114 protein-coding genes and 2 riboswitches (2 of these 116 only partly in view) are annotated in these 115,343 nt (G+C 41.7%); of the genes, 88 read left to right on the forward strand and 26 right to left on the reverse strand.

Features of this window, described 5'->3' with window-relative positions:
* The 6 genes from ASE42_RS04020 to ASE42_RS04045 form a co-directional block, all read left to right on the forward strand.
* On the forward strand, positions 1-2,036 hold the 3' portion of the coding sequence (locus ASE42_RS04020) for a heavy metal translocating P-type ATPase (protein ID WP_056765788.1). Its footprint begins 400 nt before the window's first position; only the last 2,036 of its 2,436 coding nucleotides appear in the window; its start codon lies off the left edge, out of view; it ends in the stop codon at positions 2,034-2,036.
* Positions 2,033-2,167 carry a hypothetical protein gene (locus ASE42_RS19330; RefSeq protein ID WP_254965603.1) on the forward strand — a complete coding sequence of 45 codons (135 nt, stop codon included), beginning with the start codon at positions 2,033-2,035 and terminating at the stop codon, positions 2,165-2,167. The genes ASE42_RS04020 and ASE42_RS19330 overlap by 4 nt, the downstream gene beginning before the upstream one ends.
* A gap of 373 nt (positions 2,168-2,540) precedes the next feature.
* Positions 2,541-3,818 carry a cation:dicarboxylate symporter family transporter gene (locus ASE42_RS04030; protein ID WP_024426051.1) on the forward strand — a complete coding sequence of 426 codons (1,278 nt, stop codon included), beginning with the start codon at positions 2,541-2,543 and terminating at the stop codon, positions 3,816-3,818.
* Between the two features lie 18 nt (positions 3,819-3,836).
* The gene (aspA, locus tag ASE42_RS04035) at positions 3,837-5,282 is read left to right on the forward strand and encodes an aspartate ammonia-lyase (protein WP_024426050.1); all 1,446 of its coding nucleotides are present in this window, start codon (positions 3,837-3,839) and stop codon (positions 5,280-5,282) included.
* 116 nt (positions 5,283-5,398) lie between these two features.
* Entirely contained in the window at positions 5,399-6,715 is a 1,317-nt protein-coding gene (locus ASE42_RS04040) for a sensor histidine kinase (protein WP_024426049.1), read from the forward strand.
* The gene (locus ASE42_RS04045) at positions 6,712-7,644 is read left to right on the forward strand and encodes a response regulator (protein WP_024426048.1); all 933 of its coding nucleotides are present in this window, start codon (positions 6,712-6,714) and stop codon (positions 7,642-7,644) included. Before ASE42_RS04040 ends, ASE42_RS04045 begins: the two co-directional genes overlap by 4 nt.
* Before the next feature lie 19 nt (positions 7,645-7,663).
* Here the strand turns inward: ASE42_RS04045 and ASE42_RS04050 are convergent, their stop codons facing one another.
* Positions 7,664-8,269: a TetR/AcrR family transcriptional regulator gene (locus tag ASE42_RS04050; RefSeq protein WP_024426047.1), complete on the reverse strand. Its 606-nt coding sequence runs from the start codon at positions 8,267-8,269 to the stop codon at positions 7,664-7,666.
* Positions 8,270-8,357: 88 nt separating this feature from the next.
* On the opposite strand from ASE42_RS04050, the gene ASE42_RS04055 reads away from it, so the two are divergent.
* The gene (locus tag ASE42_RS04055) at positions 8,358-8,906 is read left to right on the forward strand and encodes a hypothetical protein (protein WP_024423470.1); all 549 of its coding nucleotides are present in this window, start codon (positions 8,358-8,360) and stop codon (positions 8,904-8,906) included.
* Positions 8,907-8,943: 37 nt separating this feature from the next.
* On the opposite strand, the gene ASE42_RS04060 is transcribed toward ASE42_RS04055, so the two are convergent.
* The 3 genes from ASE42_RS04060 to ASE42_RS04070 are packed head-to-tail and all read right to left on the reverse strand — an operon-like array spanning position 8,944 to position 11,511.
* Positions 8,944-9,882, reverse strand: a complete 939-nt coding sequence (locus ASE42_RS04060) for a metal ABC transporter substrate-binding protein (protein WP_024423469.1) — start codon at positions 9,880-9,882, stop codon at positions 8,944-8,946.
* A 13-nt stretch (positions 9,883-9,895) separates the two neighbouring features.
* Positions 9,896-10,768, reverse strand: coding sequence for a metal ABC transporter permease (locus tag ASE42_RS04065; protein WP_024423468.1), 873 nt, complete (start codon positions 10,766-10,768; stop codon positions 9,896-9,898).
* Positions 10,768-11,511, reverse strand: a complete 744-nt coding sequence (locus tag ASE42_RS04070; protein WP_056765790.1) for a metal ABC transporter ATP-binding protein — start codon at positions 11,509-11,511, stop codon at positions 10,768-10,770. Before ASE42_RS04070 ends, ASE42_RS04065 begins: the two co-directional genes overlap by 1 nt.
* A gap of 412 nt (positions 11,512-11,923) precedes the next feature.
* On the opposite strand from ASE42_RS04070, the gene ASE42_RS04075 reads away from it, so the two are divergent.
* The 7 genes from ASE42_RS04075 to ASE42_RS04105 all read left to right on the forward strand — a co-directional run bounded on the left by ASE42_RS04075 (position 11,924) and on the right by ASE42_RS04105 (position 20,199).
* Positions 11,924-14,023: a heavy metal translocating P-type ATPase gene (locus tag ASE42_RS04075; RefSeq protein ID WP_056765792.1), complete on the forward strand. Its 2,100-nt coding sequence runs from the start codon at positions 11,924-11,926 to the stop codon at positions 14,021-14,023.
* A gap of 141 nt (positions 14,024-14,164) precedes the next feature.
* Positions 14,165-14,851, forward strand: coding sequence for a DsbA family protein (locus ASE42_RS04080; protein WP_044331353.1), 687 nt, complete (start codon positions 14,165-14,167; stop codon positions 14,849-14,851).
* Complete coding sequence (locus tag ASE42_RS04085; RefSeq protein WP_024423464.1) at positions 14,848-15,261, forward strand: disulfide oxidoreductase; 414 nt, start codon at positions 14,848-14,850, stop codon at positions 15,259-15,261. Before ASE42_RS04080 ends, ASE42_RS04085 begins: the two co-directional genes overlap by 4 nt.
* A 149-nt stretch (positions 15,262-15,410) precedes the next feature.
* A complete protein-coding gene (locus tag ASE42_RS04090; protein ID WP_024423463.1) occupies positions 15,411-16,022 on the forward strand; it encodes a trimeric intracellular cation channel family protein in 612 nt (203 codons plus the stop codon).
* 313 nt (positions 16,023-16,335) lie between these two features.
* A complete protein-coding gene (locus ASE42_RS04095; protein ID WP_024423462.1) occupies positions 16,336-18,351 on the forward strand; it encodes a Na+/H+ antiporter in 2,016 nt (671 codons plus the stop codon).
* Between the two features lie 63 nt (positions 18,352-18,414).
* Positions 18,415-19,284, forward strand: a complete 870-nt coding sequence (locus ASE42_RS04100; RefSeq protein ID WP_056766850.1) for an ROK family protein — start codon at positions 18,415-18,417, stop codon at positions 19,282-19,284.
* Between the two features lie 69 nt (positions 19,285-19,353).
* Positions 19,354-20,199 (forward strand): aldo/keto reductase, encoded by an 846-nt coding sequence (locus ASE42_RS04105; protein ID WP_024423460.1) that lies wholly within the window; start codon positions 19,354-19,356, stop codon positions 20,197-20,199.
* Positions 20,200-20,238: 39 nt separating this feature from the next.
* Here the strand turns inward: ASE42_RS04105 and modB are convergent, their stop codons facing one another.
* The 4 genes from modB to ASE42_RS04125 form a co-directional block, all read right to left on the reverse strand.
* Positions 20,239-20,904, reverse strand: a complete 666-nt coding sequence (gene modB / locus ASE42_RS04110; protein ID WP_056765795.1) for a molybdate ABC transporter permease subunit — start codon at positions 20,902-20,904, stop codon at positions 20,239-20,241.
* A complete protein-coding gene (modA, locus tag ASE42_RS04115; RefSeq protein ID WP_056765797.1) occupies positions 20,904-21,680 on the reverse strand; it encodes a molybdate ABC transporter substrate-binding protein in 777 nt (258 codons plus the stop codon). Before modA ends, modB begins: the two co-directional genes overlap by 1 nt.
* A gap of 114 nt (positions 21,681-21,794) precedes the next feature.
* Entirely contained in the window at positions 21,795-23,645 is a 1,851-nt protein-coding gene (locus tag ASE42_RS04120) for an LTA synthase family protein (RefSeq protein WP_056765798.1), read from the reverse strand.
* A gap of 124 nt (positions 23,646-23,769) precedes the next feature.
* Positions 23,770-24,255: a metal-dependent hydrolase gene (locus tag ASE42_RS04125; RefSeq protein WP_056765800.1), complete on the reverse strand. Its 486-nt coding sequence runs from the start codon at positions 24,253-24,255 to the stop codon at positions 23,770-23,772.
* Positions 24,256-24,426: 171 nt separating this feature from the next.
* Between ASE42_RS04125 and ASE42_RS04130 the strand changes: the two genes are divergently transcribed.
* The 3 genes from ASE42_RS04130 to ASE42_RS04140 all read left to right on the forward strand — a co-directional run bounded on the left by ASE42_RS04130 (position 24,427) and on the right by ASE42_RS04140 (position 26,978).
* Positions 24,427-24,855 (forward strand): MarR family winged helix-turn-helix transcriptional regulator, encoded by a 429-nt coding sequence (locus tag ASE42_RS04130; protein WP_024423455.1) that lies wholly within the window; start codon positions 24,427-24,429, stop codon positions 24,853-24,855.
* An 81-nt stretch (positions 24,856-24,936) separates the two neighbouring features.
* Positions 24,937-25,080 (forward strand): small acid-soluble spore protein SspJ, encoded by a 144-nt coding sequence (sspJ, locus tag ASE42_RS04135; protein ID WP_024423454.1) that lies wholly within the window; start codon positions 24,937-24,939, stop codon positions 25,078-25,080.
* 121 nt (positions 25,081-25,201) lie between these two features.
* A riboswitch (Lysine riboswitch) is annotated at positions 25,202-25,380 on the forward strand.
* 191 nt (positions 25,381-25,571) lie between these two features.
* Positions 25,572-26,978 (forward strand): amino acid permease, encoded by a 1,407-nt coding sequence (locus ASE42_RS04140; protein ID WP_041107769.1) that lies wholly within the window; start codon positions 25,572-25,574, stop codon positions 26,976-26,978.
* 40 nt (positions 26,979-27,018) lie between these two features.
* On the opposite strand, the gene ASE42_RS04145 is transcribed toward ASE42_RS04140, so the two are convergent.
* Positions 27,019-27,957, reverse strand: coding sequence for an iron-hydroxamate ABC transporter substrate-binding protein (locus ASE42_RS04145; protein ID WP_056765802.1), 939 nt, complete (start codon positions 27,955-27,957; stop codon positions 27,019-27,021).
* 259 nt (positions 27,958-28,216) lie between these two features.
* Here ASE42_RS04145 and ASE42_RS04150 point away from each other — a divergent pair, with 259 nt between their 5' ends.
* The 13 genes from ASE42_RS04150 to ASE42_RS04210 all read left to right on the forward strand — a co-directional run bounded on the left by ASE42_RS04150 (position 28,217) and on the right by ASE42_RS04210 (position 44,274).
* Positions 28,217-29,269 carry a FecCD family ABC transporter permease gene (locus tag ASE42_RS04150; protein WP_024426037.1) on the forward strand — a complete coding sequence of 351 codons (1,053 nt, stop codon included), beginning with the start codon at positions 28,217-28,219 and terminating at the stop codon, positions 29,267-29,269.
* A complete protein-coding gene (locus ASE42_RS04155) occupies positions 29,270-30,292 on the forward strand; it encodes a FecCD family ABC transporter permease (RefSeq protein ID WP_048237425.1) in 1,023 nt (340 codons plus the stop codon). It begins immediately after the preceding gene.
* 20 nt (positions 30,293-30,312) lie between these two features.
* Positions 30,313-31,128, forward strand: coding sequence for an ABC transporter ATP-binding protein (locus ASE42_RS04160; RefSeq protein WP_024423449.1), 816 nt, complete (start codon positions 30,313-30,315; stop codon positions 31,126-31,128).
* Between the two features lie 174 nt (positions 31,129-31,302).
* Positions 31,303-32,025, forward strand: a complete 723-nt coding sequence (locus ASE42_RS04165; protein WP_024423448.1) for a response regulator transcription factor — start codon at positions 31,303-31,305, stop codon at positions 32,023-32,025.
* A 3-nt stretch (positions 32,026-32,028) separates the two neighbouring features.
* Positions 32,029-33,783, forward strand: a complete 1,755-nt coding sequence (locus tag ASE42_RS04170) for a sensor histidine kinase (RefSeq protein WP_056765804.1) — start codon at positions 32,029-32,031, stop codon at positions 33,781-33,783.
* A gap of 135 nt (positions 33,784-33,918) precedes the next feature.
* Complete coding sequence (gene uxaC, locus ASE42_RS04175; protein WP_056765806.1) at positions 33,919-35,358, forward strand: glucuronate isomerase; 1,440 nt, start codon at positions 33,919-33,921, stop codon at positions 35,356-35,358.
* A 57-nt stretch (positions 35,359-35,415) separates the two neighbouring features.
* Entirely contained in the window at positions 35,416-36,426 is a 1,011-nt protein-coding gene (locus tag ASE42_RS04180; protein WP_034280892.1) for a LacI family DNA-binding transcriptional regulator, read from the forward strand.
* Positions 36,427-36,485: 59 nt separating this feature from the next.
* Positions 36,486-37,943 (forward strand): tagaturonate reductase, encoded by a 1,458-nt coding sequence (locus ASE42_RS04185; protein ID WP_056765807.1) that lies wholly within the window; start codon positions 36,486-36,488, stop codon positions 37,941-37,943.
* Positions 37,940-39,433 (forward strand): UxaA family hydrolase, encoded by a 1,494-nt coding sequence (locus tag ASE42_RS04190; RefSeq protein WP_056765808.1) that lies wholly within the window; start codon positions 37,940-37,942, stop codon positions 39,431-39,433. The genes ASE42_RS04185 and ASE42_RS04190 overlap by 4 nt, the downstream gene beginning before the upstream one ends.
* 20 nt (positions 39,434-39,453) lie before the next feature.
* Positions 39,454-40,869 carry a glycoside hydrolase family 28 protein gene (locus tag ASE42_RS04195; RefSeq protein WP_056765810.1) on the forward strand — a complete coding sequence of 472 codons (1,416 nt, stop codon included), beginning with the start codon at positions 39,454-39,456 and terminating at the stop codon, positions 40,867-40,869.
* Positions 40,870-41,016: 147 nt separating this feature from the next.
* Positions 41,017-41,967 (forward strand): ABC transporter substrate-binding protein, encoded by a 951-nt coding sequence (locus tag ASE42_RS04200; RefSeq protein WP_024426031.1) that lies wholly within the window; start codon positions 41,017-41,019, stop codon positions 41,965-41,967.
* A complete protein-coding gene (locus ASE42_RS04205; RefSeq protein WP_024423440.1) occupies positions 41,933-42,991 on the forward strand; it encodes a FecCD family ABC transporter permease in 1,059 nt (352 codons plus the stop codon). The genes ASE42_RS04200 and ASE42_RS04205 overlap by 35 nt, the downstream gene beginning before the upstream one ends.
* Positions 42,988-44,274, forward strand: coding sequence for a heme ABC transporter ATP-binding protein (locus ASE42_RS04210; RefSeq protein WP_056765811.1), 1,287 nt, complete (start codon positions 42,988-42,990; stop codon positions 44,272-44,274). Before ASE42_RS04205 ends, ASE42_RS04210 begins: the two co-directional genes overlap by 4 nt.
* Before the next feature lie 166 nt (positions 44,275-44,440).
* Here the strand turns inward: ASE42_RS04210 and ASE42_RS04215 are convergent, their stop codons facing one another.
* On the reverse strand, positions 44,441-44,755 hold the full coding sequence (locus ASE42_RS04215) for a putative quinol monooxygenase (protein ID WP_056765814.1): 315 nt from the start codon (positions 44,753-44,755) through the stop codon (positions 44,441-44,443).
* A gap of 259 nt (positions 44,756-45,014) precedes the next feature.
* Between ASE42_RS04215 and ASE42_RS04220 the strand changes: the two genes are divergently transcribed.
* The 7 genes from ASE42_RS04220 (at position 45,015) to ASE42_RS04250 (ending at position 50,285) form a co-directional block, all read left to right on the forward strand.
* Positions 45,015-45,584, forward strand: coding sequence for a cob(I)yrinic acid a,c-diamide adenosyltransferase (locus ASE42_RS04220; RefSeq protein WP_024426020.1), 570 nt, complete (start codon positions 45,015-45,017; stop codon positions 45,582-45,584).
* A 162-nt stretch (positions 45,585-45,746) separates the two neighbouring features.
* A complete protein-coding gene (locus ASE42_RS04225; RefSeq protein WP_024426019.1) occupies positions 45,747-46,139 on the forward strand; it encodes a membrane protein in 393 nt (130 codons plus the stop codon).
* Between the two features lie 15 nt (positions 46,140-46,154).
* Positions 46,155-46,823: a stress responsive protein LiaH gene (gene liaH, locus ASE42_RS04230; RefSeq protein WP_024423427.1), complete on the forward strand. Its 669-nt coding sequence runs from the start codon at positions 46,155-46,157 to the stop codon at positions 46,821-46,823.
* A gap of 104 nt (positions 46,824-46,927) precedes the next feature.
* Positions 46,928-47,797: a DUF4097 domain-containing protein gene (locus ASE42_RS04235; protein ID WP_056765817.1), complete on the forward strand. Its 870-nt coding sequence runs from the start codon at positions 46,928-46,930 to the stop codon at positions 47,795-47,797.
* Positions 47,798-47,800: 3 nt separating this feature from the next.
* Positions 47,801-48,592 carry a cell wall-active antibiotics response protein LiaF gene (gene liaF, locus ASE42_RS04240; RefSeq protein ID WP_172643439.1) on the forward strand — a complete coding sequence of 264 codons (792 nt, stop codon included), beginning with the start codon at positions 47,801-47,803 and terminating at the stop codon, positions 48,590-48,592.
* Positions 48,589-49,653, forward strand: coding sequence for a two-component system sensor histidine kinase LiaS (gene liaS, locus ASE42_RS04245; RefSeq protein ID WP_024426016.1), 1,065 nt, complete (start codon positions 48,589-48,591; stop codon positions 49,651-49,653). The genes liaF and liaS overlap by 4 nt, the downstream gene beginning before the upstream one ends.
* The gene (locus ASE42_RS04250; protein WP_024426015.1) at positions 49,650-50,285 is read left to right on the forward strand and encodes a response regulator; all 636 of its coding nucleotides are present in this window, start codon (positions 49,650-49,652) and stop codon (positions 50,283-50,285) included. The genes liaS and ASE42_RS04250 overlap by 4 nt, the downstream gene beginning before the upstream one ends.
* Positions 50,286-50,327: 42 nt before the next feature.
* Here ASE42_RS04250 and ASE42_RS04255 read toward each other — a convergent pair whose 3' ends face one another.
* The 4 genes from ASE42_RS04255 to ASE42_RS04270 are packed head-to-tail and all read right to left on the reverse strand — an operon-like array spanning position 50,328 to position 54,357.
* A complete protein-coding gene (locus ASE42_RS04255; RefSeq protein ID WP_041107739.1) occupies positions 50,328-50,696 on the reverse strand; it encodes a hypothetical protein in 369 nt (122 codons plus the stop codon).
* A 37-nt stretch (positions 50,697-50,733) separates the two neighbouring features.
* On the reverse strand, positions 50,734-51,855 hold the full coding sequence (locus ASE42_RS04260) for a Ger(x)C family spore germination protein (protein ID WP_056765819.1): 1,122 nt from the start codon (positions 51,853-51,855) through the stop codon (positions 50,734-50,736).
* A complete protein-coding gene (locus tag ASE42_RS04265) occupies positions 51,852-52,946 on the reverse strand; it encodes a GerAB/ArcD/ProY family transporter (protein WP_056765820.1) in 1,095 nt (364 codons plus the stop codon). Before ASE42_RS04265 ends, ASE42_RS04260 begins: the two co-directional genes overlap by 4 nt.
* Positions 52,933-54,357: a spore germination protein gene (locus ASE42_RS04270; protein ID WP_034623851.1), complete on the reverse strand. Its 1,425-nt coding sequence runs from the start codon at positions 54,355-54,357 to the stop codon at positions 52,933-52,935. Before ASE42_RS04270 ends, ASE42_RS04265 begins: the two co-directional genes overlap by 14 nt.
* A gap of 112 nt (positions 54,358-54,469) precedes the next feature.
* On the opposite strand from ASE42_RS04270, the gene ASE42_RS18470 reads away from it, so the two are divergent.
* Both ASE42_RS18470 and fumC read left to right on the forward strand, forming a co-directional pair.
* On the forward strand, positions 54,470-54,637 hold the full coding sequence (locus ASE42_RS18470) for a YvzF family protein (RefSeq protein WP_003213147.1): 168 nt from the start codon (positions 54,470-54,472) through the stop codon (positions 54,635-54,637).
* Positions 54,638-54,726: 89 nt separating this feature from the next.
* The gene (gene fumC, locus ASE42_RS04275; RefSeq protein ID WP_024423418.1) at positions 54,727-56,121 is read left to right on the forward strand and encodes a class II fumarate hydratase; all 1,395 of its coding nucleotides are present in this window, start codon (positions 54,727-54,729) and stop codon (positions 56,119-56,121) included.
* A gap of 47 nt (positions 56,122-56,168) precedes the next feature.
* Here the strand turns inward: fumC and ASE42_RS04280 are convergent, their stop codons facing one another.
* The gene (locus tag ASE42_RS04280) at positions 56,169-57,047 is read right to left on the reverse strand and encodes a TetR/AcrR family transcriptional regulator (RefSeq protein WP_024423417.1); all 879 of its coding nucleotides are present in this window, start codon (positions 57,045-57,047) and stop codon (positions 56,169-56,171) included.
* A 192-nt stretch (positions 57,048-57,239) separates the two neighbouring features.
* On the opposite strand from ASE42_RS04280, the gene spxO reads away from it, so the two are divergent.
* Complete coding sequence (gene spxO / locus ASE42_RS19035) at positions 57,240-57,404, forward strand: anti-adapter protein SpxO (RefSeq protein WP_003212782.1); 165 nt, start codon at positions 57,240-57,242, stop codon at positions 57,402-57,404.
* 20 nt (positions 57,405-57,424) lie between these two features.
* Here spxO and ASE42_RS04285 read toward each other — a convergent pair whose 3' ends face one another.
* Positions 57,425-58,756, reverse strand: a complete 1,332-nt coding sequence (locus ASE42_RS04285) for a sensor histidine kinase (protein WP_024423416.1) — start codon at positions 58,754-58,756, stop codon at positions 57,425-57,427.
* On the reverse strand, positions 58,753-59,430 hold the full coding sequence (locus ASE42_RS04290; RefSeq protein ID WP_024423415.1) for a response regulator transcription factor: 678 nt from the start codon (positions 59,428-59,430) through the stop codon (positions 58,753-58,755). Before ASE42_RS04290 ends, ASE42_RS04285 begins: the two co-directional genes overlap by 4 nt.
* 326 nt (positions 59,431-59,756) lie before the next feature.
* On the opposite strand from ASE42_RS04290, the gene ASE42_RS04295 reads away from it, so the two are divergent.
* Positions 59,757-61,157, forward strand: coding sequence for a S1C family serine protease (locus tag ASE42_RS04295; protein WP_056765823.1), 1,401 nt, complete (start codon positions 59,757-59,759; stop codon positions 61,155-61,157).
* Positions 61,158-61,204: 47 nt separating this feature from the next.
* Here the strand turns inward: ASE42_RS04295 and ASE42_RS04300 are convergent, their stop codons facing one another.
* A complete protein-coding gene (locus ASE42_RS04300) occupies positions 61,205-62,047 on the reverse strand; it encodes an oxidoreductase (protein ID WP_082580671.1) in 843 nt (280 codons plus the stop codon).
* 113 nt (positions 62,048-62,160) lie between these two features.
* On the opposite strand from ASE42_RS04300, the gene ASE42_RS04305 reads away from it, so the two are divergent.
* The 3 genes from ASE42_RS04305 (at position 62,161) to ASE42_RS04315 (ending at position 63,907) form a co-directional block, all read left to right on the forward strand.
* Positions 62,161-62,607, forward strand: a complete 447-nt coding sequence (locus ASE42_RS04305; RefSeq protein WP_200956592.1) for a YusW family protein — start codon at positions 62,161-62,163, stop codon at positions 62,605-62,607.
* Positions 62,608-62,753: 146 nt separating this feature from the next.
* Positions 62,754-63,584, forward strand: coding sequence for an ABC transporter ATP-binding protein (locus ASE42_RS04310; protein WP_008347057.1), 831 nt, complete (start codon positions 62,754-62,756; stop codon positions 63,582-63,584).
* A 71-nt stretch (positions 63,585-63,655) separates the two neighbouring features.
* On the forward strand, positions 63,656-63,907 hold the full coding sequence (locus tag ASE42_RS04315; protein WP_024423411.1) for a YusU family protein: 252 nt from the start codon (positions 63,656-63,658) through the stop codon (positions 63,905-63,907).
* A 216-nt stretch (positions 63,908-64,123) separates the two neighbouring features.
* On the opposite strand, the gene ASE42_RS04320 is transcribed toward ASE42_RS04315, so the two are convergent.
* From ASE42_RS04320 to ASE42_RS18480, 3 genes are read right to left on the reverse strand one after another with little or no spacing between them, the layout of a single operon-like run.
* On the reverse strand, positions 64,124-64,471 hold the full coding sequence (locus tag ASE42_RS04320) for a spore coat protein (protein WP_024423410.1): 348 nt from the start codon (positions 64,469-64,471) through the stop codon (positions 64,124-64,126).
* 11 nt (positions 64,472-64,482) lie between these two features.
* On the reverse strand, positions 64,483-64,716 hold the full coding sequence (locus ASE42_RS04325) for a hypothetical protein (RefSeq protein ID WP_224426662.1): 234 nt from the start codon (positions 64,714-64,716) through the stop codon (positions 64,483-64,485).
* Between the two features lie 44 nt (positions 64,717-64,760).
* Positions 64,761-64,898, reverse strand: coding sequence for a YuzL family protein (locus tag ASE42_RS18480; protein ID WP_003212904.1), 138 nt, complete (start codon positions 64,896-64,898; stop codon positions 64,761-64,763).
* Between the two features lie 199 nt (positions 64,899-65,097).
* On the opposite strand from ASE42_RS18480, the gene ASE42_RS04330 reads away from it, so the two are divergent.
* From ASE42_RS04330 to ASE42_RS04445, 25 genes are all read left to right on the forward strand, one after another.
* Positions 65,098-67,485 carry a 3-hydroxyacyl-CoA dehydrogenase/enoyl-CoA hydratase family protein gene (locus ASE42_RS04330; RefSeq protein ID WP_056765828.1) on the forward strand — a complete coding sequence of 796 codons (2,388 nt, stop codon included), beginning with the start codon at positions 65,098-65,100 and terminating at the stop codon, positions 67,483-67,485.
* A gap of 12 nt (positions 67,486-67,497) precedes the next feature.
* Positions 67,498-68,673 carry an acetyl-CoA C-acetyltransferase gene (locus ASE42_RS04335; RefSeq protein ID WP_024426007.1) on the forward strand — a complete coding sequence of 392 codons (1,176 nt, stop codon included), beginning with the start codon at positions 67,498-67,500 and terminating at the stop codon, positions 68,671-68,673.
* Positions 68,674-68,687: 14 nt separating this feature from the next.
* Positions 68,688-70,469: an acyl-CoA dehydrogenase family protein gene (locus ASE42_RS04340; RefSeq protein ID WP_025094137.1), complete on the forward strand. Its 1,782-nt coding sequence runs from the start codon at positions 68,688-68,690 to the stop codon at positions 70,467-70,469.
* A 282-nt stretch (positions 70,470-70,751) separates the two neighbouring features.
* Entirely contained in the window at positions 70,752-71,108 is a 357-nt protein-coding gene (locus tag ASE42_RS04345; protein WP_034623889.1) for an arsenate reductase family protein, read from the forward strand.
* A 66-nt stretch (positions 71,109-71,174) separates the two neighbouring features.
* Positions 71,175-71,558 (forward strand): glycine cleavage system protein GcvH, encoded by a 384-nt coding sequence (gcvH, locus tag ASE42_RS04350; RefSeq protein ID WP_008347039.1) that lies wholly within the window; start codon positions 71,175-71,177, stop codon positions 71,556-71,558.
* A 44-nt stretch (positions 71,559-71,602) separates the two neighbouring features.
* A complete protein-coding gene (locus ASE42_RS04355) occupies positions 71,603-71,839 on the forward strand; it encodes a YusG family protein (protein ID WP_024423405.1) in 237 nt (78 codons plus the stop codon).
* Between the two features lie 131 nt (positions 71,840-71,970).
* On the forward strand, positions 71,971-72,315 hold the full coding sequence (locus ASE42_RS04360; protein WP_024423404.1) for a toprim domain-containing protein: 345 nt from the start codon (positions 71,971-71,973) through the stop codon (positions 72,313-72,315).
* Between the two features lie 12 nt (positions 72,316-72,327).
* A complete protein-coding gene (locus ASE42_RS04365) occupies positions 72,328-72,630 on the forward strand; it encodes a thioredoxin family protein (protein ID WP_025094138.1) in 303 nt (100 codons plus the stop codon).
* Between the two features lie 120 nt (positions 72,631-72,750).
* Entirely contained in the window at positions 72,751-73,092 is a 342-nt protein-coding gene (locus ASE42_RS04370; RefSeq protein ID WP_024423403.1) for an SCP2 sterol-binding domain-containing protein, read from the forward strand.
* Between the two features lie 102 nt (positions 73,093-73,194).
* Positions 73,195-73,303, forward strand: a riboswitch (SAM riboswitch).
* Between the two features lie 154 nt (positions 73,304-73,457).
* Positions 73,458-74,483, forward strand: coding sequence for a methionine ABC transporter ATP-binding protein (locus ASE42_RS04375; RefSeq protein ID WP_024423402.1), 1,026 nt, complete (start codon positions 73,458-73,460; stop codon positions 74,481-74,483).
* Positions 74,476-75,144, forward strand: a complete 669-nt coding sequence (locus ASE42_RS04380) for a methionine ABC transporter permease (protein ID WP_024423401.1) — start codon at positions 74,476-74,478, stop codon at positions 75,142-75,144. The genes ASE42_RS04375 and ASE42_RS04380 overlap by 8 nt, the downstream gene beginning before the upstream one ends.
* 14 nt (positions 75,145-75,158) lie before the next feature.
* Positions 75,159-75,980 carry a methionine ABC transporter substrate-binding lipoprotein MetQ gene (metQ, locus tag ASE42_RS04385; RefSeq protein ID WP_024426003.1) on the forward strand — a complete coding sequence of 274 codons (822 nt, stop codon included), beginning with the start codon at positions 75,159-75,161 and terminating at the stop codon, positions 75,978-75,980.
* 308 nt (positions 75,981-76,288) lie between these two features.
* Entirely contained in the window at positions 76,289-76,657 is a 369-nt protein-coding gene (locus ASE42_RS04390; protein ID WP_003212803.1) for a carboxymuconolactone decarboxylase family protein, read from the forward strand.
* Positions 76,658-76,872: 215 nt separating this feature from the next.
* On the forward strand, positions 76,873-77,007 hold the full coding sequence (locus ASE42_RS19335) for a hypothetical protein (RefSeq protein WP_254965641.1): 135 nt from the start codon (positions 76,873-76,875) through the stop codon (positions 77,005-77,007).
* Between the two features lie 213 nt (positions 77,008-77,220).
* On the forward strand, positions 77,221-78,006 hold the full coding sequence (gene sufC, locus ASE42_RS04395) for a Fe-S cluster assembly ATPase SufC (RefSeq protein WP_007500355.1): 786 nt from the start codon (positions 77,221-77,223) through the stop codon (positions 78,004-78,006).
* A gap of 18 nt (positions 78,007-78,024) precedes the next feature.
* Positions 78,025-79,338, forward strand: coding sequence for a Fe-S cluster assembly protein SufD (gene sufD / locus ASE42_RS04400; protein ID WP_056765830.1), 1,314 nt, complete (start codon positions 78,025-78,027; stop codon positions 79,336-79,338).
* Complete coding sequence (locus ASE42_RS04405) at positions 79,338-80,558, forward strand: cysteine desulfurase (RefSeq protein ID WP_056765832.1); 1,221 nt, start codon at positions 79,338-79,340, stop codon at positions 80,556-80,558. The genes sufD and ASE42_RS04405 overlap by 1 nt, the downstream gene beginning before the upstream one ends.
* Positions 80,548-80,994: a Fe-S cluster assembly sulfur transfer protein SufU gene (gene sufU, locus ASE42_RS04410; RefSeq protein ID WP_012011181.1), complete on the forward strand. Its 447-nt coding sequence runs from the start codon at positions 80,548-80,550 to the stop codon at positions 80,992-80,994. The genes ASE42_RS04405 and sufU overlap by 11 nt, the downstream gene beginning before the upstream one ends.
* Positions 80,995-81,011: 17 nt before the next feature.
* The gene (gene sufB, locus ASE42_RS04415) at positions 81,012-82,409 is read left to right on the forward strand and encodes a Fe-S cluster assembly protein SufB (protein WP_007500362.1); all 1,398 of its coding nucleotides are present in this window, start codon (positions 81,012-81,014) and stop codon (positions 82,407-82,409) included.
* A gap of 554 nt (positions 82,410-82,963) precedes the next feature.
* Positions 82,964-83,167 (forward strand): helix-turn-helix domain-containing protein, encoded by a 204-nt coding sequence (locus ASE42_RS04420; RefSeq protein WP_056765833.1) that lies wholly within the window; start codon positions 82,964-82,966, stop codon positions 83,165-83,167.
* A gap of 36 nt (positions 83,168-83,203) precedes the next feature.
* Entirely contained in the window at positions 83,204-85,582 is a 2,379-nt protein-coding gene (gene hsdR / locus ASE42_RS04425; RefSeq protein ID WP_056765835.1) for an EcoAI/FtnUII family type I restriction enzme subunit R, read from the forward strand.
* Positions 85,583-85,619: 37 nt separating this feature from the next.
* Complete coding sequence (locus tag ASE42_RS04430) at positions 85,620-87,089, forward strand: class I SAM-dependent DNA methyltransferase (protein ID WP_056765837.1); 1,470 nt, start codon at positions 85,620-85,622, stop codon at positions 87,087-87,089.
* Entirely contained in the window at positions 87,090-88,532 is a 1,443-nt protein-coding gene (locus ASE42_RS04435) for a restriction endonuclease subunit S (protein ID WP_056765839.1), read from the forward strand.
* Between the two features lie 589 nt (positions 88,533-89,121).
* Positions 89,122-89,688, forward strand: coding sequence for a TetR/AcrR family transcriptional regulator (locus ASE42_RS04440; RefSeq protein WP_056765842.1), 567 nt, complete (start codon positions 89,122-89,124; stop codon positions 89,686-89,688).
* 57 nt (positions 89,689-89,745) lie between these two features.
* On the forward strand, positions 89,746-91,602 hold the full coding sequence (locus ASE42_RS04445; RefSeq protein ID WP_056765845.1) for an alpha/beta fold hydrolase: 1,857 nt from the start codon (positions 89,746-89,748) through the stop codon (positions 91,600-91,602).
* A 167-nt stretch (positions 91,603-91,769) separates the two neighbouring features.
* Here ASE42_RS04445 and ASE42_RS04450 read toward each other — a convergent pair whose 3' ends face one another.
* Complete coding sequence (locus ASE42_RS04450; RefSeq protein ID WP_056765846.1) at positions 91,770-92,414, reverse strand: FMN-dependent NADH-azoreductase; 645 nt, start codon at positions 92,412-92,414, stop codon at positions 91,770-91,772.
* Between the two features lie 82 nt (positions 92,415-92,496).
* Between ASE42_RS04450 and ASE42_RS04455 the strand changes: the two genes are divergently transcribed.
* Entirely contained in the window at positions 92,497-93,429 is a 933-nt protein-coding gene (locus ASE42_RS04455) for a helix-turn-helix transcriptional regulator (protein WP_056765848.1), read from the forward strand.
* Positions 93,430-93,512: 83 nt separating this feature from the next.
* Here the strand turns inward: ASE42_RS04455 and ASE42_RS04460 are convergent, their stop codons facing one another.
* Positions 93,513-94,718, reverse strand: coding sequence for a DUF418 domain-containing protein (locus ASE42_RS04460; protein ID WP_056765850.1), 1,206 nt, complete (start codon positions 94,716-94,718; stop codon positions 93,513-93,515).
* Positions 94,719-94,967: 249 nt separating this feature from the next.
* On the opposite strand from ASE42_RS04460, the gene ASE42_RS04465 reads away from it, so the two are divergent.
* The 11 genes from ASE42_RS04465 (at position 94,968) to ASE42_RS04510 (ending at position 104,604) form a co-directional block, all read left to right on the forward strand.
* On the forward strand, positions 94,968-95,669 hold the full coding sequence (locus tag ASE42_RS04465; RefSeq protein WP_056765852.1) for a response regulator transcription factor: 702 nt from the start codon (positions 94,968-94,970) through the stop codon (positions 95,667-95,669).
* Positions 95,650-96,963, forward strand: a complete 1,314-nt coding sequence (locus ASE42_RS04470; protein WP_056765854.1) for a sensor histidine kinase — start codon at positions 95,650-95,652, stop codon at positions 96,961-96,963. The genes ASE42_RS04465 and ASE42_RS04470 overlap by 20 nt, the downstream gene beginning before the upstream one ends.
* Before the next feature lie 37 nt (positions 96,964-97,000).
* Entirely contained in the window at positions 97,001-97,429 is a 429-nt protein-coding gene (gene psiE, locus ASE42_RS04475) for a phosphate-starvation-inducible protein PsiE (protein ID WP_012011173.1), read from the forward strand.
* Positions 97,430-97,619: 190 nt separating this feature from the next.
* Positions 97,620-98,420, forward strand: coding sequence for a Cof-type HAD-IIB family hydrolase (locus tag ASE42_RS04480; protein WP_034623831.1), 801 nt, complete (start codon positions 97,620-97,622; stop codon positions 98,418-98,420).
* 321 nt (positions 98,421-98,741) lie between these two features.
* Complete coding sequence (locus tag ASE42_RS04485) at positions 98,742-99,653, forward strand: alpha/beta hydrolase (RefSeq protein WP_024425991.1); 912 nt, start codon at positions 98,742-98,744, stop codon at positions 99,651-99,653.
* Positions 99,654-99,718: 65 nt separating this feature from the next.
* Positions 99,719-100,159, forward strand: a complete 441-nt coding sequence (locus tag ASE42_RS19180; protein WP_224426605.1) for an alpha/beta hydrolase — start codon at positions 99,719-99,721, stop codon at positions 100,157-100,159.
* Positions 100,138-100,626, forward strand: a complete 489-nt coding sequence (locus ASE42_RS19185) for a hypothetical protein (RefSeq protein WP_224426604.1) — start codon at positions 100,138-100,140, stop codon at positions 100,624-100,626. Before ASE42_RS19180 ends, ASE42_RS19185 begins: the two co-directional genes overlap by 22 nt.
* Positions 100,627-100,765: 139 nt before the next feature.
* A complete protein-coding gene (locus ASE42_RS04495; protein ID WP_024425990.1) occupies positions 100,766-101,719 on the forward strand; it encodes an ABC transporter substrate-binding protein in 954 nt (317 codons plus the stop codon).
* A 73-nt stretch (positions 101,720-101,792) separates the two neighbouring features.
* Positions 101,793-102,809, forward strand: coding sequence for a FecCD family ABC transporter permease (locus ASE42_RS04500; protein ID WP_056765856.1), 1,017 nt, complete (start codon positions 101,793-101,795; stop codon positions 102,807-102,809).
* A complete protein-coding gene (locus tag ASE42_RS04505) occupies positions 102,802-103,839 on the forward strand; it encodes a FecCD family ABC transporter permease (RefSeq protein ID WP_056765857.1) in 1,038 nt (345 codons plus the stop codon). The genes ASE42_RS04500 and ASE42_RS04505 overlap by 8 nt, the downstream gene beginning before the upstream one ends.
* A 21-nt stretch (positions 103,840-103,860) precedes the next feature.
* The gene (locus ASE42_RS04510; RefSeq protein ID WP_056765859.1) at positions 103,861-104,604 is read left to right on the forward strand and encodes an IucA/IucC family C-terminal-domain containing protein; all 744 of its coding nucleotides are present in this window, start codon (positions 103,861-103,863) and stop codon (positions 104,602-104,604) included.
* Between the two features lie 13 nt (positions 104,605-104,617).
* Here the strand turns inward: ASE42_RS04510 and ASE42_RS04515 are convergent, their stop codons facing one another.
* Positions 104,618-105,496 (reverse strand): endonuclease I family protein, encoded by an 879-nt coding sequence (locus ASE42_RS04515; protein WP_025094152.1) that lies wholly within the window; start codon positions 105,494-105,496, stop codon positions 104,618-104,620.
* Positions 105,497-105,667: 171 nt separating this feature from the next.
* Between ASE42_RS04515 and ASE42_RS04520 the strand changes: the two genes are divergently transcribed.
* The 3 genes from ASE42_RS04520 (at position 105,668) to ASE42_RS04530 (ending at position 109,280) form a co-directional block, all read left to right on the forward strand.
* Positions 105,668-106,903: a pyridoxal-phosphate-dependent aminotransferase family protein gene (locus tag ASE42_RS04520; RefSeq protein ID WP_056765860.1), complete on the forward strand. Its 1,236-nt coding sequence runs from the start codon at positions 105,668-105,670 to the stop codon at positions 106,901-106,903.
* A 158-nt stretch (positions 106,904-107,061) separates the two neighbouring features.
* Positions 107,062-108,261 (forward strand): MFS transporter, encoded by a 1,200-nt coding sequence (locus ASE42_RS04525; RefSeq protein WP_056765862.1) that lies wholly within the window; start codon positions 107,062-107,064, stop codon positions 108,259-108,261.
* Between the two features lie 290 nt (positions 108,262-108,551).
* A complete protein-coding gene (locus tag ASE42_RS04530; RefSeq protein WP_056765864.1) occupies positions 108,552-109,280 on the forward strand; it encodes an NPP1 family protein in 729 nt (242 codons plus the stop codon).
* A 64-nt stretch (positions 109,281-109,344) separates the two neighbouring features.
* Here the strand turns inward: ASE42_RS04530 and ASE42_RS04535 are convergent, their stop codons facing one another.
* Complete coding sequence (locus ASE42_RS04535; protein ID WP_056765865.1) at positions 109,345-110,502, reverse strand: oxalate decarboxylase family bicupin; 1,158 nt, start codon at positions 110,500-110,502, stop codon at positions 109,345-109,347.
* Positions 110,503-110,566: 64 nt separating this feature from the next.
* Positions 110,567-111,736: a PucR family transcriptional regulator gene (locus tag ASE42_RS04540; RefSeq protein ID WP_056765867.1), complete on the reverse strand. Its 1,170-nt coding sequence runs from the start codon at positions 111,734-111,736 to the stop codon at positions 110,567-110,569.
* Between the two features lie 305 nt (positions 111,737-112,041).
* Here ASE42_RS04540 and ASE42_RS04545 point away from each other — a divergent pair, with 305 nt between their 5' ends.
* The 4 genes from ASE42_RS04545 to yunB all read left to right on the forward strand — a co-directional run.
* The gene (locus tag ASE42_RS04545; protein WP_056765868.1) at positions 112,042-112,893 is read left to right on the forward strand and encodes a DUF72 domain-containing protein; all 852 of its coding nucleotides are present in this window, start codon (positions 112,042-112,044) and stop codon (positions 112,891-112,893) included.
* A gap of 66 nt (positions 112,894-112,959) precedes the next feature.
* Positions 112,960-114,333, forward strand: a complete 1,374-nt coding sequence (locus ASE42_RS04550; RefSeq protein WP_056765870.1) for a bifunctional metallophosphatase/5'-nucleotidase — start codon at positions 112,960-112,962, stop codon at positions 114,331-114,333.
* A gap of 67 nt (positions 114,334-114,400) precedes the next feature.
* A complete protein-coding gene (locus ASE42_RS04555) occupies positions 114,401-114,706 on the forward strand; it encodes a YunC family protein (RefSeq protein ID WP_024425980.1) in 306 nt (101 codons plus the stop codon).
* A 69-nt stretch (positions 114,707-114,775) separates the two neighbouring features.
* Positions 114,776-115,343: the 5' portion of a sporulation protein YunB gene (gene yunB, locus ASE42_RS04560; RefSeq protein ID WP_024423371.1), read on the forward strand. 203 nt of this gene lie beyond the right edge of the window; only the first 568 of its 771 coding nucleotides appear in the window; the start codon lies at positions 114,776-114,778; the stop codon falls past the right edge of the window.

A 115,343-nucleotide genomic window follows, 5' to 3' on the forward strand; every position in this document is an offset into this window, starting at 1 on the left:
ATTCTTTAATAGAACCAGATGCAGATCAAGCGGAGGAAGGAAAAAAAGATCACCGGCAAGCTGCAATAGAAAAGCAAACGGCACGCTTTTTATTCTCGATGATTTTATCACTGCCGCTTCTTTGGGCAATGGTCAGCCATTTTTCTTTTACGTCCTTTATTTGGCTGCCAGAAGCGTTTATGAATCCATGGGTACAGCTGGCGTTAGCAGCGCCGGTGCAGTTCATTGTCGGCTGGCCCTTTTATGTAGGTGCGTATAAGGCTTTAAGAAATAAAAGTGCCAATATGGATGTTCTTGTCGCACTTGGGACATCTGCCGCGTTTTTCTATAGTTTATATGAAAGCATTCAGTCAGCGATTAGAGGCACACATGAGGCAGCCCTCTATTATGAAACAAGTGCTGTCCTCATTACGTTGATCGTGCTCGGAAAATTAATGGAAGCAAGAGCAAAAGGAAGATCATCAGAAGCGATTCAAAAGCTGATGGGCTTACAGGCGAAAGAAGCGGTTATCGAGCGAGATGGCAAGCAGATGACTGTGCCTATTTCTGACGTGAAAGTGAATGATCTTGTGTTTGTCAAACCCGGGGAAAAAGTGCCGGTAGATGGAGAAATCATAGAGGGGACAACCGCAATAGATGAGTCCATGATTACAGGAGAAAGTCTGCCTGTTGATAAAACAGCAGGAGATATGGTCATTGGGGCAACGATCAATAAAAATGGATTCATCAAAATAAAAGCGACTAAAGTCGGGAAAGAGACCGCTCTTTCACAGATTATCCGAGTCGTAGAACAAGCGCAGGGCTCAAAGGCACCGATTCAAAGATTGGCAGATCAAATATCAGGGATATTTGTTCCTATTGTTGTAGGAATTGCTGTGCTCACATTCCTCATATGGTTTTTCTTTGTTGATCCAGGAAATGTGACGTCAGCACTTGAAACCTTTATAGCCGTCATTGTCATCGCATGTCCGTGTGCGCTCGGCCTTGCGACACCAACCTCTATTATGGCTGGCAGCGGCCGTGCGGCTGAATCAGGCATTCTGTTTAAAGGCGGAGAGCATTTAGAAGTGACTCAATCACTCGACACGGTGGTGTTAGATAAAACAGGGACTGTGACAAAAGGAGAGCCTAGTCTGACAGATGTACTGGCATATGCCAACTGGACAGAAGATACGCTGCTGCAGCTAGCAGGCTCGGCAGAACAGCAGTCGGAACACCCGCTTGCCCGGGCGATCACAGACGGTATGAAGGAACGAGGTCTTGAAGCGGTCGAGGTTGAAGCGTTCCAAGCAGATCCAGGTCATGGAATTGAAGCAAAGGCAGCAGGACACAAGCTTTTGATTGGAACGCGTAAGCTATTACAGAAACATCATATCCAATATGAGCAAATTGAAGCTTCTGTCACAACGCTGGAGGAGCAAGGGAAAACGGCTATGCTTGTTGCGATTGACGGTGAAGTCGCCGGCATTGTCGCGGTTGCAGATACAATCAAATCATCCTCTCCACAAGCCATCGCTCGTCTAAAAGAGCAGGGGATTCACGTTGTGATGATGACAGGTGATAATAAACTAACAGCAGAGGCGATTGCGAAACAGGCGGGCATTGATCATGTCATTGCTGAAGTGCTGCCTGAAGAAAAAGCGGCTCATATTGCAGCGCTTCAGAAACAAGGAAAAAAAGTCGCCATGGTCGGAGACGGTATCAATGATGCCCCAGCTCTTGCAACAGCGAATATTGGGATGGCTGTGGGAACAGGGACAGACGTTGCTATGGAAGCAGCAGATATTACGCTCATGACAGGAGATCTCCATGCCATTGCAGATGCGCTGGAATTTAGTAAAAAAACAATGAGAAACATTAAACAAAACCTATTTTGGGCGCTTGCCTATAACTGTATCGGGATACCGATCGCTGCATTTGGTTTTCTTGCGCCATGGCTTGCAGGAGCAGCAATGGCCTTTAGTTCCGTGTCCGTTGTGCTGAATGCGCTCAGATTGCAGCGATTGAAGCCAATTAGAGAGGGAGTGGCAGAATGAAGCTGAATGTCAAATGGATTTGGACCGTTAGTGCATTGTTCTACGTTGCTCTTGTGCTGATTGGATATACGATTTATGATGAATTTTTTCAAAATCAACATACACCAAGTGAACAGATGCAAAATCATTAAGACTTCGCCAAAAGCGAAGTCCCAGCATGTAGACAAACCCTCGCATTCTTTGTCAGGTCTGTGCGCCAGTGCTCACGAATGTCTATTCGCTCCGCGCTGGTGCTCGACCTTCCTCGACTTCAAAGGTTTTCTATCACGCTGAAAAGAAGACAACGTGTTAAAACAAAATCATTTTAACACGTTGTCTATATATTCTAAGACTTCGCCAAAAGCGAAGTCTTTTTTTTACAATATTGTGGAAAAACCCACCTTTTTAAAGATTTTTCATAAAAAATTCACTTCTTTTTGTTCCTTTTTGTCGTTTTTTGTAGGTTCGTCGTTAAGATGCGATTAAGCAACAAAGAAAGCGTTATCAAAAAAAGGGGGTTCACGTATGAAAAAGTTAGGGTTAGCTTCTCAAATACTCATTGCACTTGTTCTGGGTGTTGTCGTGGGAGCGCTGTTTTATCAAAATGAAACCGTTATTAATGTGTTAACGCCGATTGGCGATATATTCATCCATTTAATTAAAATGATCGTTCTTCCAATTGTTATTGCTGCATTGATTGTAGCAGTTGCAGGTGTTGGAGATATGAAAACGATCGGAAGACTCGGCGGAAAAACCATTCTTTACTTCGAGATTGTGACAACGATTGCATTAGCAGTTGGACTGCTTGCAGCAAACTTGTTCCATCCTGGTACAGGAATTGATATGAGCAACATGGAGAAAGGTGATATCTCTAAATATGAAGAGACATCTAAGGCTTCTTCTGAAAAAGCGACTTTCTCTGAAACGTTGGTGCATCTTGTACCGACAAACGTTTTCCAATCCATTGCAGAAGGTGATCTATTACCAACCATCTTCTTTACAGTCTTATTCGGATTAGGAATTGCCGCAGTTGGAGACAAAGGAAAACCAGTATTAGGATTCTTTGAAGGTATACTCGAAGCCATGTTCTGGGTGACCAATAAAGTGATGAAGTTTGCACCATTTGGTGTATTCGCGCTCATCAGTGTGACGGTGATCAAATTCGGGGTCGGAGCGCTTCTCCCGCTAGGCAAACTGGTACTTGTCGTTTACGGTACAATGGCATTCTTCGTCATTGTTGTACTTGGCATTATTGCGAAAATGGCTGGAACAAGTGTCTTTACACTATTTAAAGTATTAAAAGAAGAAATCATTCTTGCATTCTCAACAGCAAGTTCAGAAGCTGTACTGCCTAGATTAATGGACAAAATGGAGAAGTTCGGCTGCCCGAAAGCGATCACGTCGTTCGTTATTCCAACAGGCTACACCTTTAACTTAGATGGAAGTGCCATCTATCAATCCATTGCTGCGATATTTGTTGCACAAATGTACGGCATGCCTCTTTCCATCTATGAGCAAATTACGTTACTATTAATTTTAATGCTGACATCTAAAGGAATGGCTGGTGTACCAGGTGCATCGATCGTTGTTGTCATCACAACTCTTGGTGCTATGGGACTGCCGCTTGAAGGACTTGCCTTCATCGTTGGGATCGACCGACTTCTTGACATGGTTCGTACAACAGTGAACGTATTTGGTAACTCACTTGCAGCCATTGTCATGTCTAAGTGGGAAAAAGTATTTGATCAAGAGAAATCGAAGAAGTATATTGAGGAATTAAAACAACAAACAAAAGCAGCGTAAAAAAGGAGATCTTTTCAAATGACGAAGCTACAGGACAAGCAAGTTCGAATCGAACGTGACTTTCTAGGTGAAAAGGAAGTAGACACTCAAGCATATTATGGAATTCAAACATTACGTGCAGTGGAGAACTTTCCAATTACAGGCTACCGTATTCATGAGGAACTCATCAAAGCATTAGGGATTGTCAAAAAGGCAGCCGCACTTGCAAATATGGATACACAGCGACTATATTCTGGTCTTGGAGAAAAAATTGTTCAAGCCGCAGATGAGGTCATCGAAGGAAAATGGAACAATCAATTTATTGTCGATCCAATTCAAGGCGGGGCTGGCACTTCAATGAATATGAATGCCAATGAAGTCATTGCAAACAGAGCGCTTGAACTACTAGGAAAGGAAAAAGGCGCTTATACTGAGCTAAGTCCAAACACGCATGTGAACATGTCGCAGTCAACAAACGACGTTTTCCCAACAGCGATTCATATTTCAACATTGAATATGATTGAAAAACTACTTTATACGATGGAAAACATGCATCAAGTCATGACCGAAAAAGCGCAGGAATTCGATCATGTCATCAAAATGGGACGCACGCATCTTCAGGACGCTGTTCCAATCAGACTTGGACAAGAGTTTAGTGCGTATGCAAAAGTTCTTGCTCGTGATATTAAACGTATCAAGCAGTCTAGACAGCATTTATATGAAGTCAATATGGGTGCAACAGCAGTCGGAACTGGATTGAATGCAGATCCTAAATATATTCGCCAAGTAGTTGGCTACCTATCTGACATTAGCGGATTACCGTTAGTTGGCGCTGAAGACTTAGTCGATGCAACGCAAAATACGGATGCTTATACAGAAGTATCGGCTGCACTTAAAGTATGTATGATGAACATGTCCAAAATGGCGAACGATATTCGTCTGATGGCTTCAGGTCCAAGAGCAGGTTTTGGTGAGCTGCACCTGCCGCCGAGACAGCCAGGTTCATCCATCATGCCAGGGAAAGTCAACCCAGTTATGCCTGAGGTCATGAACCAAGTGGCATTCCAAGTCATAGGGAATGATCACACAATCTGTCTTGCATCAGAGGCTGGCCAGCTTGAACTAAACGTTATGGAACCAGTGTTAGTGTTCAACCTGCTTCAATCTCTCAGCATGATGAAAAATGTATTCGAGTCCTTCGTGGACAACTGCTTGCGTGACTTAAAAGCAGATGAATCTAGATTAAAAGAATATGTAGAAAAGAGTGCCGGTGTCATGACGGCGGTGAACCCGCACATTGGTTATGAAGCGGCTGCACGAATTGCAAGAGAAGCCATCCTTACAGGCGCATCTGTACGTGAGCTTTGTCTGCAAAATGATGTGTTAACAGAGGAAGAGCTTGATGTCATCTTAAATCCTTTTGAAATGACAAAACCAGGTATTGCTGGTGCATCACTTTTAGAAAAGGATCGTTTAGAAGATTAAGCGGCATCATGAGAAGCGCACACCGGCAAAGTTCCGGTGTGCGCTTTTTCATGGAGGTTTGTTTTTCTTTAGCTCACATAGTATACTATCGTCAATTATTAGGGATGTGACTGCGTTTGAATCTACTGAAAAAATGGCTGAATACAGAGCCTTATTTAATTGTGCTGCTCATTGTACTGACGCCGATTGGCGGAGAGTTTAAATTTTATCCGTTTGAGGACAGCTTTCGGGTCAGCTTTGGAACCGTTGTCTTTTTCTTTATCCTGCTACAAATGAAAAGATTTCCGGCATGGGCAAGCGGCATCATCGCTGGGATATCTGTTTTTGTGTTTCGCGTGCTGCTTGATACAGCTGTGACAGGGCATCTTCCGCTTGAAGAGGCAGTTTCATTAAGATTTCCTTCCCTGCTTTATTATGTTGTCTATGGCACACTCTTTTATTTATTGAAGGTCAGACGTTTCCGCGATCAGCCATGGCTGATTGGAGCAACAGGCATCGTCATGGAGCTGTGCGCAAGCGTTGTTGAAATCATCGCACTTCGAGGCACGATGGATGAAATTTTAACGGTGAGGACGCTGTTCCAATTATTTGTTTTGGCGATATTCAGAAGCTTTTTCGTGTTGGCTTGTTATACAATGATTCGCTTATATGAAGAGCAGGCGAGAGAGCGTCAGATGAAAAAGGAAAAGGAACATCTGCTGATGCTTCTGTCTAACCTTTACACAGAATCTACATATTTTCATAAAACACTCGCACATGCTGAGCATATTACGGCTACATCCTATCAATTGTATCAATCCCTTCACCACGCAAAGGATGCGGAATCATTGGATTTGAAAAAGCTCGGTAAAACCGCCTTGCAGATTGCAGGAGAGGTGCATGAAATCAAAAAGGATAACCAGCGGATTTTTTCTGCCTTATCAAAGCTGATTCATGAGGAAAACTTCCAGGCTTATGAGAGTCCTTCTCATATCGCTGGGCTTGTTATTCGCATTCATGAAAATTATGCAGAATCTCTTAAAAAAAACATCGTCTTTCATTATGATGAAGATGGAAAGCATCCCGCCTATCATGTGTATACCATTCTATCTTTGTTAAATAACATCGTATCCAACGCTGTGGAAGCCATTCCTGTAGAAGGAGAGGTGTCACTTTCTATTTCACAGAAAGAAAACCACGTGATTTTTCAAATCAGCGACAACGGGCCTGGCATAAAAGAACGTAATCATCATGTGATTTTTAAACCGGGCTTCACTTTAAAATACGATCAGGCTGGGAATCCATCGAGCGGTATCGGGCTTGCCTATGTAAAGGATACAGCGGAGAAGCTTGGCGGAAGTGTTGAGATGGAGAGTATCCCAAATGAACAAACGATTTTCACATTAACGATACCAGTAGATCAAGTCAGTAGAAAAGAGGGGATTGGGAGATGAGATTTTTTATTGTTGATGATGATGAAGCCGTTCGTTCTTCGCTGGCTCAGCTCATTGAAGATGAAGAGCTTGGCATTGTGGCCGGGGAAGCAGAGGATGGCGCAGAGTTAACAGCCAGCTACTTAAATGATTTGCACATTGATATCTTATGTATTGATCTATTGATGCCGGAAAGGGACGGGCTTGAAACGATTCGAGCGATCAAGGATGAGTTTCATGGGAAATACTTAATGCTGTCACAGGTTGAAACAAAGGAATTAATCGGACAGGCGTATACGCTTGGCGTCGAATATTATGTGACAAAGCCGATCAATCGTGTAGAGGTCTTAAGTGTCCTCCATCTCATGATTGAACGTCTTCATTTAGAGCATTCAATTGAAAATATTCAGCACTCACTTAAATCGGTCATGCAATTTCAGCAGCGCGGTCAGACGAAAACGAAGCAGCGGGGGAAAAGTCTTGCAGAGGCGGGGCAGTTTTTGCTGGCGGAGCTTGGTATTGTTGGTGAGAAGGGGTCTAAAGATTTATTAGATATGATTCTGTTTACAGACCAGTATTTAGCGCTGCATGCTGATCAGCATGATTCCTTTCCTTCTTTAAAAATCATTTTCACTGGGATTACGGAGGATAAGTTAAGTGAGCCCTACACATCGGCAGACATCGCAAGAGAAGCAAAGGCAGCCGAACAGCGGGTAAGACGTGCGATCAACCAATCATTAAAGCACATCGCATCACTTGGGCTAACCGATTTTTCTCATCCAACGTTTGAAAATTACGCATCTAAATTTTTCGATTTCACCATCGTACGAAAGAAAATGAGTGAATTGACGAAAGAGATGAGCGGAAGAGAAGAACACACCCGTATCAATGTGAAGAAATTTGTGCAGGTGCTTTACTACGAAGCGAAACGTATTTTTATGGAAGATTAAAAAAAGACATGCTCTCCAATTAAGGAGACATGTCTTTTTTTGTGATGGATTGCAGGTGCATCTGCAGTACAGAGCGTATGAGCTGAGGCGGTATACGTTCGGGCTGCACGATTCCATTCAATGCAAGCCCATTGATGACCGCATAAAGCCGCTCAGTTTCTAATAAAAGATCAATATCAGTTAACAGCAGCCCATCCTCTTTCAATTTCATTAAACAATATTGGACCGTTTGGAAAAGCTCGTCATACATCTTTGCATTGAGCGGCTGTAGATCTGGTTCAGTCAGCGCCTTAACTGTAAAAGCCTGCCACACCTCCATTTCAAATTTTCGTTCTTCATCAAGTGGAAGAAGCTGCTCCAATAAAGTGAGGACATTTTCCTCCGTTGAACCGTTTAATGAAAGCCCTGTAATCCGCTCCTTGACTCTTTCCTGAATTAAATTCATAGAGAAGAGAAATAACTCTTGCTGTGTGGAAAAATAATGACGCATAGAGCCGGCTGAAATTCCAGCTTCGACTGCTATTTTTCGTACAGAAGCGTTTTCCAATCCCTCTTGTTTAATCACTCTCATTGCAGCTTGAGCGACCTTTTGTTTTTGTTTATGGTGATCGACGATTTTTGGCATACATTGATTTTAGCATAGCTGTTGTTTTTTTAACACAGATGTGTTATTTTTTATTTAATACAATCGTATTAAAAAGGATGTGGAGAAATTGGTCGGGTTATTGATTGTGGCATGTGAAATTGGTTTTTGGCTGTTTATTCTAATGGGCTTAACGCTTCGTTATGTGTTTAAACAGAAAAAGTGGGGTGCTTTTTTTCTTGTCTGTACGCCAGTTTTAGATCTCATCCTTCTTGCGGCTACTTATATAGATTTAAGGCAAGGGGCTGTGGCGAGTGTCATCCACGGGCTTGCGGCTGTTTATATTGGTGTGAGCCTTGCCTTCGGACATCAAATGGTGAAATGGGCAGATGCTAGGTTTGCCTATCGATTTGCAGGAGGCCCTAAGCCAAAGGGAAAACCAAAGTACGGGAAAGAGCGGTCTGTGTATGAAATGGTCGGCTGGGCGCGGCATTTCATTTCTTATGTTATTGGAGCGGGGCTGTTATATGGATTAACCTATCTCATCCAAGCACCAGAGCGGACGGAAGCGCTGATACAGCTTGTCAATACATGGGGGATGATCTTAACGATTGATTTCATCATTAGCATCAGCTACGTCATTTGGCCGAAAAAGCATCCAGAAAATATAACAGGCTGATAAAAAAGACAGGCGGATTCACTCCGCCTGTCTTTTCTTATGATGACAGCCCTTTGTAAATGGTGTCGATATTCCATTTCATCATCTTATAGTAGCTGTCTCCATCTTCCCCTTCTTTTCCAATAGAGTCAGTGAAGACTTTTCCTTTGATCGGAACCCCGGTTTCCTCAGAGAGGCTTTCAAGGCTGCGTTTATCAACACTTGTTTCAAGAAAGAGTGCAGGAACTTGATGATCTTTGACAAAATGAATAATGCGCTTCATTTGTCCTGGTGTTCCTTCACTTTCTGTGTTGATCTCCCAAATATAGCCGGCTTTCAATCCATACGCCTCTGCAAAATATTTGAATGCCCCTTCACTTGTGACAAGGAGCTTTTTATCTTTTGGCAGCTGATCAAACTTGTCTTTTGCTTCATCGTGAAGAGCTTGAAGCTTTTTGATATAGGCTTCTGCATTTTTTTCGTAATCCTCTTTATGTTCAGGGTCCGCTTGAATAAGCGCATCTCGGGCATTTTGGGCATAAAGGATCCCGTTCTCAACATTCAGCCATGCGTGAGGGTCCTGCTGGCTTTCAAGGCCTTTTGAGGACAAATGCTTCACTTTGACGCCTTTACTCAGCTCGGCTACAGGTGCATCATCCCCGTCCTTGCCGCTCGATTCAAGCAGCTTTTGAAACCAGCCGTTCCCTGTTTCAAGGTTCAAGCCATTATATAGAACAAGGTCTGCATCCGTCGTATACTGAACATCCTTTGGCAGTGGGTCAAATTCGTGCGGATCTGTACCAATGGGAACAATGCTGTGAATAGAGACATGCTGCCCGCCTACTTCCTTCACAATGTCATAAAGAATAGAGTAGGTCGTGACAACTTTTAATGTGCCGTCATCTTTACCGGAATTACTTTGCTTGGTCGAACAGCCTGCGATGATCATAAGGGCAATGAATACTGCGGTCAAACGGATAGCAAATACCTTCTTCATATATGTCCTCCTTTTACATAGACGCTTCCTTTTTTAAGTGCGTTCGTTTTCGTTTAGATTTTAATGATCTCCATAGAATGCCTTGCTTTGGTGAAAAGATAAAGGCACTGCCGAATAAAATAGTCGCGACCAGCACGATGGAAGCGCCAGATGACAAGTTATACGTAAAACTAAGCCCAAGACCTACGACAGCAGAAACAGCACCGAAAAAAGCAGATAAATAAATCATGATCCAGAGCCGGTCCGTTAAGAGATAAGCGGTGGCTGCCGGTGTGATCAGCATGGCAACGACAAGAATAATCCCAACGGTTTGCAGTGATGCAACGGTCACAAGGGTCAATAAGGTCATGAGAAAATAATGAATCATACGATTCGGCAAACCGTAAACCGAAGAAATCACCGGATCAAATGAACTAATGAGCAGTTCCTTGTAGAAAACAATGACGGCTAGCAAAATAAAAATACCGATTCCCAGTGTAATCCACATATCAGATGATCGAACAGCTAGAACGTTTCCAAATAGAATATGATATAGATCACTTGAACTTTTCAAAAATGTGATCAAAATAATTCCGATTGAGAAAAAGGCTGTAAAGACAATGCCGATGGCAGAATCATTTTTTATGCGGCTGTTTTGACTCACATAACCGATCCCAATCGCTGTTAACACGCCAGTTAAAACAGCCCCGAAGAAAAAGTTAATTCCAAGCATATAAGAGATGGCGACCCCTGGCAGTACGGCGTGAGAAATGGCGTCTCCCATCAGGGCCATGCCGCGTAAAATGATAAAGCAGCCGATAACGCCGCAAATGATGCCTACCATGACGGATGTAAATAGCGCTTTTTGTAAAAAAGCATATTCAAAGAGTCCGGTTAAAAATTCCATTACACGTCTCCTCCTGCTGATTTTAAGAATGGCAGCTGTGTTTCATATGCTTCCAGCATGATCTCTGGGCGAAGGATGTCGTGTACAGGCCCTGCTTTGATGAGTTTTTTATTTAACAGAACAAGATGGCTGAAATAATCATCTGCCTTACTCAAATCATGATGGACAACCAAAATGGTTTTCCCTTCATCTCGTAATTCCTTCAAAATGCGAACCATCGTTTCTTCACTTGCCATATCGATCCCGACAAACGGTTCATCCAAACAGAAGAGCTGTGCGTTTTGCGCAAGTGCCCTTGCAAGGAAGACACGCTGCTGCTGCCCGCCGGATAACTCGCCGATTTGTCTTTTGGCAAAGTCCTTCATTCCGACTTTTTCTAAACAGTGGTACGCATATGCCCGGTCTTCTTTTTTTGGACGTTTGATTAGTCCGAGCTTCGGATATGTTCCAAGTAGTACGGTATCCAGTACATGAATCGGAAACGTCCAATCTAAATCATTTCTCTGCGGTACATAGGCGATCTGTTTTCTGACTTGTTTAAAGGGCTGTTCAAAAAAACGAATATCCCCTTGGTCTTTTTCAATGAGATCCAAACATGCCTTGAGTAACGTCGATTTACCAGCACCATTTGGACCGATGATTCCTGTCATTGTGCCTTCCTGTATGGAAAGAGAGACATTCTCTAATGCATCCTGTCCGTGATATGAGACATGAAGACGGTCGATTGTTAAAGCATTTGACATCTCTTGCGGCCCCTTTCAATCATCATTGCACTTCCTAAAAATATATGCATAAATTAAATAATTTTGACTAAAGGATGAAATGATTCTCTAATGCTAATTTGTTTCCTTAGGGAAACTTTTATTTTATTCTAAGCGTCTGTCCTTCTTTTGTAAAGAGAAAAACTGCAAACGATCGTTTTTATGTTATGCGGGGGGCGGGGGACATGAGCTTGGTTTATTGAAAATCCGTGTGACAGAATTGGACACAAAAAACCAATTATTTCTTCAGAAATGATTGACAGAAGACAAGAACTCCTCATATAATAAAGGTAATCCAATATATGAATATATGCTCATATATAAAGTTTTTGATTTTTAATAGGTTTCATCGATCCAGGGAACGTTACTTATCATATAGAAAAAAGGTGAGAACATGAAAAAAATGAAGGATGAATACGTATTAAGCGGTCTTGATTGTGGAAACTGTGCACGTAAAATTGAAACAGGTGTCAGCAAAATGGATGGCGTTGAAGCTTGTTCCGTTAATTTTGCGACAGGGACATTGACTGTCACACATGCAGATAAGCAAGAAACGATGTCAAAACGTATTGAAAAAACGGTTCAGTCCATCGAACCTCATGTGAGTGTTTCACCAAAAGAAGAAGGACATCACCACGATCACGATCATGGGACAAAAAATTTAAAAGCGATTGTGCTGAAATTAATTGGCGGTGCAGTCATTGGAACAGCAGCTTATTTTATACCAGAAGATGGCTTACTGAAATTTATCATGTTTTTCGCAGCGTATTTACTAGTCGGCGGCGATGTGGTTTTTAAAGCGCTTAAAAATATCGTGCGCGGCCAAGTATTTGATGAAAACTTCTTAATGACCATTGCAACAGCTGGCGCTTTTGTCATTCAGCAATATCCAGAGGCACTGGCAGTGATGCTGTTTTACCAAATTGGAGAGCTGTTCCAAGGAGCAGCAGTGAATCGTTCAAGACGATCCATTAGTGAACTAATGAATATTCGCCCTGAATATGCGAATCTCAAAGTAGGAAATGAAACGAAAAAAGTGAAGCCGGAAGAAGTAAAAGTCGGTGACCGTATCGTCGTAAAACCGGGCGAAAAAATTCCACTTGATGGTCTCGTCATTGAAGGCTTTTCACTCGTGGATACCTCTGCATTAACAGGGGAGTCTGTGCCGCGGGATGTAGAAGCAGGGAAAGAAGTTCTTGCAGGATTTGTGAATCAAAACGGTATTCTGGAAATTGAAGTGCAAAAAGGGCTAAGCGAATCGGCAGTGACGAAAATTTTAGATTTGGTTGAAAATGCGAGCAGCCGAAAAGCACAGACAGAAAACTTTATCACAAAGTTTGCAAAATACTATACACCGGCTGTCGTTGTATTGGCATTGCTGCTTGCCTTTGTGCCGCCGCTTCTCATTCCATCAGCTCAATTGTCTGACTGGGTTTACCGGGCACTCGTTTTCCTTGTGATTTCTTGTCCTTGTGCGCTTGTTGTGTCCATCCCATTAGGGTTCTTCGGGGGAATTGGGGCAGCTTCTAAACGAGGCATCCTTGTAAAAGGCAGTAACTATCTAGAAGCACTAAACTCTGTGAGCTATGCTGTATTTGATAAGACGGGCACACTCACAAAAGGGAACTTTACAGTGACCAATATCGTGACAACGAGCGATAAGTGGTCAGAAGAAGAGCTGCTTTCTTTTGCAGCTTTAGCAGAAGCCCACTCCTCACATCCGATTGCTGAATCAATTAAAGCGGCATATGGTTCGCCGCTTGATGAAAGCAAGATCGAAGCATATGAAGATATTGCGGGACATGGAATTAAAGCAACCATCAGTGGTTCCCAAGTGTTAGCGGGTAATCATCGCTTGATGGAACGAGAAGGCATTTCATATGAAAAAGAAAAACGAAGCGGAACGGTTGTGTACATGGCCATTAACGGTGAGTTTGCCGGATCGATCTTGATTGCAGATGAATTAAAGGATGATGCAATTGAAGCCGTCTCAGCTCTAAAAGCATCTGGCATTCAAACAGTCATGCTGACTGGTGATGCCAAGCAAGTTGGAACAGCGGTCGCCCAGCAAATTGGCATTGATGAAGTACATGCCGAATTATTACCGCAGGATAAAGTAACGAAATTAGAAGAAATTGATCAGAAAAAAGCGCCTCAAGAAAAATTATTATTTGTTGGGGACGGCATTAATGATACACCGGTATTAGCAAGAGCAGACATAGGAATTGCGATGGGCGGACTTGGTTCAGATGCAGCGGTAGAAGCGGCTGATATCGTCATTATGACAGACCAGCCGTCAAAAGTAGCAGAAGCCATCGCTGTCGCTAAACGAACAAGAAGAATTGTATGGCAGAACATTGCATTTGCTCTTGGGGTTAAAGGGGTTTTCCTATTACTCGGAGCATTTGGTATTGCGACCATGTGGGAAGCTGTCTTCTCGGATGTCGGTGTGACTGTACTCGCTGTTTTAAATGCCATGAGGGTAATGAAATAAAATTGTTAGGAAAAATTCATGAATACCATCTTTCATAATGAATCCCCTCTTGTTAAAATAGAAGAAGTTGGATAATGGCATTATTCTAAGCTATTATCCTTTTTCTTTTGAAGGAATGAAAAAGATAAGGTAGGTGCTTATGTGAGTAAAAAAAATAATCAATCATCATCCATTAAATTTGCTGTCATTTTAACCATTATCGCAGCTCTTCTCATCGGATTATTCGTCGTCATTGGAAATAACAACAGCAAAGAAGCACAAACGGTTGACAGTAAGCCTTCTATTAAAGGACAGCCTGTCATGGGAGATAAAAACGCAGCCGTACAAATTGTCGAGTTTGGGGATTATAAATGTCCATCATGTAAATCATTTGAAACAGACATTTTCCCAAAACTGAAAGCGGACTACATAGATAAAGGCGATGTATCATTTTCGTTTATTAACTTGCCACTTCCTGTTCATGGAGATGGCGCAGTGCTGGCAGCACTAGCTTCTGAAGAAGTGTGGAAAGAAGATCCGAAAAACTTTTGGGCATTTCATGAAGCTGTCTATCAAGCACAGCCAGATAGTGAAGCAGAATGGGTCACGCCTGCTAAGCTGACAGAGCTAGCGAAAAAGACAACAAAAATAGATACGGACAAGCTTAAAGATAACCTATCAAAGAAAACATATCAGCCGCAGCTGAACACAGACGATCAGCTTGTGAACCAATATAAAGTGAATGCAACACCAACTCTTTTCATTAACAATAAACAAGTTGAAAACTTTTATGACTATGATGAAATCAAAGAATTAATTGATCAAGAGCTCAAAGGGAAAAAATCATGAAGAATAAGCTTGTTTACTTATACAGTGCTTGGATCGTTTCTATCGTTGCGACGATGAGCAGCCTGTATTTAAGTGAAGTAAAGAAGTTTATCCCATGCGATATGTGCTGGTTTCAGCGCATTTTCATGTACCCGCTTGTGCTTTTACTTGGAATTGCGACATTCAGAGGCGATGTGAAAGTGAAATATTACGTTCTGCCTTTAGCTGTAATTGGCGCTTGTTTTTCTATCTATCATTATATGGAACAAAAGATACCTGGCTTTGCATCGATTCGCCCTTGCCTGAGCGGTATTCCTTGTTCCGTTGATTATTTGAACTGGTTTGGTTTTATCACCATTCCACTACTAGCCCTTATTGCATTTATTCTCATCATCATTAGTATGCTGCTGTTAAATGCAAAAGAAGATTGAAAGAGATAGCCTGCTTATAAGCGGGCTATTTTTTATTTTTGCAAAAAGATAAAATTTAAAGAAAATTTGTATTGCTTTTCACCTGTGTCAGATATACATTAAGGGAGTAGTGTTAGATGATCAGATAAAGGTAAGGAGATAAGCGGAAAATGGCATGGGAAGTCTTAAGTATCATTGGCATTGTCGCATTCGCTATTAGTGGTGCGATTGTGGCAATGGAGGAAGAGTACGATATTCTTGGTGTGTACATTTTAGGGATTGTGACAGCATTTGGCGGTGGAGCGATTCGGAATCTATTAATTGGTCTGCCGGTGTCTGCTTTATGGTCACAGGGCAAAATGTTTACGATTGCCCTTGTATCCATTACGATTGTGTTTCTTTTTCCAAAGCTTTTGCTCAAGCACTGGAGCACATGGGGGAATTTCTCGGATGCGATCGGTTTAGCAGCGTTTGCGATTCAAGGCGCATTATTTGCTGTGCAAAGAGAACTCCCGCTCAGTGCAGTTATTGTGGCAGCCATTTTGACTGGAAGCGGCGGCGGAATTGTGCGTGATTTATTAGCAGGACGAAAGCCGCTTGTGCTAAAAGCAGAGATTTACGCCGTATGGGCAGCCCTTGGCGGCTTATTCGTCGGACTCGGCTTAGCGCAAGGAGAGCTTGCTTTATATCTGCTGTTTGTCATCCTCGTCGTATGCAGGGTTTGTTCCTACTTATTCAAATGGCGCCTTCCCGCCAGGTCTTATTTTTTAAATAAAGGGTAAAACGAAAAAAGGGCGATTCCGCTCTTTTTTTGTGTTTAATAAGAGCTGAATATCAGCAGATGATGGAGTTTTCGTGTAAAATAAAAGCAGGGTCTTTTGTTCATCATTTGAACAATACATATGATGAAAATTTTGTCAGCTGGCTGAATATCTGGATTCAGCCTTTTTTTGCCTAGATGGATTGTTATGTGTTGGTTTCACTTTTTGCGGAATACTAAAAAAGCACTTCTGAGCGGATGGATGGATGAAATGAACACATCTTTGCATGTAAGCAAAACTTGACGAAAAATATACATAGGAGGGACATGTACTAGTGGAGATTTTTTTGGCAGTGCTCGTACTACTGGCACTCATTGCAGTATCTAATATTATCAATCGTTTTGTCCCCTTTATTCCCGTTCCGTTAATTCAAGTGGGCTTAGGAATATTGGTGGCAGCTTTTCCTTCAGGTTTACATATTTCTTTAAATCCTGAACTTTTCTTCGTTCTATTTATTGCGCCGCTGTTATTTAATGACGGGAAGCGTACCCCAAGGGATGAGCTATGGAAATTAAGAGCACCGATTCTTCTTTTAGCGCTTGGTCTAGTGTTTGCGACCGTCATTGTAGCGGGATATACCATTCATTGGATGATTCCAAGCATACCGCTTCCAGCCGCATTTGCGCTTGCAGCAATTTTATCACCGACAGATGTGGTGGCAGTAAGTGCTTTATCCAGCCGTGTGAATATGCCAAAGGGCATCATGAGACTGCTGGAAGGTGAAGGGCTGATGAACGATGCATCAGGACTTGTCGCCTTTAAATTTGCCATTGCTGCAACGGTGACGGGAGCATTTTCAATTGCTCAGGCATCCTTTAGTTTTGTACTGATTGCAGCAGGCGGGTTATTGACTGGATTTATTCTATCCTTTTTTATCATTCGTTTTCGCTATTTTCTCCGCCGTTTAGGAATGGACGATGTCACAATGCATATCATCCTGCAAATCCTTACACCATTTGTGATTTATTTAGCAGCGGAAGAAATCGGTGTATCTGGAATTTTAGCCGTTGTGGCTGGCGGTGTGACACATGCCATTGAGCAAGACCGAATGGAAGCGAATTTAGCCAAACTGCAAATTGCTTCATCAAACACATGGAATATTATTTTATTTATTTTAAACGGACTTGTTTTCGTTTTACTTGGATTGCAGATTCCGGATGTTTCTACAGTCATTTTCCAAGATGAATCCTTTAACAACATGCAGGTGATTGGCTACATCTTAATTATTACGCTATGTCTCATGGTGCTGCGGTTCTTATGGGTATGGCTGTTCTGGGCAGGAAAATGGAGTGCAACAAAAAAGCAAAATGTGAAAAAGCCGAAGTTTCGCGCCTCGATGCTCATGACATTCTCTGGTGTCCGCGGGGCTGTGACATTAGCCGGTGCCTTCTCTATCCCATTTACGCTCGCGGACGGATCACCATTTCCAGAGCGGCATTTGATTATCTTCCTCGCAGCAGGCGTCATCTTATGTACACTCATTTTAGCCAGTGTGTTACTGCCTCTTTTATCTGAGAAAAAAGACAAACAAGTCGACGTGGACTTGGATACAAAGATTCAGCATGCGAAACGGAAGCTGCTGAGAAGCGCGATTAAAACGTTAAAAGAAGGGATGAATGAGGACAACAGGGAAGTATCCCTTGCACTCATCAATGATTACCGAATGAAGCTGAGAAATATCCAGCGTGAACCATACCAATTCGGGATGAGAAAACAAGAGCGAAAAATCAGACTGCACGGCATCAAAGCAGAACAGATGAAACTTCAACAATTAATCGATGAAGAGAAAATTGACAAGGAAGAAGCCTATGAGCTGCAAGAGAGATTTCATGAGCTGGAAATGCTGTATTCAAACTCCTTCAAAATCCGTTTTTCAAAGGTGAAGTTTCTCCGCTTGCTTCAATGGCTGCAATTATGGCGGCCGAATCAGCACATTTCAAGCGGTATTTTAGAAAAAGAGGACGCGTACAAACAAATCCGTAAGAAAACGGCTGAGGCTGCGGTAGACTCGATCAAACAGCATATGACAGATGAAAACCAGCAAACGTGCCACCAAGTGATTGGTTTTTACAACCAAGTGATTTACCGCTGTGAACACGGTCCAAGCTTCTTCCAGCAAAAAGACCGTTCATTTGACCGAAAGAAAAAAGAGCTTAACTTCCAAGCTGTACAGTCGATTCGAAATGAAATTCAAACCTTATATGAAGATGGTGAGATCAACCGTGATATTGCCCATCATTTAAGGGAGTATATCAATGACATGGAAGCTGTTCTGCTCACCAATACGTGATGTTGTCATCTTCTCCCCCATGTTTTATGATGAAGAAAGAGAACGAGCAGGGGGAGATCAATGATGGCCTATTATGGAGCGATTGAAGCTGGGGGCACAAAATTTTGTTGTGCAATCGGCAATGAGCATGGAGACATCTTAGAGGAAATGACGATTCCGACAGAGCACCCAGAGAAAACAATACAGCAGCTTATTCCATTTTTTAAGCAGCATGACATTGCAGCATTAGGGATTGGCTCCTTTGGACCCATTTGTGTTCAAAAGGATGATCCTTCATACGGTTATATTATGAACACGCCGAAAGTGGAGTGGAAGCATTACCCGTTCATTCCTGAGCTTGAGAAGCAATTAGGTGTCCCAGTATCCTTTACAACAGATGTCAATGCCGCAGCACTAGGTGAATTAACAAAAGGGGCAGCCAAAGGGCTAAGCAGCTGTTTGTATATCACGGTCGGTACAGGCATTGGTGCGGGAGCTGTTGTGAAAAATGAGCTTCTACACGGCCATTCACATCCTGAGATGGGACATATCCTTATCAGACAGGATGAATCAGATCCGTTTGCAGGTGTCTGTCCGGCACATGGAAATTGCTTAGAAGGGCTGGCAGCTGGACCAGCGATTGAGAAAAGGTGGGGAAAACCCGCCAAAGAGCTTACGCAGGAAGAAGCGGTTTGGGCACTTGAAGCGGATTATTTAGCGCAGGCGCTGATGCAGTACTCACTCATTTTAAGCCCAGAGCGCATCATCATGGGCGGAGGCGTCATGAAGCAAAAGCAGCTATTCCCACTCATTCGAGAGAAGCTGGATGCTTATGTCAATGATTATGTGGATCTGCCGCCGCTTGATACATACATTGTCTCCCCCGGGCTTGAGGACAAGGCTGGCATGACAGGTGCGCTGCTCTTAGCCAACGAAGCCAAGAGAAACGCCTGATAATAGAGTTTTGAAGCACAACATGAGATAATGAAAGAGATGGAATCTATAAAAAAGGTGGTTGTTAAAATGGTCAAAAGCTTGAATGATACCGTAACATTGAATAACGGAGTCGAAATGCCTTGGTTTGGTTTAGGTGTATTCAAAGTGGAGGACGGCAATCAAGTGGTAGATGCCGTAAAAGCAGCCATACGAAACGGATATCGCAGCATTGATACGGCAGCTGTTTATAAAAATGAGACAGGCGTAGGAAAAGCGATTAAAGAATCTGGCGTGAAACGAGAAGACTTATTTATCACATCTAAAGTATGGAACACAGATCAAGGTTATGAAAAAGCGCTTGAAGCGTTTGACGCAAGCTTAAACCGATTAGGTCTTGATTACTTAGACCTCTATTTGATTCATTGGCCTGGACCAAATGCAGATACATTTAAAGACACATGGCGCGCACTTGAGAAGCTTTATAAAGATGGGAAAGTCAGAGCCATTGGAGTCAGCAACTTCTACATTCAGCATTTAGAAGAGCTGTTAAAAGATGCTGAGGTTGTTCCAGCTGTGAACCAAGTGGAATTTCATCCGAAACTGACACTTGTTGAACTGCGTCAATATGCAAAGGAAAAAGGCATTCAGATTGAGGCATGGTCTCCGCTGATGCAAGGGAAGCTATTAGATCATGACGTATTGAAAGACATTGCTGCACGCTACAACAAATCTGTTGCTCAAGTCATCTTGCGCTGGGATCTGCAAAGCGGTGTCGTGACAATTCCAAAATCAATCAATGAAGAACGCATTAAACAAAATGCAGACATCTTTGACTTCGAGCTTTCCAAAGAAGACATGGAAAAAATCGATGCATTAAACAATAACGAACGCGTCGGCTCAAATCCAGAGACGATGACGGTTGGGTTTGAATAAATAATAAAATCCTCTTTCTTATATGAGAAAGAGGATTTTTTACGTACTGCTTCGGCGCACAGCCAAGAGCATGATAAAAGATAGGATCACAATACAAATCGTCCAAGCCCAAGCAAGCTCCATTCGTCCAGAATCAATTGCCACATAGATTGCAGTTGGGAGTGTTTGCGTTTTTCCTGGGATGTTGCCGGCAAACATTAAGGTCGCCCCGAATTCTCCAAGGGCTCTAGTAAAGCTGAGGACGCTGCCTGACAATAGAGAAGGCAGGGCAAGTGGTACTGTAATATAGGCAAAGACTTGGAATGAATGAGCACCATCTACTTTTGCAGCCCCTTCAATATCTGACTCAATCGTAGAAAATCCAGCTTTTGCAGATTGATACATAAGCGGGAATGCCACAACCGTCGATGCAATAACTGCCGCCCACCATGTAAAAATGACCGGCTGGTGGAAGATCCATTCAATCACGTCTCCGATCAAGCTATGCCTTCCGAATATGACGAGCAATAAAAACCCTACAACTGTTGGCGGAAGGACAAGCGGCATCATCAAAAGCGTTTCTACGATCATTTTCCCCTTAAATGAAGTTCGCGTCATCCAATAGCCAATCATTGTACCAAAAACTGTTGCCAGCAGCCCGCTCACAACGGCAACTTGCACGGACAGCCAGATGGGAGAAAGGAATTCTTCAGTGAGCATGGGCATTATGTCACTTGAAAGCCGTACTTTTTAAAAATGGATTTGGCTGCTTTTGATTGTAGAAATTGAAAAAAGGACTTGGCTTCCTCTAAATGTTCTGTCCCTTTTACGATCCCTACTGGGTAAATGATCGGGGAATGCATGTCCTGATTGGCTTCAGCTGCAATCTTTACTTTTTTGGAAACGAGGGCATCTGTCTTATACACAACACCTGCTTCCACATTTCCTGTTTCTACGTAGCTTAAAACCTGCCGCACATCCTTGCCGTACACAGTGTTCTTTTTCACTTGATCCCAGATGTTCAGCTTTGTGAAAATCTCTTTGCCGTATGTACCAGCAGGAACGGATTCAGGTGTGCCAAGAGCAACCTTTCCTTTTATGTGCTGGACGTCTTGAAAGCTTTTAATAGAGGAAGAGTGATCTTTTGGCACAATGAGTACAAGCTCATTTTGGATAGCATCCTTGATAAAATGTTGATCGATGTCTCCAGATTTCACAAGCTCATCAAAGGGCGCTTCAGCTGCTGAGAAAAAGAGATCGGCCTTTGCCCCTTGCGCAATTTGCTGCTTTAATGCGCCGGATGACCCGAAATTATTTGTTAATGTCACATTCGGATGCTCATCATTATAAATAGATTCAATTTCCTTTAGTGCATCCTGAAGACTTGCCGCAGCTGAAATGACAAGCTCAGTTTTTTTGGTTGTATCCGATGACTTCATCTCTGTTTGACACCCGCTCAGGAGCAAACAGATGGCGATGAAGGCGAAGAACGCATACTTCATGTTCACACCTCTTATTATTCAATATCATCTGTATCCTTTATTATAAGCAAACTTATTTGACCATTCATAGGCTTTCAGTAAAAAGAGAAAAGAAAAGCCGCCAGAAGGCGACTTTTAATGCTGATAAAAACGGAGCAAATTTCCATTGATTACTTTGTCTGATAAGGAAAGCTCTTTATTGGCTTTTTCGATATAAGGCTGACACACCTCATCCTGTTCAACAGGTTCTTTTGTTTTTTGATCATAGCAGGTGTTCTTTGTATAGAGATAATCATCTGTAATAAAGTTCCCGTTTCTCAAAACAGCAAAAGGCGTCCGTTCGTTTGAAAATAAGTCATTGCCAAATTGAATGGCATCCTTCGTTTCAATACCGAGTAAGTGCAGGAGTGTAGGCTTCACGTCGATTTGCCCAGCTGTTTCAGAAATTGTCTGCGGTGCTTGGTCTGTGACTCCCGGAATGTAAATCAAAAAGGGAACCCGCTGCAATTTCACAGCATCAAACGGTGTGATTTCATCTTTATTGAGCAGCTCTGCCATTGCCTGATGATGTGCCTCGGATATGCCATAGTGATCCCCCATGAGAACAAACATTGTATTGTCATACAGTCCTTCTTCTTTCATACGGTCAAAAAATGTCTTAATGGCTTCATCCTGATAGCGGACGGTCGTCACATAGCGGTTTAAAATGTCGCTGGACGAATCATATTCATCAATCAATTGATCGTTTGGATCGATTTCAAATGGAAAGTGATTGGTCAAGGTAATGAATGTGCTGTAATAAGGTGCCTTCAACTTTTTTAAATAATCAATGGATTGGTTAAAGAAGTCGATATCCTTTAAGCCCCAGCCAGTTGAATTCTGTTCATTGACTTGATACGAATCGACATCATAAAAGCGGTCAATCCCAAACGATTCATACATCACATCACGATTCCAAAACGTTTTATTATTCGCATGAAATTGGACGGATTGATAGTTCTTTTTTTTCAGCTGCTTGTATAACGTGTCGTATTCGTTGTCACTCGCTGTGAAAAAGACAGCGCCGCTGCTAGATGGATAGAGGGAATTTGCGACAATAAACTCTGAATCCGACGTCTTTCCTTGCTCAGTCTGCTGATAAAATTCATCAAAATAAAAACTCTTTTTAGCAAGTTGATTTAAAAAGGGAGTGATGTATTGTCCATTCACCTTTTGATCAACGACAAATTGCTGGGTTGATTCGAGTGAAATGAACACAACGTTCTTGCCTTTAGCAAGTCCAAAGTACTCTTCGTTTGGTGCACTGTAATCAGCCTTTGTGTAGTTTGCTACGGTTGAAAGTGTATCTTCATCTGCAAAGGCTTTTTGTCCAATTCGCGCTGTTTGGGCAGCGCCGTCATACAGGTGGAACTGGAACAGCCCAAGGTTTCGTACAATCACTTCTCGATCATAAGAGCTTGTCAGAAAACGAGGGTGATCCATCATGGCTGAACTGACATGAAACAATAGAAAGCTGCAGCACACGGCATAATATGTTTTGATCGTCTTGAAGGAGGCTTTTGGAGCTAAAGGTTTACGCTTTAACAGCCATGCCAGTACTACGAAATCAATGAGCATCAGCAAAAACAGCGGGTGGAACAATTCTGTCATACTGCTGCCCATATCCCCCATGTTTTTCGCTTGGAATAATACAGGGATCGTAATGAAATCAATATAAAATCCATAAAAGATCGTATTCGCTATAAGAATCGCCGTCAAAATAAAATTTGCGGTCAATAAAAAAACCTTTTGCTTCGTTTCATTTAAAAAAAGAGCTATCCCAAACAAAGGGAGCAAAAAGCTAAGTGGATTGATTAAAAGCAGCCATTCATGAAACAGATTGGCCGTTCGTATGTGAAATCCGAATTGATATATAATGTATGTTTTCATCCACATGAAGAGGATGGAATACACTAAAAACCAGTGATTTTTGAAGAACGCTTTCATTTATGTAGCTCCTCACCATTCTGTATTCAGCTGCAAGGTAAAAACACTTATCTTAAACCTACTAAAAAAATGAGGAATGATCAATTCATATCCTGTGTTTTTCGGAAAAACTCTTTTTGATTCATTAGAATGGGATGGATATGCCGCAGATGACGGCGATGTAATAGCAGGTAACGACGGTAAGAGCAGCTAGTACGACTTGTTCTCCTGTGCTGCCTGTTTTGACATAGAAGGGAAGACGCACTTTAATGGAAGCTGGAAATAAAAATTTAATCCCGTTCACAGTTCCTGCATCCAGGATCAGATGACTTGCCATCCCGACTAGTAAACCGATACTTAGGCTGTCATTTGGAATGTATGTTGTCGCTAGAAAATAAATGATCAGCAAAAATAATAAACTGTGTGTAAACGTGCGATGACCGAATACACTGCTGATCAGTGCCGAGAGCAGCGGGAATTTTCTGCCGATTTTACTTTTTGTATGGCAAAGATCAGGGATCAGGGCACCAACTGATCCAGCAGCAGCCATCGTCACTGGGTCGAATCCATAATAGTAGGCAACGGCTGTAGAGGCGGCAACTCCGCCCATGATGTGTGTTTTTCCTGTCATGATGCGTACTCCTGTTCTATCTTTAGTTCAAGTACTCACTATATCAAGGGTGGATTTATTCAGCAAGGCTTATTTCTAAAGAAAAAGAGGCCAAAATGGTTGGCTGAATGGAAAAACATTCTATAATAAGGGAGAAGTCATGTTGATACTAACGATAAGGATGCGATTCGGATGGGTAATGCAGACATTTTAAAAGAAATTGTTCTTGTACATTATGAAGTCAGCCGTAAATTAAACCGCAAGTTACTTGAGTTAGAGAAAGACATCACGCCCCCGCAGATATATGCTCTTTCTATTTTGATACAAGGCAAAGTATCACATGCCGAAGAGCTGAAGCAAAGACTCTCTTTAAACCCTGGTGCAGCCTCTATTGCACTCAATAAATTATGTGAGCAGGGTTATATTCAAAGAGAACGGGACAAGGACGATTCATCACTTGTTCGTTTAGAAGTCACGGAAAAAGGGATGGCGATTTATGAAAAGCATACACGTCTTTTCGGAAAAGTGATTCAGCATATGATGTCAGACTTCACAAAGGATGATTTAAAAACCTTTCTGTCGTACTTGCAAAAAATGAGACAGACCTTTCATGATGATTGAGCCTCTTCCCTTGTATAATGCTGAGCGCTGTAGCGCAAATTAAACAGGCAACCGCATTATATGAAAAGGGAGGAAACAGCGATGTCATTTTTCCAAAAGGATAAAAAGGCGAAAAGTGAGAAAAACCATCAGCAGGTAGATCAGCTGTTAGAGGAAGCAAGTAAAGAGCTAGCAGGCGATCCGCTTCAGGAAGCTGTACAAAAGAAGAAAAACAACCAACAATAAGCAGGTAAAGGGCAGAGAAACCGTTCTCTGCCTTTTTTCTATGTTTTTCCCTTTGACAGATGTGAGAATGTTTGATAACCTTCGTGTAGTAAAAATGAATAGAAATCCTCACGCTATGTCTCAGTGAGGTAGAGGTTGCGCGGATGATGAGTCACTCATAGGAGAGATGGAATCGTAGATCATGAGAAAAAAGGCATCAGCGCCGAAGTGTAAAGAGAGCTCCAACTTTCTTTATGCTGGGTCTGCATTGAATAAATGCAGGACTGCCACGTCTTTGAAGCGTGGAGGGCTATCCGGAGATCAAGGTGTATGTTTTGAAAAGCATGGACTTTTGTTCAGGCTTTTTTTTATGTTCTGAGTAACAAAAATAAGGGTATGCTGTGAATAAGTAATCCATGATGAACATAAAGAATGCAAGTCATTGCTTCACAAATATATCAATGAAGATACTGCCGGGTCTGGTCCAAAGTGAATAAAACGGAGGTACGGAAATGGAACAGACAAAAAAATGGGGTTTTTGGTTATTGACGGCTTTTGTCGTCGGAAATATGGTAGGTTCAGGCATCTTTATGCTGCCAAGTACGCTTGCCCAGCACGCCAGTCCTTTAGGTGTGACGATGGCATGGCTTGTCACAGGCGGCGGTGTGCTGATGATTGCGCTTGTATTTGGGCATTTGTCCATTCATAAGCCGCAGCTGACGGCTGGACCACAAAGTTATGCAAGGGCGCTTTTTAAAGATCCGAAAAAAGGGAAAGCGGCCGGTTTTACAATGGTTTGGGGATATTGGGTGGCAAGCTGGATTAGTAATGTCGCAATTATTACAAGCCTTGCTGGTTATTTAACGACTTTTTTCCCTATTCTCACCGTGAAGACTGAAGTTTTTACCTTTGGAAAAGAAGCGGTCACACTTGGCCAGCTCATGACGTTTATCGTATGTACCCTTCTTCTATGGGGAACACATACCATTTTAATCACTAGCTTAAGTGCTGCAAGTAAATTGAATTTTATTACGACCTTTTCGAAGGTGCTTGGATTCGTCCTTTTTATTGTGGCGGGATTATTTGCATTTCAAACGGCATTATTTGAACATTATTACTTCCCAGTTGAAACAGGCGGAGAAGGAGTTCTCGGACTTGGTGGCCAAATTCATCATGCGGCTATTTCCACACTATGGGCATTTATTGGGATTGAATCAGCTGTCATTTTATCAGGAAGAGCATCCTCACAGCGTGATGTGAAACGTGCGACGATTACAGGTCTTTTAATCGCACTTTCGATCTACATGATTATCACATTGATTACAATGGGCGTTCTGCCGCATGATCAATTGCAAGGCTCTGACAAACCATTCGTGGATGTGCTTCAGCTTATTATTGGGCCAGCTGGCGGAATTGTCATGGCACTGCTGGCGATTATTTGTTTGTTTGGTTCGATGCTTGGCTGGATTTTACTTGGTTCAGAAGTACCGTATCAAGCAGCAAAGGCTGGTGATTTTCCAGCAGTATTTGCAAAAACAAACAAAAAAGGAAGCCCTGCTTTCGCTTTGACTGTTACAAATATTATGTCACAGCTGTTTATCTTCTCTGTGATGTCACGTACGATTAATGAAGCTTTTACTTTTTTAACCACATCAGCGACACTTGCGTATCTTATTCCGTATATTGTGTCTTCCATCTACAGCTTTAAGGTCATCATGCAAGGTGACACATATGAGCTTCAAAAAGGAAATCGAACAAGAGACGGTATCATTGCACTTGTTGCGATGGGATATTCAGCTTGGGTCATTATTTCAGGAACAGCCGACTTGAAAACTTTTGGTCTTGGAATCGGTCTATTCTTAGTGGGTATTTTGCTTTATCCACTTATGTCAAAAGGATTTGCCAAAGAAACGGTATAAGATAAGGAAGACGTTTCTCCATCTCTGGAGAAACGTTTTTTTATGATGCAGATGTCAATCGGTCCACAATGAACTCTAGCTGACCTTCTAGTGACACTGGGTCATTAAAAAAGTAACCGACGGGATCTATTTCAAATACACGTTTATTTTTGACGGCAGGAAGTGATGTCCAAATGCTGCTTTGATATACTTGGTCACCATTACTTTTTGAGCCGCTCCATGGACCTGTGAAAATATAGTCGCCAGCGAATTCTGGCAGCTTCTCAAGAGAAATGCTTGCATAGCCGACACCGCTGTCGATCGCTTCTTTTTTGACGGCTTTCGGTGCTTTTAATTTCAGCTCGTCATAAATGATTTCGCCCCCGCGGCCAAAGGTGTTTCCAAAGATATAAATACCTTTATCAAATGGCGATACGATCGAAACCGTTTTGCTGCCGACAGCTTTTGTTACCTTTGGTTTCACCTCAGCAATTTTAGTATCCCATTTCGTGATCCATTCTGTTGCTTTTTTTGATGTACCTGTCATTTTACCGAATTCTTTTAGCTGGTCTTTGAAGGAATATTGGTTGTATTTAACCGCTACAGTTGGGGCGATTTTTTTGTATTGATCAAACTTCTCGTCTTCTCCCCAAGCAATAATCATATCTGGCTTCAAAGCGGCTACCTTTTCAACTGATGGGGTCCTTCCGAGATTTTCCACTCCATCTGTTTTCCCTTTATAAAAAGGGTTTTTAAAGATGGGCGATGTTGTAGCAATCGGCGTCTTGCCGAGTGTGACGAGGTCCCCGTAATAGCTTTCTGCAAGAAGCACTATTCGTTTCGGATTTTTCGGAAGCTTCACTTCACCTTTGGCATCCTGATATGTAATCATGTCATTCTTTTTCGCTGCAGATTGTTTATTTGAAGTGCTGCCGCAAGCGGCTGTAAAGATCATAAGGATGGATAAAGAAATCAAAAGAAATCCAGTTCGTTTTTTCACAAAAGTTCTCTCCTATTCACTTTTCCTTGATAATGATTCTCATTTTCAATTTTATCGTAACATGATAGGAACAAAAATGCATCGGCTAATTTAGAACCAAAAGAAAAATGATGAAATTCTCACAGTTTTTTGCCGAAAATAAAGAAATTTATCAGAACAGTGATTTCAAAAAGAAAAGAAAGTGATATACTAGACTTCGAGATTGATAATCATTATCACTAATAGAGAATAGACATGAACGGAAAGGAAGAGACTGGTTTTGGGCTCACAATCGAATAAACAGCTGCCAGCCAGCGATGATACGATCGATATTGTCACGAAGCCTTTTGGAACAGCAGCTGTTATCATCATAGGAATGATCGCTTTAGCATTTGGTCTTTTTTTATCAGTATCATTAGGAGCGGCAAACATTCATCTACAGACTGTATGGGAAGCCGTTTTTCATTTTGATCCACATCAAACTTCACATCAAATCATTCGGGAATTGAGGCTGCCGCGTACAGTTGGAGCTGCCCTCGTCGGTGCCTTTTTAGCCGTATCAGGTGCCATTATGCAAGGAATGACAAGAAACGCGCTTGCGTCACCTGAGATTATGGGTGTGACAAATGGCTCCGCATTTGCGATTGCCATTGCATTAGCATTTTTCCCTGGCCAATCTTCTTTTACATTAATTCTTTGGTCATTTGTTGGAGCCGCACTCGGTGCCTCTATTGTATTTGGTGTAGGTACTATGTCAAAAGGGGGGCTGACCCCTGTAAAGCTCGCACTAGCTGGTACAGCGGTTGGAGCACTTTTGAGCTCCGTATCCTCAGCCATTGCCATCCGTTTTGACGTCGCTCAAGATATGAGCTTTTGGTATGCTGGCGGAGTGGCAGGGGTGAATTGGAGCAATATTCATATCATCATTCCAGTTGCCATTGCAGGACTAATTATTGCAATGATCCTTGCCCGTTCGATCACGGTTTTGAGCTTAGGTGAAGAACTGGCGAAAGGACTTGGACAGTATACAAAAACGGTCAAGGTGCTTGGTATATTGGTTGTTATTCTTTTAACGGGTGCTGCCGTGTCGGTAGCAGGCTCTATTGGTTTTATTGGGCTTGTGATCCCTCATGTCACTCGATTCTTGGTCGGAGTGGACTATCGCTGGATTATCCCATGCTCCGCTATTTTAGGGGCCACTTTGTTAATTTATGCAGACATTGCTGCAAGACTGGTCAACGCTCCGTTTGAAACGCCAGTCGGTGCCATTACAGCGATTATAGGCGTTCCTTTCTTCTTATACTTAGCTAGACGTGAAAGGAGCGGGATTTAAATGGAAATGGTGCAGCAAGCAAAGAAAAAGAAATATCAACGAACGATGCTCATGATCTTTTTCGCGATCGTAGCTGTGTTTCTCATTAGTTTAAATACCGGAGAAATTCGAATCTCTCCGATGGATACATTGAAAACACTTTTTGGATTCGGAAGTGAAATGGATGAACTCGTATTATTCGAGTTCAGGCTTCCAAGAATGGTCATCGCTTTACTTGTCGGCGCTTCTATCGCTGTATCAGGAGCGATTTGGCAAGGTGTTTCTCAAAATGGTTTAGCTGACCCAGGTATTCTCGGTGTCAATGCCGGTGCTGGTTTTGCCGTTGTGCTATTTATCTTTGCATTTCAAGGCACGATGACAAATTTAGGTGATTTTACGATTTTTGTACTGCCGCTTTTCGCGTTCGTAGGTGCAGGCTTTGCTGCATTTCTCATCTATGTGTTAGCGTGGAAAAAAGGCATCACACCTGTTCGATTGATTTTAACTGGTATTGGTGTGAATGCTGCGTTTTCAGCAGCAATTGTGGTCATCCAGTTGAAAATGAGCCCAAATGATTTTAACCAAGCCATCGTGTGGTTATCTGGAAGCATTTATGGCTCGAGCTGGACGTACGTCTTATCTGTTCTGCCATGGATGCTGATTTTCCTTATATTAGCGCTTGTCAGATCACGCTACTTAAACATTATGAATTTAGGTGATCAGCTGTCCTATGGATTGGGCATTTCTGTTCATAAAGAAAGAAGCCTTCTCATGCTGATTGCCGTTGCATTAGCAGGTGCGAGTGTTGCTGTTGCAGGAAGTATCTCTTTCCTAGGATTAGCCGCACCGCACTTGGCTAGAAAGCTTGTTGGGCCAAAGCATCAAGGAATGATACCGGCCTCCGCGCTGATTGGCGCGCTGTTATTATTACTGGCAGATACAATTGGCCGCGTCATCCTTGCACCATCAGAAGTGCCAGTTGGCCTTGTCGTTTCTGCTTTAGGTGCACCTTACTTCATTTACTTATTGATGAAATCGAACTAATGAGGAAGGAGAGACAACATATGAAATCACTCGAAACAGAAAAGCTTTGTATCGGTTATCAAGACCGTTTGATTGTAGAAGATTTGAATGTCAGTATCCCAAAAGGCAAGGTGACAACACTGATTGGACCGAATGGCTGCGGGAAATCAACCATTTTAAAAACGATGTCTCGTATTATGAAATCCAATCGAGGAGCTGTTTACTTAAATGGCAAGGCTATCCATGAGACGCCGACAAAAGAAATTTCAAAACAAATGGCGATCTTACCGCAAACGCCCGAAGCACCAAGTGGATTGACAGTGTATGAGCTCGTGTCATATGGACGTTTCCCGCATCAAAATGGGTTTGGTCGCTTATCAAATGAAGATAAACGAATCATTAGGTGGGCACTTGAGGAAACGGGAATGATTGCTTTTCATGATCGGCCAATTGAAGCACTTTCCGGCGGACAGCGTCAGCGTGTATGGATTGCGATGGCACTTGCCCAAGAAACAGAGCTGCTCCTATTAGATGAACCTACGACGTATTTGGATCTTGCACATCAGCTCGAGATTCTTCAGCTGTTAGAACGCTTAAATAGGGAGCAGGGCCGAACTGTGTTGATGGTCATCCATGATTTGAATCATGCGGCGCGTTTTTCACATTACATGATTGCCCTCAATCAAGGGAAAGTCATAAAAGATGGTACGCCTCATGAGGTCATGACCAAAGATGTACTCAGTCGGGTATTCCATATTGATGCAGAAATTGTGCTTGATCCTAGAACGAATAAGCCGATCTGTTTAACATATGACTTAATGAATCATGAACGAAAGCTAGAAGCTGTGAATGGATAATAGATGTATAGGAACCCGGTGCAGCTGCCGGGTTTTTTTGCATGTTTAAAACTTCCTAGTCCCGCCATTTTCTCCAGTTGATATTTTTTCGCTTTTATGCAGAAAAGAGGTACTTTTTTACTTTAGACAATGGTAATATACGGTTAGAGATCATGCTAGAAAGGAAAGAGATGCGTGGAAACAGCAAAAATATTGATTGCAGATGACGAAGAAGCAATTGTGAAAATGGTTGAACGCGTATTAAAAAAAGAAGGATTCAAGCATATTTATAAAGCCTACCATGCAGATGAAGCATTAGATATTGTCAAAAACGAGGACATCCACCTCTTACTTCTAGATGTAATGATGCCCGGTAAGTCTGGCTTTGACGTTCTGCCTGAAATCAGAAAGTTAACGAAAGTGCCTATTTTCTATTTAACTGCAAGAACGTCTGATGTCGATAAACTGACGGGCTTTGCACAGGGGGCAGATGATTACATCACGAAGCCATTTAACCCGCTTGAGCTAGTGGCTAGAATTAAGGCTCACCTAAATCGAACATATATCTCCTTACAGGAGGAGCAAGAAGACACTCAAAGCCAATATCATTATGCCCATTTCTCCTATCATCCTCATGCAGCCGAATTGAAAGTAAGAGGAGAGGTGACGGCATGTTCTGCTCAGCTTCTTTCTTTGCTGAAGTACTTTTGTGACCATCCGAATGTGGTACTCTCAAAAGATCAAATCTATGAGAAAGTATGGGGCGTCCCATCATATGGTGATAACAACACTGTCATGGTTCATATTCGAAAGCTGAGAGAAAAGATTGAATTAGATCCGAGTCAGCCAGAATATATTGTGACGATCCGTGGTATGGGATATAAATTTATACCGCACCCTGCAAAGGTCCTTCAATAATTTATGAATTTACGAGCAAAACTTTTCTTTCACTTTGTCGGACAAATGTTTATTGTGATTGCCATTCTGACGATCGGCAATACGTTCTCTGAGAACTTATATTTAAATAAATACTATGAGAACATGACCGAAACTGGTTTAACAAAAGCTGATGGAGATACACTCATGAGCTGGCTTTATTTTAACGAGGATGGAAAAATGGAAGCCGACGATCAGCTCAAGCAAGCAGTAAAAAAAAGAGACGGCTGGCTGCAAGTGATTGATTCAAAGAAGAATACCGTTTATAGCTATCACCGTCCTAAATCAATTCCAACGTCTTATCAAAAGGATGAAATGATCAAGATCTTTGAAAAAAGACAATTTAAAGATTACAAGATGTACTTCTGGCCAATTGAGATTGATCAAGAAAGTTTTACTGTGTTATATGGGTTCAAAACGAACAGCACAAAGGTAGCCAATTATCTGAAACAGCATGAGAAAAATTTGGCTGCATTATCTCAATATTCGGCTGAAACGAAAGAATTCTTGAAGAGAATGAATGGATCAGTTCATTTGTTCAATGACGAAGGAAAATATTTAAAAGGCATTCGAGCCAACACCGATTTGAAACATAACGTAACAGATGTTGAACTGCTCAAGTATCAATCGAAGCCTTGGGAGTTTAGAAGTGATCTGTCTTATATGAAAGTGAATAAAAACCTGTATATTATTGTTTCGGTACCAAATAAAGTATACAGCCCGGACGAGCTTTATGATAAAGAGAGAGACGCTTTAAATCAATATACAACCATCTTAATTGCAGGTCTTGCACTCACTATTATTATTGTCATGACATTATGGTATTCGTATCGTTATGGGCTGCCAATTTATCACATTATTCGCTGGCTGATTTTCTTATCAAAAAATAAATTGCAGGAACCAACAAATAGAAAGGGAATTCCAGTCAGCAAAAATAAAAAAGGCCGTATTAAGCGGGAATACCGATTATTTGAGGATATCCTAAAAACAATGGATCAGCTCACGCTTACATTAAAAGAGAATGAAGCAAACCGAAGAAAAATTCAAACCACAAGGGAAGAATGGATTGCAGGATTGTCTCATGATTTGAAAACGCCTCTAAGTACGATTTATGGCTATGGACTCATGCTTGAATCCGATCAATATCAATGGTCCAAAGAAGAAGTCATGGAAATGGGACAGGTGATTCGTGAGAAATCAGAATACATGTCGACACTGATTGAGGATTTAAATCTCACGTACCGATTGAAGAATGGTGCCCTGCCTATTAATCGGAAACCGGTTGAACTCAGTGAATTTTTAACTTCCATTATGGACGAGTTTTCAAGAAGCTCCTCATCTGAGGATTATCCATCCTCCTTTGAAGATCAAACAGATGGTGTCATATTTGAGATCGATAAAGCTTGGTTCAGACGAGTGATTGAGAACCTGCTGGCGAATGCAGTGAAGCATAACGAAAAAGGCACACATATTACAGCTGTTTTATCTGAAACAGATGAAGAAGTTCGAATCGAAATGAAAGACAATGGCCGCGGAATGGCACAGGAAACGGTGGATCACCTGTTTAACCGCTATTACAGAGGGACAAATACAAACGATCCAACGAACGGAACAGGTCTCGGGCTTGCGATAGCAAAAGAGCTCGTCTTGCTGCATGACGGTGATATTCAAGTTGAAAGTGAACTAGGCACTGGAACAACTATTGCGATTATCCTAAAAAAATCATCACCTGTAAAATAGCCAAAAAACGATTTTCTTTTCTAAAGGAGATCGTTTTTTCCTGTTTTAGGATTGAAATCAATTTTGTAAACGATTACAATAAAATTGTTAACGTGAACAAATTATTTTTATCTATAAGAGAGATGGGGGAGTTTGATGAAAGCTTTTTTAGATGATCAGTTTTTACTCAACAGTCAAACGGCGGAACAGCTATACCATGAATTTGCAAAGGACCTTCCAATTATAGATTACCATTGTCATTTAAGCCCCAAAGAAATCTATGAAAATAAAACCTTTCATAATATCACCGAAGCATGGCTTTACGGAGATCATTACAAATGGCGTGCCATGAGAGCAAATGGCATACCCGAATCGCACGTCACAGGGGATGCCTCAGACTATGAGAAATTTCTGGCGTGGGCGAAGACCGTTCCCATGACCATTGGAAACCCGCTCTATCACTGGACTCATTTAGAGCTGAGACGATATTTTGGAGTTGAAGAACTTTTAAACGAAAAAACCGCAAACATCATCTGGCAAAAAGTAAATGAAAAGCTGCAAGGAGAGGGTTTTGGTGCAAGAGACTTCATTGTGAAATCGAACGTTGAAACAGTCGTGACAACAGATGATCCAGTCGATTCGCTTTGCTATCATCAAAAACTGCGGGAAGAAGGATTCACTGTGCAAGTACTGCCCGGATTTCGGCCTGATAAGGCACTCGATATAACGAATCACCTATTTACATCGTATGTTCACGAACTGGCAAAGGCTTCATCTACTCCAATCCAATCCTATCAAGACTTTTTGAAAGCACTCCTCGCAAGAATTGATTTTTTCCATGAACAGGGCTGCCTGATCTCAGATCATGCCATTAACGAAATGACGTTTGAAGAAACGACGGAAGAAGAAGTGGAAGCCATCTTTCATAAAAAAATGTCGGGGCATTCATTGACGGAAAAAGAGAAGGTTAAATTTAAAACACAAACATTCATTAAGCTTGGTCAGGCTTACTATGAGCGGGGCTGGGCGATGCAGCTTCATATCAATGCGCTTAGGAACAACAATACGAAAATGTTTGAGCGGCTTGGGCCAGATACAGGGTATGATGCGATGAATGATGAAGACATTGCCAAGCCGCTTTGCAGAATATTAGACCGTTTAGATCAAGAACAGGCACTGCCAAAAACCATTCTCTATTCCTTGAATCCTCGGGACAATGTTGTGATTTCCACATTGGCTGGAAGCTTTCAAGACGGAACGACACCTGGGAAGATCCAGCACGGCACAGCTTGGTGGTTTAATGATACGAAACAAGGGATGACAGAGCAGATGATGGCTCTATCCAGTATTGGGCTGATCAGCCGTTTCATTGGGATGCTGACAGATTCACGAAGCTTTTTGTCGTATACAAGGCATGAATATTTTCGAAGACTGCTTTGCGATATCATTGGAGATTGGGTAGAAAAAGGAGAAGCCCCTTATGATCTTGAGCTGTTAGGGGGAATCGTGAAAAGAATCAGCTATGAAAATGCCAGGCAGTATTTCAAATTTGACCGGGCAAATCAGCTCAAGCACCACCCAAACAAAATGACATGAAGAAAATGAAAGCGGTTTTATGATAAGATGGTAAAAAATCATAAAAGGCGGAATAGCATGACAGTCACAATTAAAGACATAGCAAAATTGGCAAACGTCTCTCATACCACGGTATCAAGGGCTTTGAATAACAGTCCTTTTATTAAAGAGAAGACAAAACAAAAGATTTTGTCGATTGCAAAACAGCTGAATTATTCACCGAATGTCCATGCGAGAGGCCTAGTATCACAAAAATCATTTACAATTGGTCTGTTTTTTACAAGTTTAACAGAAGGCACATCTTCAAGCTTCTTTGTGGATGCGTTAAAAGGTGTCAACAGCGTCATGACAGAGTATTATAATCTCTTTGTAAGAGGAATTGACGACTTTCACGATTACACAACCATTCATAAACAACGCTACGATGGCATTTTGCTCATGAGTCAAAGCGAACACGATGAAGCATTTATCCATCATGTGAAGAAACAGGGCATTCCCATCATTGTGCTGAATCGCCGTGTAGAAAGTCATGAGGTCATGAATATATTAGCAGATGATAGTCAAGGAGCTTACCAGGCTGCACACCATTTCATTCAGCAAGGTCATGAACAAATCGCCATCATTGAAGGGAAAGAAGGCTTTAAATCAACTCAGGAAAGAAAAGCTGGTTTCCTGCAAGCGTTAATTGATCACCAAATACCTATGAAGAAAGAATATATGATGAAAGGCGATTATCATATGAAAAGCGGCTATGAATCAATGGAATCGCTGCTGGCCCTCGATGATCCGCCAACAGCGCTCTTTTGCTCAAACGATGACATGGCGATTGGTGCAATGAATGCTTTATTTGCAAAAGGCAAAACGTGTCCAGGTGATATTTCTATTATTGGTTTTGATGATATTGCTTTTTCGTCCTATACCACACCTGCATTGACAACGGTGAAAAAACCGATTGAAAAAATGTGTGCACTTGGAGCAGAAGCTATCCTTTCAGTAATAAACGGTGAAGAGCAAGAAGAGGATCATATGGAGAAAGTGTATGTCCACACAGAACTGATGATCAGAGATTCAGTTAAAAAGGTGCAGTAATCAGCACCTTCTTAGAAAAAATGTTCACGTGTGCATAATACTTGGAGAGGGGAATCCATTTGAAACGATTATCAAAAGCCATATACCCGGCGGCTGAGTATCCGGAAACGATTTTGCAGATTGGCGAAGGAAATTTTATGCGAGGATTTATCAATTGGCACATCCAGAAGCTGAACGACTGCACAGATTTTAAAGGAAGAGCGGTTGTTGTTCCTCCACGAAAAGGATCGGTAGCAGCCTTAAATGAACAAGATGGCTTGTACACATTATGTATTCAGGGATATCATGACCAGCAAGAAATGAATGAACGTATGATCATCCAATCGATTAGCAGAGGAATTAGTACGTATACGGATTACGAGGAGTTTTTACACGTAGCGGAAAACCCGAATCTTCGCTATGTCTTCTCAAATACGACAGAGGCAGGACTTGTGTTCAGAAAAGAGGATCGTTTGGAGGATCGGCCGCAAGCCAGTTTTCCAGGAAAGCTGACAGCGTTCTTGTATCACCGGTTTAAAGCATTTGCTGGAGATGAGCAGAAAGGACTGATCATTCTGCCTTGTGAATTGGTTGAACAAAATGGTGATCGATTGAAGGAATATGTGATCAGTATGGCAGCTGAGTGGGAACTGCCGTCTGCGTTTATTACATGGATTAAGGAAGCCAATACGTTTTGTAATACACTTGTGGACCGGATTGTCCCTGGATTCTCTAAGGAAGCGGCTGAAATTGTACAAAAGGAGGAAGGGTATATCGACGAATTGCTTGTCACGGCAGAATATTATCATCTTTTTGTCATTGAAGCGCCTGCTTTTGTGCAAAAGGAGCTCCCCTTTCAAGAAGCAGGATTAAATGTACTTTTTGTAGAGGATATTGCGCCTTATCGTATGAGCAAGGTACGAATTTTAAATGGTGCACATACGGCAATGGTGCCGATTGCCTATTCATGCGGTTTAGAAACTGTAAAAGAAGCTGTGGATGATGAGCATGTTGGTCCGTTCGTCAGGTGTATGCTGGAGGAGGAAGTACTTCCAGGGCTTGAACTCCCTGAAGATGAGCTTCTTCTTTATACACAATCCGTTTGGGATCGTTTTTGCAATCCATTTGTAAAGCATCAATTGCTGGATATTGCGCTGAATGGGATATCCAAATTCCGAACCCGTAATCTTCCGTCATTGCTTGATTATGTTGAACGAAAGAAACAGCTACCAATGAAACTTGTGTTTTCACTTAGCAGTCTCATTTATTTCTACAGAGCACATGCGGGAAGGGTAAAGGATGATGAAACTGTGCTAACGCTCATGAAGGAAGCATGGGAAAGGGAAAACCCTTCTAATGAAGGAGTTGCAGCGAAAATTCTTTCATGCGAGTCATTATGGGGTAGAGATTTAACGGATATAAATGGATTGAGTCAAGCTGTAGCTGATCAGCTTACCCTCATACAGACGCATGGGATGAGAGCGGCTGTTCATCGAATGATGCCTAATCAATATGAAAGTCAGGGGGAGAAAGCATGAAAGACTTTATTGTCATCCACCCTTCAGATAATGTCGGTATTGCTTTAAAAGGACTTGAGCAAGGGGAGGAGCTGCAGCATCAAGGACATACGATTATCTTAAAAGAGACCGTCGCCAAAGGTCATAAGTTTGCATTGGCTGAAATCAAGCAAAGAGAGAATATTATCAAATATGGCTATCCCATTGGTCATGCAGTGACTGCCATTTCTGCTGGAGAATGGGTGCATACGCATAATATCAAAACCAATCTATCTGGCAAGCTAGAATACGAATACCAGCCTTCATTATCAGAAAACCCTTATGAAAAAACGAATCTTACATTTAAAGGATATAAACGAAAAAATGGCGGAAGCGGAATCCGCAATGAGCTTTGGATTGTTCCTACCGTTGGATGCGTGAATGGCATCGCCGATCAAATGATCCAAATATTTACCGCTGAAATGGGTGGAAACATCCATCCTTTTGAAACAGCCCTTGTATTAAAGCACAATTATGGCTGCTCACAGCTTGGGGACGATCATGAGAACACCAAAACCATTTTACAAAATGCGGTGAAGCATCCTAACGCTGGAGGAGTACTCGTTCTTGGACTTGGGTGTGAAAACAATGACATTGAGGATTTTCAGTCCACATTAGGTGAATATGACCATACGAGAGTGAAATTTTTAAGAAGCCAAGAAGTAGGAGATGAGATTGAGACGGGAGTCGCATTACTCAAGGAAATTTATGATGCCGCGAAAGAAGATCATCGTGAAGATATTCCGTTATCTGAGCTGAAAATCGGTTTGAAGTGCGGAGGATCAGATGGATTCTCTGGTATTACCGCAAATCCGCTTTTGGGCAGACTGTCCGATTTTATTGTTGCTCAAGGTGGCACGACAGTGTTAACAGAAGTGCCAGAAATGTTTGGTGCTGAAACGATTTTAATGGAGAGAGCGGAATCAGAAAAGACTTTCGACAATATTGTGCAAATGATCAATGACTTTAAACAATACTTCATGGATCATCGACAGCCGGTATATGAAAATCCTTCCCCGGGAAATAAAGCAGGTGGAATTTCGACATTAGAGGATAAATCTCTTGGCTGTACACAAAAAGCAGGTACTTCTGAAATTAAAGATGTATTGAAATATGGAGAGCTGCTGAAACAAAAGGGATTGAACCTATTAAGTGCACCTGGTAATGATTTGGTTGCTTCATCTGCACTGGCTGCTTCCGGTTGTCAAATGGTCCTGTTTACAACAGGCAGGGGGACACCCTTTGGTACGTTTGTACCAACAATGAAAATCTCGACCAACACAGCCTTATATGAAACAAAAAAGCACTGGATTGACTTTAATGCTGGAGAACTGCTTGAAGATGTACCGGAAGATGTTGTATTAGAAAAATTCATTTCAACTGTCATTGATGTGGCGAGCGGGAAGCTGTTAAATCATGAAAAAAACAATTTTAGAGAGCTGGCTATTTTCAAAACAGGTGTCACACTTTAAGTCGACTGGGGGATGAGTACGTGTCTAAAAAGCGGGATTTGATGTATATCACAGCAGGAACGGTACTAACTGGAGTCGGAATTGCTCGTTTAGCAAAGCAAGGGAAGAAAAATAAGAAAGCAAACGGAATTGATCAAGTGCTAAAGCAGATAAAAGCACCGCAGTTCCCAGATCGTGAATTGAATGTGGTGCATTATGGAGCAGATGCGGAAGGGCAAGAGCTTTCTACAAATGCCATTCAGTCTGCCATTGATGATGCGCACCGGTTGAAAGGGGGACGGGTGCTGATACCAGCAGGGACATTTATGACAGGTGCTTTAGAATTGAAAAGCAATGTAGAACTTCATCTGCATGAGAAAGCCTATGTGACATTCAGCCAAGACCCAAAGGATTACTTGCCTCTTGTACTGACAAGATATGAAGGGGTTGAACTTTATAATTATTCTCCTCTCATTTATGCACACCATGCAGAAAACATCGCTATTACAGGAGCTGGAACGCTTGATGGCAGAGGGGATGCGCATCATTGGTGGCCTTGGAAGTATGGGACAAATGGCCAGCCCTCTCAGGATCGGGATCGCCAGCTTTTGTTTGAAATGGCGGAAAAGAGAATACCGGTAGAAGAAAGGGTATTTGGAGAAGGTCATTATTTAAGGTCGAGCTTTATTCAGCCATACCAATGTCAGCATGTGCTAATCGAAGGAGTGACAGTGAAGGATTCACCGATGTGGCAAATTCATCCTGTGTTAAGTGATAACGTCATCGTCCGCGGCGTTAAAATCATTGGGCATGGACCAAACACAGATGGTGTCAATCCGGAGTCTTGCCGGAATGTGCTCATTGAAGATTGTTATTTTGATAACGGAGATGATTGTATTGCCATCAAATCGGGCAGAAACGAGGATGGACGGAGAATAGGGATTCCATCTGAAAACATTGTCATTCGTAGAAATGAGATGCGGGATGGACACGGCGGTGTGACGATCGGGAGCGAGATTTCTGGCGGGGTAAAGTATGTTTATGCAGAAGATAATGTAATGGACAGTCCGAACCTTGACCGGGCACTGCGTATTAAAACCAACTCTGTCAGAGGCGGCACCATTGAACATATTTATTTTAAAAACAATACAGTGAAAAGTCTAAAGCATGAAGTGGTCTGTATCGACATGATGTATGAGGAAGGAGATGCTGGTCCGCACCGTCCTGTTGTACGTCATATTGAAGTAGAAGGACTCAAAAGCAGCGGCGGACGATATGGTGTGAAAATAGCCGCATACGCACATTCTCCTGTGACACATTTTAAAATGAAAGATTGTGTCATAGATGATGTGGCGTATCCCTTATCTTTAGAGCATGCCGTTTCTCCTGCTTTTCAGAAAGTCGTCATCAATGGAGAACAAATCAATTCATTGAAGAGTGAAAAACAGTCTTTTTAGAGGCTGTTTTTTTGTTTTAGGAACAGAAAAGACGCTTTTAGAAATCACATATACAACCTATCTGCACTGTAGTATAATATTCCCGAAATTAGAAAAGAATTGACGAAAGAGATTTCGTTAAGCAGTACATAAACAGGGGGTTCACTCATGAAAAAGTTAACAGCTATTTGGCTATCGTTATTGCTTGTGATGGGTGTTTTAGCAGGATGTGCAGGCGCTGAGACAGATCACAAAGCAAAAGGGTCACAAAATAAAGAAACGGCCACTGCGGCTTTTCCAGTATCAATAAAAGATGCAGCTGGCAAAACAGTCGAAATCAAAGAACAGCCTAAACGAATTGTTTCGTTAATTCCAAGTAATACGGAGGTTGCCTATGCACTCGGTCTTGGAGATAAAATGGTTGGACGATCAGACTTTGACAATTATCCAAAGGAAGTCGAAAAGGTAGAGAAGATTGGCGGACTTGAATTCAATGTCGAGAAGGTCATTTCCTTAAAACCAGATCTTGTCTTAGCACATGCATCTCAGATGGGATCAAAAGATGGATTTAAACAGCTTGAAGATGCAGGGATCCAAGTGCTGACTGTAAATGATGCAACGTCCTTTAAGGATGTGTACAAATCAATCAATATGATCGGTGAAGCAGCTGGCGTGAAAGAAGCATCAACAAAGCTTGTAGACGAAATGAAAACAAAGCTGAATGACATCAAGAAACAAGCAGAGGGGATTTCGAAAGATAAGCAAAAAACAGTCTTTGTCGAAGTGTCAGGTGCACCTGAAATCTATACAACTGGTAAAAATACATTTATGGATGAAATGCTTTCTGTTATCCATGCCAAAAATGCTGCAGGCGATCAAACTGGCTGGGTGCAAATGACAGAAGAATCGATCATCAAGCGAAATCCTGATGTTATCGTGACAATTGATGGTTCCAGCTTAGCTGACTTGAAAAAAAGAGACGGCTGGAATGCAATGAAAGCAGTGAAAGAAAAACAAGTCTTTCAATTGAATACGGATCTCGCATCAAGACCGGGACCGCGATTGGTTGAAGGAGTCGAGGCTCTTGCGAAAAACGTCTATCCTGATACGTTCAAATAAATTGACCATCGCATATACACTAAGTGTTTTACTTCTTGTGATGAGCATTGGAATGGGAATCTCCTTTGGAAGCTTAGGGATTCCCATTCCTTCTATTCTTCGAATATTTGTTCACGAACTATTCGGCGTGCAGTTTGGAACCATTGATTCCATCGATCGCAATATTATGATGAACATTCGGCTGCCAAGAGTCATATTAGCGGCATTAGTCGGAGCAGCACTTGCGTTATCTGGTGCAGCTTTTCAAGGTTTATTAAAAAATCCTCTTGCTGACCCTTATACGCTGGGGGTATCTCAAGGGGCATCAGTTGGAGCCGTAGCGACCCTGTTTTTCAGCTTGCAGCTTCCGCTTTTTGGTAGTTTCACACTGCCATTATTCAGTATGACAACAGCGCTTGTGACCCTCTGTCTCGTTCTCTTTTTTGCGCGTCTTGTTCATCGGGGGATGAGCATCTCTTCTTTAATTTTGACAGGAGTGATTTTCAGCTCTTTTTTGGGTGCGCTCATTTCATTGATGATTGCTTTAACAGGTGATGATCTAAAAGAGATCATTCATTGGCTGCTTGGCAGTGTGTCCATGAGGGGCTGGCGTTATATTGTGCTTTTTCTTCCTTTCTTTCTTATTGGAACCTTTGCGTTAATGTTGATGGGGCGGGATTTGAATGTGATGACGTATGGCGAGGAAAAGGCAAAGTTATTAGGTGTACATGTGAAAAGGAGCAAATATATTGTGCTGCTGGCGGGCTCGATCCTGACTGGAAGTGCAGTTGCGGTATCAGGGACGATCGGTTTTGTAGGACTTGTGATTCCGCATTTTATCCGCCTCTTAACTATCACGGACCATCGGCATCTGCTGCCTTTGTCTATGCTGAACGGTGCTTCCTTTCTTGTATTAGCAGATGTGTTATCCCGTACCATCATCGAGCCGACTGAATTACCGATTGGCATCATTACTGCGTTAATTGGTGCACCTGTATTTGGCATCATCCTCATTCGTAAATATAGAGGGGGGACGCACATATGATTCAAGTGAAAGAAATCAGAGGTGGATATGGAGAGAAAGAGGTCATTCGTGGCATTAATCTTGAAGTAAAGCAAGGAGAATTTCTCGGTATACTCGGTCCAAACGGAAGCGGTAAGACGACCCTTCTTAAAATGATGGCAGGGATTTTAGCACCTATGAGCGGTGAAGTACGTCTCAGCGGTCACCTTATTCAATCCTATCAGCCAAAGGCGCTTGCGCAAAAGATGGCAGTTCTGCCGCAGAAAACGGACCAAGCTTTTTCATTTACGGTGGAAGAAACCGTCCAATTCGGTCGTTATCCATATCAAAAAGGGTGGCTGCAATCTGTCACGCAAGAAGATGTGAAGGTCGTCAGCAAAGTCATGGAACAAACGGGTGTTGCACAGTTTAAGAATCAATCCATCCATGAGTTAAGCGGAGGAGAACAGCAGCGTGTATATTTAGCACAGGCATTGGCGCAGCAGCCTGAATATTTATTGCTGGATGAACCTACGAGTTTCCTTGATTTAGCCTATCAAAAAGATTTGCTTGATTTAATTAAAGAAGAAACTGCTTCCTCTAGGTTAACGGTCATTGGCGTATTCCATGATGTGAACATCGCCAGTTTATATTGTGATCGGCTGCTGCTGCTTCATGGAGGAAAGACTGACATGTTAGGAATGCCGCATCACGTCTTGACCACTGAACGAATCAACCGTGTGTATGAAACAAATGTGACACCGCTCCAGCATCCATTTAGGGCAAACCCTCAGCTGATGGTTGAGCCTGCAGCCCCTTCTAAAGCATCAATTGTAAACATAGCGGATGGTTGGAGGACATATGGTTCAGAAGGAATGACGTTTTCCATTAATCAGCCTCTTCGCATCCTTTCCTCACATAAGAAAAACGGCGGGTTCTTTTGGAAAAGGTCTATTGGAACGGGGACGAAGGCGCTTCATGAGCAGCTAGAGTCAGCTGAAGAAATGCTGTTTTTCGAGCAAGCTAACAAATTAGCACAATTTGCCGCAGAAGACGCCGAAGACGATATGATCCTTTACGGCATGCTTCAGCAGGAAGCGTTGACCATTTGGCTTATCCTAAAACGATCTTTAGCAGATGGCGCAGTTGTTCAGCTCATGGGGCAGCTTATGCACATCATTAAGCAAGAAACAAGTTATCCGATCCATCATCTGTGCATCGCTGCACCCAATACGCAAGAAACGGAAGATGCTGACCATTTACACGAAAGATTAGGACAAAAGGTACAAAGGCTTCTTCAAACGTTGAATGTCATTCAAAAGTGAATGTACAATTATATTTAGGTTAGTTGAGTAAAACAGTTGAAATAAAAGGACTACACATATCTAAAATGTGTAGTCCTGACAATAGTTCTTAATCTTTGCTTTAAATAAGAAAAAAAGCTGCCACAATGACAGCCAGTTCTAATTTTATATCTAAGACGGTCGAATTCTAATTAGATGAAATGCCCTTTCCGCCTTGTGTTATTAAAGTATTGATTCTTTCCATACCAGTAATAATTGGTTTCGCACGACTTATTAATGTTTGGATAGCTTCGAGACCTAGAGACGCTTGATGGGCATCTTCATTTGCCCACACTTCATAAACATAAACAGAACTTGGTTCATTCTCGGAAATATTCACAAGATATATGTCACATTCATCCAAATTCTTCATTGATTCTGCTGCTTCTAATAGAATATCAACCATTTTTTCTCTTTCGCCTTCTTGTACCAAAAACTTGTTAAATAAACTAAATTTACTCATACCATCCTCCTTCATTTTGTCTTAATCATGTTTTACATTATAAACTATATCTTCAATCACTATTTTATAATGAAATAAAAAGGATGGTTTGCCTTCATAATGGACTATCTATCCTATTATTTAATATCTTAATTTAACAAATGGTTCACTTTTCTTTTTCATTGATGACATTCATTCCTCATGATTTAGTAAAACAACTGCATCTTATTCAGTTCGGGTTATACTAAAAAGACAAAGCAGTAGAAAAGAGGGAAAACCGTTGAAACTTTATACGAAAACCGGGGATCAGGGTCAAACAGGCTTGATCGGAGGAAGAGCCGATAAAGATGATGTGAGAGTAGAGGCGTATGGTACGTTAGATGAGGCGAATAGCTTTATTGGACTCGCGCATGCAAAATTACGGCAGCATGGCGAATTGTTTCCGGACCTTTTGTCAGAGCTGATCGTTATACAGCATGAGCTGTTTGACTGCGGGGGTGATTTGGCAGCAGTCAAACCACGTAAAGAAGGCAAATTAACAGAAGCCTCTGTGACAGTCCTTGAGGAAAGAATGGATGTCTATGTAGAAGAAGCTGAGCCGCTTACTAAGTTTATTTTACCGGGTGGTCAGGAAGGCGCTGCTCTCTTACATGTAGCGCGGACAGTCGTCAGAAGAGCCGAGAGGCATATTGTGACGCTTGCAAAACAGGAGGAGATTCCAGCCGTTGCGCTCTCATACGTAAACCGTCTATCCGATTATTTATTTGCAGCCGCTCGAATCGTGAATTATCGGCTTGGTGAAGCTGATGTTGAATATGAACGAAGTGCCGATGTGTTTCGTTCTAAATAAGGAAAGCACTCTTCATAGAAGAGTGCTTTTTTATTAGGTTCTGCCGCTTAGTCTGAGCATTGTTACGACTCTAGTCGCAAACAAAGATCAATCTGTGACACGTTTTGCCGGCTTTCTTTTTTGACTATAGTTAAAGCAAGGAGCAAGAAAGGAGGCATGAAGATGAAAATAACAAGTAAAACCATTATCGGTTCAATTTTATTGTTTGTCGGTTTATCCATCTTCTTTGGTGGTTCATTTGGTGGTCTGATCCCGGTTTTGATTGGTGCAGGGCTCATCTATGTAGGTGTTAAAAAATACGAAAAAGGCAGTAAAACCTTAGGTGTCATTCTAGCAGTCATTGGTGTACTGATCGTCGTGCAATTTCTGCCGTTTATACTCGGCATCGCATTTGCAGGGGTACTTCTTTATTTTGGCTGGTCGATGATCAATGGTGAATCTACCGAAAAATCATCAAGCAGAGCCTATATGGAGCCAAACACGGCACCTAATACGGAAGAACCGATTCATACGTCTTTTGATCAAGAGTGGGAAGACTTTTTAAAGAAAAAATAAAGGGAGGAATATCAAATGGTATTAAGAAGAGTAAGAGATATGTTTGTTGCAACTGTCAATGAAGGTTTAGATAAATTGGAGAATCCGCGTGTCATGCTGAATCAATACGTTCGTGATATGGAGGATGATGTTGCGAAAGCGAAACATGCCATCATCAAACAGCAAACGATTCAGCAAGGCTTCCTGCGAAAAGCAGAAGAGACGGAAGCATTTGCTGAAAAGCGAAAGAAACAGGCCGAGCTGGCATATCATGCGGGAGAAGAGGAGCTTGCACGAAAAGCGCTCACAGAAATGAAGTATTTTGAGGAAAAGCACAACGAATATCAGGAAGCCTACCAGCAATCTGTGAAACAATTGAAAGAGCTGAAAGAGCAATTGCAGCACTTAGAAACAAAGCTGCGTGATATAAAAGACAAGAAGCAGGCCCTGATTGCAAGAGCCAATGCCGCACAGGCAAAGCAGCATATGAATGATTCCATCAATAAAGTAGACAGTGAAAGTGCATATAAAGAGTTTCTTCGAATGGAGAACCGTATTGAAGAAATGGAAACAAAAGCAGGCAGCTATGCACAATTTGCAGATCAAGGGGCATATGCTCATTTAGACTACGCCGATGAGGTTGAAAAAGAATGGCAGAAGCTGAAGCTTGAGAAAAAGCCTGAACAGCAGCAAGCAAACGTATAGAGGTCAAATCGGAAGAAAAGCAGGCTTTTTCTTCCGATATTTGATTTCTTTCTGTTTCGCTTTTCCTTATAATGAAAAGGTCAGAAGATAAAGGGATGGTATAAATGAAGCGATTAATCGGTCTAATTTGTATACTTGTAGGTATCTTTTTAATGATTGGCATGCTTTTCAAAAATGAAAATCTCTTTCATATAAGTTTTTCCCGTGAAAAACCAGTGACAACAGCTTCAGCGAAAAAAGAGGAGATTGATCAATTAGATATTTCTCTTTCTGGGTTTCGCGTGAAGGTAAAACCTGAAAATCGTTCCGATATCTCGGTGACTGCTGTCAATGGAAAAGGGAAAATGTATGCGGAGCAAACAGGCGGTACGTTCAAAATTCGTGCTGAAAATAAAAGCTTCTTGTTTTTCACTCAATTTGAAAAAGGAGAGCTTTTAGTTAAAATTCCAACAGATTATCATAAAAATGTGAAGATTACGGGTGGAAGCGGCGTCAGTGAGATTGATGGAGAAGGAAAGCTGTCCCTTCAAGATGTGATACTCAAATCAACGAGCGGAAACCTCACAGCTGAGAATTTCTCAGCAAAAAATGTAGAAATCAAAGCAACCTCTGGCAGACTGGCAGTGTCGCACATTGATGCGAAGGATAGTGATATTGGGGCAACTTCAGGGCGTGCTGATATTAATGATGTCAAAGGCGAGCTGCAATTGGGCATGACAAGCGGCCGATTGACAGCAAGTTTTGATACAATTGAGTCACCTGTCTCCTTTCATATGACATCAGGGAGCGCGAAATTTAATTTGCCAGATGACGGAGATTTCAACGTTCAGGTGAAAAAAACAAGTGGAAGCGTCGATCACTCGTATGACTTTGATCAAGTGGATAATGAAGGTCGAGGCTTTACAGGTACGCGGGGAAAAGGGACACATTTAGTCGATATTGAAATGACAAGTGGTAACCTCAAGCTGCGGTAATGAATGATAGAAAGGAAGGAGGCGAGTCAACTGCGTTTTACAAGGAATCAAATTTTAGGCATCATTGTTGTGATATTTGGTATTAATTTATTTCTCAAAATTATTGGGATCGGAGCAGATTTGTTTTGGCCTGTGTTTTTTGCGCTGGCGGGTTATTGGCTGCACTCACGATCCAAACGTTGGCTCGGTTCAGTTTCCTATATTTTTGCCGGCTTTCTCTTCTTAAAATTTTTGCTCAATATTACATTTAGTTTAACAGGTTACCTATTTGCGGCCTTTTTGATTTATGCCGGCTATCGCTTATTGAAAAATAAACCTGTTTTTGATGTCGATAAAAAGGAAACATCAGAAGACGGGAAGCCTTCACTGAAAGTCAATCTTGAAAAAAAGAGCGATCAGAAGAAAACAAAAAGCCAGACAAAGCCGCGCAAAGAGCATGACTTTTTTATTGGTGAAGTCAGGCTGATGAAAAAGCCGTTTCAATTAAGTGATTTGACGATTTCAGGCTTTATTGGCGATGTTAAAATCGATTTATCAAAGGCGATCATCGCAGAAGAAGAGAGTACGATCGTGATTAGCGGGCTGATCGGAGATGTGGATATTTACGTACCGCAGGATATTGAAGTATGTGTGAGTGCTTCCGCCGCGATTGGTGATATGAAAATCATAGATGAAAAAAGAAGCGGGTTTGGCAGTAAAGTGTACGTGATGACCAACGATTACGATGAGAGCAAACGAAAAGTGAAAATCTCCATCTCTCTGCTGATCGGAGATGTGGATGTGAGATACTTATGAGGAAATTGCATTTAGGTCTCCAGTGGCAATCTGTTCGTCTTGGCGTCGGTATCTCGCTCGGTGTTGTGACAATGACGACACTGCCGATGTTTTTTTATTATCAGCTTGATCCAATGATCCTGCTTTCTACCCGCTGGTTTGGCATACCGTTTTTTTGTATTTTACTTATCGTTAGTCTTGCGATTGGGATTTCTGCCGGGAGTGTATTTGGCTATCAGCATAAGAAACGCCTCGATCAGCTTGTTGAGTCGATTTTGAAATTTGAAAATGGAAACTTTGCATACAGACTACCGTCTCTTGGCGACGATGAAATTGGCTTAGCCGCCGATCAATTAAATGAAATGGCGAAGCGGGTCGAAGGGCAAGTAGCCTCTTTGCAAAAGCTTTCAAATGAACGGGCTGAATGGCAGGTTCAAATGAAGAAATCGGTCGTCTCAGAAGAGCGGCAGCGGCTTGCACGAGAGCTCCATGATGCGGTCAGTCAGCAGTTATTTGCAATTTCAATGATGACTTCAGCTATTCTTGAAGGCATGAAGGAAAAGGACGAAAAGATATTAAAGCAAATGCAGCTTGTCGAACGAATGGCTGGCGATGCACAAAATGAGATGCGTGCTCTTCTGCTTCACCTAAGACCGATCACGCTAGAAGGAAAAGACCTGAAAAAAGGCTTAATTGAACTGCTAAATGAATTCCAAGCAAAGCAGCCGATTGATATTGATTGGGAAATCGAAGATGATGTTCCGTTATCTAAAGGAGTAGAGGACCACCTCTTCCGAATTGTGCAAGAAGCCCTGTCTAATGTATTTAGGCATGCAAAGGCGACAAAGGTAACTGTGCGCCTGCTCATAAGAAACCGGCAAGTGCAGCTAAAGATTATTGATAATGGTATCGGCTTTCAAACAGATCATGTGAAGACAGCCTCCTACGGACTTGAATCGATTCGAGAGAGAACAAGTGAAGTAGGCGGTGTCGCAGAGATTATGTCATTTGAGGGAAAAGGCACACAAATTGATGTGAAGGTTCCCATTTTTGATGAAGGAAAAGGAGAGAACGTTCGATGATTCGAGTGCTTTTAATCGACGATCACGAAATGGTGAGAATGGGTCTTGCGGCCTTTTTAGAGGCGCAGGCTGATATTGAAGTCATTGGTGAAGCGTCAGATGGACAAAAAGGTGTAGAGCTAGCCGTTGAATTAAGGCCAGATGTCATTTTAATGGATCTTGTCATGGAAGGGATGGATGGCATCGAAGCAACGAAAAGAATTTGTCAGGAAATTGAAGATGCCAAAATCATCGTTCTGACGAGCTTTATTGACGATGATAAAGTCTATCCGGTGATTGAGGCGGGTGCTCTAAGCTATTTATTAAAAACATCCAAGGCAGGAGAAATTGCTGATGCCATCAGATCAGCAAGTATCGGTGAACCAAGACTTGAATCAAAAGTGGCTGGAAAGGTCATGAATAAACTCCGTCATTCATCAAATGGGTCCATCCTTCACGATTCATTAACAGCAAGAGAAATGGAGATCTTGAAGCTGATTGCGGATGGGAAATCGAATAAGGTCATTGCCGAGGAATTATTTATTACAATTAAAACGGTGAAGACCCATATTACCAACATTCTTTCCAAACTTGATGTGGAAGATCGAACGCAAGCGGCTGTGTATGCGCACCGTCATAAGCTGATTCAATAAAAAAACAGCTTTCAAGTGAAAGCTGCTAGAACATGCGTAAAATTAGTCCTTCTGTCCTGTGATCGGACGTTCGGATAGTTGATGGAGCTCAGGAACTGGAAAAGCCTCCTGCTCCTTGGCCGATTTTTCTTCCAGGGTTTTCTTCATTTCGGATAAAAGCTTTACGCTCTCCTTTGCTGCTGCCGCTTTTTTTTCCTGCAAATCAATGATCTGTGAAAGTCCGACGAATAATCCGCCTCCCAACAGAAGGAGCGCAGGGGTTTGTCCATAATAAACCACGATCAAAAATGTGCTTGAAAAGCTGTCGGCTTCAATGAAGAAATCTTCTTTTGATTGCGTGAATACAACGATTAACAGAAGTATCCCTAGAATCAAAAATAGAATGCCGGCCGAAAGTAAAGCTCGTTTCATGATTGACACCCTTTTTTTCTTACCATTTTAACATACTCTATAAAGATTGTGTTGCGCCCTTAGTCCCGAAGTCACGGATTTTCACATTTGCCTTGTAACGAATGTCTGATTCACTAAAAATTTCATCCCAATGCTTCGCTTCTTTTCGAAAGTCCTTCGGATACGCAATACTCGCTTTTTGAGAAAACCCGCAAATATCTGCTTTGATCTCATGCTGTAATTCCCCAATGAAATCTTTTACGTTTTTCTCTATTCGACGCTCCACGACACCTTCAATCTCTTGGAGATACTTTTCATTAAATGCATTTTCCCGCTCATTCCAATCCTCAGACAACCTTCCTTCAAGCGCCACTGACACATTAAATTGATATTTTCCGCTCGCTGTTTTATTCGTTTCAATGTTGTGTTTCAGTTTAAAAATCTCAAACGAATAGATGCTGTGATCATATTCAAATTCAATCACTCCGCCTTTTCCGTCCCCAGTCAACAGGTTGTATGACTGCACGGCTAACGGAGAGATGCTGGTGAGAAATCGTCTGTTCTTAATAATAGAGGCTCCGTCGAGTATTAATTTCCCTTGATCCACACCGACTTTCGGAACAGCAAAAGATACGTTGTTTTGCATAGCAGAAGAAATATCTCCTAATGAAACGGGCTTGAACATACGTATGGTCGATTTTGTATTCGCAGAAAGGTCATATAATGTAGAAGAAGCTGGTTGACCAGCGTCATTGATTTTCAGCAAGTCCCCAGGCTTTTCTGAGGTCATAAAGACGAGGCTTCCTCTCCTCGTTTCATTGTCGCGAATGAATTGATTAATGACGAGGTCGAAATTATTCTCATTGATGAGTTCCTCAGAAAATAAATACACTCTCAGCTGCTGGGCGAAAATACGGTGACTTTTGAGCGTCGTTGTTCGGAATATTTGATGTACCGAATCACCACTAGTTTCTATAATCTTTGTTGGGTCTTTTACGCTGGATTCTTGTTCAATTTTTTGAGGAACAAGGACTTGCATTGATATTTTAAGCTTATGACCGTCATCTCCTTTATCTAAGCCATAACCAATCGCCATGTTGAGTTCCTCAATATTGGTACTATCCCAGCATCCACTTAATAGAAAAAGGGTCATTAATGCAAAAACCACTTTCTTTTTCATGCCGCTTTCCGCCTCCTTTTAAAAAACACGATGATAAATAAGAGAAACGGGAGAATGCCGAATAAAAGGAAAAATAAATTGTTCACATAGGTTAAATAATCACGCACTGTATCAACATCCTTTGGGAAAACGGCGGCAAAGTAGATGACAATTCCCATCAACGTGAGTACGACTTTTTTGGGTAATTTTGTTAGTTTGGATACCCCCATTGCAGCAAAAAACGTATATCCTACAAAGCTCGTATAAAGCTGAACAAGCCAAACGATAAGTAAAAAAGATTCAATCCGCTCAATAAAGATCCCCTGTATATCGAACGATTGAAATAAAGCAATCGTCGGCCAAGTCAACGTCGCAGTTTCTTTCACAGTGAACGCACCAACGACAAGAATATAGGTGAATATATAAATGATCACAGGAATCAAAAAGCCGATTGCGCCATAAGCAAAGGTGTGTTTTTGCGTGTTCATATAGACAGGCATAAACAGCATCATTTCAATGCCGACAAACGAAATGGCTGATGCATTAAAGGATTTGAAGACAGGTGAGAAGCCCTCGCCTAAAACAGGCCGGAGGTTATCTAACTTAAACTCTTGAACACTGAGTCCGTAAGCAATAAATAAGATAATCAGGGTGACAATGAGGAAAAAAGGGCACAGTCTGGCAAAATCGCCAATCCCGCCGACGACAAGATAAAGACCGACCAAAATAAAGCTGATCATTGTCACCGCTACAGGAGTGTTTTGAAGCAAAAAGAACTTCACCATTTCCGACATAGCCCGCACTTCATAGCTGGCAACGCCGAGAAAATAAATAATAATGAGCAGGTTAGCAAGGGCACCGATCCACTTGCCAAGCCCCTCGTTCGTATAATCATAGTAAGAGGAGAAGGGGACTTTTTTCATCATAAGGACATTCGCAAAAATAAATACAATGTAAATGCCACTCATGAGTAAGAGCGCAATCCAGCCGTCAGGTGTAGCTGCAGCCTGAGCCATTGCTCTTGGCAGAATCATCATACTTGCACCTAATGTTGTATTGGCAATGATGGCACTTGCCTGATAGCTGGTGATCGACTCTTTATGATTGACCATATCGTTCTCCTTTCTTTTGATTTTTTAAAGGCAATCGAATGATGGAATTGTCTTCGTTTTTATAGCTGAACACAAAATCTGGTGAGAAATAAGGCGTCCCAAAACTTTTTTGCCGTGTTAAATGAGTAAGGAGAACGAGCATGAACAGCACAATCCCATATAAACCAAAGGTAGCTGCTGTAAACATGGACACAAACCGGAGCACGCGGAACGACATGCCCATCCCATATTGAGGGACAGTGAATGATGCGAGGGCAATCACACTGACGATAATCACCATGATCGAGCTCACAATATGAGCCTGAACGGCCGCCTGCCCGATGACAACTCCGCCTACAAGTCCAATCGTTTGCCCGAGCGGATTTGGCAGCCTTAAACCGGCTTCCCGCAGCAGCTCAATCGTTATCTCCATGATCAGTGCCTCCACAATAGGCGGAAAGGGGACATTTTCTCTAGTGCTTGAGATTGAAATAGCAAGAGTTGTTGGTAAAAGCCCTTGATGGAAGGACACAAGCGCAATATAAATGGCTGATAAAAATAATGTCAGAAAAATAGAGGTAAACCGCAGCATCCGAATGAGAGAGGCAGCGATCCACCTTTCATAATAATCATCAGGTGATTGCATAATCGTCGCGAGAGAAGCAGGTACAATTAACACAAAAGGTGAATGGTCAACAAAAATGGCGACACGTCCATTATTTAAAGCAGATGCCACTTTATCCGGCCGTTCTGTGTTTTGTATTTGCGGGAAAGGAGAGTACACATTGTCCTCAATCAGTTCCTCAAGAACACCGGAATCTTGTATATCATCAATAGTGACTTGCTTGAGCCGTTTTTTCACTTCTTTTAAAACAGATGATTGAGCCATACCGTCAATGTACATGATGGTCACTTTGGTGTACTTTTTTTGACCAATCTTCATGTCGACGGTTTTAAGATCGGGGTTTTTCAAGCGCTGTCTTACAAGAGCTAAGTTCGTATCTAAATCTTCAATAAAGCCAATTTTCGGTCCTCTCACAACTGTTTCAGAGGTAGCATCCCCTATACTGCGTTTCTTTGTTCCATGCGTTTCTAAAATATACGCATGCTGAAATCCGTTAATCAGAACAACACAATGCCCATCAAAAATCGCATCGACCAATTCCTCGGTGGTCTTCACCGAACGGGTGGTCATCATCGATAAATTGGATTCCAGCTTCTCTTTTGTGAGTGACGTATGATCTTGGAGAAGCAGCTTTAAAAAGGTTTGAATCTCCATCTTTTCGTTCATTTCTTTTATGTATAAATAGTAAACCACCTGTCCGTGAGGCAGCGTTTTTTTCTCATGGACCAAATCGTCCATTTCCTTTAATTGTGGAAGGAGGACGGAGAGATTATCGTATAAGTGCTCTTTTAATGGAGTTTGATTCATTCGGATCACCCGCCTCAAATCTTTTTCTTAGCATTACCTGCTTGAAAAAACAATATTCTGTGTTACATTATTTTGTGGTAAAAGAAAGAATGAGGGTTTTGGAGGAAACAAGATGGCACAGATTCGTTTAGCAGGAACAAAAGAGGAGATCGACCGTATTCTACAGTCGTTTGACAAGCATTATGAGGTGACATATACATCAAAGGATTACGGAAAAACGAACCCAAAATACAAATATTCGAAGGATGTTCGCGTTTATATTGAACTAAAATTAAAATAAAGATAAAATTTTAATTGAAAACGCTTAAAGGATTTTCGTTTTTTGTATAGAATAGAGTTGAGTGATGAGAAGCTATGGAGGGATACATAATGACGGAATTTAGAATCGAAAAAGACACAATGGGCGAAATCAAAGTGCCGAAGGACAAGTTCTGGGGTGCACAAACACAACGAAGCAAAGAAAATTTCAAAATCGGTTCTGAGAAAATGCCAAAGGAAGTTGTGAATGCGTTTGCAATTTTGAAACGTAGCACAGCGATTGCCAACGAACGTCTTGGCAACCTTGAAAGCGAAAAAGCAGAAGCAATTGCTGCTGTATGTGATGACATCATCAGCGGAAAGTATGACGAGCATTTCCCGCTTGTTGTTTGGCAGACAGGCAGTGGAACACAAAGTAACATGAACATGAACGAAGTCGTTGCAAACAGAGCAACTGCTTACTTGAAAGATAAAAATAGCGAGTTCAGCATTCATCCGAATGATGACGTTAACCGCAGCCAAAGCTCAAATGATACATTCCCAACGGCTATGCACGTGGCAGCTGTTTTAGCTGTGTACAAAAAATTGCTGCCTGCTATTGACCAGTTAAGAACAACTCTTGATGAGAAAGCAAAAGCGTATCAAGAGATTGTGAAAATCGGCCGTACGCACTTGCAGGATGCAACACCGCTGACAGTTGGCCAAGAGATTAGCGGCTGGGTATACATGCTGGACCGTTCAAAAGAAATGATTCTAGAATCAACTGAAAAAATGAGAGAATTGGCCATTGGCGGAACGGCTGTTGGTACAGGCATTAACGCACATCCTGAGTTCGGTCAATATGTTGCTGAGGAAATCAGCCAGCTGACAGGTCAAACATTCAATTCTTCACCAAACAAATTCCATGCGCTGACAAGCCATGATGAAATTACGTATGCACACGGTGCTTTAAAAGCACTTGCAGCTGATTTAATGAAAATTGCCAATGATGTGAGATGGCTTGCAAGTGGTCCTCGCTGCGGAATTGGTGAATTGATCATTCCTGAAAATGAGCCTGGAAGCTCCATTATGCCAGGAAAAGTCAACCCAACCCAAAGTGAAGCTTTAACCATGATTGCAGCACAAATCATGGGGAATGATGCCACAATCGGTTTTGCGGCAAGCCAAGGAAACTTTGAGCTGAACGTATTTAAGCCAGTCATCATTTATAACTTCCTGCAATCAGTTGAACTACTTGCTGACGGCATGAACTCATTCCATGACAAGTGTGCAGTTGGAATCGAACCAAACCTTGAAACGATTGAGAAAAACTTGAACAATTCATTGATGCTTGTGACGGCACTTAACCCGCACATCGGATATGAAAATGCAGCAAAAATTGCGAAGCTAGCGCACAAAGAAGGATTAACACTAAAAGAAGCAGCACTTCAATTAGAGCTGTTAACAGAAGAGCAGTTCGAACAATTTGTGAAACCAGAGGAAATGGTGACACCGAAAGCAAAATAAGAAACCAGGGGCGGCTGCCCCTGGTTTTTTTCATTGAAAATATGTGTTTACAAATGATCCTCTTTCAAAATGCGCAAAAGAGATTCGGAGTTGGTTTGAAGCGGTGCATATAATTTCAATTGGTACAGCATGCCTTTCACGATGACTTGTCTTGGTTTTTGTTTGTTTAATTCATTTTCCAGAATGCCAAGTGCTTCAAATAATTCAGGCTCGTCTTTCACTTCATAGTGTGCTTCAGCCATCTCTCTTAACTCCTGTAAAAGAGATTCTGTGAGCGGATCGAATGACCTTTCATAAATCGGACCAAACCAATCGCTCGCTTGATCTACAGAAATGAGAGGAAGATCATTTCGCTTCATCATACCGCCCATCAAATCATCGATACGGTGAATCATGGTTGTGGCAAGCTCTTCTGCTTCCAGCTGAAAATCATATAAAATCGCAAGCTCGAAATAAACGTGGCTCATGCCCTCAATCGTCAAACATAAATCAGCCATATAAGGAATGGCAGCGTCTCCATACACTTGTTTAATATTATCGATATGAAGCTGAATCGTCGCAAGCCTAATTTGTTTTGCGAGCTGCTGCGTTTCTTGAGTCATAGGAAGCGCTCGATCGCTCAGCTGCATTTTAATAAAATCCTTTTGCTGCAAAATATTATCGTAATAGACAGTGAGCTGTTTGCGGTAGGCTTCTTTTGGTGTGCCGCCCTCTGTTTGAACCTCATGAATCCGGGTAAATACCTTATCGTAATAGTAATGAAGGATCGAAATGAGCAATGCTTCCTTTGATTTAAAATAAAGATAAAAAGCACCCTTTGACATGTGGCATTCATCCGCAATTTCCTGAACAGACGTTGTGTTGTAGCCTTTGCTGGCAAATAATTTCATGCCAGCCTCAATGATCATTTTTTCTTTCTTTTTCAATATGAATGTCATCCTTTCTTACCAAGAGACAAATGTCTTAGGAAACGTGCGCAAAGAGATGTGACTTATTGGTCATAAACGACGAAAGTTTTCAAAAATTAATCAGATTGTAACTTGTTTTTTACAGTGTAATTCTTTATATTATAAAGTAAGGTGACCAACTGGTCAAAATATGTGAAAGGATGATGTTCCATGAGAGAAATCGATGATATGATTAGACGCTTGCGAACAAAAGGGATTCAAGTAGAAAAAGTCAAAATGCCGAAAGAGACAACCATTGAAAAGAAATGGATGTATCAAGCTGGCAAAAAGATCAAAGCCACATACCGTGATTTCAATGGGTATTCATTCATTTAAAAAAGACTGCGGTCAAAAACCTACAGTCTCTTCTTAGGAACCATGATTGTATAACGTACACCTAGATCATCATTTTCAATAGATATGGACGCTTGATGCATTGAAAGAATTCTTTTGACAATGCTTAATCCAATACCGAATTCGCCCTTTTTTCCCTTACTAAAAGGTTCGTATAGGTTGGACAGCATATGTTCTTCAATTGGAGGACCGTCATTACGAATGACAATGCGGATTTGATCCTCTTCTTGTTTCATCTGAATATCAATCTTACTTTTTGCGTAGCGAAGTTGATTTTCTAGTACATTCTCAAATAATTTGCTCCATTGTTCTGGATCGCCTTCAAGAGCAGCCTCATCATCTAAGTCCACGTTCCACTGCAATTCATTTTTCGACCAGCGTATTCGGTCGACCACTTCCAGCATCGTATTACTGAGTAGGAAGGAAGAATGTGCGGGATGTTGTTTAGATAAATAATCAAGCTTTGTTAAGTACAGCAGATCCTTGATTTTCTTCTCAAGCTTTTCCGCTTCACCTTCAATGACTTCCACCGTTTGTTCAAGATCTCCCTTAGGAAAAATACCATCTTTAATGGACTGCGTGTAGCCGCGGATGACCATGACAGGTGTTTTTAAGTCATGTGAAATATTCTGCAAAAGTGTCCGTTCTGTTTCATCTTTTTGAATGAGTTTTTGTCTCATTTCTTCAATGGTATGACCAAGTTTGCCAATTTCATCTTGCCGGTCAACGATGACAGGATCGTCCCAGTCCTCTTGGGCAATCCGTTTGACGTGCTTTTCAAACGCAACGATTGGTCGGGATAGATAGCGGGCAAGCCAAATCGATGGAATCCAGCTTAGTAAAATAACAGTGCCTAAGATAAAGATCAGCTGTTTAAACAGCGTAAAGGACAGATCATCTCGATAAGAATCTGGTGCATAGGACAGAAGAATATATTGTGTATTGCCTGATGATACTTTTTTGATGACAAAAAAGATATGCTGGCCGTTCACCTCTTCAGAATACCGTTTCGTTGCGCTTTTTTGTTTTTTCACAAACGATTGGATTTTCTCAATAAAAGCATGCGGAAAAAACTGCGCCATTTGATCTAATTCATCTGACGGGATCAAAATGTGCTGCACGGAGCGGTTTTCCGGTGTCGACTTTGGCGAGCCGTCTCGGTTCAATGGATATTCTGTCAGCACTTGCTGTTCATTTTCGATATTTTTATAAATTTCATTTGTGAAGAAGTCACGTAATGTATTGGAAAATAGAATAATCAGGACAATGGAAATGGTGAGCAAAATGCCAGAGATCACAGCCCAAATTTGAAAAGCGAGCGGTTTGTTCTTCATCCTTTCAGCATCCTATAGCCAAATCCATAGATGGTCTCGACCTTTAAGTCGGGCATTTTTTTGCGCAGCCGTCTGACAAGGTCATCCACCACACGATCTGTCCCGAAGTAATCGTGTCCCCAAATCTTGACGAGGATATCTTCACGAGAAAAAGCATGTCCTTGGTGATGTGTAAATAAAAGCAGCAAGTCAAATTCCTTAGACGTTAAGTTAATGAGCTGCCCCTCTTCATAGACCTCTCTTACATCCTCATGAATGACATAAGAAGAAACTGAAGTGACGCTTTGCTGCTGCGGGGTATCGCTGTTTTTATACACAAGCTCCAGCAGCTTTTGAACCCGAATGATCAGCTCACGAGGAAGAAACGGCTTCGCAATATAATCACTGCTTCCCAGCTCTAAGCCGAGGACACGGTCGATATCTGCATCACGTGCTGAAATGAAAATGACCGGTACGTCAGGTGATGCGGCTTTGATTTCTTTAATAAGGGTGTAGCCGTCTGTATCAGGCAGCATGATATCTAAAATCCATAGATGCGGCGGCTTGTTTATGGCTTCGCGTGCCGCTTCTCCGGTTAAAAAAGAGGAGACATTCCAATCTTCACTCTCTAAATATTTGGTTAACAGTTCATTTAAATTTTGTTCATCTTCAACTAAATAAATGGTGTACGACAAAGTCTTCCACATCCTCTCAACGTCATTATAACGGGATACGAAGGCGGCATGTCAACAATCACACGCTTTTTTCACAATTTCACATATTCTTCTCATCATTATCCCATAATGTTTGATTATGATAAGGTCAAGGGAAAAAAGGGCATAGACAAAAGGCGGATGAATAGGTGCTTTTCATCAATGTGCGCACCTTGCTTTTTTTCTATGAATAAGTATTATATAATTTGACATATTGCCATAAAGTATTTTTCAATGATCTTTCCATTAAGAGGACCTGAGTCCTATCTAGACATATGAATGAAACATGATGTAAAGGAGTGCAAGCGATGGATTTCCGAAGAGAAGATGAAGAGAATAAGATGAATCATCCAGAAAATCAAGACAATGAAATGAATCATCAAAAAGATACCCATCAAGAGAATGAGAAACAAATAGACGCACCAGAAAAAGAGAAGGAACTCGTTTTTCACCAGCATGAAAATGAAGCATCTGCCTCGCAGGAGAGTGTGACAAAGCATTCTCCTCAAATGGTGGATGACCGTGCGTCGAAAAAAGAGAAAAAGCGGAAGGCGGCATGGCTCAGCCCAATTCTTGGAGGGATTATTGGCGGGGGTCTTGTACTTGGCATTACACCGCTTTTGCCGCAGTCACAGGATACAGCTGCCAACACGCAAACGCAGACCGCATCAAGCGAGCCGGCAGCCTCAGATAATTTCTCGACAAAACAAATCACCAATGCCACAAATGTGGCTGATATGGTAGAAGATTTAGAGCCCACTATTGTAGGGGTCTCAAACTATCAATCTACACAAAATTCGTTTGGCTTGAGCGGTGATCAAACAGAAGCTGAAGCTGGAACAGGCTCTGGTGTCATCTTCAAAAAAGATGGCAAAAAAGCGTACATTATTACAAATAACCACGTTGTCGAAGGGGCTAATAAAATCAAGGTCACCCTTTATGATGGAAAAACAAAAGACGCAAAGCTTGTCGGCAGTGATGTCATGACCGACTTAGCTGTTGTTGAAATGAACGCAGACGGCATTGATAAAGTGGCGAGCTTTGGTGATTCTTCTAAGCTTCGTGCTGGAGATAAAGTCATTGCCATTGGGAATCCGCTCGGTGCACAGTTCTCAGGTACTGTGACAGAAGGAATCATTAGTGGTCTTGATCGTACCGTAGAAGCAAATACGTCATCTGGTACGGTGGAGATGAATGTGCTGCAAACAGATGCAGCCATTAACCCAGGAAACAGCGGGGGGCCACTGATCAATACAGATGGTCAAGTCATTGGCATTAACAGCTTGAAAATCAGCGAAAGCGGTGTGGAATCACTCGGATTTGCGATCCCAAGTAACGATGTCAAACCGATTGTAGATGAGCTGTTGAAAAATGGAAAAGTCGAACGTCCATACCTTGGCGTACAAATGATTGACCTTGAGCAAGTGCCTGAGACGTATCAGGAAAATACGCTCGGCTTATTTGATAAACAAATCGGCAAAGGCATTTACGTAAAGGATGTTTCAAAAGGTTCACCTGCTCAAAAAGCAGGCTTGAAATCTGGAGATGTCATCATTAAGTTCAAAGGAAAAGACGTAGTGAACAGCTCTCAGCTGAAAGAAATTCTTTACAAAGAAACAAAAGTCGGCGATAAAACCACAATGACTGTCATTCGTGAAGGAAAGAACAAAAATCTAGATATTACCCTTGGACAGTCAGATAGCGAATAAATGAAAAAAACAGGTGGATGTCAACATATCCACCTGTTTTTTTGTGCTTATTTTTTTGAAGAGAGTGTCCGTAGTATGATGTGTTCCCACATGTTCCACGGCAGAAGCTGCTTTGCTGTGAATGAAAGTCGTACACCTTTTCCAACAAGATATCTCAGCCGTTTCAGCCGCTTCTTTTCTGCTAATCGAACAACAAGATCTGCCACTTCACGAGGATCTCCATAGTTGGATTTCTGGGCATCAATATGGGCCATCATCTTTTGATAGAGTTTTGTGTATTTCGATCCTTCTGCTGGCTGAATCATTTGTTCGTTCATGGAGGTGTTCCAAATATTTGTCTGGAAAGAGCCTGGCTCGATCAAGGCCGCCTGTATACCGAACGAAGCCAGTTCAATCCGCAAGCTTTCTGTATAGCCTTCCAACGCAAACTTAGATGATACATATGGAGAAAGTGCAGGCATTCCCATTAATCCGCTGATACTGCTCATATTGAAAATCTTTGCACCACTCGTCATAAACGGCAGCACGGCTTGGGTCATTTCCATCACACCGAAGACATTCACTTCAAATTGCTGGCGGTATGTATCGACAGGAACCTCCTCCGCAAAACCAGCAAAGGCTGTTCCCGCATTGTTCACAAGCAGGGTAATGGGTGCATAAGCATGAAGCTTCTTCTGAAATGCTTGAATCGACTGCGTATCGGTCACATCTAACGCTTCAATATGTATCATGCCAGATAAAGAGGCTTCCTCGATTTCTTCAGCGAGCTTTTTGGCATTGGTTTCCTGTCTGACGCCGGCAATCACTGTATAGCCCCGCTTGGCGAGACGCATTGTGATGAGCTTGCCAAAGCCGCTATTGGCACCAGTTACAATGGCTGTTTTTTTCATCATCCGGTCCTCCTTTTTGTTTCAATTTATCATAGTGGGCTGTTTTATTGAATAACAAAAAGGAGCCTGGAGAAGAATAAAAAGCGATGCTGTGAAATAGGAGGAAACACATGATGTGTTGGAAGAAGGCGGGAGGAATAGGAGTGCTACTCTTTATGCTGTCCGGCTGTCAATCAGTTGAACCGTTACAACAAACACATGAAGCAGAAGCAGAAAGTCTATCAGCTGTTCAAATGAAGGAACTGCCATTTCAGCATGTGCATCTGCTTGTCCAATATGGACAGAAAAACGAATTATACGAAGCGACCTACCGTCAGGCAAGAGGCAAAGAGGAAGCAATCATTCGTGATCATATGAATGGAGCCCGCTATGAAGGAGAAGAAGCCTTGCGCGAGATGAAGATGAAGCTGAATGATATGTCGATTCCTAGTGCAAAGATCAATGAAGCGTATGTAAATGAACTATTAACTGCTTTTAATTTAGATGATGATTATCAGCGGATTCAGATCGATTTAAAGCTCGAGGATGGGACCAAACGTACATTCCAAAGGAAGAAATAAACGAGACTTTCTCATTTTTTAATTGAAAATGATTTTCAAGATCACTTAAATCTGATACACTAAATTGAGATAAGTGATCTTTTACGTCTGTACATAGACGATATTTCATATAAAAATTTGGATGAGAAAAGGAGCGTTTGAGCGGAATGAGTGCCATTTCTACTGAAGGTTTAAGCTTAGGCTACGGAGAAACAATGATCATCGATGAACTAAATGTATCAATCCCTAAGGGTGAAATCACAGTATTTATTGGCAGTAATGGATGTGGTAAATCCACGCTACTGCGCTCTTTGGCTCGACTCATGAAGCCAATGGGTGGTTCTGTCCTGCTTGAAGGTCATTCCATTGCAAAATTACCAACAAAAGAAGTAGCGAAACAGCTCGCCATTCTTCCACAAGGACCAGAAGCGCCAGAAGGATTAACCGTGCATCAGTTAGTGAAGCAAGGCAGATATCCTTATCAAAATTGGCTGAAGCAGTGGTCGAAGCAAGATGAAGAAGCTGTGAACCGCGCATTGAAGTCAACAAAGATGGAAGATCTTGCTGATCGGACCGTTGATTCATTATCAGGTGGACAAAGGCAGCGTGCATGGATTGCGATGACGCTGGCCCAAGAGACCGATATTATTTTGTTAGATGAGCCGACGACATATTTAGATATGACGCATCAAATCGAAATTTTGGACCTTCTGTTTGATTTAAATGAGAAAGAGCAGCGCACGATAGTGATGGTTCTTCATGATCTCAATCTCGCATGCAGATATGCTCATCATCTTGTCGCGATTAAAGACAAGTCAATCTATGCAGAAGGCAGACCAGAAACCGTAATTAATTGTGATCTCGTGAAAAATGTCTTTGATATGAATTGCCAAGTGACAACAGATCCTTTATTTGGAACACCATTATGTATTCCGCACGGTAGAGGACGCTGTATTGTGCAGCAAGCGCAAGCTGAAACGTTTCTTGCTGCAAGATAATCGTATGTCAAAAGCCTGACATCTGTGTCTCACAGAGTCAGGCTTTTTTCTGAAAAAGGAGCGGAATATCAATGGGAAATGAATTAGATGAAAAGCTGGAAGGCTTGCTTGATAAATATACAGAGCTGCTGCTCGGTGAATCAACAGACGAGCTGAAACAAGATGTGAAACAATGGGTGATCTACTCCCATATCGCAAAAAGCATGCCGCCGCTAGCAAAGCATTTCAATGAAACGTATCCAGAAGCAAAAGAAGAAATCAAACACACGATTCAACGAATCAAACAGTTGAACGAAGCTCACCGCGCCAATAAAGACCGTTAAAAAAACTGCCAGCAGCGTGTAGACAAACCCTCGCATTCTTTGTCAGTCCTGTGCGCTGGTGCTCACGAATGTTCAATTCGCTCCGCAAAAGTAGCCGTTCTTCCTAGACTGCAAAGGTTTTCTATCACGCTGAAAAGAAGACAAAGGGCTAAAATAAAAATCATTTTAGCCCTTTATCAACAATTGACTGCCAGCTCTAGACTGGCAGTTTTTTTCTTATGACATTTGTGATGAACCGTACGGAGATTGATCTGTCAGTGTTTGCTGGAATTTCTGGTGTGCCTGCTGGAGCTTTTGCTGATCAGCGGCTTCAACAGAATACCAGCCATATCGGAACATGACATCATATAAATGTCTTTGTGTTTTCTGTGTTTCCAGTGCAATTCGCTGAATATCCTGATAAAGAGATTCATGACTGAATTCATTGAGCGCTGTGTTGTATCCACTTGTCATATATTTTTCAGTCGACAAGAGATCTGTGACAAAATCACGATCGTTCATGTTGGTTGTTGTGGGAACCGGAGTTTGTGGATTCCCGATTTTTTGTTGGTTTTGCTGTTCCATGTTTTTTCCTCCTATTGCATAAAGCCAGTAGACTGGCCTTGCCCTGAGCTGCCTAAATGCTGAAGAATTTGTGTGTAATGCTGATGATGCATTTGCCCAACTTGATTTAATTCTTGTTTCAATGTTTGGTCCTGGCAATGCTCGGCCATAAAATGAGCCTTTTTCATGGCGATCAAGTTCCAGTTGAGCATATCCTCTAAGTACAAGGAATCCTTCACTGAAATGACTTCTGGGGGCATATTCATTTGCTGATTGTTCAACTTGTGTTCCTCCTTACGAATTTGTTTCCTTACTGATTCTTTTTATATTGCTGATTTTGACTGGTTTTTTTCCCGCCTAGGTCTGCTTCCTGTGATGGACCTGCGTTTCCTTTTACACTTGCAGCACTAACGCCTGCTTTCGATGGGTTTTTCTTCAAACGAGACATGTGGACATCACCTCCATTCTTACAATTCCCTCTCATCTTTAATTCATACGCCGCAAAATAAGGCACACGAGAATGTGTAAATTTTTGAAATCTGCTATTGAACTGTTTCGGAAAATCTTTTAAGATAAAGAAAGAGGCATTGCTTTTTTTTGGACAAAAAATGAATGACTGTTCATTCAAAATGTTTAGGGGGATATTTATGGGCAAACATATTCGCAAGGCGGCTGTCATTGGTTCAGGTGTCATGGGCTCAGGCATTGCTGCACATTTAGCCAATATTGGGATACCAGTTACACTGCTAGATATTGTGCCAAATGAACTGACAAAGGAAGAAACGGCGAAAAAGCGGACGCTTGATCACCCTAGTGTTCGGAATCGATTAAGTCAAGAAGCGATGAAAAAATTGTTAAAGCAAAAGCCAGCACCTCTTACTTCAGCAAAAAACCTATCATACATCACACCGGGAAATCTCACAGACCACCTTTCCTTATTACACGATGCTGACTGGATCATTGAAGTCGTCACTGAAAAGCTCAGCATCAAAAAGCACGTATTCTCTCTCATCGACGAACACCGCAAAGAAGGAAGCATCGTATCAAGCAATACATCCGGTATTTCAGTTGAAAAAATGGCAGAAGGCCGATCAGATGATTTTAAACGCCATTTTTTAGGCACACATTTTTTTAACCCAGCTCGTTATTTAAAGCTCTTAGAAATCATTCCTATTCAAGAAACCGATCCAGAAGTACTGTCATTTATGAAAACATTTGGCGAGGATGTACTCGGCAAAGGTGTGGTTGAAGCAAAGGACACGCCGAACTTTATTGCAAACCGCATTGGCACTTATGGACTTCTTGTCACAGTGCGTGAAATGCTTGAGAACAAATACACGATCGGAGAAGTGGATTCTGTCACAGGACCTCTCATTGGAAGACCGAAAAGTGCGACCTTCCGTACACTGGATGTAGTGGGACTCGACACGTTTTCTCATGTGGCACGAAACGTATATGAACAGGTAGAAGGAAAGGAAAAAGAGATTTTCCAGCTGCCTGAGTTTATTGAAAGAATGCTCGAAAAAGGATGGATTGGCAGCAAGGCAGGCCAAGGTTTTTATCAAAAAAATGGGAAGGTCATTTTAGAGCTTGACCCAGTGACGCTCACATATGGTGAACGCACAAAGCTAAAAGATCCAGGCATTGAAATGGCGAAACAGCAAAAGGGTGCAAAAGCAAAGTTGAAAGCGCTTATTTATCAGGATGGCCGTGCAGGGCAACTACTTTGGAATATGACAGCGCCCGTACTTCTTTATTCAGCTCATCTAAAAGGTGAAATTGCGGATGATATTCAGTCTATCGATAACGCCATGAAATGGGGATTCGGCTGGCAGCACGGCCCATTTGAGCTGTGGGATGCAATAGGTGTCAAAAAAGCCGCCGAACGCATGGAAGCAGAAGGCCGCAGTATTCCAGCATGGGTGCAAGACATGCTGTCAAAAGGACACGAGACATTCTATCAAGAGAATGCTGATGGAGAGCGAGCGTTTTATCATAACGGGGCTTATGAACAGGAAAAAGGAAACGACAAACATATATCTTTAGCTAGATTGAAAAAGAAACACGACGTCATCTTCAAAAATTCTGGTGCGAGCCTGATCGATATTGGTGATGATGTCGCCTTGCTCGAATTTCACTCTAAAAGCAATGCCATTGGACTAGATGTCATTGATATGATCAATCGCGCTGTTGATGAGACGGAAAAGAATTATAAAGGGCTTGTCATCGGAAACCAAGGGAAGAACTTCTGTGTTGGCGCAAACCTTGCCCTGATTTTAATGGAAGCACAGGACGACAATTTCTTTGAAATTGACTTTGTGATCAGACGCTTCCAGCAGGCAATGATGAAGGTGAAATATAGCAATCGCCCAGTCGTAGCCGCCCCATTTGGGATGACATTAGGAGGCGGAACAGAAGTTTGTCTGCCGGCAGCAGCTATTCAGGCGTCCAGCGAAACTTACATGGGACTTGTGGAAGCGGGAGTTGGACTGATTCCAGGAGGCGGCGGAAACAAAGAGTTATATCTTCGTCACCTGCAAGGATCAGCGAAGCCGTCGCAGACGGCTATACAGGATGCCACGCTGAAAACATTTGAAACAATTGCAATGGCAAAAGTATCGACTTCAGCTGAGGATGCGCGGGATATGAACATGCTCCGCGTGAGTGACGGGATCAGTATGAACGGCGATCACCTGATCTATGATGCAAAACAACTGGTGCTCTCTCTTGATGAAGCCGGTTATCGTGCGCCGCTCAAGCAAAAGGTGCCGGTCATGGGAGAAACAGGCTATGCAGCAATGATTTTGGCTGCTGAAAATATGAGACTGTCAGGATACATTTCAGAACATGACATGACCATTGTAAAAAAATTAGCTCATGTCATTTCCGGCGGGAAACTGCCATTTGGAACAGAGGTAGAGGAGCAATACTTATTAGAGCTTGAAAGAGAAGCCTTTTTAAGTCTTGTAGGAGAAGTGAAATCACAGGCACGTATGCAGCACATGCTCGTCAAAGGAAAACCTTTACGTAACTAAGGGGGAGTCAAAATGAGAGAAGCAGTCATTGTCGCTGGCGCAAGAACACCAGTAGGGAAGGCGAAAAAAGGATCGTTAAAACATGTCCGGCCTGATGATATGGGCGCATTATGTGTAAAAGAAACGTTAAAGCGTGCCGGTGAATACGACGGTCAAATAGATGATTTGATCATTGGCTGTGCAACGCCAGAAGCAGAGCAGGGGTTAAATGTGGCGCGGAATATTGGGGCATTAGCGGGATTGCCTTATACGGTACCTGCCATCACCATAAACCGTTACTGCTCGTCTGGTCTTCAATCTATCGCTTATGCGGGTGAACGTATTATGCTCGGGCAGGCAGACACGATTTTAGCCGGAGGAGTCGAATCGATGTCGCAGGTGCCGATGATGGGGCATTCCATTCGTCCAAATGCTCTCTTGGCAGAGCAAGCACCTGAATACTACATGAGCATGGGGCACACGGCAGAGCAAGTGGCGCAAAAGTATCAGGTCACACGTCAAGATCAGGACGCCTTTGCGGTGAGGAGTCATCAAAAGGCAGCAAAGGCACTTCAAGAAGGGAAATTTTCAGATGAAATTGTGCCTGTTGATGTAACAGAGCGACGGGTAGGTGAGCAATATCAATTAGAAGAGCATCAATTCACGTTCTCACAGGATGAAGGTGTGAGAGCAGGCACAACGGAGGAGATTCTTTCCACATTGCGTCCAGCCTTCTCAACAAAAGGCACGGTGACCGCAGGGAACTCGTCTCAAACAAGTGACGGGGCTGCGTGTGTGATGATGATGGACCGCGAGAAAGCATCCTCACTTTCTCTTCAGCCGCTCGCTAAATTCAGAGCATTTGCTGTTGGCGGTGTACCGCCTGAAGTGATGGGGATCGGTCCGGTTGAAGCCATTCCGCGTGCGCTGAAAATCGCTGGACTCGAGCTGAAGGATATTGGACTGTTTGAATTAAACGAAGCGTTTGCTTCTCAGGCAATTCAAGTCATTCGTCATTTAGGAATTGATGAGGAAAAGGTGAATGTCAATGGCGGGGCAATTGCGCTCGGACATCCGCTCGGCTGTACAGGAACGAAACTAACGCTGTCACTTATTCATGAAATGAAACGGCGAAACGAGCAATTTGGCATTGTCACAATGTGTATCGGCGGGGGCATGGGAGCAGCAGGCATTTTTGAATTGATCTAAAGGGGGAAATCAGGATGAAAGCATTGGAAGATGTAAAAAAGGGTGGAAGCTTTTTAATTGATGAGACGAATTATGAGCATATTTTTACACCGGAGGATTTCTCTGATGAACATCAAATGATTGGAAAAACAACAGAGGATTATATTTTACAAGATGTGGTTCCGCATATTGATCAAATTGAAAACCATGAGTTCGAGCATTCGGTCAGGCTTCTCAAAAAAGCTGGTGAGCTTGGGCTGCTTGGAGCTGATGTGCCTGAGGAATTCGGCGGGCTTGGATTAGATAAAATCAGTTCAGCTATCATTACTGAAAAATTCGCTAGAGCAGGAAGTTTCTCACTTTCCTATGGTGCTCATGTCGGTATTGGTTCTCTGCCGATTGTGCTCTTCGGGAATCAAGCGCAAAAGGAAGCGTACCTGCCTGGACTCGCCTCTGGTGAAACCATTGCGGCGTACGCACTCACTGAGCCGGGATCAGGTTCTGACGCTCTTGGAGCAAAAACAACGGCAGTTCTGAATGAAGCAGGTACCCATTATGTCCTCAATGGAGAAAAGCAGTGGATCACAAACTCCGCATTTGCCGATGTCTTTGTTGTGTATGCGAAGATTGATGGTGAACACTTCTCTGCTTTTATTGTCGAAAAGGATTTTCCAGGTGTCAAAACGGGGCCTGAAGAGAAAAAGATGGGTATTAAAGGATCATCGACAAGAACATTGATTCTTGAAGATGCCCAAGTACCGAAGGAGAATTTGCTCGGTGAAGCTGGCAGAGGTCATGTGATTGCGTTTAACATTTTGAATATTGGGCGCTATAAGCTGGCAGTCGGCACAATCGGTGCATCAAAGCGCGTCATTCAATTGTCGGCAGAATATGCGAACCAGCGTAAGCAGTTCAAAACACCAATTTCTCGATTCAGCTTAATTGGTGAAAAAGCAGCCAATATGTCAGCAAAGCTCTATGCGATGGAAAGTGCTGTTTACCGTACGGTTGGATTATTTGAACAGCGGATGGGGCTCTTAAGTGATGAAGAGCAAAAAGACGGCAAACAAATTGCCCAATCCATTGCGGAATATGCGATTGAATGTTCTCTCTGTAAAGTGCTTGGCTCTGAAACGTTAGATTATATTGTGGATGAAGGCGTGCAGATTCACGGCGGATATGGATTCATGCAAGAATACGAGGTCGAAAGAGCCTATCGCGACTCACGAATTAACCGGATTTTTGAAGGGACAAACGAAATCAACCGTTTGCTTGTACCAGGTACATTCTTGAAGAAAGCGATGAAAGGAGAGCTTCCGCTGCTTCAAAAAGCGCAAACCTTACAGGAAGAGCTAATGATGATGATGCCGGAAGAGCCAGGCGATCAGCCGCTCGATCAAGAAAAATATTTGCTCGCCCATGCGAAAAAGATCGCCTTAATGGTGGCTGGTATGGCAGCCATGAAATACGGGAAAGCCTTAGACAAAGAGCAAGAAATTCTTGTGAACATAGCCGATATCGTCAATGAAATTTTTGCTGCTGAATCAGCGATTCTGCGTACAGAAAAGGCAATCGCTGCAACGGGGGCAGAAAAGAATGAACAAAAGCTTGCTTACACACAAATTTTCACGCAGGAGGCTTTCTTAAAGATTGAAGCCCATGCAAAAGAATCCTTGATTGCGATGGAGGAAGGAGATTCACTCCGCATGAGCCTGTCAGCCCTTCGCAAGCTGACACGATTTACGCCGATCAATGTCATCGCCAAAAAGCGCGAAGTGGCAAAACGAATCTTTGAAGCAGAGAAATATATCGTATAAGGATGGCTTAAAAGGTGCGGATATCACTCCGCACCTTTCAGCGTGCAGACAAACCCTCGCATTCGGTGTCAGTTCTGCGCTCCGGTGCTCGTCCTTTCTAGACTGCAAAGGTTTTCTATCACGCTGAAAAGAAGACAAAGGGCTAAAATTAAGATCATTTTAGCCCTTTGTCAACAATCTGAAAGGTGCGGATATTACTCCGCACCTTTTTGTAAGCATACATTTAGGTTTTTAAAATATTTTGTGATAAAATGTTGTCACAATTTGCAGGAGGTGAAAATGGTGGCTTTAGATTTTTACGAATACCCATCTTGCGGTACATGCCGAAAAGCAAAAAAGTGGCTGGAAGCACACAATAAAGACATCAACAGCATACATATCGTCGAAGAGACGCCTGATAAAGAAACAATAAAAGCCCTTTACGAAAAAAGCGGTTTAGAGCTGAAGAAATTCTTTAATACAAGCGGACAAAAATACCGGGAGCTGCAGCTGAAAGATCAACTTCCTGCAATGTCAGAGGACGAGCAGCTAGAATTACTCGCGTCTAACGGAATGCTGATTAAGCGCCCGATTACAACAGACGGAAAACGAGTCACGGTAGGATTTAATGAAGATACATTTAAAAGCGTCTGGAAATGATGTAACTTTCATTCAGATTGTGGTATCTTCAATATAGATTGTAAGAAAAGACTGGAGGGGTATTGAATGAGCACACCAAAAGATTTACGTTATTCAGAAGAACATGAATGGGTCAAAGTAGAAGGAGATAAGGTGCGTATCGGTATTACGCATTTTGCTCAATCTGAGCTGGGCGATATCGTGTTCGTTGAGCTTCCTGAAGTAGGAGACAAAATCACAGCGGACGAGCCTTTCGGAAGTGTAGAATCAGTGAAAACCGTTTCTGAACTTTATGCACCGATCAATGGCACAATCGTTGAAGTGAACGATGAGCTGGATGACAGCCCAGAATTCGTCAACGACTCTCCATACGAAAAAGCATGGATGATCGTTGTAGAACCAGCTGATGCTTCTGAAATTGAGAACTTAATGACGGCTGAGCAATATGAAGAAATGACAAAAGAAGACTAATTCATGAGAAATTGGACACTCTACCTTTATGGGGGGTGTCCAATTTGTCTTTTCAAAAAGAACACGTGGATATAACAGAGCATGTCACTGGACGATTCAAAGAAAGCGGCATGGTGCTTTATCATCAAAATGAAGAGATTGGCACGATGATTAGTGAAAACCAATATGAGCTGAAATCGGGATATTCCTATGATCAAAATCGTTTTTATCGTTTAACGGACACATTAACCGATGGGACAGAAAAATATGTTGACTGTGACGATGAAAATGGCTGGTGCTAATCACAGATGAGACTGCAGTGAACAGAAGCTGCAGTCTTTTTGATGACGAGGCGCTCAATCTTTACAACCTGAATGAAAGATTGTAATCTAAGGAAGAAGTGAATCAACGTCAAAAGGGCCGGGTGATCGTGATGAATGTCGAGATAGAAAAGGTCATCATTGTAGAAGGTAAAACAGACAAACAAAAGCTAAAAGAAGTCATAAGTGAACCTGTTACCATCATTTGCACCAATGGCACGATCAGTACATCGAAGCTGGATCAGCTTGTGGACGATTTAGTGGGGAAAGACGTTTACATATTAGCTGACAGTGACGATGCAGGCGACAAACTGCGGAAGCAATTTCGAAAAGAATTCCCTGAAGCACTTCATCTTTTTGTCGACAGAACGTACCGCGAAGTGGCCGCTTCACCGTCAGCCCACATTGCATCTATCCTATTAGCTGCAAACATTGATGTTCATTCGAAATATTTATGAGGGTGGACGTATATGAAAGAAATTGAAGAACACGAATTCACGGAGATAGAGGACGATTTATTTCTTTTATACTTATATACACCGTTTTGCGGAACATGCCAGCTGGCAAAGAAAATGCTGGCAGTCGTAGACGCCATGCAGCCGGATGTACCATTTTACGAAAACAATTTAAACTATTCACCAGGCTTTGCGAAAGCATTTGAAATCGAGAGTGTTCCTTGCTTTCTCCTGTTTAAAAAAGGTGAATTGGTGCAAAAAGGCTATGCCTTTCACTCAGTTCCATATCTTCATGAAATGATTGAAACCGCTAAATAAAGCGGTTTTTTGTCATATTTCAAGAAATTCATTTGAAAATTTGTCGAGTTATTTATAAAGGACAAGAAGATGTTTGTAGAGAAATGTTATGTATAACCAAATGACAGGGAGGTTATACATGTGGAAAATGTGAAAGCCCATGGTAACACAGGGCAGCGTTTATTATTAAAGCCGCTGCTCTCATCATCATCCTTGAAGATTACATTTGAGGCGGAAACTGACTCTTGTACATTGATTGTGGATGAACGTGGTGAAGTGAAGAAACTACCTGCAATTGAGTTATCGGATCTCATCTTTTATGGTGAGAGGAAAGAGATTCTACAATTATTAGATGGAGATATGTCCTTACAGCAGTTAATCAGCAGAGGACAAGTCAAAGTGAAAGGGTCATTCCGTGCGCTCCTTAGACTAGAGGCAGTGCTTTGGCTGACGAACGGTTTTTTTCGAAAAATGATAACGTAGTTGTTTACTTGGAAATTAGCGATTTACAGCGTTGACATATCTCGGGTAGCATGATATCCTACGTTAGTAAAAACATGAACATCACATAAAACAACATATTTTCTCTTATTAAGAGAGGTGGAGGGACGTGCCCTATGAAACCCGGCAACCGTCAGCATAGCTGAAATTGGTGCCAATTCACTCAAAGCCGCAGCGCTTTGAAAGATGAGAGAAAGGCGTAATTGACATAAAAGGCCTTTCTGCTTGCGTTGCAGTTAGGTCTTTTTTACTGACCTGGTGCCAGGCTAGAGTCATGACAGAAAGAAGAATAAATAACGTATGTGATGGAAACCTATAGATTCAGCAAGAAAGCAGGTGATCAGACTGTGATCCATTTACAGAATGTATCAAAAACGTACCATTCAAAAAGCGGAAATGTTGATGCCGTGAAAGACGTCAACTTGGATATTGATAAAGGTGAAATATTCGGAATTATCGGGTATAGCGGTGCAGGGAAAAGCTCGCTTATTCGCCTATTAAACGGTCTGGAGCTGCCAACAGAAGGAATTGTTGAAGTGGCAGGCAACCGGATCAATGAAGTATCGAATGCGAAACTTCGGAAAGCAAGACAAGAAATCAGCATGATCTTCCAGCACTTTAATTTACTTTGGTCAAGAACGGTGAGACAAAACATTATGTTCCCGCTTGAGATCGCAGGTGTACCGACATCTAAACGGAGAGAGCGTGCGAATGAACTGATTAAATTGGTCGGTTTAGAAGGAAAAGAAAATGCATACCCGTCTCAGCTAAGCGGCGGGCAAAAACAGCGTGTCGGCATTGCGAGAGCATTAGCGAATGATCCAAAGGTTCTTCTATGTGACGAAGCGACATCTGCGCTAGATCCGCAAACGACTGATTCGATCCTTGAGCTTTTGGCGGATATCAATAAACGGTTAGGGCTCACGATTGTGCTCATTACACACGAAATGCACGTCATTCGCAAAATTTGTCATCGCGTTGCGGTCATGGAAAATGGACGCATTGTCGAAGAAGGCGAAGTATTACGCGTCTTCAGACAACCGAAGGAAGAAATGACGAAACGATTTGTGAAACAGCTTGCAGAACCAGAGGAAGCGAAAGAAACAATCGAGCACGTCTTAGAACGAGTAAAAGAAGGTCAGGTCGTACGGTTGTCCTTTATTGGAGATTCTGCCGAGCAGCCGCTGATCACTGAAATCATTCGATCCTTCAATGTCGATGTGAACATTCTTCAAGGGAAGATTTCTCAAACGCAGGAAGGCGCGTTTGGAACACTCTTTATCCACATTAATGGAGAAGAGACTGAGGTAGAAAAAGCCATCGCCTATATCCAAAGCAAACAGGTTGAAATCGAGGTGATGACACATGTTTGAGAAATGGTTTCCGAACGTTGATTTAGACGTCATCTGGAGTGCAACAGGTGAAACGGTGTATATGACACTGATTTCATTGGCATTTGCCTTTGCAATCGGGATTATCCTAGGACTCCTGCTCTTCCTTACAGGAAAAGGCGGTCTTTGGGAAAATAAACCGATCAATGCTGTCATCGGCGCTGTCGTCAACATTTTCAGATCGATTCCTTTTATCATTTTAATTATTCTATTACTAGGGTTCACGAAATTCTTAATGCATACGATTCTTGGCCCAAATGCAGCACTCCCTGCCCTTGTCATAGGGTCAGCTCCATTCTATGCACGTCTTGTCGAAATTGCACTGCGTGAGGTAGACAAAGGAGTCATTGAAGCAGCACGATCAATGGGAGCAAAAACGTCGACAATCATTTTCAAAGTATTGCTGCCAGAATCATTGCCAGCCCTTATTTCAGGTATTACCGTAACAGCAATTGCTCTGATTGGCTCTACTGCGATTGCAGGTGCAATTGGAGCAGGCGGACTTGGTGACCTCGCCTATGTGGAAGGGTACCAATCTGGTAATACAGATGTCACACTTGTAGCTACTGTGTTTATTCTCATCATCGTCTTTATTATTCAGATAATCGGTGATTTGATTACAAATAAAATTGATAAACGTTAAGGGAGGATTTATTCATGAAGAAATTGATTTTAAGTGCACTATTTCTAGCATTTGCAGGTATTTTAGCTGCGTGCGGTTCATCTAATAACGCAAGTGAAAGCAAAACCATTACGGTTGCCGCTTCAAAAACGCCGCATGCCGAAATTCTTGAAGAAGCAAAACCACTTCTAAAAGAAAAAGGCTACGATTTAAAAGTGAAAGTGCTTAGCGATTATAAAATGTACAACAAAGCGTTAGCTGAAAAAGAAGTGGATGCGAACTTTTTCCAACATATCCCTTACTTAAACGAAGAAAATAAATCAAATAAAGATTATAACCTAGTGAGTGCTGGTGCGGTTCACCTTGAGCCTTTCGGTATCTACTCTAAGAAATACAAATCAGTAAAAGATATTCCAAACGGCGGCACAATCATCATGACAAACAACGTAGCTGAACAAGGCCGTATGCTTGCCCTGCTGCAAAATGCTGGTGTCATCAAGCTTGATCCAAAGGTTGATACAATCAACGCAACAGTAAAGAACATTAAAGAAAACCCAAAGAACCTAAAATTCAAAAAAATCGCACCAGAATTAACGGCGAAAGCTTATGAAAACAGTGAAGGCGATGCTGTATTTATCAACGTAAACTATGCGATCCAAAATAAATTGAATCCGAAAAAAGATTCAATCGAACTTGAGCAAACAAAGAACAACCCATATGCAAACATCGTTGCGGTTCGCAAAGGTGACGAAAAATCAGATAAGATCAAGACATTAATGGAAGTTCTTCACTCTGATAAAATCAAAGAATTCATCGACAAAAAATATGACGGTGCAGTATTGCCTGTATCTGAATAACAACATTTTAACCTCGCTTCTATCAAAGCGAGGTTTCAACGTGTAGACAAACCCTCGCATTCGGTGTCAGGTCTGCGTGCCGGTGCTCACGAATGTTCAATTCGCTCCGCTCCGGTACTCGTCCTTCCTAGACTGCAAAGGTTTTCTATCACGCTGAAAAAAGAAGACAAAGGGCTAAAATAAAGATCATTTTAGCCCTTTGTCAATAATCTGCAACCTCGCTTTCATCAAAGCGAGGTTTTTTGTGTATTTTTTCAAATCTCGCTCATAATAAAAACGTACAAATGACCTGAAGGGATGGAATCAAGATGAATGAACAGCATATGAGCGGATCCATGCAGCAATCACTGACTGATTATAAAACCGCAATGGGTGAATTCCAGAAGAAAATGCCGGTGTTTGGAAAGAAATTCAATGAATTTACGGAGCAGTGCTTCCAAAGCGATTCATTAACGCAAAAGGAAAAACAAATGATTGCCCTCGGTATTAGTATTCATGCGCAGGATGAATACTGCATGATTTATCATACAAAAGGAGCGCTCGATCAAGGGGCGACAGAAGAGAATTTGCTGGAGGTTGTCAGCGTGGCGGCAGCTTTTGGCGGCGGGGCAGCACTAAGCCAAGGAATCACTGTCGTTCAGCAATGTATTGATGAATTTGGAGGACAGACGCATTAAGGGAAGCAAAACACGGTATTTTTCCATCTCAGGGAGTTGAGCGCTTCTCATCCGATTGTGTGAGAAAATATGCCAGCATAAGGTGTCATATCCCTTTTGAGTGAAGCCGCATACGTTTGCTACAATAAAGCTACACTCAAGGAAGGGAATGGTTTATTATTTGTTCGGACCATAGTACACTGGGATTGGATTATACCGCCGAGATGGAAAAGGCCATGCATCAAGCTCATGGCATGAGCTATGCAGAGTACGAAAGAGACCATGACTTAAGGATGAAAGTGGAATATAAACGAGAGCAGTCCTATCGAGATGAGAAAAGACAGCTCGCAAAAATGAATATAAGAGGCTAATAATAGCTGAGGGGCGGGGAGAACAGTTTCCCGCCCTTTCTTTATGAAAACAGTCTTTTCGACATAAATCCTTTTATCTACCTGCTTTTTTTGTTAGAATTTTGAGAGCATCCTCTCACGCTTATCGTGAATGTGTTGTATTCAGTTTTAATTTGTTATAAAATTAGAATGAGAATAAATTGAGAATAATGATTATTTTGGAGGTATCGATATATGACTGCTTCGACATTAACAATTAAGGACTTGCACGTTGAGATTGAAGGGAAAGAAATCTTAAAGGGTGTAAACCTCGAGATAAAAGGTGGAGAATTCCACGCAGTAATGGGACCAAACGGAACAGGTAAATCTACTTTATCTGCTGCCATTATGGGTCACCCTAAATATGAAGTAACAAAAGGGAGCATCTTGCTTGATGGCGAAGATGTCCTTGAAATGGAAGTAGATGAGCGCGCTCAAGCTGGTCTTTTCCTTGCGATGCAATACCCATCTGAAATCAGCGGTGTTACAAATGCTGACTTCCTTCGTTCTGCAATTAACGCACGCAGAGAAGAAGGCGATGAAATCTCTCTTATGAAATTCATCCGCAAAATGGACGAAAACATGGAGTTCCTTGAAATGGACCCAGATATGGCACAGCGCTACTTAAATGAAGGTTTCTCAGGCGGGGAGAAAAAACGCAACGAAATTCTTCAATTAATGATGATTGAACCAAAGATCGCCATCCTTGACGAAATCGATTCTGGTCTTGATATCGATGCCTTGAAAGTTGTTTCTAAAGGAATTAACAAAATGCGCGGCGAAAGCTTCGGTTGCTTAATGATCACTCACTATCAGCGTCTGCTGAACTACATCACACCAGATCACGTTCATGTCATGATGCAAGGTCGTATCGTGAAATCTGGCGGACCAGAACTCGCGCAGCGTCTAGAAGCAGAAGGCTATGATTGGATTAAAAAAGAGTTAGGAATTGAAGACGAAACTGTTGGTCAAGAAGCGTAAGCGTTAGGAGGATTATTGATGACATTAGAAACGAAATTATCAGTAGATCAAGATTATGTCAAAAGCTTCTCCGAGAAGCATCAGGAACCGGCATGGATGAGCTCCCTTCGCTTACAGGCTCTTGAAAAAGCAGAAGACCTCCCAATGCCAAAGCCTGACAAAACGAATATTTCAAAATGGAATTTAACGAATTTCAAACAGCATACAGTCGAAAGTGCGCCATTTGGATCATTAGAAGAGCTTCCAGAAGAAGTGAAATCTCTGATTGATTTAGAGGACACAAATAAGACAGTTTACATTCAGCGTGATCAAACGCCGGCCTATTTGTCTCTTTCAGCTGAAGCAAAAGACAAAGGTGTGATCTTCACTGATCTTCATACAGCGATTCGTGAGCATGGAGATTTAGTGAAACAATACTTCATGACAGATGCAGTGAAAGTGGATGAGCATAAACTAACAGCTTTACATGCTGCTTTAGTGAATGGCGGAGCTTTCCTCTATGTACCGAAAAACGTAGAGCTTGAAGCACCAATTCAAGCTGTTTATCTTCATGAAAATGACGAAACGACTTTGTTCAACCATGTCATCGTCGTAGCAGACGATCATAGTGCTGTGACATATGTAGAAAACTACATCAGTACAGCAAAACCGAAAGAAGCGATCTTCAATATCGTTTCTGAAGTGTTCACAGGCGCTAACGCCCGCGTCACATACGGTGCTGTAGATAACCTTGCAGAAGGTGTCACAGTATATGTGAACAGACGCGGTATGGCAAATGGTCGTGACAGTAAAATCGAATGGGCGCTTGGCCTGATGAATGATGGAGACGTCGTGTCTGAAAACATCACAAAACTGATGGGCGACGGTACATTCGGTGATACGAAATCAGTTGTTGTCGGCCGAGGAAACCAAACAGAAAATTTCACAACAAGCATCATCCACTTCGGTAAAAACTCTGAAGGGTATATCTTGAAGCATGGTGTGATGAAGGATCAAGCATCCTCTATCTTTAACGGAATTGGCAAAATCGAGCATGGCGCAACAAAGTCAAATGCAGAGCAGGAATCACGTGTCCTCATGCTGAGTGAGAAAGCACGCGGTGACGCAAACCCAATTCTTTTAATTGATGAAGATGATGTGACAGCAGGGCACGCCGCTTCTGTTGGACGTGTTGATCCAATTCAATTGTACTACCTCATGAGCCGCGGAATTTCCAAAGAAGATGCAGAAAGACTTGTGATTTATGGCTTCTTAAATCCAGTTGTGAAAGAACTGCCGATTGAAGGAGTTAAAAAGCAGCTGATTTCTGTGATTGAAAGGAAAGTAAAATAATGAATATCAAAGACGTTCGTGAGCAATTTCCAATCCTTCATCAGCAAGTGAACGGACATGATTTGGTGTATTTGGACAGTGCAGCGACTTCTCAAAAACCAAGAGTGGTCATTGATGCAATGAATGAGTATTACCGGTCTTACAACTCGAACGTCCACCGGGGTGTTCATACCCTTGGCACAAAAGCAACGGACGCATACGAGGGTGCGAGAGAGAAAGTTCGTGCATTCATCCGTGCTTCATCTGTCCAGGAGATTATTTTTACTAGAGGTACAACAACTGCACTAAACACAGTGGCGATCAGCTATGCTAGAGCAAACCTCAAAGAAGGCGATGAGATTGTCATTACGCATATGGAGCATCATGCGAATATCATCCCTTGGCAGCAAGCAGCAAAAGCAACTGGCGCCACATTGAAATACATTCCGTTACAGGAAGACGGCACGCTATCGCTTGAAGATGTGAAGCAAACGATCACACATCAAACGAAAATTGTCGCAGTCACACATGTCTCAAACGTATTAGGAACCATCAACCCGATTAAAGAGATCGCCAAAATTGCCCACGATCATGGGGCAATCATTGTCGTCGACGGTGCGCAAAGCACCCCTCACATGCAAATTGATGTTCAGGATCTAGATTGTGACTTTTTCGCATTCTCTGGGCATAAAATGTGTGGACCGACTGGCATCGGTGTGCTTTACGGGAAGAAGGACCTGTTGAATAATATGGAGCCTGCTGAGTTTGGCGGTGAAATGATCGACTTTGTGGATCTATATGATTCTACATGGAAAGAGCTGCCGTGGAAATTTGAAGCGGGAACACCGATTATTGCTGGAGCAGTTGGACTAGGAAAAGCAATTGACTTCTTAAATGACATTGGTATGGAGGAAGTCAGCCGTTACGAGCATCAGCTTGCGACTTACGCGCTTGAGCGCTTTAAAGAGCTTGACGGTGCGACTGTTTATGGACCGCAGCACCGAGCTGGGCTTGTGACGTTTAACTTAGACGACGTCCATCCGCATGATGCGTCAACTGTTCTGGATACGGAAGGTGTCGCCATTCGTGCTGGACACCACTGTGCACAGCCGCTCATGAAATGGCTTGGTGTATCAGCGACTGCAAGAGCAAGCTTCTATCTGTATAATACAGAAGAAGAGATTGACCAACTTATTGCAGCGCTCCGTAAGACAAAGGAGTATTTTACGAATGTCTTTTAATGTAAACTTAGATACACTGTACAGACAAGTGATTATGGATCATTATAAAAATCCGAGAAACAAAGGTGTACTAAACGACAGCATTGTCGTCGATATGAACAACCCAACGTGTGGTGACCGTATTCGTCTTACGATGAAAATCGAAGACGAAAAAGTCACGGATGCGAAATTTGAAGGAGAAGGATGCTCGATTTCGATGGCATCTGCCTCTATGATGACGCAGGCGATTAAAGGGAAAGATATTGAAACAGCTTTGAAAATGTCTCAGATTTTCTCCGATATGATGCTAGGAAAAGAATACGACGATTCCATTGATCTTGGTGACATTGAGGCGCTGCAGGGAGTTGCAAAATTCCCAGCCCGCATCAAATGTGCAACATTATCCTGGAAGGCGCTTGAAAAAGGCGCATCTGCCGAAGATAACGGCAAATCATAAGATTGGAGTGAAAATGGATGGCTAAAAAAATGCCAGATGTTGGTGAATATAAATACGGCTTTTCTGATAAAGACGTTTCCATTTTCCGTTCAGAGCGCGGACTGACAAAAGAGATCGTTGAAGAAATTTCTCGTATGAAAGAAGAGCCTCAGTGGATGCTCGACTTCCGTTTGAAATCTCTTGAGCACTTTTACAACATGCCGATGCCACAATGGGGCGGAGATTTAAATGCATTAAACTTTGATGAAATTACGTACTACGTAAAGCCATCAGAGCGCTCTGAGCGTTCTTGGGATGAAGTACCAGAAGAAATCAAACAAACCTTTGATAAGCTTGGTATTCCAGAAGCAGAGCAAAAATATTTAGCAGGTGTATCTGCTCAGTATGAATCTGAAGTTGTGTATCACAACATGAAGCAAGATCTTGAAGATCTAGGAATTGTGTTTAAAGATACAGACAGCGCATTAAAAGAGAACGAAGACATCTTCCGTGAGCACTGGGCAAAAGTCATTCCTCCGACTGACAACAAATTTGCTGCGCTTAACTCGGCTGTATGGTCTGGTGGTTCATTTATCTACGTACCAAAAGGCGTAAAAGTAGATACTCCACTTCAAGCATACTTCCGTATCAACTCTGAAAACATGGGTCAGTTCGAACGTACACTGATCATCGTTGACGAAGGCGCACATGTGCATTATGTAGAAGGCTGTACAGCTCCAGTTTACACAACAAACTCACTTCACAGTGCGGTTGTTGAAATCATCGTCAAAAAAGGCGGCTACTGCCGTTATACAACGATTCAAAACTGGGCAAACAACGTCTTCAACCTTGTGACAAAACGTACAGTATGTGAAGAGAATGCAACAATGGAATGGATTGATGGAAACATCGGTTCTAAGCTGACAATGAAATACCCAGCGGTCATCCTAAAAGGTGAAGGCGCTCGTGGTATGACATTAAGTATTGCCCTAGCAGGTAAAGGTCAGCACCAAGATGCAGGTGCGAAAATGATTCACCTTGCACCAAACACATCTTCAACGATCGTATCGAAATCGATTTCGAAACAAGGCGGTAAAGTAACATACCGCGGAATCGTTCACTTCGGACGCAAAGCAGAGGGTGCACGCTCAAACATCGAGTGTGATACACTCATCATGGATAACAAATCAACATCTGATACGATCCCTTACAATGAAATCTTAAACGACAACATTTCATTAGAGCACGAAGCAAAAGTATCAAAAGTATCAGAAGAACAGCTCTTCTACTTGATGAGCCGCGGAATTTCTGAAGAAGAAGCAACAGAAATGATCGTCATGGGCTTCATCGAGCCATTCACAAAAGAACTGCCAATGGAATACGCCGTTGAAATGAACCGTTTGATTAAGTTTGAGATGGAAGGTTCTATTGGTTAATAAAGAAAAAACCTTTATATATCAAAGGTTTGAGCATTTTTTAAAAAGTGTAAAATTGGCGGCGTGCCGATTTAATTTAATCTTTGAGTGTAGGAGGCGAACTTTTGAAGTTCGTCTTCTTCTATTTTTTCAGTAACATCAAGATAAGTATCTGCCGTTGCTTTGATGGTTTTATGCCCTAAGCGATTTGATATATATTTAAGGCTTACACCTAGTACAGCATGTAGAAACCATTTGTGCCTTTATATTCAACCCCGCTTTTGTACAATAATACTGCATTGCTTCTCGGATGATAGAAGGTATAAAATAATCACCGTTATAATTTTGGAATATAATACAGTTTCCATTTTGGGGAATTTTGGATTCCTTAATATCAATTCATTTTGTTTTATCTTAAACTTTTTAAATTCAGTATTACGTCAGGTTCAATTTGACAGTTTCAGGCTATAGTTTAGTTTATCGCCTTGCACTATTGTAAGGTTTTCTCCTTTTTTCGTTTGATGATGTGCTATAATGTAGTTGTCTTTTTTTTACATAGCTAAGGAGGACTTGGTATGGTTATAAGCTATAATAAGTTGTGGAAACTCTTGATTGACAAGAAAATGAATAAAACGGAGTTGAAGGAGCAGGCTGGAATCACTTACAACATATTAGCTCGCCTTGGAAAATGCAAACCTGTAAACCTTGAAAGCTTATATAAAATTTGCAAGTGCCTCGAATGCAACATTGGAGACATTTTGGAATTTGAAATAGAATAAACGATTTGCGAAAAATAGGGTAAGGGGCTGAAGCTTATGGGGAAGAGAAATTTGTCTGAGGAAGATATCAAAGCAAGATATATTACACCAGCAATCACTAATGCGGGCTGGGACATAAAAAAGCAAGTTCGACTTGAATACGCCTTTACGGCTGGTAGAATCATACTTCGTGGAAATGTAACTGCTAGAGGAAAAAAGAAAAGAGCGGACTATGTACTTTTTTACAAAAATAATTTTCCTTTAGCAGTCATAGAAGCCAAAGATAATAATCATCCGATAGGAGCTGGTTTGCAGCAAGGGATCGAATATGCCAAAGCATTGGATATATTTTATGTCTACGCTTCTAATGGGGATGCCTTTGTCGAGCAGAACTTGATTACTGGTGAGGTAAGAGAACTAGGACTGGAAGAGTTCCCATCGCCAGAAGAATTATACCAAAGATATTTAATGGATAAAAACATCAATGAGGCTGAAGAAAAGGTTATCTTAGAGCCTTATTATTATGTGCCTAATTATAAAACACCTAGATATTATCAAAGAGTTGCAATCAATCGAACAGTTGATGCGGTTGCCAAAGGACAAGACCGTGTGCTTTTAGTGAGTGCCACAGGTACCGGTAAGACCTATATGACGTTCCAAATTATCTATAGGTTGTGGAAATCTGGTTTAAAGAAAAGGATTCTTTTCTTAGCAGACCGCAATGTACTGGTCGATCAGACTATTTCGGGAGACTTCAAGCCTTTTAGTGGGAAAATGACAAAGGTGAAGAATAAAGATCTTGATAGTTCCTACGAGATTTATTTAGCTCTGTATCAGCAACTTACGGGTGACGATGGAGAAGAAACATTCCGTCAGTTCCAGCCGAATTTTTTTGATTTAATTGTGATCGATGAGTGCCACAGAGGAAGTGCAAAAGAAGAATCAGCATGGAGAAAGGTTCTAGATTATTTTTCATCGGCTACTCACATTGGTTGTACAGCAACACCAATCGAAACCAAAGAAGCTTCAAGCCAGACTTACTTTGGTGAGCCTATTTATGAGTACTCTTTAAAACAAGGAATCAATGATGGCTTCTTGGCGCCTTATAAAGTCATCAGAATTGGTCTTGATAAAGATTTAGAAGGTTATCGACCGGAAGTAGGGAAGGTTGATAAATATGGCTATGAAATTGAGGATCGAGAGTACAATGCAAAAGATTTTGAACGATCTCTCGTAATTGATGATCGCACACGAGTTATAGCATCTAAAATCACAGAGTTCTTAAAGAAAACCGATCGCTTTAGTAAAACCATCGTATTTTGTGTGGACATTGAACACGCCGAGCGTATGAGACAAGCACTTATCAATGAGAATAAAGACATGTATGCGGAAAATCATAAATACATCATGCGTATTACTGGGGATAATGAAGAAGGAAAAGCCCAACTGGAACATTTTATTGATGAAGAAAGCCCTTATCCGGTTATTGCAGTAACAAGTAAGCTTATGACGACCGGTGTTGATGCGAAAATGTGTAAGTTGATTGTTTTAGAAAATAACATCAATAGCATGACTGAATTTAAGCAGATTATTGGTCGTGGTACAAGACTTCTTGAAGAATACGGTAAGACCTACTTTACCATTATGGACTTTCGTAATTCGAGCCGTCTCTTTGCTGATCCTGCTTTTGATGGTAGACCGGAAGTGGTTATTGAACTTGATGGAAATGATCCCGTGGATGAACCAGGCACACCGACAGATGAAGGCGAAGAAGGCATGGGGGAAGATGATGGTAATGATGGTGTTAAAGAAGATAAGGGGGAGTATGGAACTGGAGACACACCACCTTTTAATGATGAGGGTGAAGATAAGCCTCGCAAATATTATATAGGCGATGTTACTGTTAGGGTTCTTTCAGAGAGAGTCCAATATGTCGATAAGGATGGGAAGCTCATCACTGAAAGTTTGACTGACTACACAAAGAAAAACATCCTAGAGCAATATGCAAGGCTGGATGATTTCTTGAGAACTTGGACAGAAGCAGAGAAAAAGCAAGCGATAATTGATGAATTACAAGAGAGTGGTGTACTGCTTGATGCAATTAGAGAAGAATTGGGCAAAACGGAGCTAGATGATTTTGACCTCATTTGTCACTTGGCTTACGATAAACCACCGCTAACAAAAAAAGAGAGAGCAGAGAATGTGAAGAAACGTCACTATCTGTACAAATATTCCGATACTGCTCAGCAGGTCATTGAAGCGTTGCTTGATAAGTATGCCAATGATGGCATTAAAGAAATTGAAGATACTAAGGTACTTCAGCTTAAGGAGTTTGCTAAAATTGGCAGTCCGATGAAAATAGTCGAAGCCTTTGGTGGAAAAGAAGCCTATCTCAAGGCAGTTAAAGAATTAGAAAATGAAATTTATTACGCATAAGTAAAACACACAATTGTAGACAAGGTAGGTATTTGAAATGGCGATTAGTAATTTTGTCAAGAGAATTCAAGATGTTATGCGGAATGACTCGGGTGTTAATGGAGATGCCCAAAGAATCGAGCAAATCGTGTGGATTCTGTTCTTAAAAATATATGATGCAAAAGAAGAAACGTGGGAGATTTATGATGACAACTACAAGTCGATCATCCCAGAAGGTTTAAAGTGGAGAGATTGGGCAGTAGATCGAAAAGACGGTGAGGCACTGACCGGTGATGCTTTACTGGATTTCGTGAATAACACGCTGTTTCCTACCCTTAAGAAACTAGAAATTGATGAAGAAACACCGATGAGTCAAATCATCGTAAAAACAGCATTTGAAGATGCTAACAACTATCAAAAAGATGGAGTATTGCTTCGTCAAGTTATCAATATCATTGATGAAATTGATTTCACAGAATATAAAGAGCGCCATGAATTCGGTGCAATCTACGAATCGTTCCTAAAGGATTTACAGAGTGCAGGAAATGCAGGTGAGTTTTATACACCAAGAGCGGTCACAGACTTTATGGTAGAAGTGGTTAAACCGGTATTAGGGGAAAAAATTGGGGACTTCGCCTGTGGTACTGGGGGCTTCTTGACATCTGCGTTATCTGTCCTGGATAAACAGGTTGGTAACTCTCTTGAAAATAGAAAAATCTATAACAATTCTGTGTATGGAATTGAAAAGAAAGCATTGCCGCACATGCTGTGTGTGACCAATATGCTGATTCATGATATTGATGATCCTAATATTCTTCATGGAAATGCATTAGAAACAGATTATAAAGAGCTTCGTAAAATGGAGTCATTTGATGTAATTCTAATGAACCCACCATATGGCGGTAGTGAAAAAGAGAGTGTCAAAGTCAACTTCCCAATGGAGCTAAGAAGTTCTGAAACAGCAGATTTATTTATGAATATGATCATGTATCGACTGAAGAAAAATGGTCGAGCAGCAGTTATCATTCCGGATGGATTCCTGTTTGGAACTGATAATGCTAAAATCAATATCAAGAAGAAATTATTCAGTGAATTTAATCTTCATACAGTTATAAGGATGCCTAATAGCGTTTTTGCGCCTTATACATCTATTAGAACGAATATCTTGTTCTTTGACAATACTGAACCGACAAATGAAACATGGTTCTATCGTGTGGATATGCCAGAAGGTTTTAAGAACTTCTCAAAGACTAGACCGATGAAACTGGAACACTTTAATGAAGCACTAGTATGGTGGGATAACAGACAGGAAATCGAAGTTGAAGGCTTCCCTAAAGCCAAGAAATATACAATCAGTCAGATAGTAGAAAGAAGCTATAACATTGACTTATGTGGCTTCCCTCATGAGGAAGAAGTAATCTTGGAGCCAATGGATTTGATTCAACAGTACCAAGAAAAGCGAGCTTCTCTTAATGCAAAAATCGATCATGTATTAGAACAGATTACTTCTATGCTTGGAGGTAATTAAATGAATGCACAAGATTTAAAAAACAGTATTCTTCAACTTGCGATTCAAGGAAAACTGGTTGAGCATAGAGAAGAAGAAGGTACTGCAAAGGAATTATTAGAAAAGAAAGAGGCTGAGAAGAAACAACTTATTAAAGAGGGGAAAATCAAGAAACAAAAAACCTTGCCATCGATAAAAGATGATGAGATACCATTTGATATACCTCAGACTTGGGAATGGGCGAGAATGGGGAATGTTATAGATTTCATAAATGGTAGGGCTTATAAGAAAGAAGAATTAAAAGATAAAGGGAAATATAAAGTTTTAAGGGTAGGAAATTTTTTCACTAACAATAGTTGGTATTATTCTGACATGGAACTTGAGGATTCCAAGTATTGCAATAATGGGGACTTGCTTTATGCTTGGTCTGCATCTTTTGGTCCTAAGATCTGGGATGGAGATAAAACGATTTTTCACTACCATATTTGGAAAATTGATTTCGATAGCCAAATATTTTATAGAGACTATTTGTATTGGTTCTTATTACAGGATGTAACAATAATAAAAAAATCTACAACTGGCTCAACAATGGTACACGTATCAATGGTAAATATGAGACCTAGATTAATTCCTATTCCTCCAGTAGAAGAACAAAAACGTATCGTAGCAAAGATAGAAGAACTATTGCCTTATGTGGAGAAATACGATAAAGCCTACACAGAAGTAGAGGAGCTCAACAAAAGGTTCCCAAATGATATGCAGAAATCAATTTTACAATATGCAATCCAAGGCAAGCTGGTTGAACAGCGTGAAGAAGAGGGGACTGCTGAAGAACTATATCAGCAGATTCAAGAAGAAAAGAAAGTGTTAGTTAAAGAAGGTAAAGCTAAAAAACCTAAAAAACTCATGAGAATTACAGAAGATGAGATTCCATATGATATCCCTGAGAATTGGAAATGGATTAGACTTGGAGATATTTTTGAAATTAATCCTCGAAATACTGTCAATGATGATACTACTGTATCCTTTATTCCAATGACATTAATAGAAGATGGATATAGAAGTGAATTTTCATATGAAACCAAGTCTTGGGGTGAAGTGAAGAAAGGCTACACGCATTTTAGAGAGGGTGATATAGTGATGGCAAAGATAACTCCCTGTTTTCAAAACTTAAAATCTGCAATAATGTTAAATCTTGAGAATGGTGTAGGAGCTGGTACGACAGAGCTTCATGTACTAAGAGCCTACAATGATATCTGCTTGGAGTTTTTCCTGTGGTTTATTAAAAGTCCTACCTTCGTTTCAACTTGTGTATCCAAGATGACAGGAACCGCAGGACAACAAAGAGTTGGTACAGATACAATTACAAATTATGTTGCCCCACTCCCTCCACTAGAAGAACAAAGGCGGATTGTCTTAAAGATAGAAGAAATGCTGCCTCATTGCAGACAGCTGATCAAGTAGATGTATTATGGTACCTTTTTGGAAGGGGAAGAGCCCACAGCGTAGACTGTGAGTTCTAAGTTATTAACCCTCCCTACTTGGTTTTATAAGTTAATTTCCGTGCCTTATTCGAGCCAAGCCCGTGCCAACTTGATATTACAATCCATTTTAAACCATTTGAAAAAATGCCTTTATATCAAAGGTTTGACCGGTTTTGTTGCAGATCTATTCGTGCCATTATGAGCAAATTTAATCAAGTTTGAAATGGAAGGCTCTATTGGTTAATAAAAAACATTGATGCACAACGCTTTTTGAGGGAATTTATTTTCGAGTCACACCACTTGTTAATGAAAAGCCTTCATGGCGTTGTGTTTTTTATATGTGGGTGTGCAGAAGTATACAGTGTTTATCCTCAACAAATGGCTCTTACTCACATCATGATGGAACGACAGATTAATCTAGATCATGTAGTCAGGTCCATCTCTCCAATCACATCATCATTAAGCCATCATATTTTCTAATGGAATCAAACTTTTCTCTAAACAAACATAAATACTTGCAACATTCAAATTAGTACTGTATAGTTCTAATTATGACAAAGGCAAAATTAATGAATCAAAAACGTGTACTTGAAGTAGCTGCAACATTATTTTTGGAAAAAGGGTTTGCTTATACAAGTATGGATGAATTGGTACGTGTAAGCAAAGTATCAAAGTCTAATGTGTATTATCACTTTTCTAATAAGGAGGAATTATTAGAAGGGGTCGTTGATTATTGGATTGACATGTATCAAGCTTCAATAGACGACGTAATTTCTCAGATCCAATTTTCAGTTGAAGATCGTATCCAAATGTTTTTAAAGCAATTATCACAAGGCGTTCAGTCGAGAGAGTATCAGGGAGGCTGTCCATTTATTACTCTTTATATTCAAAGTCCTGCACAGGCCACGCAAATAAAAGAAAAAATAGGTCTTTTTTTCACAGGATTACAAAAGAAAGTTTCTCTATTACTGAAACAAGGGGTAGAGAACGGGGAATTCAGAGATACGATTCAGATTGATGAGGTGGCATCACTTTTTATTACAAATCTTGAAGGAGCGTTATTTATTTCAGAAACATTGAAGGATGCCACTGTCATCACAAAAACAGCAGATCATTTATTTAACTTGCTTCGATAAAGAAGCATTTTTTTTACATCAAATTAGTACTGAATAGTACTAAAAAGGAGATTTTATATGAAAACAGTATTTTTAACAGGTGGAACAGGCTTTATTGGAAAGCAATTAGTTGAAGAATTAGCCAAAGAGGATGTGAACATTCTTCTTTTAGTGAGGTCGAAAAGTAAAGCGACACGCATTTTTCAAGAAAGAGGTATTTTAAAAGAGTCAGTGATGCACTTTGTTGAAGGTGATTTGACGAAAATAGATTTAGGTCTAAGTGCTAAAGATATGGAGATGGTGTTGAAAACGGATGTGATGATTCACGCAGGAGGCCCTATGGATATTCAAGCGACAAGTAAAGAGGCAGCTTCCGTCTTTTTAAATGGCGCCAAATATATTGGTGAATTGGCTAAAAATATTCATCAATTGAAGGGCTTGCAGCATTTTATTCATGTTGTCGGTTATATGAGCCCCTTTGATGATGAAAATAGCAAGATTGCAATTGATGTGTTTAAAGAAGGAAATGATTACCTGAAAATAAAGAATCCTTACGAGAGAACAAAATTTTTAGCAGATCTTTATATCCGTCAACAAGCATCAGTTGTCGGTTATCCGCTGTCTGTCATTAATCCGCCAACTGTGGTCGGCAGTAGTAAAACAGGGAGTACAGAACAGATAGCAGGATTAGGATTGCTTGTAACAAGTATGCGAAGAGGGCTTATGCCAGTGATTCCTGGAGGTAAAGGATTTAGGCTGCCACTGATTTCAAACGATGAGTTTGCGAAGTTTATTGTGCAGGTTTTCAGGATGGAGCAGCCGGCTATTCAAACATATACACTTGTTGAAGACAAAGAGCATGATCAGAACATTGCTGAATTATTAAGTGTGATGTCGGAAAGTATGAATATGAGGGCACCAAAAATCTCTGTCCCAATGCCGTTTATGAAAGCAATGATGAAAAGTGGAGTAAGCAAAATAACAAACATTCCTTCTGATGGACTCAATTTTATGACTAAACGAACATTTTCAAATGCTTCAGTGAAAAAAATGATGGGAGAAGATTGGTTTAAGAAGACGAGTGTCATGAACTTTTTCCCTGCCGTAGTAGCTGATCTGGATTATCGCATGATGAATCAACATGGTGAGCATTATCATGCATTTGAGCGAACATTAAGCGATAACAACACCCTTTACCAATTACAAGGAGAAGGGAAACCGTTTATTTTATTACATGGTTTATTGAGTGATGGAGAGGATTTATTCCCTTTAGCACAAGAGCTTCATGAAAAAAAGGGTCAGCCTGTATGGATCTTGGATCTTCCAGGTTTGGGGCGTTCCCCATTTAAACGAGAGAAACATCTTCTAGATATCTATTTGAATGTAGTGAAAAAGGTATTGGAGAAAGCGGCTCATGGTGCACATCTAATTGGCCATTCATTCGGTGCGTTTATTCTATTGAAAGCATTGGGACAAGGGTACATAGATAAGAAGTATTCAATCACTTTACTTCAGCCGCCTGTTGCTAAAAAAAATGCTAAATTGCTAAATGTTCCTCAATGGATGAACAAATGGTCTTTAAAATTAGCAACTCCTAAAATGATAGAGCGTTATTTATTAAGTAATGGTTTGTTTGAAAGGGCGGAGAGCATCCCTGAACATTATATTGAAAAAATCAGAAACAGTTTTACGTCTCCTAGAATTTTAAATACGACGGTTCAGCTTAATCATTTACTACTGAACACCGATCAAGGTGAATTCAATGAATTAACAAAGGATAATCCTCATATTATCTGGGGTGAGTATGACAAAGGCTATTCTGCTCCGTTGCATCTTGGAAATGTTGATGTTGTTCCATACGGCCATCATTTTCCTCTTAGCCATCCGAGTGAAACGGCAGCATTGGTTATAAAAAATAGTCTTACTAGCAGTTGAGAATGTGGGATAAATAAAGAATGTCGTAATTGAAATGAAATCGCAGTGCTTGTGATCCCGCCGATGCACACCAACTGAAAGATTTTATAGCACCCTAAAACGAAAAAGGTGATTTTTATTAAAAAAAGCACGATTTTTCGTTTTGGGTCTTTTTGATTAAATAGAGATTAATTCGGGTCATAAAACTCCTCTAAGGTTTTCGTCATATCATCAGATGCAGATTGTAAGATCGCATCTTGTTCTAAAATCGCTGTTCCTTGTGCTCGGACAATATGAAATTGATGAAACCCCATCAAGTTTTGAAATATTTCTTTTAGGTAGTAATGTGAGAATTCCAGAGGTGTGTAGCGATCGTTATTTGTGAAAATTGAGCCGCTTGCTTGAAGCAAAAGTACACGATAATCATCAGTCATCAGACCAACTGAACCCTCTTCTGTATACTTAAACGTTTCTCTAGCGATCAAAATATTATCTATATAATCTTTCATACGTGACGTCACATTGAAATTATGAACAGGTGATACAATCACAATTCGATGATGTGCTTTGAATTGAGCCAATAAAGCAGATGAAGCAGCGGCGATTTTTTCCTCGGCGGCCGTTAATGCTTGTTCGGATGCTTGTTTATCCCAAATTCCTAACAGCTGCTCTTTTTCGATACGAGGAATTTCAGTTCCATATAAATGCAAAATGGTTGGTTCCGCATGAGGAAACCTTTCTTTAAATTGTGTTAAAAATAGTGTTTGCAGTTTGTTTGAATAACTTTCTCGATGAGTGAAATCTGGGTGCGCGTTAATGATTAATGTTTGCATGTACATGCTCCTTTTCTTTTGATAAGCTGAGTATAAATGATAAAGGTGACAAAAGAAGGCACCTTTTTAAGAGGGAAAACAAATGAAAAAATCAGAACGATTAAACCAAGAACTTATTTTTTTAAGCGATAAACACTCTTTTCAGTTAAAGGACTTACAATCCGAATTTGACATTTCTAAAAGGACGGCTTTAAGAGATATAGAAGAGCTAGAGTCAATGGGCTTAGCTTTTTACGTTGAACCTGGCAGACACGGAGGATATCGACTGGTGAATCAATCTCCATTGGTTCCTATTTATTTCAATATAGAAGAAGTCCAAGCTATTTTTTTTGCTCTTAAAGCGCTAGACCTGGTGTCAGCAACACCATTTAAAAAATCTTACTCACAAATTCGGCAAAAGTTGTTTGCCACAATGTCTGATGAGAAAAAGCAAATGATTACGGAGACTTTGGATGTGATTCATTACTATAATGTCGCACCAGTTAGTGAGCAAAATCATTTGGAATTGATTTTACAGGCAATGATGAAAGATCAAATCGTGAAGATGACGTACACTCAATATGAAAATAAATGGATCAGGCTGCAATTTCTTGAGTTGTTTTATCGAAATGGCATTTGGTTTTCTCAAGCATATGATGTTCAAGATAAAAAGTGGGGCATCTATAGATGTGACTTTATGAAGGACATGGTGATTGAAGAAGACGGCAAAGACACATTTACAAAGGAAGAATTAAAAGAACTGCAGCTCGAATACGAAAAAACTTATCATGATATCACATTTAAATGTCGATTAACGGAACAAGGAAAAGAAAAGTTTTTAAAGCATCATTACCCAAATATGCGATTGGAGATCATTGATCAGATCCCTTATATTGTGGGTGGATACAACCAAGAAGAATTATCGTATATGACTCATTATTTGATGTCATTTGGGAAACATGTGAAAATTGAATACCCAGATGAATTGAAAGAAAGTTATTTGAATCAATTGCGAGAAGTGATTGACAAGTATTGAATCAAAAAAATGAATATACTACAGAAAAGGCGAACCACTAAAGTTCGCCTTTTTCTCACTCTATTTAACTACTATGATGTCAGTTACTTCGCCACATCCATTGTGTTTGTTTTCGATTTATCATCGACCTTTCCATACGTCAGCTGCCGCCAAATAAATTCCATCGGTCCATACTTAAACCGCTTTAACCAAAACGTACTGAAAAGCACAAGGAAGACATACACGCCAATAGCTATGAAAAACGTACCAGCCGGCTGGAGATGATCGACAAGCCCCGCTCCATACTTTAGAAATAGCAGAGTTCCAATGATCGAGTGTAGCAAATAACAGGTCAGGGACATCCGTCCGACTTTTGTAAAGACCATTAAAGCACCTCGCAGCTGAGGAACGTGCAGAAACAGCATCGCAAGTGTACTCATATAAAACATACTGCCAGTTAATCCCCCGTTTTGTTCCAGAGCAGTGGTAATGTTCGTCCAGAGTGTATTTTCAAAAGGATTGACCGCTGCTATGATCGTACTGCCTTGGGTGATGAGAAAAGCGATGGCAAAAATGATCCAAATGCGATTCCAAATCGTTTTTTTCGCCTCCATGTTTTTGAAAAACTCCATTTTCACAAAATACACGCCAAGTAAAAACATGAAGAACATGGAATAGACAGTAGAAAAAGAGCCGGAAGCCATTGTCACCATATCTGTCCACCGATCACCAATAGATGCTAAATAAGTCAGACTGTTGTGGCTGATTAATTCAAAATCAGCAAAGTCCGGCTTGCCTGATGATCCTGAACTGACGGTATTGAGCAGCATCGTGAAAAAAGGCGTGAGCAATTGAATCACAAAAAGTGTGATGAGCCAGTAAAGGATGGTTTTGGCTGTACGTTTGTAAAAGAAAAGCAATAAAAAGCCAGCGACTGCATAATAGGCCAAAATGTCACCAATCCAAACAAAGGTCAAATGCAGAAGGCCAAATCCTAAGAGAATGGTTAATCTGCGGGCAAACAGTTTGTTCGGACTGTCCACCTTCTGAGCAGCTCGATCCATAAAAATCATAAAACCAACCCCGAATAGAAAGGAGAACAACGTAATGAATTTCCCTGAGGCAAACCAATTCACCACATTGTGAAAGACATCATTTGACAGCATGTCAAATCCCTTAGCCGAATCCACGATCAAAAAGTAATTGACTAGAATAATCCCCATTAAGGCGAACCCTCGTACAATGTCCAAGAAATGAACCCGTTCCCGCAGACTCATCGGTTGTCCGTGTGCTACTTTGTTTGCATTCATATCCATGCTCCTTTTCTTGTTATGATAATGTGATTCGGATCAATTCATCGATCCTTACAATGAATCAATATACGGCCCAATTCTTAACAATTTATGAAGATCCAATTTTTTGAAAATAAATGTGACAAATTGATGGCAGATGGCCAAATTCATAAACTGTTAAGGTTTATGCTGTATCTTTTCAAATAACTAGATGATATATAGTAAAGACATAAAAGAAAGAGCAACACATTACATGAGGTGAGAGACATGACCCATCGAATATTAGTCGTAGAAGATGATCAGGATATTGGTGACCTTCTGCAGGAATCCCTTTCACGTGCAGGATATGAGGTGCTAAGAGCGATGAATGGTGAGCAAGCATTGAAGTTTGTGGACGATTCGCTCGATTTGGTGATTTTGGATGTGATGATGCCGGGGCTCTCAGGCATCGAAACGTGCCAGCAGATAAGAGCCTTTTCCAATGTCCCGATTCTATTTCTAACAGCCAAATCAAGTACATTCGATAAAACCGAAGGCTTACTTGCGGGCGGGGATGATTATATGACAAAACCTTTTTCACAAGAGGAGCTTCATGCTAGAGTGATTGCACAATTACGCAGGTATACTGTCTATCAGGAAAAGAAGGAACAGGAAGAGACCTTTCTTGTTGGGGGCAAACTGAAGGTAAGTGAAGAATTTAATGAAGTATGGAAAGAAAACCAGCAAATTAAGCTGTCTGATCTAGAATATCGGATGTTAAAACTGCTTATGAGCAGGCGAAACAAAATCTTTTCAGCCCAAAATATTTATGAAAGCGTGTGGGGACAGCCTTATTTCTATTGTTCCAACAATACGGTGATGGTGCATATTCGAAAGCTGCGTGCCAAAATTGAGGATGATCCTGCGCGTCCTGTATATATCAAAACTGAATGGGGAAGAGGATATCGATTTGGCACATCCACATCGTAAATATACACTGGCCAAAAAGCTTGCACTGCTGATTTTGGCGGCTGCAATTGTGAGTGGTATTGTCTTTTTGACGCTGCAAAAGATCACCAATGATTTGATCGATGGATATTTGAGTTCGGACGAGTATTACGATCAGGAGTCAGCCAAGTACATTCAAAAATTCAGCCGCTATGTGTCTGAGAATGAGCTGTCTTCAACGGATCGAAAAGCGTTTGGCGAGTGGGTGAAAAAAGAGAATTACATTAATTTGACTATCTTCAAGGATGAGGTGCTGCAATATGACTCCATCTATTCTGCTGCGGATGAATCGGCGTATGGAAAAGAAAGGATGACTCAGTACGCTGAGCAACATTCGTATCCGGTTCAGTTTAGCGACGGTAAAGGCCGCGTCATGGTGGACGGGTTCTATTCATCTCGCTACCACGATCTTGCCTTTACACTCGAGCTGCTCGGAGCAACGCTTATTTTTCTCCTCATGGTTCTTCTCGGGATTCGCAAAAGTCTGCGCTACCTGCAAACGATTCACCAAGAGATACATATTCTTGAAGGCGGAGAGCTGGACTATGAGATGACGGTGAAAGGGCATGACGAATTAGCGATGATTGCCAAAAGTATTGAGGATCTTCGTAAAGCTTTTTTGGACAAGCTTCAAGCCATTGATGAGCTGCAAGAAGAGAGCCGCAGCTTGGTCACCGAAATGTCCCATGATATGAGGACACCGCTGACATCGCTGATGATGAATTTGGAGTTTGCGAAAAAAGAGGAGGCTGGAGCGGATACCCGTAAGGATCAATATATAGCAAGTGCTTATGAAAAAGCACTGCAATTGAAAAATCTATCTGATAATCTGTTCGCCTATTTTCTACTTGATAAAGAACATGAACCTGAGCTTGAGACAGTTGCAGTCAAAGAGGTCATTTACGATCTCTTATCAGATCAGGTGGCGATTTTGCAGCAAGAGACATTTAAAGTTCATCTTTTAGGAGACCTGCCAGACAGCTATATCAATGTGAATGTCGAGGAGCTTGGCCGAGTGTTTGATAATCTGATGTCGAACATACTGAAATACGCTGACCCGAAAAAAGATATCAATCTCACGTTTCTATCCGACCAAGAAATCTTTGAGATCCATATCAGCAATGCGATAAACGAGACAAATAACACCCAGGAAAGCACTGGACTTGGTGAACGAAGCATAAAACGAATGATGTCCCGCATGCACGGGCAGTTTGAAAGGATGGAAAAGAACGGCGTTTACTACATCGTGCTGCGATTCTGGCACATCAAAATATAGCTGGCAAATGAATAACATGGAATGGAGAGACAATCTAATGAAACGATTCAACAACTTCCAAAAGGTACCGGATCTCTTGCAAGGCCTTCTGAATATTTGTTTATTCTTTCTGGCCATTGCTTTAAGCGTCCTCTTAATTAGTGAAACTTGGTATATTGTCCAATTTGTCTACAAGAATGTGGTCAACAAAGGAGAAAGCTACTATGAAATGCTTGGTGAACTGTTAATCTTCTTTATGTACTTTGAGTTTATTGCCTTAATTATTAAGTACTTTAAATCAAACTTTCATTTTCCGCTTCGCTATTTTATATATATTGGCATCACAGCCGTCATCCGTTTGATTATTATCGATCATAAGGAGGCTGTATCGACGTTCTGGTGGGCGTTGACTATCTTAGCCATGACGGTTGCACTCTTTATCGCTAGTAAACGACATGCGGTTCAGGAGCATGAAGAAGTGAAGTGAGGGAAGAAGACGAACGATGACCGTTCGTCTATTTTTTATATGTTGATTCATGAAACGCCTTGTGACGTACCTGTAACAAGTGCCTTTATGTGTGATGACAAACAACATGTTCCTGGCTTATTTACTTTCTGGCACGTACACATATACAATTTTCATAGTGTTTGTTCAGCTAAGGAATTGGAGGAAGAACATGATTAAATTAATTATTACGGATTTAGACGGCACTTTTTTAAATCGCCAAGGATCATTTGATCAAGCTTTATTTCAGAAAATAAAAGCATTAATGGAAGAGAAAAATGTAGCGTTCGCTCCTTGTACGGGAAAGCAGTGTGAACGAGTGGAGGCATTGTTTGGTGAGCATGCAAAGGATTTTTGGATTTTAGGGGATAGCGCAACGCGGATTAAAAAGAATGGACAATTTGTTTATGAATCTTTAATAAAAAATGATCTGGGTTTATCGATCATCCATAAGCTGGAGGAGATAAGTAAAGTGCAGACGATCATTGCATGTACGAAAGATGGTGCAGTCGTCAATGAGCATTTATCTGAGAGTGAAATGAGATTTGTGACGGGCTCTTATACAAATGTCCTCAAGGTATCAAACTTTGCAGACATACAAGATGACTTTGTGAAAATCACCGTTCATGATCCTGAGGCAAATTGCGTACAGACGAGAGAAATGTTAAGTGAATTCTTTGAACAAGTATATGTTGTCGCTTCAGAAGATACGTGGATTGACATTTCCAATATTGGTGTTCATAAAGGAACCACCGTGAAGCAGCTACAGAACATTTTGGGGGTAACAGAAGAGGAAACGATGGTGTTTGGTGATGGACGTAATGATCTAGAACTGATGGAATCCGCTCAGTACAGCTTTGCTGTAAGAAATGCCGTCCAAGAGGTAAAAGATGCTGCGCATTTTATTACGCTCTCAAATGAAGAGAGCGGGGTCATGCATACGATTCAAAAAATCCTAAGCTTGCAGCCTTAATCGTAATCAATCCAAAAGACGAACTTGTCCAGTTCGTCTTTTTTCATGTCTGGACATTGACGTGATGAACACTTAGTCGATATCTGTCTATTAATGAACAGTTAGGGTCAGATTGACAATTGATTGTCATGCATCTAAAAAGTAGAATATGAGTAACAGTAAATAAACAGTTGTTCATTAATGGATAGGTGTTTGTTGTGGTGAGTGATCAGCTGGATAAAAAGGTTTTTTCCTGATGTACGTCTTCATATGGTAAGCTTTAGAAGCCTTATCTTTCCATCGAAATCGATCATCATGATTCTATGAACAGGGGTTGATCATATGCGAAGTATTCAAAGTTTTTTAGTAGAACAGCTACTTGCTTTGACGAAAAAGAAACTCAATGTAAATGATTATCTAGAAGAACGAAGAAAGGCAAATCAACTACCTTATGAATTACCTGAAAAAATCAAGAATAAGTACAAAATTACTAAAAATGACTCGTTTCCAGTCGATACGTATATGCTGAAATCAAATGACCAGCCAGATGACCATCAGGTGTTGTTTATACCAGGTGGTGGCTATATCGAACAGCCTTTAACTTGGCATTGGCGTTTTTTAGATCGATTGACGAAGCAATTAAATAGTACGGTGTATGTGCCGGTGTATCCAAAAGCACCGAACCATCAGTATATGGATGTGATCGAGAGTGTCTTCCCTGTGTACCAAGGTCTTTTAGAGAAAGGAACACCTGAAAATATCGTCATCATGGGCGATTCTGCTGGCGGCGGTTTATCGTTAGCTTTTGCTCAATACTTGGCAAAAAAGGGCTTGCCGCAGCCAGGAAATATCATTCTTTTATCACCATGGCTAGATGTCACATTAAGCAACCCAGATATCGCTGCTATGGTTCCAAAAGAACCAATGCTCAATCTAGCCTTATTAATTGAAGCAGGAAAAAGATATGCGGGTGAAATGGATGAAACACACCACTTAGTCAGTCCAATTTATGGAGAGATCAAATCATTGGGACGAATTTCTGTTTTTATAGGCACTCACGAATTCTTTCTCCCAGATGCTCGTAAATTCAAAGAGATGGCAGATAAGCAGGGGGTTCCAATAAACTATATAGAATATCCTAAAATGAATCACGTGTTTCCTGTCTTCCCTATACCAGAAGCAAAAAAAGCGTTAAATCAAATTGTCGCGATTATTGAAAGTAATACCTTCCCTTTGAAAGAATTCAATGAATAAGATATAAGAATGAGGATGACTAGCGCGGCTGGCCATTCTCGTTTCTGTTTGAAGGAGCAAAAAAATTGACAGATATCAAGAACGAACCATTCTCGTTTACAAGTATGCAGCAGGCAGCCCCTGTACATATTCCAGAAAGACAATTCATTTCATCACATGATGGTACAAGCCTTGCGTATTATCCATTTTTATCAGAAAAGAAGACCCAGGCCAATGTGATCTTGATTCATGGCGGTGGTGCTCATAGTTTGGCTGGTTATGAGCATATCGCTTACACACTGCAACATGATTTTCACGTAAATGTATTTTTACTTGATCTAAGAGGCCATGGCCATTCTCAAGGAAAAAAGGGTGATACACCTCGTGTCACGGATGTATGGCAGGATGTCTCGCAGGTTGTGGATGCCATTAAACAGGATCAGAAAGGTGCCATCTACCTTTGTGGTCATTCTTCGGGAGCGGGCCTGCTGCTTAACTACTTGTCTTGGCCAAAAAAAGAGAAGTAGACGGTTACTTTTTTATTGCACCTGAATTTGGCTATAAGTCAGGCACTGCAAGGGCTGATCAAATCCCTTTTGCCACTGTTCAAGTATGGAAGTTCGTTCTGTCTGCGATGACAAAAGGGGGGCTGATGAGTCATTCTGAAGCCGTACGTTTTCACTATCCTGCATGGGTGGTCGAGCAGGATCTACTTCTATTGACGACCATCACTGTCAATCTATCTCTTGCCTTAACCCCATCTGCACCTAAAAACCAATTTGCGAAGATGGATCGGCCGTATGGCATGTTTGTAGGCAGCAAGGATGAACTGTATGACGTCGAGACATTTCTCCCTTTTCATGAGTTGCCGAAAGAACCAATCAAAAAACAATCAGTCTATCAAGTGCTTGAAGGACATACCCATTTGTCAGTTTTACTAGAAGCAGGAAAACAGATTGGCAGGACCATCCAGATGTGGAATCCTTCTATTTAGTATGAATAACTAGTCAATACTCTCCCATTTTCTTAAAAATTTACATTGACACCATCCTTTTCTATGATAAAATCATAGTGTGATAATGAGAATCGTTATCAAACGATATGACTACATATAGAATGGATAGGTGAGGTACATGTTCAAGAAATCTTTTTGGTCGCTATTAGTTGTGCTCTCCATCGTTTTACTTGCAGCTTGCGGCAGCAATAGCAGTAACGGCAAGTCAGATAGTAAAGAGAAAACAAGAACCGTTGAAAGCGCTATCGGTTCAACTGAAATTAAAGGATCGCCTAAACGTGTGGTGACACTGTACCAAGGAGCAACGGATGCAGCAGTCGCTATGGGCATTAAACCAGTGGGTGTTGTTGAATCATGGCTTGAAGCACCTACGTATAAATATTTAAGAAATGACTTAAAGGATGTTAAAATTGTTGGGCAGGAAACACAGCCAAACTTAGAGGAAATTGAAAAGCTCAAGCCTGATTTGATCATTGCATCGAAAATCCGCCACGAGCAAATTTTTGATCAGCTGAAAGAAATCGCTCCAACTGTTGCAACAGAAACAGTGTTCACCTTTAAAGACACAGTGAAATTAATGGGTGAAGCATTAAACAAGCAAGACAAATCAAAAGAATTGCTGACGAAGTGGGATGACCGCGTCGCTGATTTCAAAGAAAAAGCGAAAAAAGACATCAAAAACTGGCCAATGAGTGTATCTGTGGTGAACTTCCGTGCAGATCATGCTAGAATCTATCAAACTGGTTTCGCAGGATCCATTTTAACAGAGCTAGGCTTTGAAGGACCTAAGAATGTCAAAGATAAAAAGCAAGACATCATTACACTGACAGACAAAGAGAGCATTCCGCAAATGGATGCAGATGTGATCTATTACTTTATGGATGAAAAGGATAAAGCGGTTGAAAAAGCATACAAAGAGTGGACAAGTCATCCTTTATGGAAGCAGCTTGACGCAGTGAAAGCAAAACAAGTGCATAAAGTTGATGAAATCACTTGGAACATGGGCGGCGGTATTATCGCTGCAAACATGATGCTTGATGATATTTACGATCGTTTAGGAATTGATAAATAAGTCGTAACAGAGGAGAAAATGTGAATATACCATTTTCTCCTTTTTTCCATAACAGATTGAAAGCGGGAATCAGATGAGAAGTTTAATAAAAAAGGATTCAAGCAAGGCACTGCTTTTTGCTGGATTCATTGTGTTGATGTTGGTCTTTTTTATGCTCAGTATTTCCCTTGGGCAAACCTCAATTTCCCTCAAAGCCACCATCCATGCTTTTCTTCAATTTGATGAATCGGATCCAAACAGTGTCATTGTCATGACATCCAGATTATCAAGAGCTTTAATTGCAACAGTCGTTGGCTCAAGCCTGGCGATTTCAGGTGCACTCATGCAGGCATTGACGAGAAATCCGCTTGCGGCGCCTGATTTATTAGGAATTAATGCAGGTGGACTATTTTTTATCGTGATTTCGATTGTTTTCTTTTCAACAGAGTCGTTAACAAGCTATATGTGGACAGCCTTTCTAGGCGCAGCGATTGCAGGGATGCTCGTTTTTCTATTAGGTTCTATTGGAAGAGATGGATTGACACCGGTCAAAATAGTCCTTGCAGGTGCGGCGATATCTGCACTGTTTGCGTCTTTTACACAAGGTCTTTTAATCGTGAATGAACAGTCGATTCAAAGCATTTTGTTCTGGATGGCTGGGTCAGTGTCTGGAAGAAGCATTGATATGTTAATCCCTGTTTTGCCTTATATTTTAGGTGCGACTGTAGTGGCGCTGCTTCTTGGACGTTCTATTAATGTTCTTTTGTCGGGAGATGATATTGCCAAAGGACTTGGCCAGCGTACACTGCTGCTGAAAATCACGATGGGTGTACTCGTTGTCTTTTTAGCAGGTGGTTCCGTCGCTGTTGCTGGTTCAATTGGTTTTGTTGGTTTTCTTGTGCCGCATATTGTGAAAAAGCTCGTTGGGCCTGACCACCGCTGGGTACTGCCGTATTGTGCCGTTGTGGGGGCGTCGCTTTTACTTGCCGCGGATCTGGCGGCTCGTTTTCTGATCATGCCGCAGGAAGTGCCGATTGGTGTCATGACGGCGATAGCAGGAGCGCCTCTATTTGTTTATCTCGTGCGCAAGGGGTTGAAGACAGGTGGCTAAAACATATACAGTGCGTTCTAAAGGCGGGCGCATTTCATTTCAATTTTCAAAGCGGACGTTTTTGATTTTACTTTTATTGACGGCCATTGCCTTTGGCTTATTTATTCTCAGTCTCAGTATGGGAAGCCGGTTCATTCAGCCGGTCGATGTGCTGCTTCATTTAATCGGTCAGGGAGAGGGGAATTCCTTTGTGTTAAATACACTGAGGATTCCACGAACGCTGCTGGCTGTCTTAGTTGGATCCGCACTTGCGGTATCAGGGCTTATTTTGCAAGGGTTGATCCGCAACCCGCTGGCATCTCCTGATATCATTGGAATTACAAGTGGTGCTTCGTTTGGTGCGATTATGTTCATCGTCTTTTGGATGGGCACTGTGCCTATTGCTTATCAATCCTTATGGGCGATTGCAGGTGCTTTTGCGGTATCGAGTCTGATCTATTTGCTTTCATGGAAAAAAGGGGTCAAGCCGATCACACTTGTTCTAATGGGAATTGGGATTTCTGCCATTATGAAGGCATGTGTGACGTTTACGCTTGTTCTTAGTGATACGATGACAACGACCAAGTCTTACATCTGGCTGACGGGGAGCTTATATGGTTCTACGATGAAAGACGTCACTGCGATGCTTCCTTGGGTGATGATCATTTTACCGATTGTCATGGTGTTAGCAAGAACGATGAATGTAAAAGAACTTGGCGATGATCTTGCAACAGGTCTCGGGGTAAAAGTGCAGGTGAAACGATTATTCTTTCTCCTGATGAGTGTGACATTGGCTGGTGTTGCAGTCGCATTTGCAGGCGGCATAGAATTTGTTGGACTCATGGCGCCGCACGTTGCACGGATGATCATTGGACGTTCATTCATAGCGCTTGTCCCAGCATCTGCGCTAGTTGGAAGTATTCTCGTGATGCTGGCTGATCTTGTGGCTAGAACCGCATTTCTACCGTTAGATGTTCCAGCAGGTGTATTTACGGCAGCTATTGGTGCACCGTTCTTTATTTATTTGTTATATCAACAGCGTAATCGATAAACAGAAGATGGGGGTTTTGATATGAGGCCAGAGTGGGTTGAGAGAGAATTACTTGATTTCGGGGTACACATCATAAATGAACCAATGACATCTGATCGCACACTTGCTGCGCTTTTTTCAGAAGCAGCCGTCATACGTTTATTAGAAGCTGAAAAGGAAGCGATGTATGCACCGAATCTTGCGGTAGCAGCTTCTATGTTTTCAAAGCGGTACGCCTACTTAGCCGTCAGTTCCTCTTTATACTTGATGACGCTGTATGACGGTGTCTATCAGTTTCCACCAGCAGCATGTGCATTTAGAGAGGATCGAAAAATTGAAATGGATGAGGCGGCGTGTTCGTTTGTTCCACTAGAAGGAGACAGGCATGAGTGGAGAGAGAAGGTCTTGCGTGCGCTGTTTACGGAGTGTGTCACGCCTCTTTTAGACGTGCTGAACCGCACATCAAAACTCTCTTATCGTATTTTATGGGAAAATGTAGCGGTTCGAATCAACTCTCTTTATCGAAGCATGATGCGGGAAGCGGAAGAGCCTGCGGTGAAGCAGCGCGTGCGGGAGGATTATCTGTATCTGAAGCAGGCGGCTGGAGATGTTTTTGGAGCTCAGCAAAATCCATTTCAGCACAGCCTAAACCTAGACGACAGTTTACTTGAAACATCCAACCGGAAGACCTGCTGTATGTATTATAAGCTAGAGAAAAAATCGGAGAGTCTCGATTATTGTCTTGTTTGTCCGCTTGAAAAAAAGAAAGGCACTGCTTGCTCGTAGCAGTGCCCTTTTTTTATTCCCAAATCTCACTTGCCCATTCAGGGTGATCAATAAAAGGGTTGCGATTGTGCTGATACGTTTGATATATGATCTCATTGCGGTTCCGTTCGATTTGATCGACTGGGTCCTGCTTGTGCCATTTGAGAAGTACAGACATTTTGCCGTGAAGAGGAGAGCTTCCATTATTTACTTTGTCGTTCAATTCTAAATCTGGAAAGCGGTCATCTCCTTCGTAGCGAACCGCCATATAAAAGAGCATTCTTGCAACATCTCCTTTGACCCTGCTGTGAGGTTCGAATGAGTCGCTGTCGTAGAAATTGCCCGGCGCTCCTTTGTATTCATTACCACCCATGTCAAAATCTAAATTTCCGCGTGTGCTGTTCGTTTGCACATCTGCCGCACGAAGGTGGTGGAGATCTGTCCCAGGCCCTTGGCTTGTCCCGAAATTTCCGTGAGACTTGGCCCAGACATGCTCCCGGTTCCACTGGCCCACATTTCCGCCATTCGACTGCTTTGAACGGGAGACACCACTATAAAGCAGCAGCACATTGTTTGGGTTATTGGGGTCTTCATCTGTTTTCTTTAAGGCATCCCACACCTGGCTGTAGGATAGCTGCGTATGATCATCGATGATATCGTGTAAAGCCTTCTTAAGAGCGGGTCCTGATTTGCCAGAAGCAGATTGGTAATAGGAATCGATTTGACTTGTGGCGGCAGTTTGCGTTTGTTGTGCAGATGTTTCGTTTTGAAGCTGTAACGGGGAAAAGGTGATCGTTTGACTAGATTCACTCAGATTGAAACCTTGAGCATTTGCAGCTGGAGGCAGCGGGGCGGCGAATGTGCCGAATATCATGATTCCGGCGGCCACAGTTCCAAATAAAGTTCTTTTCATTCGATTTCCTCCTTGATAGGGAATGTATTCTCTTTATTTCTATCATATTGCCATGAAGAAATAAATGGATTTATCGTAAATTTTATGTAATAAGTTCATAGGAAAAGAGATTGCTATTTTAGGCGTATTCCTGTATAAGTGGGCTTATAAGGATGGACAGCAAGGGAGAGGATGGATCACGTGAAAGAACTGCAAACACCTTCAAGAACGATTATGACACCGGGACCCGTTGAAGTAGATCCTAGAGTGCTCCGTGTGATGAGCACGCCAATTCTCGGTCAATTTGATCCAGCATTTACACACATTATGAATGAAACAATGACTTTATTGCGGTCACTTTTTCAAACAGAAAACAGATGGGCTTATCCAATTGACGGTACGTCCCGTTCAGGGCTTGAAGCTGTGCTCGCCAGTGTGATTGAGCCGGGAGATTCAATGCTTGTGCCTGTCTTTGGCCGCTTCGGTCACCTGCTCATTGAAATAGGGCAGCGCTACGGAGCTGAGGTACATACAATGGAATGTGAATGGGGGACGGTTTTTGATCCTGACGACATCATCAAAGAAATAAAGCGGGTCAAGCCTAAAATCGTTGCCATGGTTCATGGTGAAACATCCACCGGACGATTACAGCCGCTCAAGCAAATCGGTGAAGCATGCCGGGCTCTTGATGCGCTGTTTATTGTAGACGCTGTGGCGACCATTGGCGGTGTCGAGGTAAAAGTGGACGAATGGAAAATAGATGCGGCGATTGGCGGCACGCAGAAATGTTTATCTGTTCCATCAGGCATGTCACCTATTACGTATAATGACCGAGTCGCAGCTGTCATTGAATCGAGAAAGAAAGTAGAAAAAGGTATTGCGACACAGGATGAATTACAAAAACAAACGGACATTTCTCCAATCAAAAGCAATTATTTTGATTTAAGCCAGCTTCAGGATTATTGGAGCCCAAGACGATTAAATCATCATACAGAAGCGACAACGATGCTCTATGCACTGCGAGAAGGGGTTCGTCTTGTGCTGGAAGAAGGGCTGTCTGAACGTTTTCAAAGGCACACGTATCATGAGAAAGCCTTGATGAAAGGTCTTGAAGCAATGGGGCTTGAATTATTTGGTGATCCAGATTGTAAAATGCCGGTTGTAACCTGTATTGTCATTCCAAGTGGTATTGACGGAGAAGCGGTCCGTGCCGATCTGCTCCATCATTTTGGGATTGAGATTGCAAGCTCCTTTGGACCGCTTGCCGGCCGAATATGGAGAATTGGGACAATGGGCTACAGCTGCCGAAAGGAAAATGTGCTGTTTGTGTTAGCAGGGCTGGAAGCGATTCTCATCAAACACGGTGCGGCTATCCATTGCGGAGCAGGGCTTCAGGCGGCTCTTTCTATCTATGAACAGGCTGAATAACGAGCTCCAACATACTCGCCATTGGCGGGTATTTTTTATTTGGAAAAGAACACTAATTTTTGAAAAACTAGACTTATAGATGAGGTTATCGCTATACTGGAGAAGTTCTTATCATTTTTGTCATCATTTTCATTTATTTGAAGAAAGAGGTTTTTTGTATGAAGAAGATGGGAAGATTATACATTTTGATGCTCAATATTTTTATTGCCATGCTTGGCTTTGGCCTCATTGTACCTGTTATGCCGAGTTACATCGAAGCATTTGGTGCAACAGGAAAAACACTCGGTTTTCTTGTCGCTGCAACAGGTTTTACACAATTTGCGTTATCGCCGGTTGCCGGGGCACTGACCGATCGATTTGGACGAAGAAAATTGATCATTGCCGGGATTGCGGGTTTTACGATTGCTCAGTTTATTTTTGCTTTTGCTGATCAGCTTTGGATGCTGTTCGTGTCTCGATTTTTAGGCGGTGCTGCCGGAGCTTTGCTTATGCCGGCCATGTTTGCATACATCGCTGATATCACAAGTGAAAAGGACCGAGGGAAAGGAATGGGTCTATTCAGTGCAGCGATGACACTAGGTTTTGTCATTGGGCCGGGCGTAGGCGGCTATTTGGTTGAGTACGGGATCGCATTTCCATTTCTGATTGCCGGTTCCTTTGCTGCTCTTTCTACTTTGTTATCCATCCTCTTCTTACCTGAAACATTAACAAAGGAAAAACAGGAAGAGGCGCGGCTCAACAAGGATATTCATTTCAATCCTTTTGTACAAATGATCGAGGCTCTAAGGACATCTTACGGCTTTTTGTTTATATTGGCCTTTGTCCTCAATTTCGGAATCATTCATTTTGAATCGATTTTCGGCTTATATGTAGACCAAAAACACGGATTTTCACCGAAAGATATTGCCTTTGTGATTACGGTTGCGGGTCTTGCTGGGGTGCTTGTTCAAGGGGCATTAGTGAATGCCTGTGTGAAACGATTTGGAGAGATGAGAGTCGTCCGTTATGCGCTGTTAGGTGCGGCTTTCATGCTGATCGCCTGCCGTTTTGCGCCGTCCTTTTGGTTGATTTTTACGGGTTCGATTTTATTTTTATCGGCTACGTCATTTGTCCGACCAGCCCTCAATACATTGCTGTCCAAGATGGCAGGCAATCAGCAAGGGGTAGCAGGCGGTCTCAATACATCCTTTATGAGCCTTGCCAATATCGTCGGACCGAGTCTTGCGGGTATATTATTTGATGTGAATATTGAGTTTCCTTTTATGTTTGGAACACTGGTGCTTTGCGTAAGCTTCGCTGCATCCATCGTGTGGGGGAAAAAAGTGCAGCATGCTCATGCAGCGCAAGGAAGATTGTAGTTGATCTACAGTCTTTTTTTATTGAATGAAATTTATTTAGAAAAATTCCAATTAGAAATAGTATATGTTTTATATTTTATCTAAATAAATAGTAGAGTTTATTAATATTTAAACCTTTTTCTGAGAGATAATTCATATATTTAGGTCTTTAAGATCAATAAAAACTTGTTAATAAAATACTAAATTATACATTTTGTGCAAAAAGTGATTGATTGGTTTTTTCCGCAATGGTAACATCAATCTCGACAGCATGAGGTAACTGGGATAATCAAGAGAAAAGGGGATAGAAAATGAAGAAGTTTATGTTTGCCATTATATTTTTTATCGTCACCATGTTTAGTTCAGCCGTGCCATCAGCAGTTTATGCGGCAGAAATTGATCATGACAAGGTAGTTGGTTTTAGAGAAGTCAACCCAACAACTGTTACACAAAAAGCTGCGAAAAAATTTCAGCCTTATTTGAAAGTATGGCATGGATGTGTACCATTCCCAGCTGTAGATGCTGCTGGAAACACAAGCAGAGGGTTAAAAACGAGCGGTTCACATAATGGTGGATGCAGCAGTAATATCGGTCAAGTATATTCACGTTCAGATTGGTACAACGGCAGCTGGGCGATTATGTATGCTTGGTATTTTCCAAAAGATAATCCTTCACCGGGTTTTGGTCATCGTCATGATTGGGAATCCATTGTCGTTTGGATTGACAATCCAGCTGTAGCCAACCCGCGTGTTCAATCAATTGCTTACTCAGGTCATGGGCAATATAAGAAAGTAGCTCCGAGTGCAGCAAGTATCTTAGGGACAAATCCTTTGGTAGGTTATGATAGCAACTGGCCATTAAATCATGAGTTGAATGTAAGCGGCAATGTGAGCGGTAAAGGAATGCAGCCTTTAATTGGCTGGGATGATTTAACGCCGGCTGCAAGACATGCATTGAATACAACAGACTTTGGTAGTGCAAACGTACCTTTCAAAGATAGTAATTTTAAAAACAATTTAGCAAAAGCGTGGTATCGATAAGGGTAGCCATGATAAAAAACCGATCATCTAAAAAATGATCGGTTTTTTTATAAACAAAATTGCATCATCTCTCATATTTCACGACAGGTGACTTTTCTTTATGAAGCGCACGAATCATCGCTTCATCTACGTGTAAATGCTCTTTCACTAATTGAGGCGAGGTTAAGGCCATCCACTGATTCAACGAAATATCTGCAAACCGGTCACTTTTAAAAATCTCTAAAAACCAAAGGCTCGTTTGGCCGATATTTTGGATGTAATGCCCCATGCCAAAAGGAACATATCCAACATCACCTGCTCTGTAATTAAAGGTGCGGGCAGTACCCCCTGCTCCAAAGACCGTCATTTTAGCTGTACCTGTTAAATAGTATTGCCACTCATCATTATTAGGGTGCCAGTGCATTTCTCTCATGCCACCAGGTTTTACTTCAACAAGTGCAGCCGCAATCGTTTTTGAAATCGGGAAATTCCGTGAATCGACAATTCGGACGGTTCCGCCAGAGGTCGTTATCGGGTTTTGACGAAGGAGCTGGTGCGTAAATGGCGGCTTAATGCTCCCGTATGGATCAGATACCATTTGACTTTCTAAGGATGACGGCGGCGAGCCTTGAAACATATAGCGCTGCTTATTCGGAATATGGTCAAACAATTTCCTCGGAACACCAAAATTGGCGGAGAGAATCTCTTTCGGTGTATGGGCAAACCAGTCTGTGATCGTGAATGTATCAAATTCAGAAAAATCGCCATCATCAAATACAAGAAGGAACTCACAACCATCCTCAAGTCCTTGAATGGAGTGCGGGATACCAGGTGGAAAATACCACAAATCGCCTTCTTCTAGATCAGCAATCATATTTCGCCCTTCTGCATCTACAGATGTTATGCGGGCTTTGCCTAAAATCATATACGCCCATTCCGCCTGCTTATGCCAATGAAGCTCACGAACACCTCCGCGTGTGAGCCGCATGTTGACACCTGCAATCGTGGTTGAAACAGGCAGCTCCCGCTTTGTAATTTCCCTCGACCAGCCGCCGTGATTCAAATGCATGTGTGTATCAGAAAATGAAAATTTTAAATTTGGGATGGTTCCGGCATCGGTTTTAGGCGGAACGAGCATATCAGGGTTCTCTATATCTCGAAGGACATCGCGCGGGCCTAAGTCGGTGGCACCTGCGCCATCCTTTCGAATGGGCTGCGGGATGTGACGGAGCTCATCATCCATTTGTCATCCCTCCTTGAGTCTCATTTTTCTCCTCCAAACTATATGAGGTTTCAGAAGAAAAAATTCAATCAGGATGGGATGAGAGAAACATTTGAATACGGAAGGCTAAGCGCAGCCGCAATGTTGCGTCAGAATCTTTTAAGCTGATTCGAAGCAATTCTTCACACTTCTCGAGGCGATAAATGACCGTGTTGCGATGAATGGACAATCGTTTGGCTGTTTCTGAAATGTGGCAATGGGTTTCTAAATAGACAGATAAGGTGTGAAGAAGGCTTTGATCGACTTGTGATGATTCAGATAACGGGTGAAGGTGCAGCTGGTGAAACGTGATCATATCCTTTCTTGGAATGAGCTTTAGTAAATCTGGCACATCCTTTGCTTGATAAAATTGAATATATTCAGTCCGCGATGAGAGATGTCCGGTTTGAAGAGCCTCTAATGCTTCATTGTAGCCTTCAGACAGATGGGAGATGTGGCAGCCCGTCAAGCTCACCCCAAAAGAAATAGTATGATTCACTTGCAGTTTAACAAGCATCTGCAACTGTTTTAAAAAAGAGCTGAGCCTGTCGCTAACCTCCGGCCAACTGCCAGTCTCCTCCATCAATACAACACCCATATCACCTTTTAAAAACAGAAAGGCAGGAAATGGGCAGCTTGGAAGTGCACTTTCGAGCAGATCAACCACTTGATCCAAAACCATTTGCTGCTTCATAAAACATGTGGTATCACTGCGCTCGTCAAGCTGACAGATCATACATAGATAGCGGCATTCGGCGTTTAATCCAAATGCCTGAGCGAAATGTAAGGGATCTTGCTGGGAAGACGATGCCCTCTCTATCCATCTGCGAAAGCCCTCATTTCTAGCACGCTTGGCCGTTTGCAGAGCGGCATATTGTCTCATGCGCGCAATCGATATTTCGTTCACCGCTTTTGCAATGATCCCATGCAAAGTTTTATTCTGCGGTTGAATGAAAGCAAGGATGACCAGATAATCACATGTTTGTTCGTTTAGATCAATTGCAAAGACGGAAAAGGTTTGTTTTGCATGTATCATCGAAAAAGAATGAGTTGTCCTGCTTTGAAAAAAGGGGAGAATGTGCATCCATTCTGAGCTTGTAATCATGGGGTGCGAGGTATAGAGAATACGTCCATGCTGGTTAAACAAATAGATAGGCTTGTGAATCTTTTTGGCCATTTTTTGTAAAATTTCAAACTGGTTATTGTCTATGTTCATATCCACTCAATCTCCTTTATTGGTGAAGATGAATAAAAAAATGGACAATCACTGTCAGCATCTCTGATATGCATTTTATGTTATCAGCTAAAATCATTTTAGATAGAAAGTTGTCAATTAATATAACAAACAAACAGAGCGCCAGGACAAAATCACGTGCCGCCAGTCATCTTCATTCAGAATTACGAGCAAATATGATATGTTGTAGACAGAAGAATTTCTTTCAGAAAATATGGGTATCACAAGAAACAAAGGCTTCGAATGAGGAAGCCGTCTATACATGAGAGTGGCAAGAGGTGAGAAACATGATTTATATCGGATTAACTGGCTGGGGAGATCATGACAGTCTTTATCCGCCGAGAATCGGCAGCGCGCAAAAGCTGTTTCACTACGCGTCAACGTTTCCGATTGTGGAACTGGATGCCAGCTTTTATGCGGTTCAGCCTGAGCGTAATCATGAAAAGTGGATAAAGGATACGCCAGATGACTTTCAATTTGTTGTGAAAGCATATCAAGGAATGACTGGACATCAAAGGGGCGAGATTCCGTTTGCTTCAAAGGAAGAAATGTTTGATGCATTTATTCTTTCGCTGACTCCGCTTATTCGTGAAGGGAAACTAGCCATGGTGCTCTTTCAATTTCCACCTTGGTTTGATTGCAAAAAAGAGCACGTCCACTATTTAAGATGGTGTAAGGAGAAGATGGGCGATATTCCATGTGCCCTCGAATTCCGAAACCGTACATGGTTTTCAGATGAATTTTATGAGCAGACTTTGTCCTTTATGGAAAAGGAAGGATGGATTCATTCCGTCTGTGATGAACCGCAAGTCGGAGAAGGCTCCATTCCGCCGGTCGTACAAGCTACACACCGTGATAAAACATTGGTCCGGTTTCATGGAAGGAATAAACAGGGCTGGCTTCACCCGGCAGACCATGAGAATTGGCGTGAAGTGAGATACTTATATTTATATAATGAAGCTGAATTAAAAGAGTGGAAAAAGAATCTCGACATCCTGCATCAGCAATCGAAAGATGTCTATGTCGTGTTTAATAATAACTCCGGCGGAGATGCAGCAGCAAATGGCCAGCAGATGATTGATTTGCTGGATATCACCTATTCAAACCTGTCTCCGAAGCAGTTAGATTTATTTAGTTAACCGAGAGCTGACTGAAGCTTTCAACCTGAATGAGACGGTCAGTGACAACTTGAGGGAGAGATCAACATGCTGCAGAAGCTATGGTTATATCATACAAACGACTTGCACAGCCACTTTGAGAACTGGCCAAAAATTGCAGCTTATATTGAAGAAAAGCGTCAAGTTCACGATCAGATGCTCTTGTTTGATATTGGCGACCATATGGATCGAGTGAATCTCGTATCCGAAGCGGATTATGGAAAGGTAAACGTCAAGCTCCTCAATCAGCTTGGCTATGATGGAGTCACAATCGGGAATAATGAAGGCATTACGCTGCCCCATGATCAGCTGGATCACTTGTATGAGAATGCACAATTTCCAGTGGTCCTGTCTAATTTATTTGAGAAAGGCAAAAGGCCTTCGTGGGCAAAGCCCTATCATATGATCACAATGGAAAACGGACTGAAGCTCTGTCTCTTAGGTGTGACCATTGCGTATACACCCGTATATGAAAAGCTGGGCTGGAACATTACTGATCCGTTTGACAGCATACGGGACATGCTGCAGGAAGTGAAGGGACAGGCAGATGTCATTGTGCTTTTATCTCATCTCGGTATCATCCATGATCGAGAGGTCGCCCGTGATTTCCCTGAAATCGACATCATCCTAGGTTCACACACGCATCATCTGTTAGAAAAAGGTGAAATGGACAATGGTGTGCTGCTTGCATGCGCTGAAAAGTACGGGCATTATATTGGCTGCGTTGAGCTGACGATCGATACAGCGCGCAAAGAGCTGATAGAGAAAAAAGCGACAGTACAGTCAGTGGATCAGCTCATTAGTGAATCAGATGAAGCCATCACCACCTTGCAGCAGGCAGAAAGAAGAGCGAAAGCACTCATGCAGGAAAAAGTGACAACGATTGAGTCGAAGCTAGAAACGAAGTGGTTCGACGATTCTCCGCTTCCGCAGCTCTTAACAGATGCCATTAAAGATTGGTGCGGAGCAGATATTGGCATGATGAATGCAGGTATGGTGCTTGATTCATTAGAGGCAGGGATCGTCACAAGAGAAGAAATCCACCGGATATGTCCGCATCCCATTAATCCCATTCGGGTGACGCTTACCGGTCAACAGCTTATCGAAACGGTTCAGCGGGGCTGTGAAGAAAAAATGGAACAGCTGCGCATCAAGGGCTTCGGCTTTAGAGGTGAGCTGATGGGGAAAATGCTATATAGCGGCCTCAGCTATACATTAGAAGAAGGTGAGGCCACACGGGTGAAGGATGTCTTTGTACATGGTCAATTGATCAAAAAAGACGCCTCCTATACTGTTGGGACAGTCGATATGTATACATTAGGCTCTCTTTTTCCTCATATCCGTGATCACGAACACATTGAATATTTTATGCCTGAATTTTTACGTGATGTTCTGACATGGCGCTTGAAGGAAGCAACATGAAATCCGCTTCAGCCTAACAACACGCGCCCTCTTTTCACATAGATTGTGATGAGAGGAGTGAAGGGATTTGGTGAATTTAACACCTATTACAATTGATGGCCATTCCTTTACAGCGGTCACCGTCAAGCTGCCGAAGACAAATTTCATGGCAGTAACAAATGAACACGGGTATATCATGTGCGGTGCACTGGATGTCGGGCTCTTGAATGAAAAGCTTGCAGATAGAGGAATTATTGCAGGAAGAGCAGTTGGTGTAAGAACCATTGAGCAATTGCTCGATGCTCCTTTAGAATCTGTGACATACGCCGCAGAAGCGCTGGGCATCTCAGCTGGAACAATTGGAAGAGATGCATTATTAAAAATGGTGAAATAAAATAGAGAGATGATTCCTATCCCCCCGCCTGTCTGCATACACATGTAATGGAGAAGGGGGGATTTTTTATTGAGAATGAACCGCCGTTATCGCCCCTACAAGAAGGGCCCTTTGCCATTTCGTTACGTTATGCTGCTTGCGATTTTATTCTTTGTGCTCTCAACCGTAATTAGTTTATTTTTTATCAACCGATCCATTAAACCAACCCTTATTCATATTGCTGAACTAGAAACAGAGCGCATCGCCAATCACCTCATACAATATTCAGTTCAAGACTTTGCAGATGATCAGGAGAATATGAAGGATATGGTGGTCATGAATACAAGTGAGAACGGAAAAGTGACGACCATCGATTTTAATGCGCAAGCAACATCGAAAGCAATGGCTGACCTCTCGCGTCATCTTCAAAAAAATTTAGAGGACATTGAAAAGGGGAACTTTCAAAAAGAGGCAAAAGAAGCATTAAAGGATCAAACAGATGGACATGACGGCATTATATATAACATTCCGCTTGGGCAAGCATCCGGAAATGCACTCATTGCCAACCTCGGACCCAAAGTGCCTGTACGCTTTAGTGTGATTGGTGATCCGCACACGGACGTTGAAAAAAATATTAAGCCTTATGGCATCAACAATG

Origin of the sequence: Bacillus sp. Root920 (assembly GCF_001429445.1) — a bacterium.
Classification (GTDB): Bacteria; Bacillota; Bacilli; order Bacillales; family Bacillaceae; genus Bacillus; species Bacillus safensis.

What these genes read in the sequence shown, in the direction of transcription:
- ASE42_RS19330 (WP_254965603.1), top strand. Translation starts at nt 2,033, where the DNA reads ATGAAGCTGAATGTCAAATGGATTTGGACCGTTAGTGCATTGTTCTAC.
- ASE42_RS04030 (WP_024426051.1), top strand. Translation starts at nt 2,541, where the DNA reads ATGAAAAAGTTAGGGTTAGCTTCTCAAATACTCATTGCACTTGTTCTG.
- aspA (WP_024426050.1), top strand. Translation starts at nt 3,837, where the DNA reads ATGACGAAGCTACAGGACAAGCAAGTTCGAATCGAACGTGACTTTCTA.
- ASE42_RS04045 (WP_024426048.1), top strand. Translation starts at nt 6,712, where the DNA reads ATGAGATTTTTTATTGTTGATGATGATGAAGCCGTTCGTTCTTCGCTG.
- ASE42_RS04050 (WP_024426047.1), bottom strand. Translation starts at nt 8,269, where the DNA reads ATGCCAAAAATCGTCGATCACCATAAACAAAAACAAAAGGTCGCTCAA.
- ASE42_RS04060 (WP_024423469.1), bottom strand. Translation starts at nt 9,882, where the DNA reads ATGAAGAAGGTATTTGCTATCCGTTTGACCGCAGTATTCATTGCCCTT.
- ASE42_RS04065 (WP_024423468.1), bottom strand. Translation starts at nt 10,768, where the DNA reads ATGGAATTTTTAACCGGACTCTTTGAATATGCTTTTTTACAAAAAGCG.
- ASE42_RS04070 (WP_056765790.1), bottom strand. Translation starts at nt 11,511, where the DNA reads ATGTCAAATGCTTTAACAATCGACCGTCTTCATGTCTCATATCACGGA.
- ASE42_RS04075 (WP_056765792.1), top strand. Translation starts at nt 11,924, where the DNA reads ATGAAAAAAATGAAGGATGAATACGTATTAAGCGGTCTTGATTGTGGA.
- ASE42_RS04085 (WP_024423464.1), top strand. Translation starts at nt 14,848, where the DNA reads ATGAAGAATAAGCTTGTTTACTTATACAGTGCTTGGATCGTTTCTATC.
- ASE42_RS04090 (WP_024423463.1), top strand. Translation starts at nt 15,411, where the DNA reads ATGGCATGGGAAGTCTTAAGTATCATTGGCATTGTCGCATTCGCTATT.
- ASE42_RS04100 (WP_056766850.1), top strand. Translation starts at nt 18,415, where the DNA reads ATGGCCTATTATGGAGCGATTGAAGCTGGGGGCACAAAATTTTGTTGT.
- ASE42_RS04105 (WP_024423460.1), top strand. Translation starts at nt 19,354, where the DNA reads ATGGTCAAAAGCTTGAATGATACCGTAACATTGAATAACGGAGTCGAA.
- modB (WP_056765795.1), bottom strand. Translation starts at nt 20,904, where the DNA reads ATGCCCATGCTCACTGAAGAATTCCTTTCTCCCATCTGGCTGTCCGTG.
- modA (WP_056765797.1), bottom strand. Translation starts at nt 21,680, where the DNA reads ATGAAGTATGCGTTCTTCGCCTTCATCGCCATCTGTTTGCTCCTGAGC.
- ASE42_RS04120 (WP_056765798.1), bottom strand. Translation starts at nt 23,645, where the DNA reads ATGAAAGCGTTCTTCAAAAATCACTGGTTTTTAGTGTATTCCATCCTC.
- ASE42_RS04125 (WP_056765800.1), bottom strand. Translation starts at nt 24,255, where the DNA reads ATGACAGGAAAAACACACATCATGGGCGGAGTTGCCGCCTCTACAGCC.
- ASE42_RS04130 (WP_024423455.1), top strand. Translation starts at nt 24,427, where the DNA reads ATGGGTAATGCAGACATTTTAAAAGAAATTGTTCTTGTACATTATGAA.
- sspJ (WP_024423454.1), top strand. Translation starts at nt 24,937, where the DNA reads ATGTCATTTTTCCAAAAGGATAAAAAGGCGAAAAGTGAGAAAAACCAT.
- ASE42_RS04140 (WP_041107769.1), top strand. Translation starts at nt 25,572, where the DNA reads ATGGAACAGACAAAAAAATGGGGTTTTTGGTTATTGACGGCTTTTGTC.
- ASE42_RS04155 (WP_048237425.1), top strand. Translation starts at nt 29,270, where the DNA reads ATGGAAATGGTGCAGCAAGCAAAGAAAAAGAAATATCAACGAACGATG.
- ASE42_RS04160 (WP_024423449.1), top strand. Translation starts at nt 30,313, where the DNA reads ATGAAATCACTCGAAACAGAAAAGCTTTGTATCGGTTATCAAGACCGT.
- ASE42_RS04170 (WP_056765804.1), top strand. Translation starts at nt 32,029, where the DNA reads ATGAATTTACGAGCAAAACTTTTCTTTCACTTTGTCGGACAAATGTTT.
- uxaC (WP_056765806.1), top strand. Translation starts at nt 33,919, where the DNA reads ATGAAAGCTTTTTTAGATGATCAGTTTTTACTCAACAGTCAAACGGCG.
- ASE42_RS04180 (WP_034280892.1), top strand. Translation starts at nt 35,416, where the DNA reads ATGACAGTCACAATTAAAGACATAGCAAAATTGGCAAACGTCTCTCAT.
- ASE42_RS04190 (WP_056765808.1), top strand. Translation starts at nt 37,940, where the DNA reads ATGAAAGACTTTATTGTCATCCACCCTTCAGATAATGTCGGTATTGCT.
- ASE42_RS04200 (WP_024426031.1), top strand. Translation starts at nt 41,017, where the DNA reads ATGAAAAAGTTAACAGCTATTTGGCTATCGTTATTGCTTGTGATGGGT.
- ASE42_RS04210 (WP_056765811.1), top strand. Translation starts at nt 42,988, where the DNA reads ATGATTCAAGTGAAAGAAATCAGAGGTGGATATGGAGAGAAAGAGGTC.
- ASE42_RS04215 (WP_056765814.1), bottom strand. Translation starts at nt 44,755, where the DNA reads ATGAGTAAATTTAGTTTATTTAACAAGTTTTTGGTACAAGAAGGCGAA.
- ASE42_RS04225 (WP_024426019.1), top strand. Translation starts at nt 45,747, where the DNA reads ATGAAAATAACAAGTAAAACCATTATCGGTTCAATTTTATTGTTTGTC.
- liaH (WP_024423427.1), top strand. Translation starts at nt 46,155, where the DNA reads ATGGTATTAAGAAGAGTAAGAGATATGTTTGTTGCAACTGTCAATGAA.
- ASE42_RS04235 (WP_056765817.1), top strand. Translation starts at nt 46,928, where the DNA reads ATGAAGCGATTAATCGGTCTAATTTGTATACTTGTAGGTATCTTTTTA.
- liaF (WP_172643439.1), top strand. Translation starts at nt 47,801, where the DNA reads ATGATAGAAAGGAAGGAGGCGAGTCAACTGCGTTTTACAAGGAATCAA.
- liaS (WP_024426016.1), top strand. Translation starts at nt 48,589, where the DNA reads ATGAGGAAATTGCATTTAGGTCTCCAGTGGCAATCTGTTCGTCTTGGC.
- ASE42_RS04250 (WP_024426015.1), top strand. Translation starts at nt 49,650, where the DNA reads ATGATTCGAGTGCTTTTAATCGACGATCACGAAATGGTGAGAATGGGT.
- ASE42_RS04255 (WP_041107739.1), bottom strand. Translation starts at nt 50,696, where the DNA reads ATGAAACGAGCTTTACTTTCGGCCGGCATTCTATTTTTGATTCTAGGG.
- ASE42_RS04260 (WP_056765819.1), bottom strand. Translation starts at nt 51,855, where the DNA reads ATGAAAAAGAAAGTGGTTTTTGCATTAATGACCCTTTTTCTATTAAGT.
- ASE42_RS04265 (WP_056765820.1), bottom strand. Translation starts at nt 52,946, where the DNA reads ATGGTCAATCATAAAGAGTCGATCACCAGCTATCAGGCAAGTGCCATC.
- ASE42_RS04270 (WP_034623851.1), bottom strand. Translation starts at nt 54,357, where the DNA reads ATGAATCAAACTCCATTAAAAGAGCACTTATACGATAATCTCTCCGTC.
- ASE42_RS18470 (WP_003213147.1), top strand. Translation starts at nt 54,470, where the DNA reads ATGGCACAGATTCGTTTAGCAGGAACAAAAGAGGAGATCGACCGTATT.
- fumC (WP_024423418.1), top strand. Translation starts at nt 54,727, where the DNA reads ATGACGGAATTTAGAATCGAAAAAGACACAATGGGCGAAATCAAAGTG.
- spxO (WP_003212782.1), top strand. Translation starts at nt 57,240, where the DNA reads ATGAGAGAAATCGATGATATGATTAGACGCTTGCGAACAAAAGGGATT.
- ASE42_RS04285 (WP_024423416.1), bottom strand. Translation starts at nt 58,756, where the DNA reads ATGAAGAACAAACCGCTCGCTTTTCAAATTTGGGCTGTGATCTCTGGC.
- ASE42_RS04295 (WP_056765823.1), top strand. Translation starts at nt 59,757, where the DNA reads ATGGATTTCCGAAGAGAAGATGAAGAGAATAAGATGAATCATCCAGAA.
- ASE42_RS04300 (WP_082580671.1), bottom strand. Translation starts at nt 62,047, where the DNA reads ATGAAAAAAACAGCCATTGTAACTGGTGCCAATAGCGGCTTTGGCAAG.
- ASE42_RS04305 (WP_200956592.1), top strand. Translation starts at nt 62,161, where the DNA reads ATGTGTTGGAAGAAGGCGGGAGGAATAGGAGTGCTACTCTTTATGCTG.
- ASE42_RS04310 (WP_008347057.1), top strand. Translation starts at nt 62,754, where the DNA reads ATGAGTGCCATTTCTACTGAAGGTTTAAGCTTAGGCTACGGAGAAACA.
- ASE42_RS04315 (WP_024423411.1), top strand. Translation starts at nt 63,656, where the DNA reads ATGGGAAATGAATTAGATGAAAAGCTGGAAGGCTTGCTTGATAAATAT.
- ASE42_RS04320 (WP_024423410.1), bottom strand. Translation starts at nt 64,471, where the DNA reads ATGGAACAGCAAAACCAACAAAAAATCGGGAATCCACAAACTCCGGTT.
- ASE42_RS04325 (WP_224426662.1), bottom strand. Translation starts at nt 64,716, where the DNA reads ATGAATATGCCCCCAGAAGTCATTTCAGTGAAGGATTCCTTGTACTTA.
- ASE42_RS18480 (WP_003212904.1), bottom strand. Translation starts at nt 64,898, where the DNA reads ATGTCTCGTTTGAAGAAAAACCCATCGAAAGCAGGCGTTAGTGCTGCA.
- ASE42_RS04330 (WP_056765828.1), top strand. Translation starts at nt 65,098, where the DNA reads ATGGGCAAACATATTCGCAAGGCGGCTGTCATTGGTTCAGGTGTCATG.
- ASE42_RS04335 (WP_024426007.1), top strand. Translation starts at nt 67,498, where the DNA reads ATGAGAGAAGCAGTCATTGTCGCTGGCGCAAGAACACCAGTAGGGAAG.
- ASE42_RS04340 (WP_025094137.1), top strand. Translation starts at nt 68,688, where the DNA reads ATGAAAGCATTGGAAGATGTAAAAAAGGGTGGAAGCTTTTTAATTGAT.
- gcvH (WP_008347039.1), top strand. Translation starts at nt 71,175, where the DNA reads ATGAGCACACCAAAAGATTTACGTTATTCAGAAGAACATGAATGGGTC.
- ASE42_RS04360 (WP_024423404.1), top strand. Translation starts at nt 71,971, where the DNA reads ATGAATGTCGAGATAGAAAAGGTCATCATTGTAGAAGGTAAAACAGAC.
- ASE42_RS04365 (WP_025094138.1), top strand. Translation starts at nt 72,328, where the DNA reads ATGAAAGAAATTGAAGAACACGAATTCACGGAGATAGAGGACGATTTA.
- ASE42_RS04380 (WP_024423401.1), top strand. Translation starts at nt 74,476, where the DNA reads ATGTTTGAGAAATGGTTTCCGAACGTTGATTTAGACGTCATCTGGAGT.
- metQ (WP_024426003.1), top strand. Translation starts at nt 75,159, where the DNA reads ATGAAGAAATTGATTTTAAGTGCACTATTTCTAGCATTTGCAGGTATT.
- ASE42_RS04390 (WP_003212803.1), top strand. Translation starts at nt 76,289, where the DNA reads ATGAATGAACAGCATATGAGCGGATCCATGCAGCAATCACTGACTGAT.
- ASE42_RS19335 (WP_254965641.1), top strand. Translation starts at nt 76,873, where the DNA reads ATGCATCAAGCTCATGGCATGAGCTATGCAGAGTACGAAAGAGACCAT.
- sufC (WP_007500355.1), top strand. Translation starts at nt 77,221, where the DNA reads ATGACTGCTTCGACATTAACAATTAAGGACTTGCACGTTGAGATTGAA.
- sufD (WP_056765830.1), top strand. Translation starts at nt 78,025, where the DNA reads ATGACATTAGAAACGAAATTATCAGTAGATCAAGATTATGTCAAAAGC.
- ASE42_RS04405 (WP_056765832.1), top strand. Translation starts at nt 79,338, where the DNA reads ATGAATATCAAAGACGTTCGTGAGCAATTTCCAATCCTTCATCAGCAA.
- sufU (WP_012011181.1), top strand. Translation starts at nt 80,548, where the DNA reads ATGTCTTTTAATGTAAACTTAGATACACTGTACAGACAAGTGATTATG.
- sufB (WP_007500362.1), top strand. Translation starts at nt 81,012, where the DNA reads ATGGCTAAAAAAATGCCAGATGTTGGTGAATATAAATACGGCTTTTCT.
- ASE42_RS04420 (WP_056765833.1), top strand. Translation starts at nt 82,964, where the DNA reads ATGGTTATAAGCTATAATAAGTTGTGGAAACTCTTGATTGACAAGAAA.
- hsdR (WP_056765835.1), top strand. Translation starts at nt 83,204, where the DNA reads ATGGGGAAGAGAAATTTGTCTGAGGAAGATATCAAAGCAAGATATATT.
- ASE42_RS04430 (WP_056765837.1), top strand. Translation starts at nt 85,620, where the DNA reads ATGGCGATTAGTAATTTTGTCAAGAGAATTCAAGATGTTATGCGGAAT.
- ASE42_RS04435 (WP_056765839.1), top strand. Translation starts at nt 87,090, where the DNA reads ATGAATGCACAAGATTTAAAAAACAGTATTCTTCAACTTGCGATTCAA.
- ASE42_RS04440 (WP_056765842.1), top strand. Translation starts at nt 89,122, where the DNA reads ATGAATCAAAAACGTGTACTTGAAGTAGCTGCAACATTATTTTTGGAA.
- ASE42_RS04445 (WP_056765845.1), top strand. Translation starts at nt 89,746, where the DNA reads ATGAAAACAGTATTTTTAACAGGTGGAACAGGCTTTATTGGAAAGCAA.
- ASE42_RS04450 (WP_056765846.1), bottom strand. Translation starts at nt 92,414, where the DNA reads ATGCAAACATTAATCATTAACGCGCACCCAGATTTCACTCATCGAGAA.
- ASE42_RS04455 (WP_056765848.1), top strand. Translation starts at nt 92,497, where the DNA reads ATGAAAAAATCAGAACGATTAAACCAAGAACTTATTTTTTTAAGCGAT.
- ASE42_RS04460 (WP_056765850.1), bottom strand. Translation starts at nt 94,718, where the DNA reads ATGAATGCAAACAAAGTAGCACACGGACAACCGATGAGTCTGCGGGAA.
- ASE42_RS04465 (WP_056765852.1), top strand. Translation starts at nt 94,968, where the DNA reads ATGACCCATCGAATATTAGTCGTAGAAGATGATCAGGATATTGGTGAC.
- psiE (WP_012011173.1), top strand. Translation starts at nt 97,001, where the DNA reads ATGAAACGATTCAACAACTTCCAAAAGGTACCGGATCTCTTGCAAGGC.
- ASE42_RS04480 (WP_034623831.1), top strand. Translation starts at nt 97,620, where the DNA reads ATGATTAAATTAATTATTACGGATTTAGACGGCACTTTTTTAAATCGC.
- ASE42_RS04485 (WP_024425991.1), top strand. Translation starts at nt 98,742, where the DNA reads ATGCGAAGTATTCAAAGTTTTTTAGTAGAACAGCTACTTGCTTTGACG.
- ASE42_RS04495 (WP_024425990.1), top strand. Translation starts at nt 100,766, where the DNA reads ATGTTCAAGAAATCTTTTTGGTCGCTATTAGTTGTGCTCTCCATCGTT.
- ASE42_RS04500 (WP_056765856.1), top strand. Translation starts at nt 101,793, where the DNA reads ATGAGAAGTTTAATAAAAAAGGATTCAAGCAAGGCACTGCTTTTTGCT.
- ASE42_RS04510 (WP_056765859.1), top strand. Translation starts at nt 103,861, where the DNA reads ATGAGGCCAGAGTGGGTTGAGAGAGAATTACTTGATTTCGGGGTACAC.
- ASE42_RS04515 (WP_025094152.1), bottom strand. Translation starts at nt 105,496, where the DNA reads ATGAAAAGAACTTTATTTGGAACTGTGGCCGCCGGAATCATGATATTC.
- ASE42_RS04520 (WP_056765860.1), top strand. Translation starts at nt 105,668, where the DNA reads ATGGATCACGTGAAAGAACTGCAAACACCTTCAAGAACGATTATGACA.
- ASE42_RS04525 (WP_056765862.1), top strand. Translation starts at nt 107,062, where the DNA reads ATGAAGAAGATGGGAAGATTATACATTTTGATGCTCAATATTTTTATT.
- ASE42_RS04530 (WP_056765864.1), top strand. Translation starts at nt 108,552, where the DNA reads ATGAAGAAGTTTATGTTTGCCATTATATTTTTTATCGTCACCATGTTT.
- ASE42_RS04535 (WP_056765865.1), bottom strand. Translation starts at nt 110,502, where the DNA reads ATGGATGATGAGCTCCGTCACATCCCGCAGCCCATTCGAAAGGATGGC.
- ASE42_RS04540 (WP_056765867.1), bottom strand. Translation starts at nt 111,736, where the DNA reads ATGAACATAGACAATAACCAGTTTGAAATTTTACAAAAAATGGCCAAA.
- ASE42_RS04545 (WP_056765868.1), top strand. Translation starts at nt 112,042, where the DNA reads ATGATTTATATCGGATTAACTGGCTGGGGAGATCATGACAGTCTTTAT.
- ASE42_RS04550 (WP_056765870.1), top strand. Translation starts at nt 112,960, where the DNA reads ATGCTGCAGAAGCTATGGTTATATCATACAAACGACTTGCACAGCCAC.